Annotated in this window: 102 protein-coding genes, 1 tRNA gene and 1 pseudogene (2 of these 104 cut by a window edge); 42 read left to right on the top strand and 62 right to left on the bottom strand. The window is 60.2% G+C overall.

Features of this window, described 5'->3' with window-relative positions:
• On the top strand, nucleotides 1–1118 hold the 3' portion of the coding sequence (locus AC2A1F_RS04030) for a porin (protein WP_484207463.1). 370 nt of this gene lie to the left of the window's left edge; 1118 of the gene's 1488 nt are visible here — the last part of the coding sequence; its start codon lies off the left edge, out of view; it ends in the stop codon at nucleotides 1116–1118.
• A gap of 15 nt (nucleotides 1119–1133) precedes the next feature.
• Here the strand turns inward: AC2A1F_RS04030 and AC2A1F_RS04025 are convergent, their stop codons facing one another.
• Complete coding sequence (locus AC2A1F_RS04025; RefSeq protein ID WP_484207462.1) at nucleotides 1134–2111, bottom strand: hypothetical protein; 978 nt, start codon at nucleotides 2109–2111, stop codon at nucleotides 1134–1136.
• A 236-nt stretch (nucleotides 2112–2347) separates the two neighbouring features.
• Here AC2A1F_RS04025 and AC2A1F_RS04020 point away from each other — a divergent pair, with 236 nt between their 5' ends.
• The 3 genes from AC2A1F_RS04020 to AC2A1F_RS04010 all read left to right on the top strand — a co-directional run bounded on the left by AC2A1F_RS04020 (nucleotide 2348) and on the right by AC2A1F_RS04010 (nucleotide 5616).
• The gene (locus AC2A1F_RS04020; RefSeq protein ID WP_484207461.1) at nucleotides 2348–2725 is read left to right on the top strand and encodes a glycine zipper 2TM domain-containing protein; all 378 of its coding nucleotides are present in this window, start codon (nucleotides 2348–2350) and stop codon (nucleotides 2723–2725) included.
• Between the two features lie 143 nt (nucleotides 2726–2868).
• Nucleotides 2869–4143, top strand: coding sequence for a class I SAM-dependent methyltransferase (locus AC2A1F_RS04015; RefSeq protein WP_484207460.1), 1275 nt, complete (start codon nucleotides 2869–2871; stop codon nucleotides 4141–4143).
• A gap of 123 nt (nucleotides 4144–4266) precedes the next feature.
• Nucleotides 4267–5616, top strand: coding sequence for an aldehyde dehydrogenase family protein (locus tag AC2A1F_RS04010; protein ID WP_484207459.1), 1350 nt, complete (start codon nucleotides 4267–4269; stop codon nucleotides 5614–5616).
• 22 nt (nucleotides 5617–5638) lie between these two features.
• Here the strand turns inward: AC2A1F_RS04010 and AC2A1F_RS04005 are convergent, their stop codons facing one another.
• Nucleotides 5639–6739 (bottom strand): peptidoglycan-binding domain-containing protein, encoded by a 1101-nt coding sequence (locus AC2A1F_RS04005; protein WP_484207458.1) that lies wholly within the window; start codon nucleotides 6737–6739, stop codon nucleotides 5639–5641.
• A 191-nt stretch (nucleotides 6740–6930) separates the two neighbouring features.
• Here AC2A1F_RS04005 and AC2A1F_RS04000 point away from each other — a divergent pair, with 191 nt between their 5' ends.
• Entirely contained in the window at nucleotides 6931–8145 is a 1215-nt protein-coding gene (locus tag AC2A1F_RS04000; RefSeq protein WP_484207457.1) for an argininosuccinate synthase, read from the top strand.
• A gap of 123 nt (nucleotides 8146–8268) precedes the next feature.
• Here AC2A1F_RS04000 and AC2A1F_RS03995 read toward each other — a convergent pair whose 3' ends face one another.
• Complete coding sequence (locus AC2A1F_RS03995) at nucleotides 8269–8691, bottom strand: CHRD domain-containing protein (RefSeq protein WP_484207456.1); 423 nt, start codon at nucleotides 8689–8691, stop codon at nucleotides 8269–8271.
• Between the two features lie 295 nt (nucleotides 8692–8986).
• Here AC2A1F_RS03995 and AC2A1F_RS03990 point away from each other — a divergent pair, with 295 nt between their 5' ends.
• From AC2A1F_RS03990 to AC2A1F_RS03975, 4 genes are read left to right on the top strand one after another with little or no spacing between them, the layout of a single operon-like run.
• Nucleotides 8987–10924 (top strand): Tad domain-containing protein, encoded by a 1938-nt coding sequence (locus tag AC2A1F_RS03990; RefSeq protein WP_484207455.1) that lies wholly within the window; start codon nucleotides 8987–8989, stop codon nucleotides 10922–10924.
• Between the two features lie 11 nt (nucleotides 10925–10935).
• Nucleotides 10936–11574 carry a TadE/TadG family type IV pilus assembly protein gene (locus AC2A1F_RS03985; protein ID WP_484207454.1) on the top strand — a complete coding sequence of 213 codons (639 nt, stop codon included), beginning with the start codon at nucleotides 10936–10938 and terminating at the stop codon, nucleotides 11572–11574.
• A gap of 11 nt (nucleotides 11575–11585) precedes the next feature.
• Nucleotides 11586–12221, top strand: coding sequence for a TadE/TadG family type IV pilus assembly protein (locus AC2A1F_RS03980; protein ID WP_484207453.1), 636 nt, complete (start codon nucleotides 11586–11588; stop codon nucleotides 12219–12221).
• A 43-nt stretch (nucleotides 12222–12264) separates the two neighbouring features.
• On the top strand, nucleotides 12265–12540 hold the full coding sequence (locus AC2A1F_RS03975) for a hypothetical protein (protein WP_484207452.1): 276 nt from the start codon (nucleotides 12265–12267) through the stop codon (nucleotides 12538–12540).
• A gap of 161 nt (nucleotides 12541–12701) precedes the next feature.
• Here the strand turns inward: AC2A1F_RS03975 and AC2A1F_RS03970 are convergent, their stop codons facing one another.
• The 14 genes from AC2A1F_RS03970 to rpsM form a co-directional block, all read right to left on the bottom strand.
• Complete coding sequence (locus tag AC2A1F_RS03970) at nucleotides 12702–13856, bottom strand: aminotransferase class I/II-fold pyridoxal phosphate-dependent enzyme (RefSeq protein ID WP_484207451.1); 1155 nt, start codon at nucleotides 13854–13856, stop codon at nucleotides 12702–12704.
• A gap of 63 nt (nucleotides 13857–13919) precedes the next feature.
• Nucleotides 13920–14381 carry a hypothetical protein gene (locus tag AC2A1F_RS03965; protein WP_484207450.1) on the bottom strand — a complete coding sequence of 154 codons (462 nt, stop codon included), beginning with the start codon at nucleotides 14379–14381 and terminating at the stop codon, nucleotides 13920–13922.
• A gap of 443 nt (nucleotides 14382–14824) precedes the next feature.
• Nucleotides 14825–15625 (bottom strand): NUDIX hydrolase, encoded by an 801-nt coding sequence (locus AC2A1F_RS03960; protein WP_484207449.1) that lies wholly within the window; start codon nucleotides 15623–15625, stop codon nucleotides 14825–14827.
• A gap of 327 nt (nucleotides 15626–15952) precedes the next feature.
• Complete coding sequence (gene grxD, locus AC2A1F_RS03955; protein ID WP_484207448.1) at nucleotides 15953–16276, bottom strand: Grx4 family monothiol glutaredoxin; 324 nt, start codon at nucleotides 16274–16276, stop codon at nucleotides 15953–15955.
• A 23-nt stretch (nucleotides 16277–16299) separates the two neighbouring features.
• Nucleotides 16300–16533, bottom strand: a complete 234-nt coding sequence (locus tag AC2A1F_RS03950; RefSeq protein ID WP_292631627.1) for a BolA family protein — start codon at nucleotides 16531–16533, stop codon at nucleotides 16300–16302.
• A complete protein-coding gene (locus tag AC2A1F_RS03945; RefSeq protein WP_484207447.1) occupies nucleotides 16533–16856 on the bottom strand; it encodes a DUF1476 domain-containing protein in 324 nt (107 codons plus the stop codon). The genes AC2A1F_RS03950 and AC2A1F_RS03945 overlap by 1 nt, the downstream gene beginning before the upstream one ends.
• Nucleotides 16857–16977: 121 nt before the next feature.
• Nucleotides 16978–17541 carry a hypothetical protein gene (locus tag AC2A1F_RS03940; RefSeq protein ID WP_484207446.1) on the bottom strand — a complete coding sequence of 188 codons (564 nt, stop codon included), beginning with the start codon at nucleotides 17539–17541 and terminating at the stop codon, nucleotides 16978–16980.
• 137 nt (nucleotides 17542–17678) lie between these two features.
• The gene (locus AC2A1F_RS03935; protein ID WP_484207445.1) at nucleotides 17679–18293 is read right to left on the bottom strand and encodes a hypothetical protein; all 615 of its coding nucleotides are present in this window, start codon (nucleotides 18291–18293) and stop codon (nucleotides 17679–17681) included.
• A gap of 132 nt (nucleotides 18294–18425) precedes the next feature.
• On the bottom strand, nucleotides 18426–20513 hold the full coding sequence (locus AC2A1F_RS03930; protein WP_484208164.1) for a prolyl oligopeptidase family serine peptidase: 2088 nt from the start codon (nucleotides 20511–20513) through the stop codon (nucleotides 18426–18428).
• Between the two features lie 254 nt (nucleotides 20514–20767).
• Nucleotides 20768–22873, bottom strand: coding sequence for a prolyl oligopeptidase family serine peptidase (locus tag AC2A1F_RS03925; RefSeq protein ID WP_484207444.1), 2106 nt, complete (start codon nucleotides 22871–22873; stop codon nucleotides 20768–20770).
• 192 nt (nucleotides 22874–23065) lie between these two features.
• Entirely contained in the window at nucleotides 23066–23491 is a 426-nt protein-coding gene (gene rplQ / locus AC2A1F_RS03920) for a 50S ribosomal protein L17 (RefSeq protein ID WP_292631617.1), read from the bottom strand.
• A gap of 215 nt (nucleotides 23492–23706) precedes the next feature.
• A complete protein-coding gene (locus AC2A1F_RS03915) occupies nucleotides 23707–24771 on the bottom strand; it encodes a DNA-directed RNA polymerase subunit alpha (protein WP_484207443.1) in 1065 nt (354 codons plus the stop codon).
• 119 nt (nucleotides 24772–24890) lie between these two features.
• Entirely contained in the window at nucleotides 24891–25280 is a 390-nt protein-coding gene (gene rpsK / locus AC2A1F_RS03910; protein ID WP_008065643.1) for a 30S ribosomal protein S11, read from the bottom strand.
• Nucleotides 25281–25328: 48 nt separating this feature from the next.
• Nucleotides 25329–25697, bottom strand: a complete 369-nt coding sequence (gene rpsM / locus AC2A1F_RS03905; RefSeq protein ID WP_484207442.1) for a 30S ribosomal protein S13 — start codon at nucleotides 25695–25697, stop codon at nucleotides 25329–25331.
• A gap of 426 nt (nucleotides 25698–26123) precedes the next feature.
• Between rpsM and AC2A1F_RS03900 the strand changes: the two genes are divergently transcribed.
• From AC2A1F_RS03900 to AC2A1F_RS03875, 6 genes and pseudogenes are all read left to right on the top strand, one after another.
• Nucleotides 26124–26531 (top strand): hypothetical protein, encoded by a 408-nt coding sequence (locus AC2A1F_RS03900; RefSeq protein WP_484207441.1) that lies wholly within the window; start codon nucleotides 26124–26126, stop codon nucleotides 26529–26531.
• A 78-nt stretch (nucleotides 26532–26609) separates the two neighbouring features.
• Nucleotides 26610–27407, top strand: a complete 798-nt coding sequence (locus tag AC2A1F_RS03895; protein ID WP_484207440.1) for a transglutaminase-like domain-containing protein — start codon at nucleotides 26610–26612, stop codon at nucleotides 27405–27407.
• 50 nt (nucleotides 27408–27457) lie between these two features.
• Nucleotides 27458–27889: a GtrA family protein gene (locus tag AC2A1F_RS03890; RefSeq protein ID WP_484207439.1), complete on the top strand. Its 432-nt coding sequence runs from the start codon at nucleotides 27458–27460 to the stop codon at nucleotides 27887–27889.
• A gap of 347 nt (nucleotides 27890–28236) precedes the next feature.
• Nucleotides 28237–29661, top strand: coding sequence for a hypothetical protein (locus tag AC2A1F_RS03885; RefSeq protein WP_484207438.1), 1425 nt, complete (start codon nucleotides 28237–28239; stop codon nucleotides 29659–29661).
• A gap of 88 nt (nucleotides 29662–29749) precedes the next feature.
• Nucleotides 29750–30730, top strand: a complete 981-nt coding sequence (locus tag AC2A1F_RS03880) for a glycosyltransferase family 2 protein (protein ID WP_484207437.1) — start codon at nucleotides 29750–29752, stop codon at nucleotides 30728–30730.
• 14 nt (nucleotides 30731–30744) lie between these two features.
• Nucleotides 30745–31059, top strand: a pseudogene (locus AC2A1F_RS03875) (transglutaminase-like domain-containing protein); the annotation flags it as partial.
• A 57-nt stretch (nucleotides 31060–31116) separates the two neighbouring features.
• On the opposite strand, the gene AC2A1F_RS03870 reads toward AC2A1F_RS03875, so the two are convergent.
• The 4 genes from AC2A1F_RS03870 to hemF form a co-directional block, all read right to left on the bottom strand.
• A complete protein-coding gene (locus AC2A1F_RS03870) occupies nucleotides 31117–32016 on the bottom strand; it encodes an STM4504/CBY_0614 family protein (protein ID WP_484207436.1) in 900 nt (299 codons plus the stop codon).
• Nucleotides 32017–32255: 239 nt separating this feature from the next.
• Nucleotides 32256–34343: a RelA/SpoT family protein gene (locus AC2A1F_RS03865; protein ID WP_484207435.1), complete on the bottom strand. Its 2088-nt coding sequence runs from the start codon at nucleotides 34341–34343 to the stop codon at nucleotides 32256–32258.
• A 74-nt stretch (nucleotides 34344–34417) separates the two neighbouring features.
• The gene (locus tag AC2A1F_RS03860) at nucleotides 34418–35041 is read right to left on the bottom strand and encodes a GNAT family N-acetyltransferase (protein ID WP_484207434.1); all 624 of its coding nucleotides are present in this window, start codon (nucleotides 35039–35041) and stop codon (nucleotides 34418–34420) included.
• Between the two features lie 15 nt (nucleotides 35042–35056).
• On the bottom strand, nucleotides 35057–35920 hold the full coding sequence (hemF, locus tag AC2A1F_RS03855; RefSeq protein WP_484207433.1) for an oxygen-dependent coproporphyrinogen oxidase: 864 nt from the start codon (nucleotides 35918–35920) through the stop codon (nucleotides 35057–35059).
• A gap of 62 nt (nucleotides 35921–35982) precedes the next feature.
• Between hemF and pdeM the strand changes: the two genes are divergently transcribed.
• The 4 genes from pdeM to AC2A1F_RS03835 all read left to right on the top strand — a co-directional run bounded on the left by pdeM (nucleotide 35983) and on the right by AC2A1F_RS03835 (nucleotide 38889).
• Nucleotides 35983–36657 (top strand): ligase-associated DNA damage response endonuclease PdeM, encoded by a 675-nt coding sequence (gene pdeM / locus AC2A1F_RS03850; RefSeq protein WP_484207432.1) that lies wholly within the window; start codon nucleotides 35983–35985, stop codon nucleotides 36655–36657.
• Nucleotides 36658–36839: 182 nt separating this feature from the next.
• A complete protein-coding gene (gene infC, locus AC2A1F_RS03845) occupies nucleotides 36840–37358 on the top strand; it encodes a translation initiation factor IF-3 (RefSeq protein WP_484207431.1) in 519 nt (172 codons plus the stop codon).
• A gap of 430 nt (nucleotides 37359–37788) precedes the next feature.
• Nucleotides 37789–38097 carry a hypothetical protein gene (locus AC2A1F_RS03840; RefSeq protein ID WP_484207430.1) on the top strand — a complete coding sequence of 103 codons (309 nt, stop codon included), beginning with the start codon at nucleotides 37789–37791 and terminating at the stop codon, nucleotides 38095–38097.
• A gap of 102 nt (nucleotides 38098–38199) precedes the next feature.
• On the top strand, nucleotides 38200–38889 hold the full coding sequence (locus AC2A1F_RS03835; protein ID WP_484207429.1) for a hypothetical protein: 690 nt from the start codon (nucleotides 38200–38202) through the stop codon (nucleotides 38887–38889).
• Between the two features lie 301 nt (nucleotides 38890–39190).
• Here AC2A1F_RS03835 and AC2A1F_RS03830 read toward each other — a convergent pair whose 3' ends face one another.
• Nucleotides 39191–41890, bottom strand: coding sequence for a TonB-dependent receptor (locus AC2A1F_RS03830; RefSeq protein ID WP_484207428.1), 2700 nt, complete (start codon nucleotides 41888–41890; stop codon nucleotides 39191–39193).
• Nucleotides 41891–42292: 402 nt separating this feature from the next.
• Between AC2A1F_RS03830 and typA the strand changes: the two genes are divergently transcribed.
• The 3 genes from typA (at nucleotide 42293) to AC2A1F_RS03815 (ending at nucleotide 46556) form a co-directional block, all read left to right on the top strand.
• Entirely contained in the window at nucleotides 42293–44119 is a 1827-nt protein-coding gene (gene typA, locus AC2A1F_RS03825; protein WP_484207427.1) for a translational GTPase TypA, read from the top strand.
• 687 nt (nucleotides 44120–44806) lie between these two features.
• A complete protein-coding gene (locus tag AC2A1F_RS03820; RefSeq protein ID WP_484207426.1) occupies nucleotides 44807–45961 on the top strand; it encodes an ATP-dependent nuclease in 1155 nt (384 codons plus the stop codon).
• A 286-nt stretch (nucleotides 45962–46247) separates the two neighbouring features.
• A complete protein-coding gene (locus AC2A1F_RS03815; protein WP_484207425.1) occupies nucleotides 46248–46556 on the top strand; it encodes a type II toxin-antitoxin system TacA family antitoxin in 309 nt (102 codons plus the stop codon).
• A 706-nt stretch (nucleotides 46557–47262) separates the two neighbouring features.
• Here AC2A1F_RS03815 and AC2A1F_RS03810 read toward each other — a convergent pair.
• Nucleotides 47263–48162 (bottom strand): outer membrane protein, encoded by a 900-nt coding sequence (locus AC2A1F_RS03810; protein WP_484207424.1) that lies wholly within the window; start codon nucleotides 48160–48162, stop codon nucleotides 47263–47265.
• Nucleotides 48163–48372: 210 nt separating this feature from the next.
• Here AC2A1F_RS03810 and AC2A1F_RS03805 point away from each other — a divergent pair, with 210 nt between their 5' ends.
• Nucleotides 48373–49575 carry a glycosyltransferase family 4 protein gene (locus AC2A1F_RS03805; protein WP_484207423.1) on the top strand — a complete coding sequence of 401 codons (1203 nt, stop codon included), beginning with the start codon at nucleotides 48373–48375 and terminating at the stop codon, nucleotides 49573–49575.
• Nucleotides 49576–49585: 10 nt separating this feature from the next.
• Here the strand turns inward: AC2A1F_RS03805 and AC2A1F_RS03800 are convergent, their stop codons facing one another.
• Nucleotides 49586–50209, bottom strand: a complete 624-nt coding sequence (locus AC2A1F_RS03800) for a PadR family transcriptional regulator (protein WP_484207422.1) — start codon at nucleotides 50207–50209, stop codon at nucleotides 49586–49588.
• Between the two features lie 98 nt (nucleotides 50210–50307).
• Here AC2A1F_RS03800 and AC2A1F_RS03795 point away from each other — a divergent pair, with 98 nt between their 5' ends.
• From AC2A1F_RS03795 to AC2A1F_RS03785, 3 genes are all read left to right on the top strand, one after another.
• A complete protein-coding gene (locus tag AC2A1F_RS03795) occupies nucleotides 50308–51630 on the top strand; it encodes a replication-associated recombination protein A (protein ID WP_484207421.1) in 1323 nt (440 codons plus the stop codon).
• 7 nt (nucleotides 51631–51637) lie between these two features.
• Entirely contained in the window at nucleotides 51638–52510 is an 873-nt protein-coding gene (locus AC2A1F_RS03790; RefSeq protein WP_484207420.1) for a hypothetical protein, read from the top strand.
• Between the two features lie 74 nt (nucleotides 52511–52584).
• Nucleotides 52585–52660, top strand: a tRNA-Thr gene (locus tag AC2A1F_RS03785).
• A gap of 68 nt (nucleotides 52661–52728) precedes the next feature.
• Here the strand turns inward: AC2A1F_RS03785 and AC2A1F_RS03780 are convergent.
• From AC2A1F_RS03780 to AC2A1F_RS03770, 3 genes are all read right to left on the bottom strand, one after another.
• Nucleotides 52729–52962: a hypothetical protein gene (locus tag AC2A1F_RS03780; RefSeq protein ID WP_484207419.1), complete on the bottom strand. Its 234-nt coding sequence runs from the start codon at nucleotides 52960–52962 to the stop codon at nucleotides 52729–52731.
• A gap of 87 nt (nucleotides 52963–53049) precedes the next feature.
• Nucleotides 53050–54288 (bottom strand): sensor histidine kinase, encoded by a 1239-nt coding sequence (locus AC2A1F_RS03775; protein WP_484207418.1) that lies wholly within the window; start codon nucleotides 54286–54288, stop codon nucleotides 53050–53052.
• Nucleotides 54289–54378: 90 nt separating this feature from the next.
• Nucleotides 54379–55035, bottom strand: coding sequence for a winged helix-turn-helix domain-containing protein (locus AC2A1F_RS03770; RefSeq protein WP_484207417.1), 657 nt, complete (start codon nucleotides 55033–55035; stop codon nucleotides 54379–54381).
• A gap of 109 nt (nucleotides 55036–55144) precedes the next feature.
• On the opposite strand from AC2A1F_RS03770, the gene AC2A1F_RS03765 reads away from it, so the two are divergent.
• From AC2A1F_RS03765 to AC2A1F_RS03745, 5 genes are read left to right on the top strand one after another with little or no spacing between them, the layout of a single operon-like run.
• Nucleotides 55145–56248, top strand: a complete 1104-nt coding sequence (locus tag AC2A1F_RS03765; protein WP_484207416.1) for an efflux RND transporter periplasmic adaptor subunit — start codon at nucleotides 55145–55147, stop codon at nucleotides 56246–56248.
• 1 nt (nucleotide 56249) lies between these two features.
• A complete protein-coding gene (locus AC2A1F_RS03760; protein ID WP_484207415.1) occupies nucleotides 56250–59360 on the top strand; it encodes an efflux RND transporter permease subunit in 3111 nt (1036 codons plus the stop codon).
• Entirely contained in the window at nucleotides 59357–60583 is a 1227-nt protein-coding gene (locus AC2A1F_RS03755; protein ID WP_484207414.1) for a TolC family protein, read from the top strand. Before AC2A1F_RS03760 ends, AC2A1F_RS03755 begins: the two co-directional genes overlap by 4 nt.
• A 52-nt stretch (nucleotides 60584–60635) precedes the next feature.
• Nucleotides 60636–62756: a PA5441 family protein gene (locus AC2A1F_RS03750; RefSeq protein WP_484207413.1), complete on the top strand. Its 2121-nt coding sequence runs from the start codon at nucleotides 60636–60638 to the stop codon at nucleotides 62754–62756.
• On the top strand, nucleotides 62753–63466 hold the full coding sequence (locus AC2A1F_RS03745; RefSeq protein ID WP_484207412.1) for a DUF3142 domain-containing protein: 714 nt from the start codon (nucleotides 62753–62755) through the stop codon (nucleotides 63464–63466). The genes AC2A1F_RS03750 and AC2A1F_RS03745 overlap by 4 nt, the downstream gene beginning before the upstream one ends.
• Before the next feature lie 2 nt (nucleotides 63467–63468).
• Here AC2A1F_RS03745 and AC2A1F_RS03740 read toward each other — a convergent pair whose 3' ends face one another.
• The 12 genes from AC2A1F_RS03740 to AC2A1F_RS03685 form a co-directional block, all read right to left on the bottom strand.
• Nucleotides 63469–64476, bottom strand: coding sequence for a zinc-binding dehydrogenase (locus AC2A1F_RS03740; protein ID WP_484207411.1), 1008 nt, complete (start codon nucleotides 64474–64476; stop codon nucleotides 63469–63471).
• Between the two features lie 11 nt (nucleotides 64477–64487).
• Nucleotides 64488–65327 carry an SDR family NAD(P)-dependent oxidoreductase gene (locus AC2A1F_RS03735; RefSeq protein WP_484207410.1) on the bottom strand — a complete coding sequence of 280 codons (840 nt, stop codon included), beginning with the start codon at nucleotides 65325–65327 and terminating at the stop codon, nucleotides 64488–64490.
• Between the two features lie 26 nt (nucleotides 65328–65353).
• Complete coding sequence (locus tag AC2A1F_RS03730; protein ID WP_484207409.1) at nucleotides 65354–66427, bottom strand: Rieske 2Fe-2S domain-containing protein; 1074 nt, start codon at nucleotides 66425–66427, stop codon at nucleotides 65354–65356.
• A 10-nt stretch (nucleotides 66428–66437) separates the two neighbouring features.
• Nucleotides 66438–66971, bottom strand: coding sequence for a 2,4'-dihydroxyacetophenone dioxygenase family protein (locus AC2A1F_RS03725; protein ID WP_484207408.1), 534 nt, complete (start codon nucleotides 66969–66971; stop codon nucleotides 66438–66440).
• 7 nt (nucleotides 66972–66978) lie between these two features.
• Nucleotides 66979–67515 carry a 2,4'-dihydroxyacetophenone dioxygenase family protein gene (locus tag AC2A1F_RS03720; RefSeq protein ID WP_484207407.1) on the bottom strand — a complete coding sequence of 179 codons (537 nt, stop codon included), beginning with the start codon at nucleotides 67513–67515 and terminating at the stop codon, nucleotides 66979–66981.
• A 14-nt stretch (nucleotides 67516–67529) separates the two neighbouring features.
• On the bottom strand, nucleotides 67530–68063 hold the full coding sequence (locus tag AC2A1F_RS03715) for a 2,4'-dihydroxyacetophenone dioxygenase family protein (protein WP_484207406.1): 534 nt from the start codon (nucleotides 68061–68063) through the stop codon (nucleotides 67530–67532).
• Between the two features lie 86 nt (nucleotides 68064–68149).
• A complete protein-coding gene (locus AC2A1F_RS03710) occupies nucleotides 68150–70660 on the bottom strand; it encodes a TonB-dependent receptor (protein WP_484207405.1) in 2511 nt (836 codons plus the stop codon).
• Nucleotides 70661–70819: 159 nt separating this feature from the next.
• The gene (locus AC2A1F_RS03705; RefSeq protein WP_484207404.1) at nucleotides 70820–71776 is read right to left on the bottom strand and encodes an AraC family transcriptional regulator; all 957 of its coding nucleotides are present in this window, start codon (nucleotides 71774–71776) and stop codon (nucleotides 70820–70822) included.
• A 26-nt stretch (nucleotides 71777–71802) separates the two neighbouring features.
• The gene (locus AC2A1F_RS03700) at nucleotides 71803–72999 is read right to left on the bottom strand and encodes an MFS transporter (protein ID WP_484207403.1); all 1197 of its coding nucleotides are present in this window, start codon (nucleotides 72997–72999) and stop codon (nucleotides 71803–71805) included.
• A gap of 70 nt (nucleotides 73000–73069) precedes the next feature.
• Complete coding sequence (locus AC2A1F_RS03695) at nucleotides 73070–73615, bottom strand: VOC family protein (RefSeq protein WP_484207402.1); 546 nt, start codon at nucleotides 73613–73615, stop codon at nucleotides 73070–73072.
• Between the two features lie 54 nt (nucleotides 73616–73669).
• Nucleotides 73670–74683, bottom strand: a complete 1014-nt coding sequence (locus AC2A1F_RS03690) for a zinc-dependent alcohol dehydrogenase family protein (RefSeq protein ID WP_484207401.1) — start codon at nucleotides 74681–74683, stop codon at nucleotides 73670–73672.
• 85 nt (nucleotides 74684–74768) lie between these two features.
• Entirely contained in the window at nucleotides 74769–75569 is an 801-nt protein-coding gene (locus AC2A1F_RS03685; protein WP_484207400.1) for an IclR family transcriptional regulator domain-containing protein, read from the bottom strand.
• A gap of 117 nt (nucleotides 75570–75686) precedes the next feature.
• Here AC2A1F_RS03685 and AC2A1F_RS03680 point away from each other — a divergent pair, with 117 nt between their 5' ends.
• Genes AC2A1F_RS03680 through AC2A1F_RS03655 form a run of 6 tightly spaced genes read left to right on the top strand, consistent with a single transcriptional unit; the run spans nucleotide 75687 to nucleotide 82101 of the window.
• Complete coding sequence (locus AC2A1F_RS03680) at nucleotides 75687–76904, top strand: Tm-1-like ATP-binding domain-containing protein (protein ID WP_484207399.1); 1218 nt, start codon at nucleotides 75687–75689, stop codon at nucleotides 76902–76904.
• Nucleotides 76905–76911: 7 nt separating this feature from the next.
• Nucleotides 76912–77358 carry an acetyl-CoA carboxylase biotin carboxyl carrier protein gene (locus tag AC2A1F_RS03675; protein ID WP_484207398.1) on the top strand — a complete coding sequence of 149 codons (447 nt, stop codon included), beginning with the start codon at nucleotides 76912–76914 and terminating at the stop codon, nucleotides 77356–77358.
• Between the two features lies 1 nt (nucleotide 77359).
• Nucleotides 77360–78694: an acetyl-CoA carboxylase biotin carboxylase subunit gene (locus AC2A1F_RS03670; protein WP_484207397.1), complete on the top strand. Its 1335-nt coding sequence runs from the start codon at nucleotides 77360–77362 to the stop codon at nucleotides 78692–78694.
• Nucleotides 78691–80163: a biotin carboxyl carrier protein gene (locus AC2A1F_RS03665; protein ID WP_484207396.1), complete on the top strand. Its 1473-nt coding sequence runs from the start codon at nucleotides 78691–78693 to the stop codon at nucleotides 80161–80163. Before AC2A1F_RS03670 ends, AC2A1F_RS03665 begins: the two co-directional genes overlap by 4 nt.
• Nucleotides 80160–81005, top strand: a complete 846-nt coding sequence (locus AC2A1F_RS03660; protein ID WP_484207395.1) for an HAD-IIA family hydrolase — start codon at nucleotides 80160–80162, stop codon at nucleotides 81003–81005. The genes AC2A1F_RS03665 and AC2A1F_RS03660 overlap by 4 nt, the downstream gene beginning before the upstream one ends.
• A gap of 28 nt (nucleotides 81006–81033) precedes the next feature.
• Nucleotides 81034–82101 (top strand): alpha/beta hydrolase, encoded by a 1068-nt coding sequence (locus AC2A1F_RS03655; protein WP_484207394.1) that lies wholly within the window; start codon nucleotides 81034–81036, stop codon nucleotides 82099–82101.
• A gap of 11 nt (nucleotides 82102–82112) precedes the next feature.
• On the opposite strand, the gene AC2A1F_RS03650 is transcribed toward AC2A1F_RS03655, so the two are convergent.
• Nucleotides 82113–83222: an alpha/beta hydrolase fold domain-containing protein gene (locus AC2A1F_RS03650; protein ID WP_484207393.1), complete on the bottom strand. Its 1110-nt coding sequence runs from the start codon at nucleotides 83220–83222 to the stop codon at nucleotides 82113–82115.
• Nucleotides 83223–83392: 170 nt separating this feature from the next.
• Between AC2A1F_RS03650 and AC2A1F_RS03645 the strand changes: the two genes are divergently transcribed.
• The 4 genes from AC2A1F_RS03645 to AC2A1F_RS03630 all read left to right on the top strand — a co-directional run bounded on the left by AC2A1F_RS03645 (nucleotide 83393) and on the right by AC2A1F_RS03630 (nucleotide 89582).
• The gene (locus tag AC2A1F_RS03645) at nucleotides 83393–84484 is read left to right on the top strand and encodes an alpha/beta hydrolase (protein ID WP_484207392.1); all 1092 of its coding nucleotides are present in this window, start codon (nucleotides 83393–83395) and stop codon (nucleotides 84482–84484) included.
• Nucleotides 84485–84566: 82 nt separating this feature from the next.
• Complete coding sequence (locus AC2A1F_RS03640; protein ID WP_484207391.1) at nucleotides 84567–86705, top strand: TonB-dependent receptor; 2139 nt, start codon at nucleotides 84567–84569, stop codon at nucleotides 86703–86705.
• Between the two features lie 63 nt (nucleotides 86706–86768).
• On the top strand, nucleotides 86769–88478 hold the full coding sequence (locus AC2A1F_RS03635) for a carboxylesterase/lipase family protein (RefSeq protein WP_484207390.1): 1710 nt from the start codon (nucleotides 86769–86771) through the stop codon (nucleotides 88476–88478).
• Between the two features lie 102 nt (nucleotides 88479–88580).
• Nucleotides 88581–89582 carry a LacI family DNA-binding transcriptional regulator gene (locus tag AC2A1F_RS03630; RefSeq protein WP_484207389.1) on the top strand — a complete coding sequence of 334 codons (1002 nt, stop codon included), beginning with the start codon at nucleotides 88581–88583 and terminating at the stop codon, nucleotides 89580–89582.
• On the opposite strand, the gene AC2A1F_RS03625 is transcribed toward AC2A1F_RS03630, so the two are convergent.
• Nucleotides 89574–90773 (bottom strand): glycoside hydrolase family 68 protein, encoded by a 1200-nt coding sequence (locus tag AC2A1F_RS03625; protein WP_484207388.1) that lies wholly within the window; start codon nucleotides 90771–90773, stop codon nucleotides 89574–89576. The two genes, AC2A1F_RS03630 and AC2A1F_RS03625, sit on opposite strands and share 9 nt — an antisense overlap.
• 411 nt (nucleotides 90774–91184) lie before the next feature.
• Here AC2A1F_RS03625 and AC2A1F_RS03620 point away from each other — a divergent pair, with 411 nt between their 5' ends.
• Nucleotides 91185–92099 carry an alpha/beta hydrolase gene (locus AC2A1F_RS03620; protein ID WP_484207387.1) on the top strand — a complete coding sequence of 305 codons (915 nt, stop codon included), beginning with the start codon at nucleotides 91185–91187 and terminating at the stop codon, nucleotides 92097–92099.
• A gap of 6 nt (nucleotides 92100–92105) precedes the next feature.
• On the opposite strand, the gene AC2A1F_RS03615 is transcribed toward AC2A1F_RS03620, so the two are convergent.
• The 21 genes from AC2A1F_RS03615 to AC2A1F_RS03515 form a co-directional block, all read right to left on the bottom strand.
• Complete coding sequence (locus AC2A1F_RS03615) at nucleotides 92106–93254, bottom strand: M20 aminoacylase family protein (RefSeq protein ID WP_484208163.1); 1149 nt, start codon at nucleotides 93252–93254, stop codon at nucleotides 92106–92108.
• 14 nt (nucleotides 93255–93268) lie between these two features.
• Nucleotides 93269–93766, bottom strand: a complete 498-nt coding sequence (locus AC2A1F_RS03610) for an Lrp/AsnC family transcriptional regulator (protein ID WP_484207386.1) — start codon at nucleotides 93764–93766, stop codon at nucleotides 93269–93271.
• Between the two features lie 14 nt (nucleotides 93767–93780).
• Nucleotides 93781–95178 carry an aminotransferase class III-fold pyridoxal phosphate-dependent enzyme gene (locus AC2A1F_RS03605; RefSeq protein WP_484207385.1) on the bottom strand — a complete coding sequence of 466 codons (1398 nt, stop codon included), beginning with the start codon at nucleotides 95176–95178 and terminating at the stop codon, nucleotides 93781–93783.
• A gap of 137 nt (nucleotides 95179–95315) precedes the next feature.
• Nucleotides 95316–96521, bottom strand: coding sequence for an acetyltransferase domain-containing protein (locus tag AC2A1F_RS03600; RefSeq protein ID WP_484207384.1), 1206 nt, complete (start codon nucleotides 96519–96521; stop codon nucleotides 95316–95318).
• A 166-nt stretch (nucleotides 96522–96687) separates the two neighbouring features.
• A complete protein-coding gene (locus AC2A1F_RS03595; protein WP_484207383.1) occupies nucleotides 96688–97779 on the bottom strand; it encodes a tartrate dehydrogenase in 1092 nt (363 codons plus the stop codon).
• An 11-nt stretch (nucleotides 97780–97790) separates the two neighbouring features.
• Nucleotides 97791–99245, bottom strand: coding sequence for an NAD-dependent succinate-semialdehyde dehydrogenase (locus AC2A1F_RS03590; protein WP_484207382.1), 1455 nt, complete (start codon nucleotides 99243–99245; stop codon nucleotides 97791–97793).
• A gap of 3 nt (nucleotides 99246–99248) precedes the next feature.
• Entirely contained in the window at nucleotides 99249–100106 is an 858-nt protein-coding gene (locus AC2A1F_RS03585; RefSeq protein WP_484207381.1) for a GNAT family N-acetyltransferase, read from the bottom strand.
• A gap of 158 nt (nucleotides 100107–100264) precedes the next feature.
• On the bottom strand, nucleotides 100265–101590 hold the full coding sequence (locus AC2A1F_RS03580; RefSeq protein WP_484207380.1) for an NAD(P)/FAD-dependent oxidoreductase: 1326 nt from the start codon (nucleotides 101588–101590) through the stop codon (nucleotides 100265–100267).
• Between the two features lie 27 nt (nucleotides 101591–101617).
• Complete coding sequence (locus AC2A1F_RS03575) at nucleotides 101618–103066, bottom strand: aldehyde dehydrogenase family protein (RefSeq protein WP_484207379.1); 1449 nt, start codon at nucleotides 103064–103066, stop codon at nucleotides 101618–101620.
• Nucleotides 103063–104352, bottom strand: a complete 1290-nt coding sequence (locus AC2A1F_RS03570; RefSeq protein ID WP_484207378.1) for an NAD(P)/FAD-dependent oxidoreductase — start codon at nucleotides 104350–104352, stop codon at nucleotides 103063–103065. Before AC2A1F_RS03570 ends, AC2A1F_RS03575 begins: the two co-directional genes overlap by 4 nt.
• A 46-nt stretch (nucleotides 104353–104398) precedes the next feature.
• Nucleotides 104399–105568 (bottom strand): alanine racemase, encoded by a 1170-nt coding sequence (locus AC2A1F_RS03565; RefSeq protein WP_484208161.1) that lies wholly within the window; start codon nucleotides 105566–105568, stop codon nucleotides 104399–104401.
• Nucleotides 105569–105604: 36 nt separating this feature from the next.
• Nucleotides 105605–106462, bottom strand: coding sequence for a GNAT family N-acetyltransferase (locus AC2A1F_RS03560; protein WP_484207377.1), 858 nt, complete (start codon nucleotides 106460–106462; stop codon nucleotides 105605–105607).
• Nucleotides 106463–106630: 168 nt separating this feature from the next.
• Nucleotides 106631–107341, bottom strand: coding sequence for a cupin domain-containing protein (locus AC2A1F_RS03555; RefSeq protein ID WP_484207376.1), 711 nt, complete (start codon nucleotides 107339–107341; stop codon nucleotides 106631–106633).
• The gene (locus tag AC2A1F_RS03550) at nucleotides 107338–108267 is read right to left on the bottom strand and encodes an ornithine cyclodeaminase family protein (protein WP_484207375.1); all 930 of its coding nucleotides are present in this window, start codon (nucleotides 108265–108267) and stop codon (nucleotides 107338–107340) included. Before AC2A1F_RS03550 ends, AC2A1F_RS03555 begins: the two co-directional genes overlap by 4 nt.
• Nucleotides 108264–110069 (bottom strand): ABC transporter ATP-binding protein, encoded by a 1806-nt coding sequence (locus AC2A1F_RS03545; RefSeq protein ID WP_484207374.1) that lies wholly within the window; start codon nucleotides 110067–110069, stop codon nucleotides 108264–108266. Before AC2A1F_RS03545 ends, AC2A1F_RS03550 begins: the two co-directional genes overlap by 4 nt.
• Nucleotides 110066–110893, bottom strand: a complete 828-nt coding sequence (locus tag AC2A1F_RS03540; RefSeq protein ID WP_484207373.1) for an ABC transporter permease — start codon at nucleotides 110891–110893, stop codon at nucleotides 110066–110068. The genes AC2A1F_RS03545 and AC2A1F_RS03540 overlap by 4 nt, the downstream gene beginning before the upstream one ends.
• Entirely contained in the window at nucleotides 110890–111870 is a 981-nt protein-coding gene (locus tag AC2A1F_RS03535) for an ABC transporter permease (protein ID WP_484207372.1), read from the bottom strand. Before AC2A1F_RS03535 ends, AC2A1F_RS03540 begins: the two co-directional genes overlap by 4 nt.
• A complete protein-coding gene (locus AC2A1F_RS03530; protein ID WP_484207371.1) occupies nucleotides 111867–113384 on the bottom strand; it encodes an ABC transporter substrate-binding protein in 1518 nt (505 codons plus the stop codon). Before AC2A1F_RS03530 ends, AC2A1F_RS03535 begins: the two co-directional genes overlap by 4 nt.
• Complete coding sequence (locus AC2A1F_RS03525) at nucleotides 113384–114058, bottom strand: haloacid dehalogenase type II (protein ID WP_484207370.1); 675 nt, start codon at nucleotides 114056–114058, stop codon at nucleotides 113384–113386. The genes AC2A1F_RS03530 and AC2A1F_RS03525 overlap by 1 nt, the downstream gene beginning before the upstream one ends.
• A gap of 161 nt (nucleotides 114059–114219) precedes the next feature.
• Nucleotides 114220–115149, bottom strand: a complete 930-nt coding sequence (locus AC2A1F_RS03520; RefSeq protein WP_484207369.1) for a 2-hydroxyacid dehydrogenase — start codon at nucleotides 115147–115149, stop codon at nucleotides 114220–114222.
• A 96-nt stretch (nucleotides 115150–115245) separates the two neighbouring features.
• Nucleotides 115246–115343, bottom strand: the 3' end of a protein-coding gene (locus tag AC2A1F_RS03515) for a TonB-dependent siderophore receptor (RefSeq protein ID WP_484207368.1). The gene runs 2071 nt beyond the window's last position; 98 of the gene's 2169 nt are visible here — the last part of the coding sequence; its start codon lies beyond the right edge, outside the window; its stop codon occupies nucleotides 115246–115248.

The following is a 115343-nucleotide window of genomic DNA, read 5'->3' as shown; positions in this document are numbered from 1 at the left end:
GCGGCTACACGCAGATGCGCATGAACGAAATCGTCAGCGGGCCAAAGTCTGCGCCCGCAGGGATTTCGCGCCTCCGCTCAGTGCAGGACAGCGGCATCAACGAAAACGGCAACTTCTCGCTCCGCCGTGCCCGCTTGGTCGTGCAAGGCGACATTTCCGACCGCGTTTCCCTGTATATGCAGGGCGATATGGCTGCGGCAGTCAGCAACCAGTCAGGCACCGAACCGCGCCAGCACTTCTTCCAGATGCGCGATGCCTATGCCGACGTCTTCCTCGACAAGGCCAAGACACTCAAAGTGCGCTTTGGTCAGTCGAAGGTGCCCTATGGCTGGGAAAACCTTCAAAGCTCGTCGAACCGCGTGCCTTTGGATCGAACCGATGCGATCAATGCGCCAGTACCCGGTGAGCGCGATCTGGGCGTCGTGCTTTATTACACGCCCCCCAAGATTCAGAAGATCTGGGATGAACTTGCCAAGGACGGTCAGAAGCTGTTCGGCAATTACGGAGCTTTCGCCCTTGCTGCCTATAACGGCCAAGGCATCAATCGCATCGAACGCAACGGCGGCTTGATGACCGTAGCCATGGCCACGATGCCCTTCCAGCTCGATGGAATCGGCCTGGATGGACAAGTGGCCGAATTCGGGGTCACCGCCATGCGCAATCAGTTCCGCCCCGAACTGCGGTCAGGCGGCGTATCTGCCGTCTCGTTTGACGACAACCATGTGAACTTGCACGGCATGATCTACCCCGCGCCCTTCGGCATTCAGGCCGAATGGACGTTCGGCAAAGCTCCGCAATGGGATCCGGCGCTGGGCGCAGTCCGCTCTCAGCGTGCCACGGGTGGCTATGTCATGGCCATGTATCGCGTGCCCGAAACCCCTGTGGGACAGATCATCCCCTTCGCCCGTTGGCAGAAGTATCGCGGCGGGTGGAAATCGGCGACCAATGCGCCTCGGCTTGAAACTGATGAATATGAAGCCGGCGTCGAATGGCTCCCCATGAAGGAGCTGGAAATCTCGGTCAGCTATTCCAACGTGAAGCGCAACGAAGCTGACGAGCGGCGGACCGGCCGCGCTGAAGGCGACGTGGTCCGCGCGCAAGTGCAGTGGAACTATTGAACGGAACCGCTCCCCTTAGCGGGCCGAAAACGCCGAGGACAAACGAAACACGCCTTGTGCCGCCGCGCCGTTCACGTACCGGACGCGGTACAGCGTTGTGCCTGTGAAAGTGCCGGTGAGCCGGACCGTCATTTGCTGCGCCCCACCGGCCGCAACAACGCCTGTTGCGATGACCTGATATGTCGAACCATTGTCGAGCGATTGTTCGATTAGGAGCGTTCCTGCGACATCGGCAAAGGCGGTGGCCGCAAAAAAGCTGAACTGGGCACCAGAGTTTGCCCTGCCCGAACCGGTAAACGCTCCTGCCGCTGCAAGTGCCGTTGTACTATCGGTAAAGCCGTTGTTGGTGTTCACTGTTCCCGTCACATTGACGTTGCCGATTGAGGAACTGCCGCCCGCCAGCGAAGTGCCAACGACGTTCAACGGACGGCGCTTCAAAACCAGCACCATGGCCACCGTGCCGCTGCCATAGACAGAAACACGGGCGCGCACTTGGCCAGCGCTTGATGCGAAGGCGAATATGCCAACGTTAGTAGAGTTTGTGGTCGGCGTCGTGGTCGAACCGTTCACCGGAATGACCGGCAAGACCAGCCAGTTGACCCCATCATTCGACTGTTCATAAACGACCGTGCAGCCTGATCCTTGCGTGACAACCTGAAACGATCCTCCACCAAAACCTGCCAGCGAACTCGTCACGACAACAGCAGCCGAAGTGGTGGTCCCGTTCACGATCAGGCCATCGGCCACATCGTCGACAAACACGTTGCCGATGTGCGCTGACCCTTCAGGCAAAGCCGAAGGCGCCACCGGCAGTGGCGCAGTGCCAGAGACTGGCTGAGGCGAACCATCAGGCTGGGCAAAGGCAAGCGCGGAGCCTGAAACGGGCAGCGGCTTGTCCAGCGTTACGACTTCGGCCGACCCATCAGGCTTGGCGTATGCCAGCGCGCTGACCGACGCAAACCGGGCGGGAAAGGTGACTTCAGGATTGGGCATCGATGTCTCCATTTGGATTGTGGAACAATCGACCGAGACAGATAACCATAACGGTTAGTGTAGGAAAACGGATTCTTTCTGTCCGGGTCCATCAACCCAACGCGATATCCTACCGCTTGGCCGTGAAACCGGCATTCCAACGATGCGTTCATCCAGCGTTGTGGATCAGACCGCGACCTTTGCTGCTCTGACACCAAATTCATGATCAGACACAAAAATTCCACATGGAGCATCCAATGAAAAAAGCCATCATCGCAGCCGTGCTGACAGCCATGGCGATTCCTGCGGCGCCTGCCCTTGCTGATCCTCCGCATTGGTCAAACGCCAAGGGGAAGCACCATGCCAAACATGACCGCGCTTATGACAGCCGTGGACGCTACGTGCAGCCGCGGCGGATCAGCCAGAACGATCAGGTGTGGCGGGGCCGCGACGGGCGTTATTACTGCAAGCGCAACAACGGCACGACAGGTCTTGTCATCGGCGGCGTCGGTGGCGCACTGATTGGCCGCACGATCGATACTCGTGGCGACCGCACACTCGGCACGCTGCTGGGCGCCGCCGGTGGCGCACTGCTCGGTCGCGAAATCGAACGCAGTGGTGGCCGCTGCCGCTGAGCAGGAGAAAGCCAATTGCACGACCGGGGCCGCAAAGCCCCGGTCGTGATAAACGCCTCCGAAATGGCCCCCTTGCGCACGAAGGATCACGAAAGCCGACATTTATCTCTTGCGACATGCGGCTGTTGGCATAGTCTGAACACATGTGGTTGCTTGATAAAATGCTCGCCCGGCTGATCCGCAAAGGTCGGCTCGACATCATCGATTTTGATGGCAAGGAATACACTTATGGTGAACCTTCCGCCGCTCCGCTGACCATCCGCTTTACCGACAAGGGGGCCGCGATGCACATCGCCCGCGATCCGCGGGTCGGTGCCGGAGAGGTCTATATGGATGGCCGGATGGTGATCGAACCACCTCACGACGTCCGCGATTTCGTGTTGTTCGTCATGGGCAATGCCAACAGCGCTGGCGGGATTGACAGCAAGGGCCCCCTGCGCAAGGCGGCTGGCAAACTCCTGTCTCGCCTCGATCAAGTCAACCAGCGCGCGCAAGCGTCAAAAAACGTCGTTCACCATTACGATCTGTCTCGCCAGTTCTACGAACAGTTTCTGGATGAGGACCGCCAATATACAATGGCCTACTTCCGCGATCCGGCCAACACGCTGGAACGTGCTCAGATTGACAAAAAGGCTTTGATTGCCTCGAAACTGCGGCTCGATCCAGGTCAGGGCGCTGGCATGCGGGTGCTGGATATCGGCTGCGGCTGGGGCGGGCTCGGTCTCTATCTTAACCGCCATTTCGGTTGCGAAGTGCTGGGCGTTTCGCTCGCCCCCGATCAGGTGAAATTTGCGAACGAACGCGCTGAGGAGGCTGGAGTGGCCGACAAGGTGAAGTTCGAGTTGATCGACTACCGTGACGTGCAAGGACAGTTTGACCGGATCACCAGTGTAGGGATGATCGAACATGTCGGCGCACCCAATTTTGGCGAATACTTTGCCAAGACCAATGACCTTCTCGATCCTGATGGCATTATGCTGACCCACACCATCGGGCGCAAAGGCCCGCCGGGCGGCACGGACAAGTGGACGCGCAAATACATCTTCCCCGGCGGCTATATTCCGGCGATGAGCGAGCTTGTGGCGGCGCTGGAAAAGACCGGCTGGGAAATCGGCGATATCGAAGTGCTGCGCTATCATTACGCCTATACGCTGGCCGAATGGTATCGCCGCACCACGATGCACCGCGAAGAAATAGTGGCGCTCTATGACGAACGCCTCTTCCGCATGTGGCAGTTCTATCTGGCCGGTGCAGAACAGAGCTTCCGCCATGGTGGCATGGTCAATTTCCATATCCAGAGCGTGAAGAGGCGCAGCGCCTTGCCGATGACCCGCGATTACATGCAGCAAGAGTGGGCCAGACTTTCAGCTCTCGATGATGCGCCGGAATGGCATCTGGCGCGGCAAGCGGCGGAATAGGGCGAGGAAGACACATTCCACGCTGCGCAAAGGCACCGGGAAACCAATGGCAGAGCGTTGCCATCCTGCGGTATAGTTGTTAGTTGTGCTAACAAATATACCGTCAAGCAGGATGCCTCACCGATGACCGACACCGTCCCGACCGCTAAAGACCTCTCGGCTGAAATCGCCCGCGTCTTTGCCTTGCAACAGGCGCATATGTGGGAAGCCAAGGCATCGTCAGCAGCCGTCCGTAAGGCCAAGCTGGCCAAGCTGAAAGCCGCTGTAGAAGCACACGCCGACGATATCATCGCCGCCGTGCTCGAAGACACGCGCAAACCGGTGGGTGAAATCCGCGTGACCGAGGTGCTGAATGTTATAGGCAACGTGCAACGCAATATCGACAATCTGGATGATTGGATGAAGCCGGTCGAAGTCGCCACTTCGATGAACCCGGCAGACCGCGCGCAGATTCTCTATGAAGCCCGCGGCGTGTGCCTGATCCTCGGCCCTTGGAACTTCCCGCTGGGCCTGGCGCTCGGCCCGGTCGCTGCGGCTGTGGCTGCGGGCAATACCTGCATCGTGAAACTGACAGACCTTTGCCCCGCCACGGCCAAGGTCGCTGCCACGATCATCAAGGAGGCGTTCGATGAAAAGGACGTCGCCCTGTTCGAAGGCGATGTCTCTGTGGCAACGGCGCTGCTCGATCTGCCCTTCCACCACATCTTTTTCACCGGCAGCCCGCGCGTAGGCAAGATCGTGATGGCAGCGGCAGCAAAGCATCTGACCAGCGTTGCGCTCGAATTGGGCGGGAAATCTCCGGTGATCGTGGACGACAGCGCCGACATTGATCTGGTCGCCGCCCAACTGGCCAATGCCAAACAGTTCAACGGTGGCCAAGCCTGCATCAGCCCGGACTATGTGTTCGTGAAGGAAGACCAGAAGGCCGCACTGGTCGAAGGGTTCCGCGCCAACGTTCAGAAGAACCTCTATGACGATTCCGGTCAGTTGAAGAAGGACGGCATCGCCCAGATCGTCAATCAGGCCAATTTCAACCGCGTCAAGGCCATGTTCGATGATGCCGTGGCCAAAGGCGCAACCGTGGCTGCAGGCGGCACGTTCGAGGCGGATGACCTGACCGTCCACCCCACCATGCTCACCGATGTCACGCCGCAGATGACCATCATGCAGGACGAAATCTTCGCCCCCGTCATCCCGGTCATGACTTACGAAACGCTCGATCAGGCCATCGGCTACATTGAAGCGCGCGACAAGCCGCTGGCGCTCTATGTCTACAGCAAGGATGATGCGAACATCGAACAGGTGCTGGCGCGTACGTCCTCAGGCGGCGTGACGGTAAACGGCGTGTTCTCGCACTATCTCGAAAACAACCTGCCCTTCGGCGGCGTGAACACCAGCGGCATGGGCAGCTATCACGGCGTGTTCGGCTTCAAATGCTTCAGCCATGAACGCGCCGTCTATCGGCACATGTGACCGCACCAGAAGACGAGCCCTCTCAGAGTCTGTCCAGGATGTTGCGGCGATACCAATCACCGAACTTTTCCGCTTCCCACTCGGCCATGCTCTCACCAATATCGACCCAGAATTTCATCGGGCTGGCGCGCATACGGTCGATCAGCTTGGTGAAGTCGCTCGTGTTGATCTTGCCGGTGTAAAGTGCCGTGAGGTAGGCTTTAGTGAAAGTGACATAAGTGTCGACCGCCACGGTCCCTGCGCCGATTGGATCGATCGCCAACAGATATCGGAACGCTACGCCAAAATTCGGATTACTGGCGATGCTTGGATTGAGCGCGACGATCAAGCCTTGGATCGCATTCAGGAAGCCTGCAACAGGGACCGCAGCGGCCATTGCAGTCGAATAGATTTCACCAAATCCAGCGCCATAATTCCCGGCACGAAAATGCTTAAGGGCAACGATTGCAGTAACAATGACCTGGATGACCAGCGCAATCTCAGCGAGAGATTTCAGTGCATTCACAAGTCTTGTTGCATCCTTGAATGATGCCATGACTCGCAAAGCATCATCAATCGGAATTTTAGGATCGGTGAGTATCTTGAGTATCTCTGCTGGTGAGAATACTCTCAGGGCCGTATTAATCCCTAAAAACGCCTCAACCAGATATTGCAGGGCACCTTGCCCATTGAGCATTATCTTGATTGTGTCGATGCGATTATCTTTGGCAAAGACCAGAAACTGCTGCGCCCGCGTGGTATCAGGACGCCTTTTGAGTTCATCCATCAACTGTTGATAGCGCTGCTGCTGCATCGGGTTCAGGCCAGTGAGGCCACCCGCTCCCGCCGACGGCGCACCCTGCCCCGCCCAAAGGTTTTCAGACTGGGCGTTATTGAGTGCAGCCAGCGTCCGCCCATTGGGATCGACACGGGAGTCAGGCGTGCGCAGGCCAAGAACCTTGGTTTGGAAATCCGCGATAAGGGTCTTGGTCTTTGGACCGACCAAACCATCAACGATCAGTTTGGCAAGCGGCGGACGCGACAGGTCGTTGAGACGTTGTTGTACCAGCTTTACGTCAGCAGCAACATTGCGCCCATTGGCACCAACGCTGCCGGTGATTCGGATGGTCGAAGTGATCGGCATCTGCTCTGTCCCCTGTCGATATTCCGCCCGGGAACCGGCAACCGCCCTTCCCTCACCCACTACGTAGCGTAGGCTGGCGGGCCTGCGCTGTGACGGTCGCCACATTGTGCGCGGAAGCTGCACCAAAGGTTGCGGTGCGGCACCCCGCCTGTTAGGCGCGCGACGCGCATTTCACAGGAGTTGCTCCGCTCATGTCCGATATCAAGAAGGTCGTTCTGGCCTATTCCGGTGGCCTCGACACCTCCGTCATCCTCAAGTGGCTGCAGGTAACCTATGGCTGCGAAGTGGTGACCTTCACCGCTGACCTCGGCCAGGGTGAAGAACTGGAGCCTGCGCGCGCCAAGGCAAAGCTGATGGGCGTGCCGGACGAGCACATCTATATCGACGATCTGCGTGAGGAATTCGTGCGCGATTTCGTCTTCCCGATGATGCGCGCCAACGCCCGCTATGAAGGCGATTATCTGCTCGGCACATCCATCGCCCGCCCGCTCATTTCCAAGCGCCTGATCGAGATCGCCCGCGAAACCGGAGCCGACGCTGTGGCCCACGGAGCCACTGGCAAGGGCAACGATCAGGTGCGGTTCGAACTTTCATGCTATGCGCTGGAGCCGGGCATCAAGGTCATTGCCCCATGGCGCGAATGGGATCTGACCAGCCGCACCGCTCTGATCGCATGGGCCGAAAAGCACCAGATTCCGGTGCCGAAGGACAAGCGCGGCGAAAGCCCGTTCTCTACCGATGCCAACCTGCTGCACACCTCGTCCGAAGGCAAAGTGCTTGAAAATCCGTGGGATGAAACGCCGGATTACGTCTACTCACGCACCGTTAACCCTGAAGACGCGCCTGACCAGCCGGAATACATCACTGTTGATTTCGAAAAGGGCGATGGCGTTGCGCTCAATGGTCAGGCGATGTCGCCTGCTACACTCCTCGCTGCGCTGAACGATCTTGGCCGCAAGCACGGCATCGGGCGGCTGGATCTGGTCGAGAACCGCTTTGTCGGCATGAAAAGCCGCGGCATGTATGAAACGCCGGGCGGCGAAATCTATGCCCGCGCCCACCGCGGAATTGAAAGCATCACGCTCGATCGCGGCGCAGCGCACCTCAAGGATGAGCTGATGCCGAAGTATGCCGAACTGATCTACAACGGCTTCTGGTTCGCCCCTGAACGCGAAATGCTGCAAGCCGCCATCGATCATTCGCAAGCGCGGGTAAACGGCACCGTCCGGCTAAAGCTCTACAAGGGTAGCGCTTCAGTGGTGGGCCGCAAGTCGCCCGACAGTCTCTACTCGGAACGCCACGTCACGTTCGAAGACGATGCCGGTGCCTATGACCAGAAGGACGCGGCGGGCTTCATCAAGCTCAATGCCCTCCGGTTGCGCCTCTTGGCGCAGAGAGGCCGTTAAACGCTTGCGCCTTTTGGGACGGTTGCAACCAGCGACCGCGAAGGGGACATAGAATTGGGGGCTAGCAGCGATGCTGGCCCCCAATTCGCTTTCTGATCGCTTTTCGCTCGGTCTGGCTACCGCCTATCGTGCTTCAAGCTGCCCCCGCACCGCGCCTTTCGGAAAGTCGGCGGTGTGGACGTTGACGTAATAATCTTTCGGCGCGGCAAGGATCTTCTTCACCAGATCCGGCTCCATCGCGATGCAGCTATCGCTGTCCTTCCCAGTCACTTCCAGCGTGGCAACTGGCTTACCGTCCGAACCGGCTGCGCCTTCGTGGACATGCGCCATGGTCGGCGCTGCGGTCTGTTCAGCCCACAGCGTGAAGCAGAAATCGCCGCTTTCATCGTCGAGTTCAGCCTTGAAGCCGCCCGTACCATCAGGATCGCCGCCCGCGGTTTCCGCCGCACCGTTAAGCGTCGCGCCAAGCGCTGCAGACTTTGCGTTCACACCAGGAGCTGACAGCATCATCGATAGAGCTGCTACGACAATCATTGCCTTCTTCATGCGCACTGTCTCCTGTGGAGGCAGGAATCGACCTCTGTCCCCCTCACGCCTGCCCCATACACCTTCGACCAAGACAGATGAATTGGTCAGTCGAAAAGAATCCGCGCAATTCTCACCCGGCGGCTTCCGGCAAGCAGATACGCAGTCTACCGCCATCGGCGTTAAGAGTTGCTTCAGCGCCAATGCGCCTGACCCGCCCCGCGACTGACAATACAAAGTTAACGACTTCATGGGAAAAGTGCGATCGCGCCGGTCCGTCCGGCGTCTATGCGCTTTTGATCAGGGCCAGGGCTAAATGCTCAAATTACATAGGTTTTTCAAACATCTGCTACAGAACCAGTCAGGCAACGCACTGATGGTGATGGCTGGTGCGTTGATTCCCATGCTGGTGCTCATCGCTTGCGCGGTAGATATCACCCGCGCCTATTCCGCCAAAACGAGAATGCAGAGCGCCTGTGACGCAGGCTCGCTCGCCGCCCGGCGCGTGATGCGCAACGAAAATTTCAACACGGAAGTGACGGAAACCGGTACCCGGTTCTTCAATTTCAACTTCCCGCAAGGCAGTTACGGCACCAGCACGTTTGCGCCGGAAATCACCAGGCCCACGGCTGGCGTGATCCGCATGAAGGCGCGTACGCAGATGTCGACAACACTGATGAGCGTATTCGGCTACACCTCGCTGCCGTTATCGGTGGAATGCGATGCCTCGCTCAATTTCGTGAATACAGACGTGGTGCTCGTCCTCGACGTCACCGGTTCGATGGCAGACCCGATTGACGGAACGCCAAAGATCGACGCCCTCGAAGATGCTGTCCTTGCGCTCTACGACGAGCTGGCACCCATCCAGACCCAGCTGACCTCGCAAGGTCTGCGCCTGCGCTATGGCATCGTGCCTTATTCCAGCACGGTGAATGTTGGCCGTCTGCTCATGGCGCGTGATCCGTCCTATATCACCGACAGCACCACATACCCCTCACGCGTTGCCAATTTCAACACGGCAGGGGGCAGTTTTACGGCCAACACGCCAACATCTTCAAGCGGGTGGCAAAACAACAGCTCAAGCATCTCGTCGAGCGCGTGCCAGACGTGGGTACAGTCTGCAGCCGTCGACGGTGGCGGCCCTGCCCCCACGGCCACTACCCGCACCTCATACCGAGGCAGTTCGAGCAGCGCGACATTCGTAGCCTCAACCAACTGGGGTTGGAGTGGCGCATCCGACACCAGCGGCACTGATCGCAGCTGCCGGCGCTGGCGCACGATCGAAACTACCACTTATACCTTCACAGGCCGGGTCTTCACGAACTGGATCTATCGTCAGGAAACGTATGACACGTCGCAGTTCAAGAACGGTAACAGCATTACCCTTGCGACCAATGCGAACGGCCATGTCCCCGCCCCTGGCGGCACTTATAATGCCCAGCAGCTCGCCGCAGCCGCAACGGGTGTAGGAACCACGTCGGTTAGCTGGAATGGTTGCATTGAAGAACGCGACACGTCCACCGCAATCGATGGCGGCACGGGCCTTACAATTCCGGCCGCCGCTCACGATCTCAACATCAATCTCATTCCCAATAGCAATGCCACGCGCTGGCATCCGCAACTACCCGATGTCGTCTATACCCGCACGGCAGGCAGCACCTCGACCACCAGTACCAACATTTCAACCACGTCCGGCTGGATCAAGAACAACAATTACAGCACAGGCTTCTGGGCTTGCCCGGCAGAAGCGCGCCGGCTCGATGTGATGACCCGCGAACAGATGGAAGATTATCTCGAGGATCTGGAGCCGATCGGTGGCACCTATCACGATATCGGCATGATCTGGGGCGCCCGCTTCATTTCCACCAGCGGCGTGTTTGCCGATGCCTGCACGGAATACAACGGCATGCCGTGCAACCGCCACATCATCTTCCTGACCGATGGGCAGCAGACCACTTACTGCAACGTGCTGACAGCCTATGGGGTGGAGCAGAACGACATGCGCACCACCGGTGCAGGCAATTGCCCCAGCCAGCAGGCACGCCACGAACAACGCTTCCGCATGATCTGCAACGCAGCCAAGAACATGAACGTGTCGGTCTGGGTCATCGCCTTCGATACCGCGTTGAACAGCAACCTCACCGGCTGCGCCAGCAATGCCAATCAGGCATCCACTTCGACCGACCAGGAAGATCTGATCTCCAAGTTCCGTGAAATCGGCAATCAGATCGGCGCGCTGCGACTGGTCAAATAGGGATGCGTCCGATGGCTTTGACAGCAAGAAAAATGGCGCTGCGGGGTAAGCGGCTTTGGCAACGGCTCAAGGCCGACAGAGCCGGTGCCGCTGCAGCAGAATTTGCAATGCTCATCCTGCCCATGACCACAGTCATGCTGGGCACGTATGATATTGCCTACCAGTTCTACCTACGCTCCGTCATCCAGGGCGCTCTCAACGATGTGGCCAGAACTGCATCGCTTGAAGCACCCACGTTGAATTGTACCGGCACTACCCTGATTGATCAGGTGCAGTGCGCGGTGAAAAAGCGATCCAGCGTCATTGCCCGAGATGCGACCTACAATGTCGTCGTCAAAAACTACTTTGACTTTTCGACAGTCGGCCGTAGCGAAAAACTGGTTACCGATTACAACAACAATGGCGCCTACGATGTGGGCGATTGTTTTGTCGATCTCAATGAAAACGGCATTTTCGATGCATCCGCTGGTCGTTCAGGTGTCGGTGGAGCCGATGATGTGGCCTTTTACGAGGTGACCGTCACGATGCCACGGGTCTTCCCTGTGGCGGATTTCATGCCGATTTCAAAAAACTACTCGATCACTGCCCAGACAGCGCTGCGCAACCAGCCTTATACGCGGCAGAAAAACCCGCCGACTGTATGCGTATGAGGATTTTCCCGATGACCGGTGTTCGGAGAACCCTTTCCGAACTCACCCGCTCCACCCAGGGTGTGGGCATGGTGGAGTTCGCGTTCGCGCTGCCCATCGTGTTCACGGTGTTGCTGGCAGGGCTGGAGCTCGTGAACTTTGTTTTCGCCCACATGCGCGTAAACCAGATCGCTATCACCGTGGCCGATAACGCCGGACGCGTACGCTCCGGTATTGATGAATCCAACATCTATGAAGTCTTCGCCGGTGCGCAACTCGTCGGCGGCAATCTTGATTTCGTGAACAACGGGCGGATCATCCTTTCGTCGCTCGAACCCAATGGACAAACAGGAGGGAACGCTGGCCAGATGATCAACTGGCAACGGTGCTACGGAACCATGGTAGTCACGCCCAATTATGGCACGCAGGGTGCCGGTCGAACCAATGCGTCACTCAGCAATGGCATGGGCGTGAATGGCAACAGGATCACGTCTGCCGTCGGTACGGCTGTCATGTTTGTGGAAGTGACTTACAAATACAAACCGATCATGTTCGACAGCTTCATGAAGAACAACACCACCATGCGCTATGAAGCCGCCTTCAATGTGCGCGAGCGGACAAACCAGAATATCACGAATATCCAGAATCTGACGGTGCTGTCGTGCTGATGGACAGAAGTGGCTTTTCGATTAAAAGTGCAAGGGCGAGGCCGTGAACAAGGATATCTCCATCCTCTTTGCGTTCATGATCATTTTGCTGGTGGCCGTCCTGTTCGAAGGAGATGGCGCGCTGCCAGCCATGGCCGATGCTGCCAAGTTGGCCCGTGAACAAACACAATCACAAGATGGTGACGCGGTTGCCACGACCTCAAACGAAATTGAAAGTGCTTCTCTGACCGCCCCATCAGGTCTTGCAACCCTTAAGCCGCCCCCACCCCCCCGCTCCGAACCAGATCCGCCGTTCATCCAGCCTGAACCGCTCAAATAGCGTCGATAAGCTTGAAACCATAAAGCAAGTTCTCAAGCAAAGCCAAAGGTGTCGCCACCCGACAGGCAATGGCCAGGATGCAAGGCATAGCCACGAACCATCGTCGGCGCTCCGTGATCCGCTCCATCAAGATCAATTAATCAATCAAATGCCGATCATAATCAGCCGACAGCTAAAGTGATCCCGGCGCGACGTTGTGCAAACCACGGTCCGATCCGCCGCACGGCTTCTTCGATCAATGGCGTGGAGACCGCAAAGCTGAAGCGGATGAAATGCCTGCCGTCTACCGGATCAAAATCAACGCCCGGCGCTGTTGCTACACCCGTGTCGCGCAGCAACGCCTCACACAGGGCCAGGCTGTCATCGGTAAATTCGCTGGCATCGGCATAGATGTAGAACGCGCCATCAGGCGGTGCGATGCGGCCCAGCCCCATCTGCGGCAGCGCATCGAGCAGAATGGCGCGATTGCGGGCATAAGTCTTCACATGCCCGTCCAGTTCATCGCGGCACGCAAAGGCCATCAGCCCGGCCTTCTGTGCCAGTACGGGCGGTGTCAGGAACAGGCTGCCCATCCGGGCCCGCGCGGCATCGATCAACGCAGGCGGCACCACCAGCCAGCCGAGCCGCCAGCCCGCCATGCTGAAATACTTGGAAAACGAATTGACGATCACCGCATCGGGCAGGAACTCCAGCATAGAGGCCGCTTTCGCCCCGTAGCTCAGTCCGTGATATATCTCGTCCGACACCACGCGTATGCCCTTGCGCTGACAGACCTGCGCAATCGCCGCCATTTCGTCGGGCGCAATGATCGTACCGGTGGGGTTCGCAGGGCTTGCCACGATCAGCCCATCGGGCACCGGGTCGATTGCATCGACCGCCGCTGCCGTAACCTGAAACCGCTCGTCCGGCCCGCATTCCATTTCGACCGGTTCAAGATACATTGCCTTGAGCGTGTTGCGATAAGCAACATATCCAGGCCTTGCCAGCGCCACTCTCGCGCCGGGCCGGAACAGGCAGGACAGCGCCATGACGAATGCCGGTGATGCGCCACACGTCAGGATCACCTGCTCGCGCGTCACTCTTGCGCCGTAATTCTCAGAATAACTTTGCGCAATCCGATCCTTCAGCGGAACGCTTTCCCAATACCCCATCGCCTCGTTGTCGAGCACTTCGTGCGCCAGAGCGATGGCTTTGGCAGGCGCACCTGTTGATGGTTGCCCGAACTCCATGTGGATCACGCTCGCCCCTGCGGCCTCCATATCATGGGCTAGGCGGCTGATAGCAATGGCGTGAAAGGGTTCGACTTGAGCGATCATGCCATGGGACTAATTGGCACAAACCCAACTTGCAAGGTTGTGACTTGTCAGCACCTGAAAGGCTTAGACCGCGCGCTCCTTGCGCAGTTCGGCCAGTTGCGCATCGGTGCGTGGCAACACGCCAATTCCCCCCACAGTGCGCTGATCAAGATCGGCCAGCTTTGTCTGCGGCCTGGTGCGCATCAGATCGCGCAGATGTTGGACACGGATCATGGCCATGCCGATGCCAAGGGTGGCCACCGACACCGCGAGCCGCCACAGATGAAATTCCCCGCTTTGCATTGTGGACAGGAACTCCGCAAAGCACTGCCAGACGGCAACAGCGCCCAACAATTCAGTCGCACGCTGGCGTGGGGCGGCCAGCAGCAACGCACAACTCAATGCAAAAGTGCCTATACCTGCAGCCAGCGGCGTCAAGTAATTGGTCACATATCCAAGCCCCAATCCCACGGCTATGACCATAGCAAAAACTCGGGCCACTCGGTGGATCTGGTCGGGCGTCAGCTGATCAAGAGGGCTTTTCATATGCGCATTGGTAAAGGCCATCGCCTCAACAAATCGTTACGTAGCGTAACAATCACCATAGCCGCGACACAAATCTAATAATAACAAGCCAAAGAACGATGGACGAGCCTATCGGCAACGCCAGCCGCACCCAACCGGGAGCCTTGGGCTCAGGCGAATCAGCTGTCAAAGCTGCAACATCAAACCGCACCAGTTCCTGCTGTAACGCGTGAACCGGGGACTCTACCGGCAGTTCTTCGCCACTGGCCAATCGTGGTTCTGTGCGCAGGCGGGGCGTGCTGCCCCTGACCGGCTCTGGGTGCGGAGATAAAATAGCAGGTTTGCCAGACATGACGCCGTTCCGCAGAAGGATTGATGTCACCTACCTGCCTCAAAGATATAAAGGACTGATCACCAGCGGCTAGGCGATAGCCCTTATCACGAGCACTCGGAGCCAAGGCAGCTTATCCCCGCTGCGCCGTTTCCAGCGGTTCACCCACAATAGGGTAACCCAGCCCGTCGGGAATCATCAACCAACGCTCCCCATCCCGCTCTTCCATAAACGGGCTGATCGTGTCCGCCGGTGTTGCCAACGCATGATTGCGCGTGTCTTCGAACGAGGAAAACATCGCCAGTCGCTCAAGATTACGCCGTGTGGGGAAAATGATTTTGATCTTGCCTTGCTCAGCCAGATTGAGCGCATCCTGCGCGCTGGCCCAGAACATGTGCCGATTTTCGGTTGAGTCCACTTCGATATCCACAGCACCGGTGCCCAGATCGGCGAGGTAGAACCGGGTGTCGAAAATTCTTTCAGTCCGGTGTTTTGGCCACCATCTGGCAAACGGCACCAAGCGTTCGGGTGCCAGCTTCCAGCCGAATGCATCAAGCACTTTGGCAAAATCTTCCACTTCCAGCAACATGCGCCGCGCCTGCGCCGCAATCGCACCGTCAACGTCGCCCTCGATCCCTACGACAAGCCCGGTTTCTTCCAATGTTTCGCGCACTGCGGCCACTCGCGCGGCCAGATCCTCCTGATCCACACCATCAGCCATGGAAGTTTTCGCTGCCAATGCACGATCGGCCGCATCCACTTTGCCGCCCGGAAACACCGTTGCCCCGCCGGCAAAGCTCAGGCTGGCATTGCGCTCCACCAAAAGGATCTGTGCGGCACCCCCTGCAGGATCACGCCGAAAAATGACGATCGTGGCTGCCGGAGTGGTTTTTGCCAGCCAGTTTTCCGGCTCAATATCATGCGTTTCTATCACGGCAGCATCATGTCCAAGACAACCCCTTTTGCCAAGCCTGCTGCGCCTGTCGGTTAGGTTTACAACTGCAACGCCGTCTCCGGCACCGTGGTGAGTGAAAAGCCCGCAATCCCAAGCTTTTCAAAACTTGGCACGGTCCATGCATAGCTAACTTCGTCCCGAAGAGTGTCTTCTTCTCGAGGCGGAGCCAGTCCCCCCGGTCTCCCATGGCTCCGCCTCTCCCGGGACTTTCCCACAGCCAACAACAAAAAAAGACGCGACCGGCATTGCCGAGCGCGCCTTGGTCTTGCCCATGGCGGCAGAACTCTGCCGCCATCTGCCACCACGTCAGGCTGGCTTTACGGCTGCCTCTTCCATGGCTTGCTGCAGTTCACCGGCTTCGAACATTTCCATCATGATGTCCGATCCGCCCACGAACTCACCCTTGATGTAAAGCTGCGGGATCGTCGGCCAATCGGAAAAAGCCTTGATACCGCTGCGGATTTCCATGTCCTGCAACACGTCGACCGTGGAATACTCCACGCCCAGATGCTCAAGAATGGCAATAGCCTTGCTGGAAAAGCCGCACTGCGGAAACAGCGGCGTGCCCTTCATGAACAGGACGACATCGCTGCCGTTGACGATTTCGGAAATGCGCTGCTCAGTAGACATGGGATTAGGTGTCCTTTCCGCTCTCAATTGGGAACGGCAGTGGTGAGTTGCAAGGCGTGAAGCTGGCCCCCCATGCGCCCGCCCAGCGCATCATAGACCAGTTTGTGCTGCTTGACGCGTGGCATCCCGGCAAAGGACGCCGAAACCACGCGCGCGGCGTAGTGATCGCCGTCGCCGGCCAGATCGGTGATCACGATCTCGGCATCGGGCAAAGCTGCACGGATCATCGCCTCGATCTCGGCAGCGGGCATCGCCATCAGGCTTCGCCCATCAGCTGGCGGCGCGCGTCAACCGACTTGGCTTCCATTGCCAGCCGAATTTCGGCCTCGTCAGTTTCAATCCCGGCAGAAGTCAGATCGCCCAACAGCTTGCGGATCACGTCTTCGTCGCCCGCTTCCTCAAAATCGGCCTGAACAACCGACTTGGCATAGCCTTCAGTCTCTGCCGCATCCAACCCCATGCGTTCAGCCGCCCACACGCCCAGCAGGCGGTTGCGCCGGGCGTGAACGCGGAACATCATCTCCTCGTCGCGGGCGAACTTGGCTTCGAAAGCCTTCTCGCGGTCGTCGAAAGTGGTCATGGGCCGGGGTCCTTGTTGATAGTCTCACTCAGCCGATAATCAGCCAAGGCCCTAGCCGCAAGAGATAGCCGCATCAGATCACGAAAAGAAACGTGACCATGAATGTATAACGCGCAATGCGTCAGATCCGACCGCGCCGAACATCCAGCAACACGCCACCTTGTCCGTTCACGTCACACGTAAAACTGTCGCCATTCCGAAGGGCGCCCGAGACACGATAACCTTCACCGTTGCGCGCAGCGTTGAACACTTCTTCCACTTCACCCCTGCGCTCGGCTTCGGCCACGCAATTGTCGACAGCGCCGTCGATCCCGCGCGTTGCACCGCCGCGCGCATTCTGCCCGACGCCTTGCGCACTGCCCTGCCCGCCGCCCTGCCAATCCTGCACGCGGCCTTCGCTGCGCCAGTCATCCTGACGCGGCAGATCATCACTGCGGTAGCGATAGCCGTCATCCTGTGGCACATTATCACGCGGCACGGTGCGTTCGCGGTTCCGGTTGGCGTTGCTGGCTGCACTGGCAATTGCCGCAATGCCGCCAATGATCAGGATGCCCGCCAGCACATCGCCGCCATCAATGCCGCGGTCCCGGTGCCAGCCTCTGCCGCCCCAGCCGCCCCTATTCCAGCTGCCACCATTCCATCCGGGCCGAGCTTCGGCCGCCAGAGGCAGCAAAGCGCTCGCCATACCAGCGGCTGCTAACGCAAACTTTGAAAATCGACCCGCCATGATTGAAATCCCTTCCCGTCCGTCAACGCAGCTAGGCGGTTCAGGCTTTCCGATGCCTGAACCGCCCGCCCCCGACCTGCCGCATCATTTGCGCATCAAAGCCCGCGAATGCCGCTGTAATCCAGATCGACAATCCGGCCGCGCTCAAACCTGCACTTGAAAGATCCGCTGTCAAACCCGCGCAAACCATCGTTCCAGCCACGATAGTCGTTGTTCCAGCCACGGCCATAGCGGGGATCACCATTGCGCCAATCACGGCCATGCGTGTTTACGGCAATCCGTCCGCGCACTTCGTAGCCATTGCGGGTATTTCGCACGTTGCGGATATCGGTAACATCGGCGCGGCCCCAACTGACACGTCCAGCATTGCGCTCTGCAGCGCGCACGCACTGCTCCACCGCCACACGCGGGCTTACCTGGCCCCAATTGTTGCCCCAATTGTTGCCATTGCCCCAGCGGCGATCATCCCAGCCATCGCGGCCCCGCCAATCATCCCTGCCATAACCAAAGCGGTCAAAATCATCGCGTTCATTGTTGCTGCTGGCAGCGGCGGCGATTGCGGCAATGCCGCCAATCACAAGCGCCCCTGCAATAACATCACCGGCATCGATCCCGCCGCGATTGTCGCGGGCCGTGGCCGGAGCAGCCGAAGACACCGCCACCGCAGCGGCGGCAGCAGTTCCGACGAGGGCTTTGGAGAACGTCTTCATCAGTTCAATCCTTCATCTGCAGGTGCCGGGCCTGTCCCGCCACAAATGAAGGTTTGCCTGATTCGCGGTGAGATCGGGCTGAACCGGCTTGACAGCCATTGTTCAGAAAAATCACCTCCTACATGAACAAAATCAGTCCTGCGCTTCGGCCTGATCCAACCCTGTCCAATGGGCCAGAAACGCCAGTACATCGGCGCCAGTGCCGATGATCTTGTCCACCGGCTTGCCCGCACCATGGCCCGCGCGCGGCTCCACCCGCAGCAGATGGGGCTTCGGGCCAATCTCTGCGCCCTGCAATGCAGCCACATATTTAAAGCTGTGCCCGGGCACCACCCGATCATCATTTTCGCCGGTGGTCACAAGGATTGCCGGGTAATCCGTCCCGCTGACAATGTTGTGATAGGGTGAATAGCTGCGCAGTGTGCGCCAGTCTTCCTCGCGATCGGGCCGGCCATAATCGTCCACCCAGAACCGGCCAGATGTGAACCGATCAAACCGCAGCATGTCCATCACACCCACATCGGGATTGGCCGCGGCAAACAAGTCAGGCCGCTGATTTACCACCGCACCCACCAGCAATCCGCCATTGGACGACCCCTGAACCGCCAGTCCCCCTTTTGCCGCAATGCCTTGCGCAATCAGGTATTCACCCGCCGCAATGAAATCATCAAAGCTGTTCTGCTTTTTGTCACGCCGTCCGGCCTCATGCCAGCTTTTGCCGAACTCGCCACCGCCACGAATATTGGCCAGCGCAAAGGCCCCGCCCGCCTCCAGCCACGCCATCCGCACCGGCGAATAGCCGGGCGTCAGCGAAATATCGAACCCGCCGTAACCATAAAGCAGCGTCGGCAATGGCTTTCCCGCCTGCGCCAGAGCGCGCTTGCGCACCACATAGAGCGGCACTTTCGTCCCGTCTTTCGATGCAAACTCGCGCTGTTCCACGCTGTAGTCCGCCGGATCGAAACTGGTCTTTGGCACTGCAAATGGCGTCACCTCGCCGGTGCGCAAGTCCATGCGATAGACGGCTGGTGGCAGGTTAAAGCTGGTAAACTGATAGAATGTTTCAGCATCGCCGGGCCGGCCCCCAAAGCCGCTGGCTGTGCCGATACCGTTCAGCGTAATTGCCTTGCCCGGCTTGCCCTTGCGGTCGGTCATCACCGCCACGCTCTGACCGTCTTTCAGATAGGAAAGCAGGAATCGGTCCCCGATCATCCGCGCGCCTTCCAGCGTATTGCCGCGTTCGGGCACCACCACTTTCCAGCCATCCCGGGGGCGCGCCAGATCGATGCTTACCAGATGGAAATTGGCCGCGCCCCGGTCGGTCAGGAACCACAGCCTGTTGTCGATCCCTGCCACCAGACGCCAGTGATCGGCAATCTCGGGCACCAGTGGCTCGGCCTTCCATATCCCGGCGCGGCGGCCTGCCAACTGGATCAGATGGATGGCATTGCGCTTGTCCGTGCTCACTTCGCTGACAATCACGGCCCAGCGCCCGTCAGACGTCACTTGCGCCTTGTGGCTCCACTCCGGGTGATCCGGTGTGGCGTGAACCAGTTCATCCCTGTCCTGCACGGTGCCAACCCTGTGAAACCACACTGCCTTGTCAAATCGCGGCGCACGCGGATCCTGCCCTGCCTTTGGTTCAGGAAAGCGCGAATAGAGAAAGCCGTCATCGCCAATCCACGCGATCTCGGTATCGTTGGCCCAGCGCACCGGCTCGCCCAGCACTTTGCCGGTTGACACCTCAACCACGCGCAAGGTGCGCCAGTCGCTCCCCGCTTCCTGTTCGGCATAGGCGACGTACTTGCCGCTGGGCGATGGCTCCCACTGCGCCAGCGCCAGCGTGCTGTCCGCGCTCCACGTATTGGGATCAAGCAGCAGCCGCTGTTTTCCTGCCACCCCGCTGCGCACCCACAACGCTGACTGGTTCTGCAACCCGGTGTTGCGCGTGTAGAAGTACCGGCTCCCCGCTTTGCGCGGCAGGCCATAGCGTTCGAAATCGAACAAGCTGCGGATCCGCGCGGAAAATTTGTCGCGCTGCGGCAGCTTTGCCAGATAATCCGTCGACAGCGCATTCTGCTGTGCCATCCACCCCGCCACCTGCCGGTCACTGCGCGGATCAGCCTCAAGCCAGCGGTAAGGATCGGCCACGCGCTGGCCAAACACCTGTTCGACCAACCCATCGATGCGCGTTTCGGGATAAGCGCTGCGGGGCAACATGAACCGGTTTGGCAAGACCGGCAAAGTCGGCAGGACAGTCTTCTGGGCAGCGCCAGATGCTACCGCAGCCGCAACGCCCGCAGGCAGAGCCGAAGCATCGGCGTTGTCGTTTGCGCGCACCGATGCTGGCGCAAACAGCGCCGCCACCAACAGCGCGCCCACAAGACGCACAGTGTTCCTATCCTGCTCCCACATCATCGTTGTCAAAGAGTTAGCATACCCGATCCGCCATGGGGAGATGGCCTGAGTGCTTATCAATCCTGTGGTTTCAGGCCGGTCCAATGCGCCAGAAACGCAAAGACGTCCGCCGTCTCTTCAATCTGCTTCGAAACCGGCTTGCCCGATCCATGCCCAGCGCGCGTTTCGATGCGGATAAGCTGCGGCTTCGGCCCCAGCCCGGCGGCCTGCAGCGCAGCGGCATATTTGAAGCTGTGCCCCGGCACCACGCGGTCATCGGTATCCGCCGTAGTTACCAGCACCGCCGGATAAGGCGTGCCTACCCTGACGTTGTGATAGGGCGAATAGGCCCGCAACACGCGCCAGTCCGCCTCGACCGCGGGCGTACCGTAATCGTCGGTCCAATACCGGCCCGCAGTGAAGCGATCAAAGCGCAGCATGTCCATCACGCCCACTGCCGGATGCGCCGCCGCAAACAGATCAGGCCGCTGGTTGACAACCGCGCCCACAAGCAAACCACCGTTCGATCCGCCTTCCACGGCAAGGCCAGTCTTGGGCGTCACACCCTTGGCAATCAGCCATTCGCCCGCAGCGATGAAGTCATCAAACACGTTCTGCTTGCGCGCGCGCCGTCCGGCATCGTGCCAGGCATCGCCATATTCCCCACCCCCGCGAAGGTTCGCCACGGCATAGGCCCCGCCGCTTTCCAGCCACGCCATCCGCGCCGCCGAAAACGCGGGTGGGAGCGAGATGTTGAAGCCGCCATAGCCATAGAGGATCGTTGGCACCGGCCCCTTCGCATCCTTGCGCTTGACCACGAACATCGGGATCTTGGTCCCGTCCTTCGATGTATAGAACACCTGTTCGACCGTGTAGGCAGCGGGATCAAACTTCAGCGGCACCTTCTGCCACACCGCAGATTTGGCTGTGCTGGCATCGAAGCTATAGACCGTGCCCGGCGTGGTAAAGCTGGTAAAGCCAAAGTAGCCGGTATCGTGCCCCGGTTTGCCCGAAAGCCCCGCCAGCGAGCCGACACCCGGCAACGCCAGTTCGCCCAGCGGCTTGCCGTCAAGTGTGAACATCTGCACCTGCGATTTCACGTCGCGCAGATATTCCACGAACAGCTTGTCCCCAATGATCCGCGCGGCTTCAAGGTTGGCATCGCTCTGTTCCACGATGGTCGTGAACACCGGCGCAGCGCCGGACAGGTCCACTTTCACCACCTTCTTGAGCGGCGCATCCTTGCTGCTGACGAACCACAGCGTATCGCCGATGCCATCGATCAGATCCCACTGCGCGGTCATTTCGGCGATCAGCGCGCGGGTCTTCCAGTCACCTTTGCCGATGGGCGCGATGGCGACGGTGGCCAGCGGGTCTGTGCCTTCATGGCTGGTGACAACCATCCACCGCGCATCGCTGGTCACTTGCGCCACGTGGCCCCACTTGGGATGTTCGGGCGTCGCAAAGACCGGGACATCGGCTGATTGCGGCGTGCCCAGCTTGTGATACCACACGGTCTGGTTGTAATTCAGCGCCTGAAACGCCTCACCATCCTTAGGCGCCTCGAACCGCGAATAGAGCACGCCATCGGTGCCAACCCACGCAATCGCGCTGAACTTCACCCACCTCAGCTCATCGTCCAGCGCCTTGCCTTCGGTAGCGCTTACGAATTTCATCGTCCGCCAGTCAGACCCACCATCCTGCACGGTATAGGCCAAAGTCGCCCCATCGGGCGAAGGCTCCCACGCATCAAGCGCAGTCGCGCCGTCCATGGCCCAGCCACTGGGATCAAGCAACACGCGGCCATCGGGCGAGGCTTTGTCGCGCACGATCAACTGCGCCTGATTCATCAGGCCGGAGTTGTAGCTGTGAAACAGCCGCCCGCCCTCTTCGCGGGGAACGCCATAACGGGCGTAGTCAAACAGCCCTTTTAACTTCGCCTCAAAGCCCGCCCGCTCGGGCAGCGCCTTAAGGTAAGCGTCGGTGAACTTGCTCTGTCCGTCGACCCACGACGCAACCTTGGCGTCAACCCGCACGTCGGCTTCGAGCCAGCGGTAGGGGTCGGCCACCTGCTCGCCAAACGCGGTTTCCACCACGGTCCCGCTCTCGGTCTGCGGATAGGTCATCACAGGCTCAGCCGCCATGGCGGGCACGACAAAGGAAAGCGCCGAGGCAGCGCTCAACAGGTGACGATGAAAGGTCATGGGGGGCTTTCGGAGGGGTCATTGCAGTTGCCTGTGAAACTAGGGACGGTTCAGACATATGCAAGCCAAGCTGAACAGGTTTACGCAGTTTACCAGTCCTGAGGAACAACGAAAAACGGGCGGAAGCCGAAGCCCCGCCCGTTGATCTTGTCCGGCGAACCGAAGCGCGAGTTACGCGGCTTCGTATTCGTCTTCGTCAGCGTTCATCACCGGGCCCGAATCCTGCCCCTTGGCCGAGGTATCGCGGTCAACCAGCTCGATCACGGCGATCGGCGCGGCGTCAGAGGCGCGGAAACCGGCCTTGATGATGCGCGTATAGCCGCCATTACGGTCCGAATAACGCTCAGCCAGAACCGAGAACAGCTTCTGCAGTTGCGCATCGTCAAGCAGACGGGCGTGGGCGAGACGACGGTTCGAAAGGCCGCCCTTCTTGGCCAGCGTGATCAGCTTTTCAACGTAAGGACGCAGTTCGCGGGCCTTTGGCGTGGTGGTGGTGATCTGCTCGTGCTTGATCAACGCGGCTGCCATGTTGCGCAGCATCGCGATGCGGTGGGCAGAAGTACGACCCAGCTTACGCTGGCCGAGTTTATGACGCATGATATTGCCTTTCCGTTCGTAGGGGGGCCGTACGAGGTACCCCGATCCAGGCGGCTGTTACGGGTTGCCACCAAGTTACCCTTTGCTTCCCAACGGAAGCGAAACTTTCGCGCCAAGAGCACTGTGCCCCCGCGAAGCCGTAGGCCTCAGGCCATCTTGCGCTTTGCTGCCTGAGGCCCCCGCCTTCGCGGGGGCGCCAAGCATTACTCGAAGCCTTAACCCAGCAGCTCTTGTTCGAGCTTCTTGGCCATTTCTTCGATGTTTTCCGGCGGCCAGCCGGGGATGTCCATGCCGAGGCGCAGGCCCATCGACGAGAGGACTTCCTTGATCTCGTTGAGCGACTTGCGGCCGAAGTTCGGTGTGCGCAGCATCTCGGCTTCGGTCTTCTGAACCAGATCGCCGATGTAGATGATGTTGTCGTTCTTGAGGCAGTTGGCCGAACGGACCGACAGTTCCAACTCGTCCACCTTCTTGAGAAGGTAACGGTTGAGCTGGTTGGCATCGCTTTCTTCCGGCGTATGCGTGGCAACGCCGCCCGAAACCGAAGGCACATGGCCGACCGGCATCTGATCGTCGAAGTGCACGAAAAGCGCCAGCTGATCCTGAAGGATGCGCGCGGCATAGGCCACGGCATCTTCCGGCGTCACGGTGCCATCGGTTTCCACCATCAGGTTGAGCTTGTCGTAGTCAAGCTCCTGACCAATGCGGGCGTTATCGACCTTGTACGAAACCTGGCGGACCGGCGAATAGAGCGAGTCGACCGGAATCAGACCGATTGGCGCGTCTACCGGGCGGTTCGACACGGCGGGGACATAACCCTTGCCGGTATCGACCGTCAGTTCCATGTTGAAGGTCGCGCCTTCATCGAGATTGCAGATCACGAGATCCTTGTTGAGGACTTCGATATCGCCGGTGACAGCAATGTCGCCAGCCTTGACCTCGCCCGGGCCAGTGGCCGAAAGCTGCAAACGCTTGGGGCCTTCGCCCTGCATCTTGAGGGCAATCTGCTTTACGTTCAGCACGATGTCGGTCACGTCTTCACGCACACCGGCCAGCGACGAGAATTCGTGAAGCACGTTCTCGATCTTGATCGAGGTTACCGCTGCGCCCTGCAGCGATGACAGCAATACGCGGCGCAGCGCGTTGCCGAGGGTGAGACCAAAGCCACGCTCCAGCGGTTCGGCGACGAAAGTCGCACGGCGCTTGGCATCGTTGCCCGATTTGATCTCGAGAGTGTTGGGCTTCTTCAGTTCCTGCCAGTTCTTGATGTTGACAGTCATGGAATTCCCCTGGGGTTTGTGCGGACTTTTGCCGGTTGCCGGGCGAGATTGCCCGGCTCCGGTCGAAATATTGGGCAGCATGGGCGCCGGTACCTGCGCCAATGCTGCCTTGGCAGTGTTTAGACGCGACGGCGCTTCGAAGGACGAACGCCGTTGTGCGGGATCGGGGTCACATCACGGATGGCCGTGATGGTGAAGCCGACCGCCTGAAGCGCACGCAGGGCGCTTTCGCGGCCCGAACCGGGGCCCTTGACCTCGACTTCGAGGGTGCGGACGCCGTGTTCGGCGGCCTTCTTGCCGGCATCGTCTGCTGCAACCTGTGCGGCATACGGGGTCGACTTGCGGCTGCCCTTGAAGCCCATCATGCCGGCCGACGACCACGAAATGGCGTTGCCCTGAGCATCGGTGATGGTGATCATCGTATTGTTGAAGCTGGCGTTTACGTGCGCAACACCACTGGTGATGTTCTTGCGCTCGCGGCGCTTAATGCGCTGAGGTTCGCGTGCCATGGAATCTGTCCTCGAAAAACTGTAGACGGAAGAAGGCCCTTGCGGGTCTTACTTCTTCTTGCCGGCGATCGGCTTAGCCTTGCCCTTGCGGGTGCGGGCGTTGGTGTGTGTGCGCTGACCGCGGACCGGCAGGCCCTTGCGGTGACGCAGACCGCGATAGCAGGCAAGGTCCATCAAACGCTTGATGTTCATCGCCACTTCGCGGCGAAGATCGCCTTCCACAGTGTGATCGGCATCGATCGCTTCGCGGATTCCAAGGACTTCAGCGTCCGAGAGATCCTGAACGCGGCGGGCATGATCAATGCCAAGCTTGTCGGCAATCTGCTTTGCCTTGTGCGCGCCAATACCGTGAATATAAGTAAGCGCGATGATAACGCGCTTGTTGGTGGGGATATTTACCCCGGCAATACGAGCCACTTGTTTCTCCGTTTGCTCCACAGGGCGAACGAATCGCTTCGCCGCCCTATCTCATCGCTAAAACCACTCGGGAAACCGGGAAATCTGCGGTGTTTCAGAGGTTTAACTCTGATTACGCGAACCTTGCCCGGACATGAGTGAAAGGCGCGCTTAAGCGGTTTCGAAAGTAACGTCAACCGCTGGGCCAGCATAAACGACACGTGGCTCGCCTTGTGCTGGCGCGCCCCATGTCCATTATGGATGGATAATAACCCAAATTGCGGCCAAGGTCAAAAGCGAACACAAAGATGCATTGGCAACAGGCCATGCCCCTTGAGACCATGCCCCTTGTGCCGAAGCTGCACATGCTGTTCAAATTCATCCCAGCCTGTCACGAATCCGGCCTGTCACGAATATGACCTGTCACGAATGCCTCGGAGAGCACGCTTGTTTGCAATCAGAATTCCCGCACTCGTCCGGCTTGGGCTTATCCTGATCCTGACAGTGTCACTTGCGACGTACCACGGGTTCGGCGGCTGGCAAAAGGCCTTCTCCGCGCGAGCGGAGCTTGAGACGCTGGGCATATGGACGTCGCATCTTCCCGAAACGCTGGGCAAGGCTGCCGGATGGATCGAACTGGTGTTGGCAGCAGCCCTGATAGTTGCTCTGCTTCGCCCCAGCCTTGCCCATCTGGGCGCACTTATCTGCGGCGCCATCGCCCTGTTTGAGGCATTTGCTCTATTGACCTACCTTGGGCTGCAAAATGGCGTCGCAACCGTGCTGACCGCGTTTTCCATCCTTGTTACGATGGTGCTCGGCAGGCTCTATGCACAGCGGGCTACAGCCGCTAGTTGATTGGCATCCCGCCTGAAAAAGGCTGGATTTCCGCAGCTTTGACCGGAACCATTGTCATATTTGCGGATAGGGGCACCCATGGCTCACGATATCACCCTTTCCGTCCGGCTCGACTACACCATGCGCGAACGCGCGCCTGTGCTGATGCAGATCGGGGCAGCAAGCCTGCCGGGTCAGTCCGTCGGCAATCCAACGCTTGTCATCTCGCCCGATGTGCCGGTGCGGTCCATTGCCGCGCATGACAATGTGGGGGAACGTATCTGGCTTGAGCCGGAGGCCGGCTTTACCGTCGCCTATGACGCAACCGTTTCGGTCACGCGCTCACGCTCGATATTGGCGGCGCTTGTGGCCGATCCCCTGCCCTTGCTGCCAGCAGGTGTGGTCGAATATCTGCTGCCCTCGCGCTATTGCCCGGTCGATACACTGCACGTGACCGCCATGGACCAGTTCGGCGGGATGAGCGGCGGGATGATGGTGTCCTCGGTCACCGAATGGATCGCAGGGCACTTGTCCTACGTCCCGGGCGCGAGCCACGGCGCGACCACGGCGCTCGACACGTTCCTGTCACGCGAAGGCGTGTGCCGCGATTATGCCCACCTGCTGATCGCACTGGTGCGCGGCCTCGGCATCCCGGCCCGCATGGTCAGCGCCTATGCACCGGGCGTAACGCCGCCCGATTTCCACGCGCTTGCCGAAGTATGGCTACAGGGCGGCTGGCATCTGGTCGATGCTACCGGTATGGCCGACCCTGCACAAACCGTTGTGATCGGCGTAGGGCGCGATGCGGCAGACGTGGCGTTCCTGACGATCTTCGGCGGCGCTGAACTGAATGCGCAATCTGTAAATGTGCGGCTGGCTGGCGGGTCCAGCGCGTAAAGCAGACGAGCGCAAGCGAAGAAGCTCGTGCGTCCATCAATGGAGCATTCATGCAGCAGCCACCCCCAGGAAAAGAGTGTGATCCGCAGCATCGCACCCCTCACTTTCTTGATGGACTGCCAAAGTTCGGCCTTGTTGGCGCGATGGGCTTTTTGGTCGACACAAGCGTGTTGTACGCGGCAATCGGCCTCGGCCTCGATCACTATTCTTCGCGGTTTCTCTCGTTTTTGACGGCAGTCACAGCAACGTGGTTGGCAAACCGTTGTCTGACATTTGGTCGGACAAACAAGCCTACGGTCGCAGAATGGCTGCGCTACGTGCTGACAAACTTGTCAGGAGGCTTCGTAAATCTGGGCGTCTACGTAATTTTGACCCTGAACATTGATGCCATGTACGAGAAACCGGTTATTGCTATTGCCATTGGCTCTCTTGCAGGACTTTTTATCAATTATGTTTTGACAAGGTTTTTTGTCTTCAAATAGCCTTTGCGGCAAATAACAATTCGTAGCTTGCACGCGATCTTTTGAATTTTATGGTATGGTCTTACGTTCGTTTTTCGGACAGTTTGTAGTTCTAAAACTGCGTTATTGCTGTAATTATCTGAAAAAGTTTAGGAAATTTCCAAAGGCCATGTCAGTATAACCAGATCGGCGTAAATCTATGATCTTGGTTCTGGAGAGCCATTTGCCAAATTTTCCAAGCATCTCTAACGTCGTGAAATGTTCAATGTTAGGTCATGGTCGCAGCCTCTTTCTGCCGCAGACTGGGGATATTGATGCTCGGAAACGTCAGCTGGTTGAATAGCGCCAGAGCACCCTTGAATCGCCACATGCTGGTGGCAGCGGTCGCCTTGTTTGCTATCCAGATCAGTCTGTTCTGGCCCGGCATTGTCGAGCCAGATGCGCTCGAAGTTTACAGACAGGCCAAGGCCGATGCGTTCGATGACTGGCATCCACCAATACTTGGGCGCCTTTGGCAACTTTTCATTCTGATCGGCCTTGAAGGAACCGCGCCCTTCTTCGTCCTGCAGGCCAGCCTGTTCTGGCTGGGTCTGGGTTTGATTGCGGATGCAATGGATCGCGCCGGGACAAGAATATCTGCGCTTCTTGTTCTGGCCGTTGGCCTTATCCCGCACATTCTTGGGTGGAACAATCTGGTACTCAAAGATACGCAGGTCACCAGTTGCCTCATTGCAGTGGCCGGTATCTACGCAAGTTGCCATTTCAGTGGGCGTCGGCTCAGCCCGTTCCTGATCGTCTGTGTTGGCGTGCTGTTGTCCTATGCCGTCCTGGTTCGTCACAACGCCATATTTGCCGTGCTCCCGCTGGCCATGTTCATGGCTTACCGGGATAATGCAGGCTGGCGCCAACGGCCATTGGCACTCTCCTCGGCTTTCTTCCTTGGTCTTTTCGCATCATCGGGCTGGATCAATCAGGATCTGATGAAGGCGGAACACGCCTACGCAGAAAACTCGCTCAAGCTCTTTGATATTGCCGGAGTGGGCCATTATGCCAAGCTTGAGACCATCCCCGGAATTACGCCAGAGCAATGGGCACTTGCCGAAAGCCGAAATTGCTACTGGCCTGCGATGTGGGACTCCTACGGCACGCCCGAGGCTGATGGCGGGTGTCCCTGGATTTATGACGCATTGGCAACCAAAGAACTGACAAAGCCTTGGCTCACAACCGTGCTCACGCATTTCCCGGCATACCTGCACCACCGCCTTGCGCATTTCAACCAGGCCATGAGGATCTGGACATCCCGGTACAACTGGGATGGCGCAGCACCGCGAGAAACGGATAATCCCAATCCGCATGACATTGGGCGAGGCAACAAGGCCATTTATGCCAAACTCGCCAATACGCAGATGATCTTTGATTACACGCCCGCTGGCAGGCCATTTGCATGGTATGCTTTAGGTGTGTTTCTCGTCCTCTACGGCTGGAGACTGCCTAATTCTCCGCAGCGTCGCGTCGCTTTTGCCTTGCTCGCCTCAGCCGGGGTTCTTGGGGCCAGCTATTTCTTCGTCAGCGTTGCAAACGAGTTCCGTTACCACCACTGGGCCATCGTTGCGATTGCGTGCGCGGCATGCCTGCTGTTCTCCATCAACTGGCCCAACCGCCTCCGCAATGCGCTGATGATGGGCGCCCCGATCTGCGCGGTCTTCGCACTTGTATTTTTCGGTCACATGATCAGACACAATGAGTGGGAACCGATTGCCGCTTCATCATGGATCGATCCGCCTGCAAAATAGGGTCGGCTGAATTGTTCAAAATCTGCCTAAATCCCAAGCAAATTGCGAGGCATCTGTGACACGGTTATCTTTGCAGCAACCAACACGATTGCAAATCGCCGTGATCTTGCCCTGTCATAACGAAGAAGCAGCGATCACGCAGACCATACTGGGCTTTCGCACCGCACTGCCGGATGCCGATATCTATGTCTATGATAACAACAGCACGGACCGCACCGTCGAATTTGCCCGTAACGCACACGCCATAGTTCGAACGGAACGAAAGCAGGGCAAAGGCCACGTCGTCAGGCGGATGTTTGCAGATGTTGATGCCGATATCTACGTTCTGGCGGATGGTGACGCGACATATGATCCCAGCGCAGCCCCCGCGATGGTGGGCAGACTGATCGAGGATCAACTCGATATGGTCGTCGGTTCAAGGGAATCGCACGAAAAGGAAGCCTATCGCAGGGGTCATAAATTCGGCAATGCCATGCTCACCGGCATGCTGAAGATGTTCTTCGGCCAATCGTTCACAGACATTCTTTCGGGATACCGGGTTTTCTCCCGCCGATTTGTCAAAAGCTTTCCAGCCCTGTCGTCTGGCTTTGAAATCGAGACGGAAATCAGTGTGCATGCCCTCGAAATGCGCATGCCGGTGTGTGAAGTGCCGACACAGTACTCCGCCCGGCCAGAGGGTTCGGTATCCAAACTATCCACCTATCGCGATGGCTGGGCGATATTGGGGATGCTCTTCCAGCTGTTACGCTTTGAAAAACCTGCCGTATTTTTTGGCTCAATCGGTGCAGTCCTGTTTTCAACCGCACTGATCCTGTCAGTACCGATCATCCAGACCTACATGGAAATCGGCTTGGTGCCTCGGCTGCCGACAGCATTCATCATCATCGGCCTGCTGATCATAGCCGCCCTGTGCATCTGCTGCGGGCTGATTTTGGATACTGTGGTAAGGGGGCGCCAAGAGGTGAAGCGCCTATCCTACCTTGCCCATCCAGCCATTGCGGCGGAAAAATACCAGGCAGCAAACCTGCATCAGGATCGCTCACCATCGGCAGTTTCAGCCCGCACCTGAAAGAGCCAGATGCATATGCCCACCTGCTGATCGCACTGGTGCGCGGCCTCGGCATCCCCGCCCGCATGGTCAGCGCCTATGCCCCGGGCGTGACCCCGCCCGATTTCCACGCTTTGGCCGAAGTCTGGCTGCAAGGCGGCTGGCATCTGGTCGACGCCACGGGCATGGCCGATCCGGCCAAGACCGTGATCATCGGCGTGGGACGCGATGCGGCGGACGTGGCGTTTCTGACGATCTTTGGCGGGGCTGAGTTGAATGCGCAGTCGGTTGAGGTGGGGTTGAGCGGGGCGGTGGAGTATCGGGTTGGACTTGGACGGTTTGGGGATTGAGTAAAGGGTCAACGTAATTTCGTAATTTCGCCTTGAGAGAAACTCCCGCGCATTAAGTCAGAGAGTCGCTTTGTCGTGCTCTACAAGGAACACGATCGCCGCAGCGGTCTGGTGGAGTTGATATGCAGCTAGGTGTCGATCCACAGTCCTAGGCGTAGACCCAGCGCCGTGACCGCCCATCTTGTTCCGGACAGTGGGCACGCCGCTTTCCAGCGTTGAACGCAATGAGTTAAATTGTGCTTGCATATAAGTAGGAATGAAACCGGAATTGAAAGCCGCAGCAATGAGTTTGCTTGCCGGGTCATTGGGGCCTACATTCCACTTTCGCGCACCCCCTATGACTTTTAGCACACTTTCAAACGCCTTGCCGCATTCAACAAGCGACTGCTCAAACTTCGAATTTCTAAATAAAGAGTGCGCTTCAAGATATTCATCTTGGACAGCCTTAAATCGTTTTTCACCTATGAGCTGCAATGCTGGTTTGACAACTTGATTGTGTAAGACTTGCTGACTAATTTGCACCATCTGCCCTGAGTTAAACTCATAGCCGACACCTGCCTCTTGGAATCTTGCATTGAGTTCATCACAGATTTTTTCAAATTGATTCTTCCGATAATCGCCAATAAATTCAGCAATCTCTAAAAATACAACTTCGATTCCATCTATAACAATGTCCGTATCTTTCTCATTCAATATCCATCTTGAAAATTCAATATCGGCGTCTTCGTCATAGTCGACCGCCGCAAGCTTGAACACGCCCTTTTCCTTCCGGAGCGTTTTTACAACAAAATTCCAACGTACACCATTTGTATAACTATCATACTCTCCTAATGATTCAGATATTATCTGAATTACTTGAACCCTAAGCTTATTTGGAATCTCGTCATACGTGTAAACGTCGACATTTTCGCCATTGGCTCGGCGCTTACGTCGAGAGAAAATATCCGGGAGTGCCACAATGCTACCTTCCTATAGCCTACGGTCTTACATGTGAAAGCTGCAAAGGCACGCGGCAAGCAAGGGATGTCAGTTTTCGACTGATAAGTTAAGTAGTACCCTGGGTGTTTGCATGGTCCAGTCGAATTTACGGCTATGATGGGCTCGGCATAAATTACGGTAACAGCCTGCCAATTCCAATTCTTCGCACAAATAAGGGCCCTGCCAGGGCCACAAAGCCTAAATATGATACAACAATCCTAAATCCGCTCCGCCTGCGCCACTGCCTCGCTCGCGCGCAAAGCGCTGACAATCCGCGTCAGGTGCGCCAGATCGCGCACCTCCAAGTCCACCTCATAAGTATGGAACGGGTTCTCCCGCAGCGTCATCTCAAGGTTCACCACGTTCGCGTGGTTCTTGGCGAAAATCCCCGCCATTTCCGCCAAAGTGCCGGGGCGGTTATACAGCTCTGCGCGCAATCGGCCGATGGCGCCGTCGGTGCGGGCGTCCCATGACAGGTCGATCCAGTCGGCGTCGACGCCGTCGGCCAGCTTCATGCAGTCAATCGCGTGGACTTCCACGCCCTTGCCGGGGCGCCGCAGGCCGACGATGCGGTCGCCGGGCACCGGGTGGCAGCATGCGGCCAGCTTGAACGCCACGCCCGGCGTCAGCCCGCGCACCGCAATGGCGCGCTTCTGGCTGGGCCAGTTTTCTTCCGGGATGTTGGCCGCGCTGCCGGGGACGAGCGCTTCCATCACCTGCCGGTCATCCAGCTTGGCCGAACCCACCGCAAACATCAGGTCCTCTTCGGTTGCCAGCTTCAGCCGCTTGAGCGCATCGGCCATCGCCTTCTTGCCGATCTTGGTCGGCAGACGCTCGATGATTTCCTCATAGAGCTTGCGCCCGATGGCGGCCACTTCGGCGCGTTCCTTCTGGCGCACCGAGCGGCGGATCGCCGCGCGGGCCTTGCCGGTCACGACGAAGCCCAGCCACGAAAGCTGCGGTTCGGAACTGCGGCTCTTGATGATCTCCACCACATCGCCATTGCCCAGCGCGGTGCGCAGCGGAACGTGCCGCCCGTTGATCTTGGCCCCCACCGCCTGCGCGCCCAGATTGGTGTGCACGGCAAAGGCAAAGTCGATGGGCGTTGCGCCCTTGGGCAGCTGGAACAGCGATCCCTTGGGCGTAAAGGCGAAGATGCGATCCTGATAGATCGCCATCTTGGTGTTTTCGAGCAGCTCTTCGGCATCGTGGCTGGATTCGAGGATTTCGATCAGGTCGCGCAGCCAGCCCACCTGCCCGTCTGGCTTGTCGCCCTGCTTGTAGGCCCAGTGCGCAGCGAGGCCGAACTCGTTCAGCTCGTGCATCTCGCGCGTCTTGATCTGCACTTCCACGCGCATCGCGTTGGAATAGATCAGCGCGGTGTGGAGCGAACGGTAGCCGTTCATCTTCGGCGTGGAGATATAGTCCTTGAACCGCCCCGGAATCATCTGCCACTGCCGGTGCAGGATGCCCAGCGCCTTGTAGCAATCGTCCTCGTTCTCGGTCAGCACGCGGAAGGCCATGATGTCGGTGATCTGCTCGAACGACACGTGCCGCTCGGCCATCTTGCGCCAGATCGAATAGGGATGCTTTTCGCGGCCTGACACTTCGACGCGCAGGCCCACGCCTGCCAGCGCCTGCTTGATCTGCAGCGCGATGGAATCAACTTGCGCGCCCTCCTCGCTGCGAATGGCAGAAAGGCGGCCGGTAATCGTGGCATAGGCTTCAGGTTCAAGCTGTTCAAACGCGAGCAACTGCATCTCGCGCATGTATTCGTACATGCCCACGCGCTCTGCCAAGGGCGCATAGATATCCATCGTTTCGCGCGCGATGCGGCGGCGCTTGTCCTCACTCTTGATGTAATGCAGCGTGCGCATATTGTGCATGCGGTCGGCCAGCTTGACCAGCAGGACGCGCAAGTCCTCGCTCATCGCCAGCAGGAACTTGCGCAGGTTCTCCGCCGCGCGCTCGCTCTCGCTCATCGTTTCGATCTTGGAGAGCTTGGTCACGCCATCGACCAGCCGCGCCACATTGGGGCCAAACAGCCGCTCGATCTCCTCGACCGTGGCCAGCGTATCTTCCACCGTATCGTGGAGTAGCGCGGTGATGATCGTGTCCTGATCGAGCTTCAGCTCGGTCATCAAACCCGCCACTTCAACCGGGTGCGAGAAGTAGGGGTCCCCGCTGGCACGCTTCTGGCTGCCGTGTTTCTGCACGGTATAGACATAGGCACGGTTAAGCATCGCCTCGTCCGCATCGGGATCATAGGCAAGCACACGTTCGACAAGTTCGTATTGGCGGAGCATCTGGCCCCTAGATGGCGGCAAGCTGCACCAAACCGCAAGGGGGAATACTTCGTAAATGCAATCGTATTGCCTGATTACAGGATAATCGGCGCGCTGCCAGTGTCTTGCGGCAACAAACCCGTTACGCGCGGGTCTGGCAGGATCTCCACGAACCGCGCGAAGGGGGCAAAACCCTGCTTCTGGTAGAACGGCAGCGCGCGCGGATCATCGGTGGTGCAGGTGTGCAACCACACGCGGGTAACGCCGGGCGCCCAGGCCAGTTGCAATGCCTTGCGCATCAGCCACTGGCCCAGCCCCTTGCCCGTCGCGCCCTTGATCAGGCCAAAGAACACGATCTCGCATTCCCCTTCCACGCGAAAATCAAGTTCGACCATCCCGACTTCCACCCGCGTCCGGTCTACCACAGCATAAAGCTGCACGTGCGGATCGTGGGTGATCGCCGATATCTCAGCATCGCTCTTGCCCAGCCGCGTCCACCATAGCCACGGCCCGCCTACACGCTTGTAGAGCAGGCGATACTTTTCGGGGGCAGCGTCCTTCCACCGCACGATCTGCAGCGGCACCTCGGCTTCTGGCGTCAACCGACGCAAGGCCGCAGGCGGCTCGAGCATCTCAAGCGCTGTGACCACGCAGGCCAGATCGCCTGCGCGCACGTTGTGATAGCCGTGGCCCAGCGGCGGGCCGTGCGCCTCTATCATTTTTGGTCGATCACCTCAGGTCCACACGGCTTCAGGAGGCAGGCTCATCAGGATGGCATCGATATTGCCGCCGGTCTTCAGGCCAAACAGCGTGCCCCGGTCCCACACCAGATTGAATTCGGCATAGCGGCCCCGATACTCAAGCTGCTGCAGCTTTTCCGCAGCGTTGAACTCCATGCCCATCCGCTTGCGCACCAGACGCGGGAACACGTTGACGAAGGCATCGCCCACATCGCGCGTCAGCGCGAAGTTGGCTTCAAACGCAGCATCATTGGGGCATTCCATGTGATCGTAGAAGATGCCCCCCACGCCGCGATGGACCTTGCGGTGAGGAATCCAGAAGTAATCGTCGGCCCACTTCTTGAAGCGCGGGTAATAGTCTGGATCATGCTTGTCGCACGCCGCTTTGTATTCGGCGTGGAACTCCGCCGTGTCTTCCTCATAGGGGATCGGCGGGTTCAGGTCCCCTCCGCCGCCAAACCATGCCTTGCTGGTGGTCAGGAAGCGCGTGTTCATGTGGACGGCTGGCACGTGCGGGTTGGCCATGTGCGCCACCAGGCTGATGCCGGTGGCGGTGTAGCCCGGCGAATCCGCGCTCGCCCCGTTTATCGATCCGGCAAATTCCTTGGAAAATTCACCCTGCACGGTCGAGACGTTGACGCCGACCTTTTCGAAGATCTTGCCCTTCATCAGGCCCTGCACGCCGCCGCCGCCGTTTTCCACGGCCTCGCCATCATGCTCGCGGTTCCACGGGGTGTAGGCAAACGATGCTTCAGATCCCGCCTCACGTTCAATCGCTTCAAATTCGGCGCAGATCCGATCCCGCAAGGATTCAAACCAGGTGCGGGCGCGGGCGGTGTGTTGAGTCCAGTCAGTCATGCTCATCCTCAGGCTAATGGGTTGGACTTGCCAAGGGAATCGCGATCCGGCAAGGGGAAGCGATGGTTCCCTTTTCGTTCGCCTCTCAAGAATTCCGGCTCGGCGCATCGCGCGCGCTCTATTGGGCCGAGGAAAACGCCCTGTTGGTGGCCGATCTTCATCTTGAAAAGGCCAGCTTCTTTGCCCGCCACGGCCAGATGCTCCCCCCCTATGACAGCCGCGCCACGCTCGAACGGCTGGCCACTGCGCTGCGCGAGACCGGGGCAAGGCGCGTATTCTGTTTGGGCGACTCGTTCCACGATCGCGCCGCTGTGGCCCGCATGGAACCCCATGCTGCAGGCATGCTTGATGCGCTGACCCGCGCGACCGACTGGGTGTGGATCACCGGAAACCACGATGAAGATGCCGCCGCGCCGGGCGGAACGCTGGTGGATGAACTCGATATTCGCGGGCTGAAACTGCGCCATATCGCGCAGCGAGGCAGCAATGCACGCGAGGTTTCGGGCCACTTCCACCCCAAACTGCGCGTCAGCGTGCGCGGCCGATCTATCGCCCGCCCCTGCGCCGTTGCCAGCGAGAACCGGCTGATTCTCCCCGCTTTTGGCGCATTGACCGGCGGCATGGATGCGGGCGATCCGGCCATATTGGCAGCGCTCCAGCCGGCCCGCGCCATCGATGCGATCGTGCCGGCCGGGGCAAAGCTTGCCCGCTTTGCGTTATGGCGCGCGCCAGCCTGAAAGCCCGGCATAAAACGTCGTCTGCACAAATTTGTGCGCAATGCTGCACGTAATCGGAACTTCGCGCAAACCGGGCCTTTAAAACCTTGCGCATTGTGATATGAGCGCGGCAACCGTCGATGTGGCGTAATTTCGGATAAACTGCAGGAGAAAGCACTATAGCTCCCCCACCGCGGCGCAGTATGGCGCCCCCCGTCAAAAGCGGACCTCGCTTCAACCAGATGATCAACGTGCCCAAAGTGCGCGTGATTGACGGTGATGGTGAGAATCTGGGTGTCATGTACACCCGCGAAGCGATCGAGCAGGCGGCTGAAGTCGGCCTTGATCTCGTCGAAGTTTCCCCGAACGCCGACCCGCCGGTCTGCAAGTTCCTTGATGTGGGCAAGTTCCGTTACGAGGCGCAGAAGAAGGCCAACTTGGCGCGCAAGAGCCAGAAGACGCAGGAGATCAAAGAGATCAAGATGCGTCCCAACATCGATGACCACGATTACGATACGAAGATGCGTAACGTAAGCCGGTTCATCGAAGATGGCGACAAGGTCAAGATCACCCTGCGTTTCCGCGGCCGCGAACTTTCGCACCAGCAGCTGGGCATGAACTTGCTGCGCAAGGTGCAGGACGATGTGGCAGAAATCGCCAAGGTTGAAGCCTTCCCCCGTATGGAAGGCCGCCAGATGCTGATGGTTCTCGCGCCGAAATAGCCGCGCAGGACCAATCGCTGAAAACTGGAAGGGCGTGCCGCAAGGTGCGCCCTTTTCACATGGGCACGTAAACTTGGTTCGCGCAGAGGCGCAGAGACTTTATCGCGCGTAGGCGCGGAGATTAGAAGAAGATAAGCGGCAGCGCCGCAGGCCACGCGCGCTCCTTATCTTTTCTTCTCCGCGCCTCTGCGCCTCTGCGCCTCTGCGCGAACAACCTTTTAAAGGCTCCACGCCGGCCTTAGCCGCTCGCAACGATCAGCTTTCGGTCTACCGCTGCCATAAAACAAGCTGTCGCGCTGCGCGCACGGGTTCCGATATCACCCGCTCAACTCGCCCATATTTCAGCACTTTCCGGCGATTCCGTCATGCCCGTTTTTCGCAACCGCGCGTTGCCGCTCCGGTTCGCCAAAAAACCACAATGGAGCATTCAATGACGCCTTCTTTGAAAATCATCCCTGCCGTTGCCATTCTCGCCGGGTCGCTTGGCCTTGGTGGCTGCGCAACCAAGGGCTATGTCAACGAACAGATCGCAACGGTTAACCAGCGCATCGACGGGGTGGAAGGTCGCCTGCAAACCACCGATGGCATCGCTCAGGCCGCGCGCGGTGAAGCGCAGGCTGCCAATGCCCAGGCCCAGACCAACACCCAGCGCCTTGATCAGTTGACTGGCCGTGTGGATGGCATGGACCAGCGCATGATGCAGATGCAGCAGCAGCCCCAGAAGCGCGCACGCAACTAATCCAGAACTCTCCTCGCCCGGCGGGTCACATGTCGCCAATCCCCCGGCCATGCGTGGCCCTCCGGGCGTTCTTGCGTGCCCCACAATCGAGTGACAATTCACATGATCAAGGCCTTGTTAGCGCTTGCCGGACTGGCGCTGATCGCCGCGCCAGTTGCTGCCGAGCCGCAAAAAGCGAAGACAAAACCGTCCGCCAGCGCCAAATCGCGCCGGGCCAAGGCGAAGGCACCCGTGTTTCAGCTTCCACCGCTAAGCCAGGCCGCACAACGTGTTACTACTTGGGTCGCGCAAACGGAGGACAATGCTGGCTTGCCCTATGTCGTGATCGACAAACCCGCAGCAACAATCCTTGTCTTTGATGCCAAGGGCACAGCCGTGGCAAGCGGACCAGTGTTGCTGGGCATCGCCTTGGGTGATGATGCCTCTCCGGGAGTAGGCAACAAGAGCCTGTCCGAGATTGGCCCTGCCGAAAAAACCACGCCCGCAGGCCGCTATCTGGCGAAATTCGGACGCGCAGCGGGCAATGTGAAAATGCTGTGGGTAGACTATGCCAATTCGGTCGGCATCCATACCATTCCGCCAAGCAACAAGGAAAACCGCACAAAGCGGATGCTATCGCCCGAAATCGAAGACAATCGCATCACGTTCGGCTGCATCAACGTGCCCAAGACCATCTACAACGGCAAGATCACGCAGTTGTTCGGCAAAAAGGGCGGCTATGTCTATATCCTGCCCGATGCCAAGCCGCTGGAAGCCACCTTCCCACCGCTATATGCGCGGCCGGCCGCCTGATCAAAGTAAGAAGGGCTTCGCGCAAAGGCGGCAGAGAACGCAGAGAGGCAGGAGCAGCGTCAAAGCCGTCTCAAGAAACCGGACCGAAAGACCAAGGGCGGAGTTCTGGCTTGTCGGCCAGACACTTGATCTATGCTTCTTTGCGTTTTCAGCGTGCTCTGTGTGGAACCGCTTTTTCTACTTGGGAGCAAAAGCGAACCTCGCCGCTCCAACGCCGTTTCGATTCTGGTTGCCAAAACAAGGAAAGGAGCCCGCAGGCCCCCTTCCCGTCTCAATCTGTGCTGACTGACCGGCTCTGCAATCAGAACCGGTAGCGCGCTGCAATGCCGTATGTACGCGGCTGGCTGGTATAGCCCGAAATGGATTCTGGCTGTGCGGGCGTGTCGAAAATCGACAGCAGATAGCGCGCATCGGTCAGATTGCGGCCCCAGACTGTCAGTTCTAGCCCTGCCGGGAGAACCCAGCTCAGCGATGCGTTCAACTCGTTCACTTCACGACGATAGGGTTGCGCTGCGGAAATGGCCGCACGCGTGCCGCCATCAAGGAAGCCGGGCAGGCCTTCGATGATCTGAACAGGCGATTCATAATGGAAGTCGCCACGCAGGATGATGTGATGGCCACTCGTCAGTTCATGATCGTATGTGGCTGCAAATGTGGATGAGATCGCCGGAATACCTGCTGGGCGCGTCTTCGAAAGGTCACCCACGGCTGACAGGATGAAGCTGTCATATTTGGGATCAAGATATGTCATGCCGACATTGATCTGCAGCCCCTTGGCAGGCCGCACTGTGCCCTCAAACTCCAACCCGCGCACCGATTGCTTGCCTGCATTGGCAAGGACAAAGCCCGATCCGGTGAACGTATTGGACTGGAACCCATTGATGCGCTGATCGAATGCGGCAATGTTGGCCGTCACCAAACCCCAATCCGCCTTCAGGCCGATTTCATAAACCGTCGAGCTTTCAGGACCTGCAAAACGGCTGCCATAGGTCTGGTTGACCACGGCCAATCCGCCAGCCACCAGCGCAGCGCGATCGCTTACCGCCGGTCGGCTGTCACGCGAAAGGTTGATCGAACTGGCCTTGAACCCGGTCGCGTAGCTCGCATAAACGTTGATATCGTCGGTCAGATCGAACGCCACGCGCACCACATAAGTGAACTTGTCATCGCGCGTCTGGCCCGCTTCCACCGCGTTGGGCACGGCCAGGAATGGCGGCAGGTATTGCAGGTCTTGCAATGCCAGCAGCGGATTGCCGACCGTCAGAGGATTGGCATCTGCGGCTGCCGCATCTGTCGAAAGGTTCGCGTTCAGCGCAGCAAAGCCCGCCGCCTGTGTCTGCAATGCGGCAAACTGCGTGGGATTGGCAGCAGCAAAGTTGCCAATGGCAATCGGGTCAGTTGTGCCCAATGCGGTGGACACAAAGCCGCGGCTCAATGCGGTGCCGCCGATCTGCACCAAATCCAGATTGGCAAAAACATCGCTCGAGGTTGCCGATGCGGCAAAGTTCTTGGCATCCTTGGTATAGTTCAACCCGCCGGTCACGGTGATCCGGTCACCCACCTTGAAGTCGGCCTGGCCAAAGAAGGAATAGGCTTCGTTTTTCAGGCGATAACGCTCGTCCAGTTTCTGCCCCTGACCGAAGAAGCGACCGGTGTAGTTGGTACCGGTGAGCGCGCTGATCGTGGCCTCAACACCCGACAGCGATTGCGTGTTCTGCGTCAGGTTGCGGATGACGAAATCGGCATAGCCGCGCGCCTGCGTGCCCCAGCCGAGCTGACTTGCTTGGCGGATGTTTTCGTTGAAATAGAAACCACCCAGCAGGAAATTCACCGGCCCATCAAGATTGGTCGAAACCCGCATTTCCTGTGTGAACGTCTTTATGCTCTGGTCTTGCGAGTTAAACCCGATCAGGTCGGCGCTGGAAAAATCCGAATCCTGGTTGGTCAGCGCTTCAGTGCGGCGATAGGCGCTGATCGAGGTGAAGGTCAGCGGCCCCAGATCGTAATCGACCTGTCCCGAAAGCCCCCAATTCGTAATGTCATTGGTGGAATCAACGTTGGAATAGACCGTGTCGGCAAAGACCTCGTTCGGCGCATTCACACGCCCGCCCAGCGCCCGTATTGCCAGCGTGGCATCCGAAGGCCGCAGGTTCACAACGCCGCAGCACAGTTCATCGATCTTCGAATAGTCGCCGATCAATCGCACGCGCATCTGCGCACTCGGCTCCCACAAAGCCTGGCCGCGCACGAACCAGCGGTCGCGCTCGTTCGTTGCGTTGCCGGTGCCCAGATCTTCGGCATAGCCGTCACGCTTGTTGATGCCGCCTGCAACGCTCACCGCCAACTGGTCGCTCACCGGGCCGGTTACCACGCCCTTCACGATCAGCGCGTCATAGTTGCCATAACTCGCCTCGACATTGCCGCCGAATTCGAACTTCGGCAAATCCGTCACAATCGAGATCACGCCAACACTGGCGTTCTTGCCGAACAGCGTGGACTGTGGCCCGCGCAGCACTTCGATGCGCTGAACATCGGGGAAATCAGCGATCTGCGCGGCCGAGCGCGAGCGGTACACGCCGTCTATGAAAACGCCGACAGAAGGCTCAATCCCGGCATTGTTGGCGCCATTGCCAAAGCCGCGGATGATGAAGTTGGTGTTCGCGCTCGATTGCAGCTGAGTCACGCGCAGTGAAGGCACCACGCTCGCCAGATCCTTCAGATCGCGGATCTGCGCTTGTTCCAGCGTCCTTGCGCTGGTCACCGATACCGCCACCGGCACGTCCTGCAGCGTCTGTTCGCGCTTGGTCGCCGTAACGATGATTTCGTTGCCCGTGGCCGCCTGTTCGGGCGCATCGGCTGCAGGCTGCGCCATTTCGTCAGCTGCCGCCGCATCCTGCGCCTTCGCCGCGCTGGAGATGGCAAGGGCAAACCCGCAAGCACCAGCAAGCAATACCGCCTGACCAGCACGTCCGGCGATCTTGCCGGCAAACTCGAATGTCATTGCTGTTCTTTTCCTTAAATCACACGGCCAGCAAGGCCGCCAACTTGACCGCGTTCGGCGGTATCAGGTCATCCAATGTTCCCTGCTCATCCATTAGGCTCATGCCCTGCCCGCCACAATCGCCACGCGGCAATCTGAACCGGTTTGGCCCAGCAATTGCGCTTATTGTTGCAAACCAGTCACACTTCAAACCTATGACCACTTCACCCGCAACGCGCGCCTTTCTGATTCAGCGCGGCTGCCGCAACGCGCGCCTTTCTGATTCAGCGTGCTTGCCGCAACGCGCGCCTTTCTGATTCAGCGTGCTTGCCGCAACGCACAATAAAGAGTAAGCGCGCGCCGAAGTCGGAGCGGGCCACGCTTGTCCCGAACTCTGCACGAATCCAAATCGAAAGCCAGTTTATGTCCGCCCACCAGCGCAATATCGCGATCATCGCCCACGTTGACCACGGCAAGACCACCCTTGTCGACCAGCTCTTCCGCCAGTCCGGCACCTTCCGTGACAATCAGCGCGTTGAAGAGCGCGCGATGGATTCCAACGATCTCGAAAAGGAACGCGGGATCACCATTCTGGCCAAGTGCACCTCGGTCGAATGGGAAGGCACCCGCATCAATATCGTCGACACCCCTGGCCACGCCGACTTCGGTGGCGAGGTTGAGCGTATCCTGTCGATGGTCGATGGCGTGATCCTGCTGGTTGACAGTTCCGAAGGCGCGATGCCGCAGACCAAGTTCGTCACCGGCAAGGCGCTGGCGCTGGGCCTCAAGCCCATCGTCGTGGTGAACAAGATCGACCGTCAGGACGAACGCACGCAAGAAGTGCTCGATGAAGTGTTCGACCTCTTCGTCAGCCTCGAAGCCAATGACGAACAGCTTGAATTCCCCGTGCTCTACGCCTCGGGCCGCAATGGCTATGCCAGCGATGATCCGCTGGCCCGCGAAGGCACGCTGACCCCGCTGTTCCAGAAGATCGTCGATCACGTGCCCGCCCCTTCGGCTGACCCGGACGGCCCGTTCAAGTTCCTTGTCACCCTGCTTGATCGTGACAACTTCCTTGGCCGAATCCTGACAGGGCTCGTCTTCTCCGGTTCGGTCAAGACCAATCAGGCGATCCACGCGCTCGATAACGATGGCAACATCGTTGAAACCGGCCGCGCGTCCAAGATCATGACCTTCCGCGGGCTTGAGCGTGTGCCGACCGACGAAGCCGTCGCTGGCGACATCATCTCTATCGCCGGCCTGACCACCGCAACCGTGTCGAACACGATCTGCGATCCCGCCGTCACCGAGCCGCTTCACGCCCAGCCCATCGATCCGCCCACGCTGTCGATGCGCTTTGCGGTGAACGATTCCCCGATGGCCGGCCGCGAAGGCACCAAGGTGACCAGCCGCATGATCCGTGACCGGCTTGAGCGCGAAGCGGAATCCAACGTGGCGATCAAGGTCACCGAAAGCAGCGACAAGGACAGCTTCGAAGTGGCCGGGCGCGGCGAACTTCAGCTGGGCGTGCTGATCGAAACCATGCGCCGCGAAGGCTTCGAACTCGGCATCAGCCGTCCCCGCGTGCTCTATGCCACCGATGAAAATGGTCAGCGCACCGAGCCATACGAAACCGTCGTGATCGACGTGGACGATGAATACGCAGGGACCGTCGTTGAAAAGATGGCCACCCGCAAGGGCGAGATGACCGACATGCGCCCCTCGGGCGGCGGCAAGACCCGCATCACCTTCTCGGCCCCGTCGCGCGGCCTGATCGGCTACCACGGCGAATTCCTGTCCGACACGCGCGGCACCGGCATCATGAACCGCCTGTTTGAAAAGTACGGCCCCCACAAGGGCAAGATCGAAGGCCGCAAGAACGGCGTGCTGATCTCCAACGGCGCTGGTGAAGCCAACGCCTACGCCCTCGGCCCGCTCGAAGAACGCGGCATCCTGTTCGTCGGCGTGGGCACGCCTTTGTATGAAGGCATGCTCGTCGGCGAAAACGCCAAGCCCGAAGATCTCGAAGTCAACCCGATGAAGTCCAAGCAGCTGACGAACTTCCGTTCGACCGGCAAGGACGACGCCATCCGCCTCACCCCGCCCAAGGTCATGACGCTGGAACAGGCCATCGCGTACATTGACGACGATGAAATGGTGGAAGTGACGCCAAAGTCCATCCGCCTGCGCAAGGCGATCCTCGACCCGAACGAGCGCAAGAAAGCGTCGCGGAAGAAGGAAGCGGCATAAGGAAACACGGAAGGGCGGTCAGAAATGGCCGCCCTTTCTCTTTAACCTCCTCTCCCGCTTGCGGGAGGGGCCGGGAGTAGGCCTGCCACAAAATTCCTCCCCGCCCCGGGGAGGGTGACCATCCGCAGGATGGTGGAGGGGCACCCGCAACACCAAGCAAGGGCAGAAAGAAAGGCACGCGCAAGGGCCATCGGCCTCGCACTCCTGCAAATTACCGCAACCTCTTCTCCGCATGTCAGGCCAAATCACCCGGAAGTTCGGCAAACGATCAACTCACGCCGTTCCCATGCGCCACTGCCTACGTCCCCTTACGCCAAAACCGGACATTGTGGACTCGCTCAACCCCGTTCGTCGCTTCATGCAGCGACTTAAGGCCCTACTGGGCAGGTAGCTGCCAGTCGGCTTTTGTCCGCTCATCTGCGATGGCGACCAAATGGCTGTACAATTTCTCACGACATACGAGCCGCCCCACTTGTTTAAAGACCTTCGAGAAAGTAGCCAATATGCTCAATTTAAAGGGAACTGCCAGTGGAAAACATAAATCGGAAACTTACGTTCTCTCCGCCCATATCTGAATTTATCGCGGATCGAAAAGACGCTTATTATACGACCTTCTCTGGAGGTAATAACAGTGGCAAGTCGCTCGTGCTAAAGAACATGCGTACCAGTTTGGGGAGGCAAGCATACATGGCCGGCCCTCAACGATTCTACCACGTTACTGAAATAGCGACACAACGTTTTAAAAACTCAGATTACGATATTTGGAATAACGACTTTATCAATCAGTCACGCAATGAAGAGCATAATTATGAACATAACTTCATTGATCTGGGCCGAATAATTGGGGGTCTGAAGGATACAAAAAGAAACCAGCTCCTAGAACTGTGCGGGCGGATGATCGGGAACAAGTTCACCCTTCAACGACGCGATCCCGAAAATGAATTATCCCCTCGTTATGTGGATATGGACGGACAGAACTTAGCTGTCGCGAGCACTGGAACCCGCCTTTTAATGACGCTCCTTGGTTTATGCATGGATGAAGAGTTTGACACACTTCTTATTGACGAACCAGAGCTAGGACTATCCCCTCGCCTACAAGGGGTGCTCGCCCGTTTCTTCGCAGATAGGGCTCAAAGAACAGAATACTTTCCACATCTTAAGGGAATATTCGTCGCAACGCATTCTCATCTGATGCTTGACAAATCTAATTTTTCAAATAATTTTTTCGTTTCCAAAAATGGTCAGAATATCTACGTTGAACAGGTCAAAAATGTTTCGGACCTGCATCGTTTGCAATTCAACCTGCTCGGCAATAGTCTTGAGGACTTGTTTCTTCCATCTGCAGTCGTCATTTGTGAAGGAAAAACCGATAAGCCATTTATCGAAAGACTGCTTGAGCTACGCCACCCAGATAAGAGAATTCTCGTAATTGAAGGCCAGGGAGATGTGAAACGCATTTTCCGAAATCTGGCGCAATCTCTCGGAGATATGCGCAAGAGTCCCTTTAGAGATCGCACGTACGTTATTCTTGACTCGGTTCATCCAAAGGGGACCGTGTCGGACTTGGAGTTTCTCGGAGCTCAACCCGCAAACATCATAGTTTGGGAACGAAATGGGATCGAATATGTTTATCCACCCTCGCTATTGAGGGAGGCCTTTTCATGCGATGAAGCGGCACTTTCTACTTTGTCAACCAATGCAGACAACGTCGTAGTTAGAGGGGAGAGCATCCGAAAGGTGGCACTTGCAGCAGAAGTCATTGCGAAAATGCGCGAAGACACCTTGCAAGCTGACGAGTTGGAGCGAAAGTTTCTGCAGCCGATGGCGAATACTATAGGTTGAACACCTGACTCGCATAGATACCTACGATGTGGTGGTGGAGGAACGGCATTTCCTCATTTGGCGCCATTTCGCACACGAAGTTGATATCGCCTTTGGGCTGATCGAAAGGGGATTACGGTGACAGGATTACGGTGACAGACAGGATTAGGATTACGGTGACAGTTTGGATTACGGTGTGGATTACGGTGACAGTTTACTGAATCCCTAATCCAGACAGTAGCCGCGCAAGCCAAACCTCGAAATGTACGCAACAACGGCGTACATGGTTCCAAACAAGAAGCAACCAATGCTGCCCGACACCGACGCCACAAACGCCATCGATGACCGCAGCACCGAGCGCATGTCGTTTCGGACCAAGCCGCGCATCAAGGATGCGATCCAGAAGGCGGCGGCGCTTGCCGGGGTGGATGCTTCCGTTTTCACGATGAACGCGGCCTACAAGGCAGCGATGGAGACAATTGCGGCGCATGAGCATACGATGCTCGCCCCGGTCGATCATCAGGCCTTCTTTGCCGCGCTTGAACGTCCGCCTGCACCCAGCGCCAAACTGCGCGCCGCCTTTGTGCGCCATAATGAGGCGATTGTTGCCAAGTGACCGGTGCATGCTTGTGGCCAACGAGCCCTGGCGCAACGCCGCAAAGCCCACCCCGCTGCGACTAACACTTGCTTCGCAAGCGCAAGTCTCGCTCCCCTCTCGCAAGCGGGAGTGGCCAATATGCTTTACCCCCCTCCCGCAGGCGGGAGGGGTTGGGGGTGGGCATCTGACACCAGAGAACCACGCCAACCTAACCCCGTTCATGTCGAGCGAAGTCGAGACACCGCGCACCGTGTCTCGACTTCGACCTTTCAGGTCGAAGTTTATCCTGAGCTAGACGAAGGGCTCGACACGAACGGAGGATGGGATTGTTTTGATGGCCCCTAGAACTGGCCAACAAAAACCGCTGTCCTACAAACCCCCACCTGACATAGCCTCCGGGGCATGACGCACCACGCCCCCCGCTCCGCCACAGCAGACACCCGCGCCCTCACCCCGGCCCAAACCCCGGCAGACCGCCGCGCCGGACAATCGGAAACGTCGATCAATCACGTCCAATTGATCGATCCCAATTATTCTTCTGGACAGTGTAAACTGTGTAAACCCCCCTCCCCTTTTCAGGGTAAAAGAGGGTCATCCGGCGACGATTTCCGCGATCCGTTTGAAGGCCGCGCCGCGCACGAAAAAGCTGCGGCGCTTCCCGCACCGCAGCTTTTGCCGGTTCGTCGCCCCCGCGCCTTGCGGCGGGGGGCTGGGTCTCAATCTATCAGAAGCGCAGGCCAACCACGGCGCGGACCGAATGCGTGTCGAACACGTTGTCGCTCAGGCGCATGTTGGTGCCGCCGCCGTTCAGCAGGAACGGGTTGGTTGCAGGTGCGGTGCCCGCGCCCACTTCCACCGCATACTTGTCATCCTTGTAGCGGCTGTAGAGGTATTCCACCCCCAGCGACAGGTTGTTGGTCAGCATCACTTCGGTGCCGCCACCAGCCTGCCAGCCCCACAGCATCTTGCCGTCGTTGCGCTCGGTAAACGAGTTGGCGCGATTGGTGGTGGTGAAATCGTGGTCGATCTTGGCATAGCTTACGCCGCCCGTGGTATAAAACAGCGCGCCGCCGCCGGGCGTGAAGCCAAGGCGGGCACGGGCCGAGACGGCATAGTCAAGCGAACGGTCGATGCGGTAGTTGGCCGGCGTCGTGCTGAACGCGCTGGAACGGTATACGGATTCGCTGCGCGATCCTTCGACGAGGCCGCCGAACACCACGTTGCCCGAACGCGCGTCAAAGCCGATGCGTGCGCCGTACTCTGCGCCTTCCTTCTTTGATGCGCAGCCCGCGTCACGGGTCGCACCGAACGCGCCGCAGTTGGCAAAGCCGGGAGAGAAAGCATTGGCACCAAGCGAGGTGTTCACGTTTTCGGAATAGTTGCCGTCGCGGTTAGTATCGAATTCAAAGTTGCCGCGGTTGTTGCCGAGCAGGCCGATGCCGCCAAAACCCTGCAGGTACACGCCGTTGAAGTGGCGGTCGCGGTCAAAACCACCGGTGCTTTGCATCGCATCGCGGGCCTCAGTCTGGGTGGTGTCCTCCGGCATGTCTTGCGCTGCGGCCGAAGCCGAGACGAGCGCCACCGACGCGGCCAGTGGCCACGCGAAACGGTTTTGAATCTTCATGAATTTCCCTCTTGTTTCAATGCCGTCAGGCATGCACGGGTCCAAACTGGCAGGGCGCAAAAAGGTTTCCGGGAATGTGACCAGATCGGATGAAATCACGGCGAGCCGATCGGACGCGGCGGCCCTTCAACGGGCCGAAATGCCGAAAAACCGTGAGGGACGCGCCGCTGTCACTCGCCATTCATGTTCGGCAGGTCTATGGCGCTGGCAATGACCGAGCCTGATCCTTCCGCCTTCCCGACTGCCCTTTCGGGCCTGCGCGTTGCGCTGTTCAGCGGCAACTACAACTATGTGCGCGATGGTGCGAACCAGGCGTTGAATCGGCTGGTAGGCTATCTGCTGCGACAGGGCGCGGACGTGCGGGTCTATGCGCCCAAGGTGGAAAACCCGGCGTTCCTGGCCACCGGCACGCACATCGGCATCCCCTCGTTCGCCATTCCGGGCCGCGCGGAATACCGCTTTCCGCTGGCGCTCAGCCCCCGCGTGCGGCGTGATCTGGCGCAATTTGCGCCGCACGTGGTGCACGTGTCCTCGCCCGATGTGGTGGCGCACCGTGCAGTGTCGTGGGCGCGGCATCGCAAATTGCCGATCCTCGCCTCGGTCCACACGCGGTTCGAAACCTACTTCCGGTACTACAACATGGCCTGGGCCGAACCGGTGGTAGAAGCGCTGATGCGCCGCTTCTACCGGCGCTGCGATGCCTTGGTCGCGCCGTCGGAATCCATGGCCCAAGTGCTGCGCGATCAGCGCATGAACTACGATATCGACATCTGGTCACGCGGGGTAGACCGTGAAGTCTTCAACCCATCGGCCCGCAGCATGGAATGGCGGCGCGGTCTGGGCCTTGGCGATGACGAAGTGGTGGTGGGGTTCCTTGGCCGTCTGGTGATGGAAAAGGGGCTCGATGTGTTTTCGGATTCCATCGACCAACTGGTCCGCAAGGGTGTGAAGCACCGCGTGCTGGTGGTGGGCGAAGGTCCGGCGCACGATTGGTTCGCTGCGCGCTTGCCCGATGCGGTGTTCGCAGGATTTCAGGGCGGCGCCGATCTCGGCCGCGCGGTGGCAAGCATGGATGTGCTGTTCAACCCCTCGGTCACCGAGACGTTCGGCAACGTGACGCTGGAAGCGATGGCCTGTGCGGTGCCGGTGGTGGCAGCAGCAGCAACGGGCAGCCAGAGCCTGGTGGACGATGGTGTGTCCGGGCGGCTGATCACGCCCGGCGCAGTGCGCCAGTTTGCCGAGGCGCTGCGCCTCTATGCCGAAGACCCCGCTCTGCGCGCGCAGCACGGCGCGGCGGGCGAAGAGCGGAGTCTGGAGTTTTCGTGGGACCGGATCAATCAGGCGGTCGCTGATACCTATCTGCGGCTGGTGCGGCAGAAGGCCAAGGCGCAGGCCCGCCCCGGCTTGCGCTGACCCTGCCGCTTTACAGCCGTTCGATCCGGCGCGCGGCATCATCAAGGATGTCGGCGATGGCGTGCGCAGTTTCCGCATCGAAGCCTTGTGCCATGGCGCGGTTGCGGAGCACGGCGTGAAGATTGCCCATCGCGCGGCGGACAGGCGGGCTTTCGGCGCGATCACGCTGATCGCCCAGTGCCTTGAGCCGGGTGAGGATTACCTCAAGTTCGGCGTCCTTCCCGGCAAGTTCGGCGCGGCCTGCATCGGTGACGGCGAAGGCCTTGCGCGGGCTGGGGTCGGCCTCTTCGGCGATCAATCCTTCATCGACCAGCAGGTTGAGCGTGGGGTAGACCACGCCGGGGCTTGGCGCATATTCGCCGCCAGCCAGATCTCCGACCGCGCGGATCAGATCGTATCCATGGCGGGGCTGTTCGGCGACGAGGTGCAGCAGCAGCAGGCGCAATTCGCCCCCAGCAAACATGCGCCCACCGCGCCGACCTCCGCCGCCGCCTCGTCCACCCCTGCCGCCAAAGGGGCCATCCTCACCAAACGGGCCGCCCTTGCCCATCGGACCGCCAAAGCGGCCACCCATCATGGCCATCATCTTGATGGCGTGCCGACCACGTCCGTGGCCTTTATGTTCGAAGTTCATGTGTCTATATCCTTTCATGATGCGTCTAAGATATATCTTTAAACGAACTTCGCAAGGGGCTGATGCAATTTTTTGCTGAGCGCCCTATCTCCACGTCAATGGCTGACCTGTTTGCCCCTCCTCCACAGGACCGACCGCCGCCCGAAGCGAGCGCTGATGCACCGCTGGCCGACCGGTTGCGCCCGCGCGATCTGGGGGAGGTGATCGGACAGGACCATCTGACCGGCCCGGATGGCGCAATTGGGCGCATGGTGGCCGCGGGCAAGCTGACTTCGATGATCCTGTGGGGTCCGCCTGGCACCGGCAAGACCAGTATTGCCCGGCTGCTCGCCGAAGCGGTGGGCATGCGCTATGTGGCGTTGAGCGCCGTTTTTTCGGGCGTGGCTGATTTGAAGAAGGCATTTGCCGAGGCCGATGCGATGGCGCTAACCGGGCGGCGCACGCTGCTGTTCGTGGACGAAATCCACCGCTTCAATCGCGCGCAACAGGATGGCTTTCTGCCGTTTGTCGAGAACGGCACGGTAACGCTGGTCGGCGCGACGACCGAAAACCCCTCATTCGCCTTGAACGCCGCGCTGCTCAGCCGCGCGCAAGTGCTTATCCTGCACCGGCTGGATGCCGCCGCGCTGGGCACGTTGCTGGGCCGCGCCGAAGACATTACCGGCCTGCGGCTTCCCCTAACCCCAACCGCGCGCGAGGCTCTGGTGGCATCGGCCGATGGCGACGGGCGGTTCCTGCTCAATCAGGCGGAAATGCTGTTCGATGTAACGCTGCCCGCGCCGCTTGATCCCGAAGCACTGGGCAAGTTCCTGATGCGGCGCGTGGCGGTTTACGACAAGGACCGTGAAGGACACTACAACCTGATTTCCGCACTGCACAAGGCCGTGCGCGGGTCCGATCCGCAAGCGGCGCTTTATTATATGGCGCGGATGCTAGTGGCAGGCGAGGAGCCGCTTTACGTGCTGCGGCGGCTGGTGCGCATGGCGGTGGAGGACATCGGCATGGCTGATCCGCAGGCGCTTGTGCAATGCCTTGCCGCCAAGGATGCCTATGAGTTCCTGGGTAGCCCCGAAGGCGAACTGGCGATCGTGCAGGCGCTGCTTTACATCGCCACCGCACCCAAATCGAACGCGGCCTATGTGGCGCACAAAGCCGCGTGGAAATCAGCGCGCGAGACGGGTTCGCTTATGCCGCCTGCCAATATCCTGAATGCCCCGACCAAGCTGATGAAGGACATCGGTTATGGCAAAGGCTATGAATATGATCATGATGCCGATGGCGGGTTTTCAGGCGCAAATTATTGGCCCGAAGGGATGCAGCCGCAAACCTACTATGCACCAGTGGAGCGCGGGTTCGAGCGTGAGGTGATGAAGCGGCTGGAATGGTGGGACCGCAAGCGGCGCGAGCGTGGTGGGGAATGACCCGCGTATGACCCCCAACCGTTTTGGCCATTTCGTGGCCATCGACTGGTCTGGCGCTGCTGGTGAGCGACACAAGGGCATTGCGCTGGCTATCGCCACGCGAGGCACCTGTGCGCCGCAAATCGTACGGCCCGGCCATCGCTGGTCGCGCGAGGATGTGCAGGCGTGGTTGCGCGATGACTTGCCCGACGATGCGCTGGTTGGCATGGATCTTGGCATTTCGCTGCCCTTTGCCGACCGCGACGGATTCTTTCCCGGCTGGCCGCACAGCCCGGCTACCGCGCGCGAACTGTGGGCATTGATCGACGCCATCTGCGCCGACGATCCGCATCTGGGCGTAGCGTCGCTGGTCGATCATCCTGAGCTTTCGGCCTGGTTCCGGCGGCATGGCGGGCGCGAGGGTCATCAATTTGGCGGAGGCATGGGCCGCTTTCGCGTAACCGAAGCGGCGCAGCGGCGCATGGGGTGCAAGCCATATTCCAACTTCAATCTGGTCGGCGCTGCGCAAGTGGGCAAATCAAGCCTTACGGGTATGCGGTTGCTGCACCGGTTGGGCGATGCCGTTTCTGTGTGGCCGGTGGACGGTCGGACCGCGAAAGGGCCGGTAGTCTGCGAGATTTACACGACCATTGCGGCCATGGCAGCCGGACGCACGGCGAACCGATCCAAGATGCGATCGGCATCGGAACTCGACGCAGCGCTGTTCGCGCTCGGCTGCGCGCCTTCGGGTCTGGCAGGACCGTTGGATGACCATACCTGCGATGCCGTGCTGACTGCGGCATGGCTGCGCACCGCGGCACATGATCCACAACTTTGGCAACCGCGCGAACTGACCAGCCCAATTGCGCAGACTGAGGGCTGGACGTTTGGCGCGCAGTAATGATTGCACCGTGTGCAGGCTGGGCCTTGTGAACCACGATTCCTGCGGCTAAAGGCGCATAACGCAACGCGCGGGCCGGCTTAGCTCAGTTGGTAGAGCACCTGATTTGTAATCAGGGGGCCAGGGGTTCGAATCCTCTAGCCGGCACCATTTCCACGTTTTGTGTCAGGCGACACGGGCTTGCTTCTTCGGCAAGTTTGCGCGTTATCTTGCTGAATTCAAGGATCGTTCGCGACGATCTTTGCAAGCAGGCGTTCAAGGCGGTTCAGTTCCTGTTCCCGCAGCGCGCGGATTTCCAGCAGCACGGATGAAAGTTCGGGCGAATCCAGCGCGAGGGTTAGATCGGACAGGGTTAAATCCAGCTCAGGCGGCACAACGAAAGCCTGACGCAGTTTTGCTGCGATTTCTCGCAGGCGCTGTTCATCGATCACGGGTTGTGAACGGTCCGACATGGATTGAATTTAGCATAAGTTGCTGAAGATTCGTAGAGAAACGTGGTGCGAATGTTTGCGTATCGAACAATGCGGGAAAGCGGGCAGCTATGGCAGAGAGATGATCGCCCGCAAGCCGCCCCGCTCTGCTTCGGCCAAGGTCAGATCGCCGCCGTAATCGCGCGCGATGGCACGCGAGATGGACAGGCCCAGGCCTGAACCGGTATGGGCGCTATCGTTGCTATGACCGATTTCGAACACCACTTGCCGTTGATCGAAATCGATCCCCGGGCCATCGTCATGCACTTCGATGTAATACTTGCTGCCCGCTTCGCGGGCTTCAATGCGCACGCGGCTTTTCGCCCATTTGCCCGCGTTATCGAGCAGGTTGGAGAGCGTCTCGCTCAAATCATCGGCATCCATCGGTATGGCAAGGCCGGCAGGATATTGGGCGTCGAAGGTCTTGGCAGGGTGACACCGGCGCATCGCATCCAGCAGCGGGGGAATAACATCTTCCAGACGCGCGCGCGGGGCAACGCCAGCTTTCGAACCGCCCGAGCGGACCCGGGCGAGATGATAATCGATCTGGCGCTGCATCCGGCTCGATTGATCGAGGAACACGCGGGCGGCATCGCCCTGCCCTGCTTCGAGCAGCAATTCGGCCTCGTCCGTCACCACGGCCAGAGGCGTGCGCAGCGAATGGGCGAGCGAGCTGGCTTCTACGCGGCCACGCTCAACGATTTCGGCATTGCGATCAACGTAGGCGTTGAGATCGGTGACGATGGCCTGAATTTCATCGGGATAGTAGCCAGCGATGCGGCGTTCATCGCCCTTACGCAAGGCGTCGATGGCGGCGGTCAGGCGGTTGAACGGGCGGAAGCCGAGCGTGATGATGGCAACGCCACTGGCCAACAAGGCCAGCGCCAGCAGGGCGAGCCAGACGGTGAGTTCGCGGGTGAACGCGCTGATGATGCGCTGGAGGTGGCGTTCATCGGTGGCGATCACGAAGTGGACAGGCGCACCTCCGGGGGCATCGCGCAGGAAGCCGTAGACGATGGTGGCACCGGTGGGGCCGTTCTCAACGCGGTGCAGGATCTTGGGCGAATGGGCGATGTCGTAATCAAGTTCGCCCTGCGTCATCGACGGGGATTTCAACTCGCCAAAGCCGGGACGCGTGATCTGCCAGTAGAAGCCTGACAGAGGCTCTGCATAGCGTGGATCGGACAGGGGGCGGGTGAGATGCGGGCGTCCCTGCGCGTCGAGTTCGGTCAGCCCCCCGAGTTCGCGCACGTGGACTTCGAGTTCCTCGTGATACTGGTCTTCCACGTGGGTAGTGAAAAGGCGCACTGAAGAATACCAAATCGCGCCGATGCCAAGGGCAACCCACAGCAGAATCGACAGCACGAAGCGGCCCCTGAGTGAGGTAATCCGCACGGCCTATACCTCCAGCCTGTAGCCAAGGCCGCGCACAGTGCGGATGGCATCGCGCCCGATCTTGCGGCGCAGGCGGCTGACGTGGGCTTCCACCGCGTTGCGATCCCGCTCTGCCTCAAGCGCATAGAGCTGTTCGAGGATGGCATCTTGCGAGATGACATGGCCGGGGCGGCGCAGGAACAGGTGGAGCAGCGCGAATTCCTTGCGGCTGAGATCGAGCGATTGACCGGCCAGTGTGGCGGTGCGGGCCTGCGGATCAAGCGCGAGACTTCCGGCGGTGATCATTGCAGGAGCCTGCCCCCTGCCCCGCCGCCATAGCGCATGCAGGCGGGCGAGCAATTCTTCGAAACGAACGGGTTTGACGAGGAAATCGTCGGCCCCGCTGTTCAGCCCCTCCACCTTGTCGCGCCAGTTGCCGCGGGCAGTGAGGATGAGGATCGGGACAACCTCGCCGCTTGCGCGCCAGTGGCGCAGCAGATCGAGGCCATCGCCATCGGGAAGGCCGAGATCGAGGATGACGGCGGCGGTTTCGGCCAGATCGGGCCAATCGCGCCCGGATTCTGCCGTTTGCACCCAATCGACGGCCATGCCGACTGCGCCGAGCCGGTCTGACAGGCGGCGGCCCAGTTCCGCATCGTCTTCAACCAGCAGCAGGCGCATGGGGGTGGCAAGTTCCTTAAAGTTGATAGCCGGATCATGGCGAACAAAGCTGACGCGACCCTGACAGATTGTCAGGCTTATGTCAGCTTCGCTTGCGATGCATCGGGCCATGGAACGTAACACAATCATCGGTGGCGCGGCTTTTGCGGCGGTTTTACTGGGCGGGCTGGGCTGGTGGGCTGCGCAGGACGAAGTTGCCACAGAAGAGGCGGCGGCTGAGGCTGCGGGCGGGGAGCTGTCGCCCGAACAGATCAAGCGCATGGGGGTCACCACTGCGGTGGCCAGCGCGGCCAGTTCTGCAGAGTTGGGCGTGGTGCCGGGCGTGGTGACGCTCCCACCCGAAGCGCGCGTGGCGGTGACCGCGCCGTTTGGCGGCACGGTGCTGCGGCTGTTCGTGGTCAACGGGCAGGCGGTGACCAAGGGCCAAGCGCTGGCCGTGGTGCGATCAATCGAGCCGGTGCAATATGGCGCATCGTTGGCGCGCGGCGAGGCGCAGCTGGCGGTGGCACGGGCCAATGCGGCACGCACCGGTCAGTTGGCCAAGGAAGGCATTATTGCCGGCGCGCGGGCTGATGAGGCGCGCGCGGCGCTGCGCGAGGCCGAAGTGGCGGTGAGCGAGAACCGCCGCATACTTACACAAAGCGGCGCGAGTGCGGGCGGCGAGGTGACCTTGCGCGCGCCGATCAGCGGCAAGGTTTCTGCCGTGGCGGTGCAGACCGGCGGGCCAGTGGATGGCCTGACTGCGCCGTTCGTGATCGAGAATACCGCAAGCTTCATGATCGACCTGCAGGTGCCTGAGCGGCTGGCAGGGCAACTGCGGCCGGGTATGGCCATCGCCTTGGCAGACAGGGGTGAAGCGCCGGTTGAGGGCGAGATCGTGTCAGTCGGCGGCTCGATCGATCAGGAGACGCGGGCGCTGGTGGCCAAGGCGCGGATCAAGGGATCGCCCGCGCTGGTGAGCGGCAGGGGTGTTTCGGTGGTGCTGAAAGGCGCACAGTCGGTTGCGGGCGTCGGAGTTCCGGCCTCTGCGCTAATCCAGATCGGCGGCAAGGACGTGGTGTTTGTGGCCACGGCCAAGGGCTTTGCCAAGCGCGAGGTGACCGTCGCCGGGCGCGGGAGCGAGCAGGTGACGCTGTCGACCGGGATCAAGCCGGGTGAGCGCGTGGCGACGAGTGGGCTGGCCGAGCTCAAAGTGCTGCTGGGCGGCGAATAAGATGCTGTCGAAACTGATCGAAAAGGCGCTGGCCGCCCGTATCGCCGTGCTGGGGCTGGCGCTGGTGCTGGCGGCCTGGGGGGCATGGTCGTTCATCAACCTGCCGATCGATGCCTTTCCCGATATCAGCTCGACACAGGTCAAGATCATCCTGAAGGCTCCTGGCATGACGCCGGAAGAGGTCGAGAGCCGGGTGATCACGCCGATTGAAATGGAAATGCTGGGCATTCCCGATCAGGCGAACCTGCGCTCTGTGGCAAAATACGCGATTGCCGATATCACCATCGATTTCAAGGATGGCACCGATATTTACTGGGCGCGCAGCCAGGTGGCGGAGCGTTTGGCCAACGTTTCGGGGGATCTGCCTGCCACCGTCGATGGTGGGATGGCACCGATTTCCACGCCGCTTTCGGACATGGTGATGTTCACGCTGGAGGGGCCGCAAAGCCTTGCCGAAAAGCGCCGCGTGCTGGACTGGATCGTGCGCCCTGCGCTGCGCACTGTGCCGGGGGTGGCCGATGTCAACGCGCTGGGCGGCTTTGTCGAAACGTTCGAAGTGCGGCCCGACAATGGCGCATTGGCTTCGGCAGGGCTGAGCGTTGAGGACCTGCGAACCGCGATTGAAGGCAGTAACCGCAACGACGGCGCTGGGCGCCTCCAGGCAGGCGAAGAGGCGCTGATCGTGCGCGCGGTGGGGGCGATTACCTCGCTGGAAGACCTGTCCTCTGTCGTGGTGCGCACGCAAGAGGGCACCGTGCTGCGCGTAGGCGATGTGGCCAGCGTGGGCATGGGCAGCCTTACCCGCTACGGCGCGGTGACCAAGAATGGTACTGGTGAAGCGGTGCAAGGTCTCGTCATCGCCTTGCGTGGGGCCGATGCCTCCAAGGTGGTGGATGGGGTGAAGGCGCGGCTGGAAGAGATCAAGCCGAGCCTGCCCAACGGTATGGCGGTGGATATCTTCTACGATCGTTCCGACCTGATCGGCAGCGCGGTGGGCACCGTGGAAAAGGCGCTGATCGAGGCGACCATTTTGGTGGTAGTGCTGCTGCTGTTGTTTCTGGGCGATGTGCGCGCATCAGTGATTGTGGCGGTGGCATTGCCGATGGCAGCACTGCTGACCTTCATCTTCATGCGCTCCATCGGCCTTACCGCCAATCTGATGAGCCTTGGCGGCCTTGCCATTGCCGTGGGCATTCTGGTGGATGGCGCGGTGGTGGTGGTCGAAAACGTGGTTGAGCGGCTGTCAGATCCAAAGCATCGCGCGGCGGGTAAGCTGCACGCGGTGTTCATTGCCACTGCAGAAGTGGCCATCCCGGTCACGTCGGGGCTATTGATCATCGCGCTGGTGTTCATGCCGCTGCTGACGCTTGAAGGGCTGGAGGGCAAGCTGTTCTCACCGGTGGCGCTGACCATTGTGCTGGCATTGCTGTCTGCGCTGGTACTCTCGCTCACGTTCGTGCCCGCGCTGGCCTATTTCGTGCTGCGCCAGCAGGAAGCGCATGGCGAGCCGTGGCTGATGCGCAAGGTGGCTCCCGTTCATGCCAGAGCATTGAACTGGGCTTTCGGCAACAGGCGTACCGTGGGCTTCATCGCGGGCGGATCGCTGCTGGTGGCGGGGCTGGCCTATAGCGTAACTGGCAAGACGTTTCTGCCGACCATGGATGAAGGCGCCACGCTGGTGCAGTTGGCCAAGCTGCCGAGTATCAATCTGGAAGCAAGCTTAGCAGGTGACCTGCGCGTGCAACGATTGCTGATGGAGAAAGTGCCTGAAGTGACAGGCATCATCGCCCGCGTCGGCAGCGACGAGTTGGGCCTTGATCCAATGAGCCTCAATGAAACCGACAGCTTCGTGCAATTGAAGCCCCGCAGCGAATGGCGCGTGCAGGACAAGGACTGGCTGGTCGAACAGATTCGCATTGCGCTGCATGACATGCCCGGCATCGAGCCGAGCTTTACCCAGCCGATCGAAATGCGCGTGTCTGAAATGTTGACCGGCGCGCGCGGGGATCTGGCGATCAAGCTGTTTGGCCCGGACCTGAAGGAATTGTCGCGGCTTTCAGGCGAAATCCAGAAGCGTCTGGAAACCATCGAAGGTACCAGCGAGGCCATCACTGTCGCCAACGACAGCGTGGACTATTTGCAGATCAACATCGACCGTGTGGCAGCGGGCCGCGTCGGGATGCCGGTGGACATGCTGCAGGACATGATGCGCGCCAATGTGGAAGGCGTGCGCGCCGGTGTAGTGGCAGAGGGCGTACGCCGGGTACCCATAGTGATCCGCGGCAATGGTGGCGAAGGCATGAACTCTCAGGCGTTTGCCGATCAGGTCTATCGCAGCCCTTCGGGACAACTCGTACGGGCTAGCGACGTGTCCCACGTCAGCCGCGTAGAAGGCCCCGTCAAGCTGGAGCATGAGAACGGATCGCGCTTTGCCTTAGTTCAAGCCTTTGTTTCGGGCCGCGATATCGTGGGATATGTGGAAGAGGCAAAGGCCGACATTATCGCCAACGTGCCGCTGCCATCAGGCTATCGCCTTGTGTGGGGCGGGCAGTTCGAGAACCAGCAGCGCGCCTCGACACGGCTAATGATCGTGCTGCCGATTGCGGTGCTGCTGATCTTTGTGGTGCTGTTTTTGACGCTGCGGTCGGTTCGGGCTTCGCTGCTGATCCTAGTCAACATTCCATTTGCCGCAGTGGGCGGAATGGTGGCGCTGGCGGTTTCAGGCGAATACCTTTCAGTCCCGGCCTCGGTCGGATTCATTGCACTGCTGGGCATAGCCGTACTCAATGGCCTCGTCATGGTCAGCTATTTCCGCCAATTGCGCGAAGGCGGTATGCCGCTGCACGAAGCCGTGCGCGTTGGCGCAGCGAGGCGTCTGCGTCCTGTGCTTATGACCGGAAGCATCGCGGCGTTCGGCCTGGTGCCGCTGCTGTTTGCCAGCGGGCCAGGGTCTGAAATCCAGAAGCCACTGGCCATCGTGGTGATCGGCGGACTGGTGACGGCAACGCTGCTTACGCTAATCCTGCTGCCGATCCTGTACGAACGCTTCGGCGAAAGTGCGCAGGAGCGCGCTGCGGGCGACCGGCTCCATGCTGCAGGAGAAGGCGCATGAAGGCCCGTTTCATGTTGTTGGCCCTGTTGCTGGGCGTGGCTACCCCGGCGATGGCGCAAAGCGCGTTGCCGCCAGAAACTGCTGTGCGTGAAGCGATAGATGCACACCCGCTGGTGCAGGCTGCCGAAGCGCGGGTAGAGGCAGCCAAGGCCGAGGCGCGCAGTCTGCGCACCGGTGGCAACGAGTTCAATTTTCAGGCCAGCCACATGCGCCGGGATGTACAGGGACTTGGTACTGTACCCGAATATGATGCCCAGCTTTCCCACCCAATCCGCCTGCCCGGCAAGGCCAAACTGGACCGTGAAGCCGGCGAATTCGGCATTGTAGCAGCGGAAAACGATGCAGAAGATGCCCGCCATCAGGCCGCAACCCTGCTGAACGATCTGTGGTGGGACTGGCTGGGGGCCAGCGCCGAGGCGCGCGTCGATATGCAAAGCGTGGCCAATTACGAAGCGACAGTTGCAGCCATCGGACGGCGGGTGGAACTGCGCGACCTGGCCCCGCTGGACGCGGATCAGACGCATGCGGCACTGGGCGAAGCGCGCACCGTGGCAGCGCAATCGCGCGGGCGGGCCGAACTGGCGCTGGCAAGGCTGAAGGCGCGCTTCCCCGCATTGCCGCTGCCATTGGAAGCGCCTGAGCCGCCACAACCCCAAGCGCCAACGGCCAGCTTTGAAGCCATGGCCGCCCAAGTGATCGAACGTAGCCATGAAATTGGCGCAGCGAGCGCGCAGAGCAGCCGCTTTGCGGCACTTGCCGATCGCGCGCGAAAAGACCGCATCGCCGATCCCAGCTTTGGCGTTCGTCTGTTCAGCGAACAGGGTGGAAGAGAGCGCGGCGGAGGCCTCGTGATCTCAATGCCGATTGGCGGGGCAAACAGGCGTGCTCAGGCCGATATGGCGGCTTCTGCCGGACAGGCGGCTGCGGCAGAACTGGCAGCGGTGCGGCTTGATGTGCAGGAAATGGCATCGCGCGATGTTACGCGCGCGTATTCGGCGATGCAGACCTGGCAACAGGCGCGCGATGCCCTGAATGCGCAGATGGCCGCGCTTTCCAAAACGCGGCGCGGGCATCAGTTGGGGGCGATAGACCTTTCCGACGTGCTGCAGGCCGAGCGGTTGGCGCATGCCGCCTTCCGCACTGAGGCGCTGGCGCGGGCCGAAGCAAACCGAGCGATCAACTGCCTGATGATCGACAGCCACAACTTGTGGATTGCCGATTGATCCGGTGACATTTGTCATTGCCTCGACGCGGTAACGTGCGCAGGCTTTGGCCATGAAAACGGCAAGATACGGGATTCGCACAGTCGGCATTTTGGCGCTGGCGACGGCAGGGGTTGGCACTGCGGTGTGGGCCTGTGCGGATTCATCATGCGCGCCGGGCTGGCAGGTTGCTTCGGGCGATTATGACTGTGCCGGGCGGGCGATGATCAGCCCGGGCAACGACACGCGGATCAACCTGCTGATGCTGATGCGCAGCTTGCATGTGGCAGAAGACCCCGCGCCATCGCCACCGTTCGATAGCAACGATCCGCAGTTTGGCCGGGCTTTCATGTCCTGGCGGGGGTTGCGATCTGCGTTGTGGCCGGACGTTGCCGTGGCGGAACTGGCCGAAGATCCAGCGCAAGTTTGCGAACCTGCAGTGAATGGCAGCCCTGCGTTTCTTGATGCCATTGCCGCTGAATCGGGGCTTTCGGCAGAGGAACGCACAGCACTTTCAGCGCTGCGCGCGACGACAGGTTGCAACGATAGGCAGTGGAACGATGCTGCCTTTTCCAGCAAGCCGGGGCGGGAATATCTGGCTTATCTGAAAGCTGCCGATGCCTTTCACAAGGGCGATTATGCTGCAGCCAATCAGGGATTTGCTGCACTGAACAAGGCGAGTGCGAAGTGGGTGGCAGAGACAGCCAGCTACATGCCGATCCGCATTGGCCTTCGCGCGGCAATTGTTCCGGCGGTGGACGAATGGGGCGATTTTGCCGGGCCGGAAAAGATCGATGCCGCGGCGCTTGCGCAGGCGCGTGACGGCATTGCGGCTTATCTCAAGGCCTATCCTTCGGGGCGCTATGCAGCGTCGGCATTCGGGCTCAAGCGGCGCGTGGCTTGGCTGGGCGGCGATACCGATGCGCTGGTTGGCACATACGAGGCCATGCTGGCGAGCACGCCGGGATCGCAGGAAGCGGCGGCTGATCTGGCTGAGGAAATCGACATCAAGCTGCTGGAACGGGGAGATGCGGCCAAGGTGATTGCCGCACAAGGCAAGGCTCCCCTGCTACTGGCTGCGGCCAATCTGAAGCAGATGCGGCCTTCAGGCGATGATACCATCGGTCTATCAGCGGCGGATCTGGCGGCGCAGAAGGCGCAGTTTGCAAGGCATCCTGAGCTGTTCGGCCTGCTGGATGCGAGCCGGATTGCTTATGCGGGAGAGGACCCGAAACCGATCCTTGGCATTCTGCCCGATGCCGCCCGCCAGACCAGCTATACGCCGTTGGCGTTTAGCCGCCAGATGGTGCGCGGCATGGCACTGAGCCGGTTGCGCGATCCCAACGAGGCGGGTTTCTGGCGCGACCTGATCGGCGGGGCGAGCCCGCTTTATCAGCGGCCCTTGGCGGAACTGGGGCTAGCCGTGCGCTGGCAGCGCGATGGCCGCGTGGCGCAGGTGTTCGCCCCGGGATCGCCAATAACTGATCCTTCGATCCGCGAGATCATGCTCCAGACTGTGGCGAGCCCGACCATTCTGCGCGCCAATGCTGCAGACGCCGGGCGCCCGCTGCATGAGCGGGATGTTGCGCGCTTTACGCTGCTTTACAAGGACCTGACGCGTGGGGCCTATGCCGACTTTACCCGCGATCTGGCGCTGGTTCCGACGGATGCGAACACTGATGGCGGGCTGTGGGACTTTGCGCGGCAGGATGCGGTCCCTGCGGGGTTGTTCCGCAAGGGCCGCTGGTCGGACGGGTTCCCCTGCCCTGCCCTTGCCGAAACCGCGGCAACGCTGGCGCGCGCGCCCGGTGATGCGCGGGCGCGGTTGTGCCTTGGCGATTTCTACCGGATCAATGGGTTTGATGATTTTACCCTGTACCGAGCAGATGGTGGAGACATGGTGCTGGGGGCAGGACCGGATGGGTTCGCTGGCCGCACACTGTCGCGCGATGCGATCTATGCCGCGATCATTGCCGACAAAGGGGTTGCGGCAGAACTGCGGTCCTATGCGCTTTATCGGGCAATCCGCTGCTATGCGCCTTCTGGTTACAACGGATGCAGGGGGCCATCGCGGACGATGGAGGAACTGGACGCTGCGCAAGTGCCACTGGCCACGCGCAAAGCGTGGTTTACCGAGCTGAAACAGCGCTATCCGTCCAGCCAATGGGCCAAGAGCCTGCGCTTCTACTGGTGAGGCGATTTGTTGCGCTGGTACTGGCCGCAGCGCTGGTTGGCGGGTGCGAGCAGACGCCCCCTGCCCCGAAAGTACGAGCTACGGCGTTTGACGCGATCTATGTTTGGCCCGGAGTGAAGCCCGCGCCAGATATTGCGGCAAAGACCGTTTATCTGCTGGATGGCGAGGTCCGCCGCGAAGGCGCTGTGCGGCTGGAACGGCTGCGGCTGGGTGTGCCGCGCCTTCCGGGCCGCACACTGTGGCTGGTGGTGCGGGCTGAACGGCTTGACTGGAGCGATGCGACTTATGCCACCATCCTTGCCGACCTTGAGCGCTGGCGGAAGGCCGGGAATGACGTGACCGGGTTGCAGATCGATTTCGACGCGGCCACGCGCGGGATCGAAGGCTATGCGGGGTTTCTGAAGGACCTGCGTGCGCGGTTGCCGGAGGGCACGCAGCTTTCAATCACTGGCTTGATGGACTGGAGCGCCAATGGCGATCCCCGCGCCTTGGCGGAGTTGGCACAGGTAGTTGATGAAGTGGTGGTGCAGACTTATCAGGGCCGGACGACCATACCGGGCTATGGCGCATACTTCGAACAGATGGCGGATTTCCCCATTCCGTTCCGCGTGGCGCTGGTCGAAGGGGGCGATTGGCAGGCCCCGGCCACGCTGAAAGCGCAGCCGCAGTTTCGGGGTTATGTGGTGTTTTTGCTTGCGCCCAAACGCTGACGTCAGCTGAACGGATCGATCAGCACTTTGCACTGGTGGGTGCGCTGGCGCAGGCTTTCGAACACGTCCGGCGTTGCGGCCAGCGCGATGGTATCGGTCACCAGCAGGCGCGGCTCCACCGCCCCGCGATCCAGCGCATCGAGCGCGGCTTCGTATTCCTGCCGGGTGAAGAAGGCGGACGTGATCAGCCGCACCTGCTTTGACAGCATGGCAAAGCTGTTGAACGTATCGGGCCGGGTGCACAGGCCGAGCAGCACAATCGTCCCATTGTTGCGGGCTTGATCAACGGCTTGCGCGATCAGGCCGGGCACGCCAACGCATTCGAACACGACATCGGCTTTCCCGCCAAGCGCGCGTTCGGCACTGCCGACAGGATCGGCGGGATCGACGACGAAATCGTGCGCGCCCATTTGCAGGGCACGGTCGCGCTGCCATTCGGACAAGTCCTGTACCACCACGCGCCCTGCACCAAAACGCCGCGCCCAGAAGGCGATGGCAAGGCCGATGGGGCCAGCGCCAAGCACCAGCACCTTGTCGCCGATGGTCATGCCGCTGAGCGCAAGGCCATGCAGCGCCACGGCCAGTGGCTCCACTATAGCTCCATCGGCAAGGCTGGCGCTGGCGGGCAGGCGCACGCACTGGTTGGGCCGGGTCAGCGCATATTCGGCATAGCCGCCGCCTTGCAGGCCGAAGGTCTCGCACCACTGCACCGCGCCGGTGCGGCACGAATGGCACTGGCCGCAGCTTTTGAGCGGGATGACGGAGACCAGATCGCCGGTGCGCAGGCCTTCCACGCCCTTGCCCAGTGCGACGACTTCGCCTGCGAACTCGTGGCCGAGGATCGAGCCAGCGCCTTGTCCATAGGCCGGGTCTTCGGTCATGTGCAGGTCCGACCCGCAAATGCCACAGCGGCCAACCTTGACCACGACATCGCCTTCGCCGGGCGTGGGGTCGTCTACTGTTTCGACAGCAAGCGGCTTGTGCAGGCCCTGCATCACGGCGGCGCGCATGACGGTAGCTCCTACTTGTACTTGCCCAGCATCATGCCGCCATCGATTACCACGTGGCTACCAGTCATGTAATCAGAGGCATCCGAGGCCAGCAGCAGCGCCAGCGGCTTCAACTGTTCGGTTTCAGCTACGGAGCCAAGCGGCACGATGGCATCCCATGCGGCGCGGGCGACCGGGTCCTTTTTCAGCCAGCCCCCGCCGATGTTGGTGACGAACGGCCCGGGCGCGATGGCGTTGATGCGGATCTTGAACTCCGCCAGTTCCAATCCCAGCGCGCGGACCATGTGCAGCACGCCGGCCTTGGCGGGCATGTAGGGCAGGCCGACGATGGGTTCGGTCACAAGGCCTGCGTTGGATGCGGTGGTGACGATCGACCCACCGGTGCGGCCATTGGTGCGGCCTTCCTGCTTCATGATGCGCACCGCATTGCTGACAGTGTAGAATACGCCGTTGAGGTTGACCTGGATCGAGCGGTCCCAGCGCTTGTGATCATACGTGTCCACCTGCCCATCGGCATTGCGGTGCCCCGCCGGGTTCCAGAAGCCTGCGCCGGTATCGATCCCGGCATTGGCAAAGCAGATGTCCAGCCCGCCATAGGCCGCCGCATGGGCATCGAAGGCGCCGGCGACGCTGTCCCAGTCGGAAACGTCGAGCCGGTCGGCCCGGACGGAATAGCCCTCACCCTGCAGGCGTGCGGCTTCGCGTGTCGCTCCTTCGCCGTCAAGGTCGGTCAGCGTGACGAGCGCGCCTGCTTCGGCCATGGCTTCGGCATAAGCGAGGCCGATGCCCGATGCTGCGCCGGTGATCAGCGCTGAGCGTCCCTTGATATCGAACCTGTCGAGCGTTCCCATTGGCATCCTCTTGTTTTTTGTGTTTTTCAGGCGACGGCTTGCTGTTTTTCTCGCTCGATCAGGCGCTGCAACATGCGCCGCGCGCGCACCCCGCCACCGTCTCCGCCAAGGATCAGCGGGCGCAAATCCCAGAAGTCGGCCCCGCGCATCAGGCGGTGGCTGTCGCGGATAAGCGGCATGTCTTCCTGTTCGAACGCGAATTCCAGCGCACCACGCATGGCGGCGGTGAATTCCCCATCGCCCAACTTGTAATCACGCGCGGTGGCCCAGAAATAATGCGTGGTATCAGGTGTTTCGGGGGTGAATGCGTGAAGCGATGGCAGGAGTGTGCAGTCCTCACGCGGCGTGCCCGGATCGCCTGCGCGGAAATCGAAATAGAGCACAGCGGGTGCGTGCCATTGCACCATGCCGTAGAAGTCCTGTGGGCGGCCTTCGGTGCCCATCACGGCGGAAATGCCCACTGACAGCAGATCGTTCAGCCGCACATATTCGGCAAAGACATGCTCGCCATCCTGCCAGAACTTGCGCTCGCCTTCGGTAAAGGCGCTGGCGACCAGTGCGGGGTGAACGAAATTGGCGTGGCTGAGATCAAGGATGTTGTCGCTGTAGAGTTCGTAATGCCCCTCGGCCACAGTCGCGCCGCGCACCGCTTCCCATTTGGGGTCGGACAGCCACGCGAAATCAGGGATTGTTGACGGATCAGCTTTGCCTGCATTGCCCATCCAGATCCAAAGCAGCGCGTGGCGTTCGACCAACGGATAGACCTGCAATTGCGCATCGGGCAACTGCCCGCCGGGGTGCGGATTGTGGACGCAGCGCCCTGCCCCATCAAAGCGCAACCCGTGGTAGGGGCACATCAGCGCGCCTTCGACCACCTGCCCATGCCCCAGCGGCGCAAACCGGTGCGGACAGCGCCCGCTGACCGCCTGCGCCACGCCTTGCCCATCGCGGAACAGTGCGACCGGTTCTTCAAGGAACGTGCGCTGCTGCGGCTTCTCACCCAGTTCATCGGCCCAACCCGCAACATACCATGCGTTGCGCAGATACGTGCCGCGTGGCTCACTTCCTAGCTTTGGAACCGGCGCATGCTCCCCGCTCATTCCGCAATCCTCAGCGGTAGAGCGCGGGGTTGATCGCGATGCCGTGTTCCTTGCAGTAGCTTTCATAGTGATTCATGAACCACCACACGTCGAGTGTTTCGACGTGGTTGCCGTTGTCGTCAAAGAACTCGTTGGCGCCCTGCATGTGGAACAGAGCCTTCATGCCGCTAGGGTTGTCGGTGACAAGCGTGTGCGCCGTGCCCGGCGTTTCGGTGATGAAATCACCCGGACCGCAGACCCAATCATATTCCAGATAGCGGAAGGTGCCTTCCAAGCCGACGGCCCACACCTTGCCACGGTGTTTGTGCGTGCCGATCACGCCCGGTCCCTTGATCCACAGGATGTTGACGTAGACGTTCTCGCGCACGTCAAAGGCCAGATGCCGGATTGCGGCATTTTCGCCAAACGGCACCCACGGGCTTTCCGCCTCGGACGAGCCGACATAGCTGCCTTCAACGCCCTTGGTGCGAATGAGATCACCATAGAGTTCGGGAACATCGACAATCTTGTAAGCGCCGGATGGCGGTGCAGTCATCGTAGCCATGGGAGCCTCAGAGATAGAGCTTGGGGTTGATGGCGATGCCGTTTTCGCGGCAGTAGGTCTCGTAGTGGTGGATGAACCACCACACGTCTGCGGTATCGACCAGTACGGCGTTTTCGTCGTAAAATTCGATGGGACCCTGCATCCAGCCGAACAGCTTGCAGCCCTGCGGATGGTCAGTGACGAGGGTGTGGCTTTCGCCCGGTGTTTCAAGGATCAACCCGCCCGGCGTTGCCACCCAATCATATTCCAGATAGCGAACGCTGCCTTCGAGGCAGACCATCGTTATCGTGCCACGATGGAAGTGCGTGCCGATCACACCGGGGCTTTTGACCCACAGGATGTTCGAATAGAGGTTCTGCCGCACATCGAACGCCAGATGCTTGATCGCAGCATTTTCGCCGAATGGCACCCACGGGCTGTCCGCATCGGTCTGTGCATCGATATAGCGCCCGCCGGGGCTGAGCCGCGCCACCAGATCCTTGTGCGCAAAGGGCACATCAACAATTTCGGCCTTGTTCGATGGCGGCGCGGTCATCACGTTCATGGCAGGTGTCCTTTTTAGCGGATCAGCGTGTCGACATAGTCTGCGCCAATGCCGACCTTGTCGTAATGTTCGCGCGCGGCCTTCATGTAATCGAACACGTCGTAATGACCGACAGTGTTGCCTTCCTCGTCCAGCCACATCAGCGGGCCGGAGACGACGAAGAACACTTTCATCGGGTCTTCGTGTTCGTAGCAGACCAGCGTATGGCTCTCGCCCGGCGTTTCGTAGACGAAATCGCCTGCCGTGGCGGTCCACTCGTGCTCAAGATAGGCCCACTTGCCGCTGATGGTGTAGGCCCAGATCGGGTGCGGGTGGTAGTGGCGGTTTACCAGACCTGCGGTCTTGCTCATCAGAACGTCGGCCCACATGTTCTTTGATGGGCTGATCCATACGGGTTTGGAAAACACCGTCTCCGAAATTGGCACCCAGTAGCGTTCGTCGCCCTCGGCGATTTTCGGCAGATAGACTTCGGGCAGCCCGCCTTCACGGAACACCTTGTCTACCGGCTTGATGTCCTTCCAGAATTCGGCGTGGGCGGCTTCAGCCATTGTTTCTCTCCAGAATTTGGAGAACGTGAGCGAGACTTCGGGGAAGCAGCCTCGCCCACGTTCAGATCAATCGGAATTCCCAGTCCTCAAAACTCAACGCCAAGCCGTGCGAACCATTCGCGCGGACGGCTGTAGGTGCCGTAGAACTGGCCGCCGGCAATCTGCGCCTGACCGGTCACCAGATAACGCTCGTCGGTGATGTTGGTGACGCCCACGGTCAGGTCCCAGTGGTTGCCGGACTTGTAGGTGATGTTGCCGTTGACGATGTCGGTCGAGCCGCGCTGCAGCAGGAAGGCTCGCTCGGTATCGTTCCAAAGCGACGTGGTGTGCGTCCAGTCACCCAGGATCACGATCTTGGCATCGGCACCCACCGCCAGTTCATAGCGCGGGCTGACGTTGAACTTCCACTTTGGCGTCTTGGGCAGATCGGCGCCCGGGAACACGCCGGCCTGGAACGGGTTGGCGGCAACTTGCGCGCCTGCCAGAACAGCGGTGTACTTGGCGTCGGTGTAACCCACCGAAGCGTTGATCAGGAAGCCATCGGTGGGCGCGGCAACGACTTCAACTTCGAAGCCCTTGATCCGCGCATCGCCTGCGTTCTGAATGGTTGGCGATACGCCCTGCTGGAAGTTCAGCTGGATGCCCTTGTAGTCCGTCTGGAACGCTGCTGCATTTACCTGCAGGCGATTGTCGAGGAAGACCGACTTTACGCCGATTTCCCAAGTCGTTGCCTTTTCTTCGTTGAAGTCAGGCGCAGTAGGCAGCGGGTTGGACAGGCGGGTGGTCCAGCCACCGGTCTTGTAACCCTTTGACCAGCTGGCATAAAGCATCGCGTCATCGGTCGGGTGATATTGCAGGCCGATCTTGGGCGAAAAGTCGCTGAACGATTTGCGCTGCGTTCCGGCAATGTAATAGCGCAGCGGTTGCCCCTGATTGGGGAAGCCCGCAGCCACTCGGCAGGCATCCGAGATCGGGTTGATCGATGCGCACTCGGGAACACCGATCTGATTGAGGATTTTGTAGGTCAGGCCGTTGGCGTCGGACTGGAAGCCTTCGAATTCCTTGTCTTCCTTGGTGTAACGACCGCCGATGGTGATGCCGAACTGTTCAGTTGGGCGATAATCGATCTGCCCGAAGAACGCGTAGTTCTTGGTCGACAAATCGTTCGGCCCGTCAACCTGCAGCAGGCCTTCGGCAAAGGTCACATAGTCATGCAGATCGCCTGCTTCCTTGAAGAAGTATGCGCCCAACACATAGTTCAGCTTCTTGTCCATGGCCGAACCGTTCAGCTGCAGTTCCTGGCTGAACTGGTACTGGTTCATTGTGAAGCTGGTGTGCAGGAAATTCAGCGGTGAACCATCAAGGTCCATCCCGGCATTCCAGTGCAGTTCGCGATAGGCGGTGATGGACTTGAGCATGATCGTTTCGGACAGATCGAACTCGATCGTGCCCGAACCGCCATAGGACTGCAGCTTTGAATAGTTGTTGCCATTGGCATAAGACACATCGACATCGCTCGACACGAAGCGATTGTCATAAGGCAGACGGTTGTTGCGCGTATCGCCATCGACGTTCACGCCAAACACGGTGGGGTTGTCAAAGATGCTGTTCAGGCCGCCGATGCCGCCGAGGTAGGCAAAAGCAGGGGGACCGCCCCCGCAGCTGTCAGCCACCGTACCTTGAATGGCGCAGTTGTAGGTGCCAGCAAACACCGCAGGCGTCGTCTGGATCAGCGTGTTCGCCAGCTGGGACTGGTCGATGTTGCTGTAATCGCCTGACACGATGATGCGCAGGTTGGTCTTGTTGTCATAGCGCAGCTTGCCGCGCAGGTTCCAGCTGTTGTCACCGCCTTCAGTGCCCAAGCCGATATTGCGATAGCCCGCTGCTTTGTAATTGGTGATCGGGGTGGAGGCAAAGTTGGAAGCGCCGGGAAATGCAATGCGCTTGACATAGCCATCGCGGTTCTTGGTCGAAAAGCTTACTGATGCAGCAAGGCCTTCGGTCAATGGCACATCGACGGTGCCGCGCGTTTGCAACAAGCCGAACCGGCCGGTGGTGACATCGCCCTTGAAGCGGAATTCATCGCCCGGATCATGCGTGACGATCGAAATCGCGCCGCCGATGGTATTGCGGCCAAACAGCGTGCCCTGCGGACCTTTAAGCACTTCGATGCGCTCAACGTCGGGCAGATCCTGGTTCGCGCCGACCGAGCGGGCGAGATAGACGCCATCGAGGTACACGCCCACGCCTGGATCGATGTTGAACGCAAAGTCGTTTGCGCCGATGCCACGAATGAAGGCCGAAAGCACGGCGGACGAGCCCGAAAACGGTGTCCCGGCATCAAGCGTCACGTTGGGCGAGATATTGGATAGCGAGGCCACGCTGCCAACGGCGCGTTCCTGCAGCGCTTCGGCGCTGAACGCCGAAATTGCGATAGGCACGTCCTGCACGTTTTGCGCACGCTTCTGTGCCGTCACCACGATCTGGGCAATGCCGCCGGCGCTGTCTTCGGCCTGGGCCTGCGCCGCATCTTGGGCAAGTGCCGGTGTTGCGATGGCTGCTGCCATTGCAGCAATGGATACCGATGCCATTTTCATGCTTTTTCTCTCCCTGTTTGGCCTTGTTGGTGGAGCAACCCTTGCGGGTCACTCTCAAGATCTCGCCAGCGTGATACGGCCTGGCGGAAACATTTGCTTGCACTGGGGCGCAAGCCGATCAGGACTGATGCGCAATTGCTGCGCAGCAGGTTGCTGATTTTATGACACTGTTCCGCGCTCGATTGTCGGGCGGCCCAGCCTCCAATCGCGTGGGGCTGCGCCAAACTGCTGGCGGAAGCAGCGCGTAAAATAGGCGCTGTCGTTGAAGCCCAGTTCAAACGCGATTTCTGTAATGCTGGCATCGGGCCGCGCAACCAGACGGTCTGCTGCGCGGCGCAACCGCTGCTCAAGGATATAGGCGGTGGGCGTGGTGCCCATGGCGGCGAACACGTTCTGCACCGTGCGCACCGAAATGCGGCAAGCCTGCGCAATCGAGGCAGTGCGCAGCGACGAATCCTCGATGTGTGCCGCCACCATGGCCTTTACCCGGGCCTGAAGATCATCTTCAACGATGGCCGTATGCGGTCGTTGCGCCCCGCGCATTGCCATGGCTGCAAGGTCGAAGAAGACGGCATTGACCCCCTGCTCCCACTCCGGGTCCTCACCCGCGCGTTCACCATGCTGCCAGAGCGAAAGAAGAAAATCGTGGAACACCCTTCCGCCCGGCGTTGATCCGCACATCCGCTGCATCAATGCATCGTCAACGCCGGCAAAACGATCCACCAAGGGCGCACGGGGGAATTCCACCACGAGCATTTCATGCCCGCTCAGCTTGATCGAATAGGGCTCGTGCGGGCTGGCCAGAACGAAATCGCCCGGCTGTAGCGCGCATTCCGCCTGCTTTTGCTTATGTTCGCTCACCCCACGGCATTGCAGATGCAGGATCAGCCGCTCTTCGTTTTGCGGCAATGGCGTGCGACCCACCGCCGAATGGGTTGAATCGGTGCGGATCATGTCGAGCTGGCCGACGCGCCACGCCAGCATGCGCCCGGCAAAATCCTCGCCAGGAACATTCACATATGTTCCGGTAAAGGCGCGATCGGCGATCTCGTTCCAGTAACGCGCGCGTTCGGACGGAGCGACATCGCCGGTATTGAACTTGAGAAGCGCAGTCATCGTTCTTCTCCCGTTAGCGTGAGGGCTCAGGCAAAAGCCGGAGCGGTGCGCCGCGCGACCACGCGCGGTGCGGATTCGATCAGGCCCAGCGTGCAAATCCCTGCCAGCACGGCGCAGACAAGCATCAGCCACAACGGCGCGGCCAGCCCGTAAACATCGGCTAACGCTCCTGCGAAAAGGGGCGCGAGCACGCCGCCCAGCACTTCGCCTGCCCCCATCACCACGCCGGTCAGCGTCGCGGTAAGACGGGGATCAACTGACTCGGCCGGGATTGTCGCCATGAACATCGGGAACAAGCCATTGAGACCCCACCCGAAGAAGAAGATCGCCGCGAGCACCCATGTTGATCCTTGGTAATACAGCCCGCCGAGCGGCAGGGTTACGCCAAGGAACGCAAAAGCAATCATCACCGGACGCCGCCCGATGGCGTCAGAGATGGCGGGAACCACAAAGCTGCCGAGCCCGGCGGAAATCCCGAGCGTTGCCATCAGCCAACCCATCGTTGCAGGATCGAAGCCGCGATATTTGGTCAGGAACAGCGGCATGAAAGCCCAGCACACGACCAGATAGGACACGAGCAGGATTGAGATTAGGGCGCACAAGACCACGTTGCGATGGCGGAAAGCCTCCCGCAGCGTGACCGTGGGGGCGCCTGCATCGTGCACCTCTGCAGGCGGCTCACGCAGGGTGAACCAGATCAGCGCAGCGGTGAACAGACCGGGCAATGCGGCAAGATAGAACCCCGTCCGCCAGCCTACCGCCACGGCTACTGGCACCAACAGCAAGGGCGCGAGGCCTGATCCCAGCAAGTTTGACCCGAGGTTTTGTGCAACGCCCATGGCGAGGCCACGCCGTTCTGGCGACACTTCAGCCACGATCATCGAGTGGCTTACCGGCATCACACCGCCTTCAGCCGCTCCCATCAGCAGCCGCGCGCCCAGCAGCATCAAAAAAGATGATGCAAGGCCGGAGATGAGCGAGCAGAGGCAGAACGCCACCGTAGCCACCACGATCACCGGCTTGCGCGACCCCAGCTTATCCGAAATGCGGCCCACAGCCAGCCCGGACAGCGCCCAGGTGAGCGACAGTGCCGAGCTGAACATGCCGACTTGCGTGTTCGAAAGCTGCAAGTCCGGCTGCACGAATGGCATCAGGAAGTTGAGCGCGTTGCGATCAAAAAACAGTATGCCGAAATTGAGGCTGAGCAGTGCGGTGACCCACACCTGGTAGCCTCCGCTTCTTGGTCCAGCCTGCGCCATCTTTCTTATCCCCTCCACGCGTTTCATTGTTTTTTCAGATGAAAGGCCGGACCGGGTCCGCCCCATCCCAATCGAGCGAGGCTTGCCACATTGCGGTGAAGTGTCCGTCCATGCCCGGCGTGGCTGGGATCAGTTCCAGAAAGCCCGGTGCTGCAGCATCCCCGCCCTCAAGGTAGGCCACGCTGCTACCGGTCGGCACGGCTGCCTTGAATGCAAGCTGGTATCCGCGCGCCAGATAGTCCGTCAGCGATGCTTCCACATCAGCGCAGGCGATGCCGAAATGATGGAAGCCATAACCGCGCTGTTCGATGGTTTCGCGGTAGACTGACGGGTTGCCATCCAGCGGCTGGATCAGCTCGATCTGCATGTGCCCGGCAAAGCCCATGGCGATAGTGACATCAGCGGTGGACGGCGCACCGCGATAAAACTGGTCAGGGGCCAGAAAGTGATCGAGCAGAAAGAACGGCCCAGCCCCGCAATCACGCTGAAAGTGTGCGATGGATGCCTGCACATCTTCCACCACGAAAGCGGTTTGCATCACACCCCCAAAGGGCTGGCCGAAGCCCAGCATTTGCGCCATTCCTATCCTCTCCCGCGCCCCGCATCTGTCGTGCGTCAGCGTCAAAAATCCTGGCTAAAGGGTAATCGCAACCTTGCCGAACAACCCGGCGGATGACTGGTAGGCAAAGGCATCCTTCAGCGCGTCCATCGCAAAGCTGCGATCGACCACCGGCTTGATCCCGTGCGCATCGACAAAGGCGTTGAGCCGCTGGGCCATGCCCTTTGACCCGACGAAGAGCCCCCGGATCGACGCGCCCTTGAACATCAGCCCGTGCGGGTTGGTGTCACCCTCGCGAGTCAGCACGCCGATTAGGGCGATTTCACCAGCAAAGCCGACAGCGGCGATGGACTGCTTGATCGTGCCAGCCCCGCCAACTTCGACGACCTTGTCTACCCCGCCACCGGCAAGCCGCGCAGCTTCTGCGCCCCATTCGGGCGTGGTGCGATAATTGATCACGTGATCGGCACCCATGGCCTTCACGCGCTCAAGCTTTTCATCGGATGACGATGTGGCAATCACGGTTGCGCCTGCGGCCTTGGCAATCTGCAAGGCCAGCAGCGACACGCCGCCAGTGCCCAGCACAAGCACAGTGTCACCGGCCTTTACCGGACGCGGCCCTTCCATCAGTGCGTTCCATGCTGTCACCCCAGCGCAGGGCAGGCAGGCGGCCTCGGTGTAGTCCAGCGTCTCAGCCAGCTTCACCACGCCATGTTCGGGCAGCACGACCACATCCTGCAGCATGCCCGGCGCTGGCGGCGCACCCAGCGCCACACCCATGTTGGGGTTGGGCGGGCCGTCCATCCAGTCCTGAAAGAAGATGCCTGCTACACGGTCTCCAACAGCGACAGAGGAAACGCCCTCCCCCACCGCGATCACTTCACCCGCGCCATCGGACAGGGGCACCGTGTCCTGCTGCACCACGCCGCCCATGTAGAAGCCAAGCGGGATGATCTGGTCGCGGAAATTGAGCGAACAGGCGCGGACTTGCACTGCCACTTGGCCCGGACCGGGCGTGGGCAGTGCTGTGTCGACAAGCCTGAGATCGTCGAGCGACGTTGATCCTGCGGAAATCAGCCATTGGCGCATCAGTGTTCTCTCCCCTTGCTGGGAGCATCACCGATTCAGCGCTCAGAAATAATTAGCTGAGCAAACCAATTTCACAGGGTGAAACTTAATTTGGCTTCTCTTCCAAGGCTGCACCGATTGCGCGGGCAGTAGCCTTCAAAGCTTCGAGATGGCGCTGCACCACTGCTTCGTCTGCACCGCGTCTGCCGGGCCACGTAACGTTGATCGTTGCAATGGGTGTCCCGTTCACCATGATCGGCACTGCCATTGATCGGCGTCCATCGCGCAAGATCATCTGCTTGGACCGGTCCGGCCATGGCAACAGCGGATCACGGGTGGCATAGCCACGCTGGCGAACCTGCTGCAGCATCTGCCGCAGTTCGGCCTCACTGCCCTCAGGCGGGTTTGCCGGGCGTAAACGGTCGATAATGGAATCGCGTTCGGCATCGCCACAAGCCGCCAGGTAGGCGCGTCCGGTGGCCGTATGTATATAAGACAGCTTGACACCAACTGGACCGAGAATCGCCGAATCGAGCCTGAACAGAGGGCTGTTCGTCTCAAGAATCTCCATGTGATCAAGGCGCGGTGCGGCCAGCACAGATGGCCACGCTACTCGAGTCGACAGCGCTTTCATGTGCGGCGAGGCGATCTCGGCTATGTGCGCAGGCGAGGTAACCGAGGCCCGTTCGATCCGGTCGACATGGGGCAGATAGGCTCCGTCGGCCAGCCTCTGCCACACCAGCCCTTTCTGCCCCAAAGTGACCAGCATCCGCAGCAAAGTGGCCTTGGGCAGGCCTGTTGCCTGATGCAGTTCGTGCAGGCTTGCCGCCTTGCGCGTCTGCACCTCTATGAGCACGTCCAGCCCACGCTCAAGCGCGCGGACGGTCTTGACCCGTCGTTCCAGCATCCAATTATCCCCCGGGCAAAATCTGTGTTTCACCTTGTGCAACGCAAATTCCCGAAACCCCCGTGCAAAGTCAACCACTCTGTCGCACCACAAGGCGTACGGAGAGGATCAAAAAATATGACCAGACCAAGCGTCCTGTTCATTTGCACGCAGGATACCAAGGAGGAGGAAGCCCACTTCACCCGCGCCGCGCTCGAAGCGGCAGGGGTAGATGTGGTGCATCTTGATCCCAGTGTCCGCCGCACCGTGGGCGGAGCCGAGATTTCTCCCGAAACAGTCGCGGAAGCGGCGGGTATGGCCATCGAAGAAGTCCGCGCGCTGGGCCACGAAGGCAAATGCCAAGATGCGATGATACGGGGGGCAATCGCTGCTGCCCATACGTGGGACGCAAAATCGCCCGTTTCCGGCATTCTTGCCGTGGGTGGTTCCATGGGCTCGGCGCTTGCAGGGGCCCTGATGCAGAGCTTTCCCTATGGCCTGCCCAAGCTGATCGTGTCGACCATGGCCTCCGGCTTCACCAAGCCATATATGGGCGTGAAGGACATCGCGATGATGAATGCGGTGACCGACATTTCGGGCATCAACACGATCAGCCGCGATGTTTTCCGTAATGCTGCCAATGCCGTGGCAGGCATGGCCAAAGGCTATGACCGCGACAAGGGGCCAGACAGGCCACTAGTTCTGATCACAACGCTTGGCACGACCGAGGCGAGCGTCAAGCGCATCCGCCAGGCGCTCGAAGCCGATGGCTGCGAGGTCATGGTGTTCCACTCCTCAGGCGCTGGTGGGCCAACGCTCGATGCGCTGGCGCGGGACAAGGACGTGGCGCTGGTGCTTGACCTGTCACAGACCGAAATCCTCGATCACCTGTTTGGCGGATTGGCGGATTCTGGCCCGGATCGCGGCCGCGCGGGGCTGGCCAAGGGCATCCCCACAATCATCGCACCGGGCAATGCCGATTTCATCATCGGTGGTCCGCTGGACGTGTCCGAAGTCCAGTTCCCGGGCCGTCGCTATCACATGCACAATCCGCAGCTCACCGCCGTGCGCACCGGGGTGGACGACCTCAAGCGGCTGGCCGATCACCTTGCTGCGAACGTGCGCGAGGCCAAAGGCCCGGTGCGCGTGTTCACCCCGCTGGGCGGCTTTTCCAGCCACGACAGCGCGCAAGGGCACCTGCAGGACCTGTCCGTCCCCGGCCCCTTTGCCGAATATCTGGCATCGGTCATGCCCGCAAACGTGCCCGTCACCGCCATCGACTCTCATTTCAACGACGAGGCCTTTTCCGACGCGGTGACCGCCGCCGCGCGTGAAATGCTGGCCGCAAAGAACTGACCCCCAAATGACCGATGACCTACCCCTGACTCACGAAGATATTGCCGAGATTGCCGCGATCCTTGATAGCTCCGGCTATCGCGAACTCGATCTGTCCACCCGCCGCTTTCGCCTGCGTCTGGCCAAAGGCGATGGCGCAGATGGCGGTCTGACGCAGGAGTGGCAGTGGGCAGGTGCCGGGGGTGAAGTTGCCGCCGAAGTGGCTGCTGCGGCTGCCGATCCGCAGGCGATCTGTTCACCCCTGCCCGGCACTTTCTACCACGCCCCGCAACCCGGCGCGCCGCCGTTCGTGCAAGTGGGGGACGAAGTCGGCCCAGAAACCGTGATCGGCATTGTCGAGACGATGAAGCTGATGAACCCGGTCCATGCCGGGCGCAGCGGCACAATTGCGCAAGTGCTTGTCCCCGATGGGACGCTGGTCGCCAAGGGCGAAGCCCTGTTTCGGCTGAGCTGACATGATCCGCAAACTGTTCATCGCCAATCGCGGAGAAATAGCCCTCCGCGTGATCCGCTCTGCGCGCACCATGGGGATCGAAACCGTGCTGGGCGCGTCTGCCGCAGACGCGACATCCCTGCCCGCGCAGCTTGCCGATCAGGTCGAGATCGTTGGCCCCGGCCCATCTTCGCAAAGCTATCTTTCGGTCGAAAACGTGGTCGCCGCCGCCGTCCGTTCAGGCTGCGATGCCGTCCATCCCGGCTATGGTTTCCTGTCCGAAAACGCTGCATTTGCCCGCGCGGTTGAAGCTGCTGGTATCCGCTTCGTCGGCCCAGACATCGCCACGCTCGAAGGGATGGGCGACAAGCTCGCCGCCCGCGCATTGGCGGTTGAAGCGGGCTTGCCCGTCCTCCCCGGCGGAGAGGCTGCCACCCGCGCCGATGTCCACACCCGCGCTGCACAAACCGGCTATCCGCTGCTGCTCAAGGCCGTATCGGGCGGCGGCGGCAAAGGCATGCGCCGGGTGGACCGCGCCGAAGACCTCGATACCGCGCTCGACATGGCGCAGGCCGAAGCGCAGGCCGCTTTCGGCAATGCCGCGGTTTATGTCGAACGCTTCGTGGCGATGGGCCGCCATGTCGAAGTTCAGTTGCTCGGCGATGGCACCAACGCGATCCACCTTGGCACGCGCGATTGTTCGATCCAGCGCCGGTTTCAGAAGCTGGTTGAGGAGGCCCCTGCCCCTGCGATGCCCATCGAAGCGCGCGAGGGCATCGAACAGGCCGCTGTCCGGCTTGCCCAGCACCTCGGCTATCGCGGTGCGGGCACGGCGGAATTCCTCGTCGATGCCACCGATTTCTCGTTCTATTTCCTTGAACTGAACGCGCGCATTCAGGTGGAGCATCCGGTGACCGAGGCAATCACTGGGGTCGATCTGGTTGAACAGCAATTGCTTGTCGCGATGGGCAAGCCGCTGAGCCTGACGCAGGCGATGATCCGCCCCACTGGCCACGCCATCGAAGTGCGCATCAATGCCGAAGACACCAACGCCGATTTCCGCCCCACACCGGGCCGGGCCACGCGAGCGGCTTGGCCTGCTGGCGAAGGGGTGCGCGTAGACACCCACATCAGCCAGAACGGCGAGGTTCCGCCTTTCTACGATTCATTGATGGGCAAGCTGATCGTCCACGCCCCCACGCGCGAGGCGGCGGTTGAACGGCTCGGCAAGGCGCTGGAATCGCTGCACATCGAAGGCCTGCCCACCACTGCCCCGCTTCATCGCCGCATCGTGGCCGACCCGCGCTTCATTGCGGGCGGTGTTGACACCGGCTTCCTTGCAGGACTTGCCCAATGACGCAGATCCGCCTCGTCGATGTTACCATGCGCGATGGGAATCAGAGCCTGTGGGGCGCCACCGGCCTCAATACCGCGCATATGCTGCAGGCCGCTGCGCTGACCGAAGCCTGCGGGTTTCGTGCGATAGACTTCACCTCGTCCAGCCACATGGCCGTGGCCGTCCGCTATTTCCGCAACAATCCGTGGGAGCGGCTGCGCAGGATGGCATCGGCGATGCCCACCACACCGCTGCAATTCATCACCACCGGCCTGCGCTTCATCGCATGGCAACAGGCCGATCCTGAATTCATGCGGCTTGTCTATCGCGCTTTGCAGGTGAACGGCGTGGGCCGTTTCGTCCTGCTAGACCCGATGCACGAAGTGCCCGCCGTGATCGAAGCGGCCAAGCTGGTAAAGGAAGAAGGCCCCGCCGAAGTCATGGCTGCGCTGACCTTCACTTTGTCTGAAATCCACACCGACCAGTTCTATGCCGATTTCGCCCGCGCGGTCGGGCAAAGCCCGCACATCGATCTGTTCTATATCAAGGACCCGGCTGGCCTGCTGTCGGTAGACCGTGCACGCACTTTGGTCCCGGCAGTAAAAGCCGTGATCGGCAACCGTCCGCTCGAAATCCACGCCCACACCACGGTCGGCCTTGGTATGATGGCCAGTCTGGAAGCCGCCAAGCTTGGCATTTCGGCGATCCACGTCGGCGTTGGCCCCGGTGGCGATGGATCGTCGCTGCCCGAGGCCAACCGTATGGTCGCCAACCTTGAGGAAGCGGGCTTTGAGGTCGGCGTGGACAAGGCCGCGCTGAAACGGCTCACGACTTATTGGCAGCAGGTCGCGCTGGCAGAGGGGCTACCTCCGGGTATGCCACAAAACTTCGACGCGAGCTTCCTGCGCCACCAGATTGCAGGCGGCGTGATGACCACCATTGCGCGCCAGTTGGAAGAGCTGGGGCTGGCCGACCGGATGGACGCGGTGATCGCCGAAACCGGGCAGGTCCGCGCCGATTTGGGCTTCCCGATCATGGTCACGCCGTTCCCGCAAATGGTCATGACGCAGGCTCTGTTCAACGTGATCGGGGACCGTCGCTATGCGCAAGTTTCGGATCAGGTGATCCGCTATTGCATGGGCAAATTCGGCAAGCCGACCTCGCCGGTCGATCCGCAGGTGCTCGCCACGATCATGGACCGGCCCCGTTCACGTGAGCTGGAAAGCGAGCCGATGTTTCCTGCGCTTGCTGATCTGCGCCGCCAGTTCAGCACGAATCTGCCCGACGAGGAATTCCTGCTGCGCGCTGTCATGCCGGGCGAACAGGTTGATGCGATGCTGGCCGCTGGGCGTTCGCGCGCGACATATTCGCCGCAGGCCGCGCCGATCCTTTCGTTGCTGCGCAAACTCGCGGCCAAGCCAAATGCGCGTGATCTGGTGATCGAGCGAAATGGCTTTCGTCTTGCCCTCCATGCAGGAGCATCACTTTGACCTTTACGCCAGAATTCGCTGCAAGGGTGAAAGACGCCGCCGGTTTCATTTTCGACATGGACGGCACCATCGCGTTGGGCGATTCCAAGAGTGGTGGCCACCGCGCACTGCCCCACGCCGTCGCCACGCTTGAGGCATTAAAGGCCGCAGGGACACCGTTTGTCGTCTTCACCAACGGCACGGCCAAACCGCCTGCAGCCTATGCGGCTTCGCTGCGCAATGCCGGCTTCCCGGTGGAAGATCAGCAAATGCTTACCCCCTCATCCTCTGCTGCGGTCTGGCTGTCAAAACAGGGGATCGGCAAAGTGCGCGTGCTGGGCAATGCAGGTTGCGCGGCACCATTGATCGATGCCGGACTGGACGTCATCGGTCCGTCCGAACCTGCAGAAGGCGTAGAAGCGGTCTACACCGGATGGTTCCGCGAGTTTGATTTCGACGCGCTGGAAGCTGGGTGCGATTCGCTATGGAAGGGCGCTCGTCTGGTCACGGCCAGCAACGTGCCATTCTTCGCCACGGAAAACGGCCGGGCCATCGGTGCCAGTTTTCCGATCAACGCCATGCTTACGGCGATGACCCGAAAGCGCCCGCGCATTCTCGGCAAACCATCAAAAGAAGCATTTGAAACCGCTTTGACCATCATGGGCCTGCCCAAATCGGCGTCGTCGCAGGTTGTCGTGGTCGGTGATGATCCAGCACTGGAAATGCGGATGGCACATGATGCAGGGGCCATGTCGATAGGCCTGGCTACAGGCGTGATGGGAACCAGCACGTCTTTGCCGCTGCGCGATACACCGACACTGGTGCTTGACGATCTGCAAAAGCTGCTTGAAGTGGTAGGCTGAAAAGGGTCATTCCCTGACGGAGAATACCGTGCAGATCAGTCGCAGAGCCTTGAACTTTGGCATCCTTGGCATGGGCGCGCTAGCCGTTACCACAGCGGTTGGGAGCACACTCAGCGCTTCAGGCGCGATGGAAAGCACGGATAAACTCAAGCTGGTTGATCCCGAATTGCGCGCTGCGGCACAGGAAATGCTCAATCAAAGCATGCCTACGCCCAGCGTTACGTCCTTGCCCGCAATGCGCGCGGGGTGGGTGCCGCCGCCAGTGCTAATGGCTCCAGCGCCGGGTGTGCTGATGCAAATCGTTCCTGCATCGTCAGGCGTTCCGCCGGTGCCGGTGGAAGTGATCGGGGCCAAGCCTTCCAGCAAAGCCCGGCCAGCCATACTGCACATCCACGGCGGCGGCATGATCTCCGGCCGCGCGCGCAATATGACCGCGTTCAGCCAGACGCTTGCAGCAGAATTCGATGCAGTGGTGGTCAATGTCGATTACCGGCTATCACCGGAAACACCCTGTCCCGGCCCTATGCTCGATAACTACGCCGCGCTGGAATGGATGGTGATGAATGCAGCGCAGCTTGGGATAGATCCGGCGCGCATTGCGATCATGGGCGAAAGCGCAGGCGGCGGGCTTGCGGCCATGGTCGCGCTGATGGCGCGGGATAAGGGCCGGATCAAGCCGTGCCACCTCGTCATGCTCTACCCGATGCTTGATGACCGCACCGGATCAACCCGCGCCGCACCAGCGCATATCGGCACGATTGGTTGGTCTGCCGAAGCGAACCGGTTCGGTTGGACGTCGTTTCTCGGCAAGCCCGCTGGTTCTGCCGCCGTGCCCGATGGCAGCGTACCTGCGCGGGTCGGGAACCTTGCAGGCCTGCCATCCAGTTTCATCGGGGTTGGTGCACTCGACCTGTTCGTGGACGAAGATATAGAATTTGCACGCCGCCTGATCGCCGCTGGCGTGCAGACGCACCTGCATGTCACCCCGGGGGCCTATCACGCTTTCGATTTCGTGGTGCCAGAAGCGCGGGTATCGCGCGAATTCACGCGGGCGTGGAAATCCAGCCTGCATGCCGCATTTGGCACGCCGGCCTGATTGAAGCGGGCCTATTGCACCAGATTCTTGTCAAAGAACTTGACGATCACATTCAGGGCCTGCTGCGATTCTGGCAGGTTAGGCTTGTAGAAAAAGCCATGAAACAGGCCCTCCCACACGTGCAGATCAGCATCTACGCCCAGTGCCACCATCCGGCTGTGCGTGTTGACTGCAGATGACAGTTCAAAACCGCGCGTGCCAGTGATGATTAGCGTGGGCGGGAACTGACGCAGTACGTCGTCCGATGATCCGGGCGAAACCAGTGGGTCCTTGGGATCAGCGCCTGCGAAGTAGGGCAACGCAGTCCATGGCGCATCGGCGCTGGCTGGCCATTTCGGCGCTGGTCGGCCTTCTCCGATGGCAGCTGTCATATAATCTGCGTCTCCGCCAAAGCCGTTGGCCGAAGTGGTGAGGCCAGCGCAAAGAATGCCGACAGCGCCCGGCCGGGGCAGCGCATGCTTCTGAAACCAGGCGGTGGCCATGCCGGTCAGCATCCCGCCTGCAGAACATCCGTAAATGCCGATGTTGGCCGCAGGATAGGTTTTGAGCAATTCGCGGTAAACGAGCGCCACATCCTCGCTTGCCGCCGGAAACTTATGCGCAGGCCCTTGCCGGTAGTCGACCGAAACGACACGGATTTGCCCAAGCGCGGCAACCGGAATCGATTCAAGCTCTGCACAAGCCGGGAAGCAGCCCATAAAGCCGCCACCATGCAGATTTATCAGCACCCGCTGGGCGTTCTTTTTGGCGATACCGGCCTTGGGCAGATAATCGAAGACTTTCACACCGCCCAGTCTGCGTTCAGTCATCGCATAGGCATAAGTCGCTTTGGCCTCGGCGAGGTAAGGCTCCATGAACACCGGGATGCCGTTGTTCTGCTGAACCTGCACCGGGTCCTGCATCGCCTTCAGATGGTCGGTCATGTATTGCTTTGCCTCGGGGCTCAGCATCGATGACACCGGAACGGCCATAGCCGGGACATGGACCGTGCCATCGTCTTCAATACGCACGGCTTGCGCATCGGAATGCTGCGCAAATGCTGACGTGCTGATCAGCAGCAAGGCTGCCAGGGCAGACCCGGCGCTGGCAATAACCTTTGCCCATCCGTGTGATCTGATCATGGTGTTCATTCCTTCCCAAGCGGTAGCGGATCTGGCCCGCCTTCTTTGCAGTTGGCTCTTGTGTCTGACTATTGCGTAATCGATTGCATTCCTTGCTGCAAGGTGTATGGAATCGATTACGCAAGATGTGGCTCCCGCGAAGGAGAGCTGCTCGGCAAAGGGGATGGCAGGTGGGTCTCACACGTCGCAATTTTGGAATGGCCGCGCTTGGTGCTGCGGCCCTGCCCGCCATGCTGACGCGCAACGCGGCGATGGCAGCAACTGAATCCCGTGCTGTGCCGACTACTGCTGATCCACTGGCGGTGGTAGATCCAGAACTGCGCGATGGGGCTAGAATGATCCTGTCGCGACCGCTGCCCGATCCGTTGGATCATGCCGCCATACTTGATATGCGAGACAAGGCTCCACCGCCCCCTGCTCCGCTTCCGGCACCCGCCGCGCCGATTGAACTCATGCGTGTGGCCGGAGCGCCGAGCCATCCAGACGTTGGCGTAGCAGTAATCGGCGCGCGGCGAAACGGCACTTTGCGCCCAGCGGTTCTCCACATTCACGGCGGCGGCTTCATCGTTGGCAGGATGCAGGACAATTTCCCAGCGTCACAACGCCTTGCCGAAGAACTGGACTGCGTCGTGGTCGAAGTGGATTATCGGCTCTGTCCCGAAACGCCGTTCCCCGGCCCGCTGGAAGATTGCCACGCCGCGCTGGTCTGGCTCCATCGCAATGCTGCCAGCCTTGGCGTGGACCGCAGCCGCATTGCCGTAATGGGCGAAAGCGCAGGCGGCGGGCTGGCTGCGATGCTCGCCATCGCGGCGCGCGACAGAGGAAGCGTGCCGCTATGCTATCAGGTCCTGATTTACCCGATGCTTGATGATCGCACCGGCAGCACCCAGCGCGTGCCCCCCTTCATCGGCACGATCGGCTGGAACGAGGCAGGCAACGTGGTAGGCTGGACCAGTATGCTTGGCCAGCCAGCGGGGTTGCCAACGGTGCCTGCAGGGTCCGTTCCAGCACGTGAGGCAAACCTGGCGGGCCTTCCACCCACCTTTATCGGCGTGGGCGCGATCGATCTGTTTGTCGATGAGGACATAGCCTATTCTCAGGCACTGATCCGACAAGGTGTGCCAACCCAGTTGGTGGTTATCCCGGGTGCCTATCACGGCTTCGATTTCATCGCCCCCGCATCGCGCGCTTCGCGGACATTCGTCACAGCTTGGAAGCTCGCACTCGGCACCGCATTTCTGGCCACCAAACCCGCCCACTAGGCCCTGAAGGGCATGACATCAGACACAAATTGACACGTTTTGCGTAATCGTTTACTCAATATCCAAAATGAGGGAGGATGACATGACAGTCCATCACAAGATCAAATCATTTCGCACTAGCTTGATCAGCGCAGCGGCAGTGGCTTTATCGCTCGCCGCGCCTGCTTATGCGCAGGACGCTGCTGATGAGAGCAAGGCGGAAGAAATCGTGGTCACCGCGATGAAGTCCGGTTCAGTCCGGCTCGACAAGGTGCCGCTGGCCATTCAGGCTTTCACGGGCACAACGCTGAAGCAGCGCAATATACGCGATGGTGCGGATCTGATCCAACTGATCCCGGGCGCATCGCAGGCGCAGGAGATTGGGGCCGGCTATCGCATTTTCTCGTTCCGCGGCTCGGGCGCGGGTGGCCCCATCGGTGATGGCCTGATCGGGTATTACCTTGATGAAACCCCATTTGGCGTGCCCAACAATCAGGCTGCGCCGCCGGTGCAGTATTTTGACATCGACCGGGTTGAAGTGCTGCGCGGGCCGCAGGGCACATTGTATGGGCTTGGGTCTTCGGCAGGAACGATCATCTACCACACTAAGAACCCGGATTTGGAGCAGATCACCTATGCGGGCGAACTGGAACTTTCGGGCACGCGCGAGGCGGGGGACCCGAACTATCGCGCCGCAGCGGCGTTTTCGGTGCCGCTGGTGGAAGGCAAGCTGGGCCTGCGCGTGAGCGGCGGGTATGACCGTCGGGCGGGCACGGCCGACATCTTTTCCGGTGCGCCCACTGGCACCCCGCGCGAGAAGGACGCGAACGACGCAACGGCAAAGGACCTTCAGGTCGTGCTGCTGTGGAAGCCCGATGATCTGACGACTGTGCGCGTACGCGGCTGGTACTTCAGCACCGACCAGAACTATCTGAACGTCATCAACTCGCTCGACCCGCCGTTCGCATCATTCCAGGGCGATGTGGTGGGCTATGACCGCCGCCGTGCCTGGTATGCTTCAAACACGATCACGCGCGAGATCGGCGATTTCACTCTGACCAACGCGACATCGTATCAAAAGTCCCTGCCCGGCGGTTTTCAGGTTGGCCTGAACCTTGGCGCGCCACTGGGGATCGGCACGCTGATCAACGGCGGCGATGCGCGCAACTTCGTGAACGAACTGCGCCTTTCGACCAATGGTGCCGGACCGTTCAAAGGGGTTGCAGGTGTGTTCTATCAGAACGCGGACAGCCTCTATACTTTTAACCTGAACTTCCCGGCCTTTGCCCTGAGCGGGCGGACCATCACCGAAACCGAGAACGCGGCGGTTTTCTCTGAAGCGAGCTATGAACTGTTCGACGGCAAAGTCGTGCCGCTGTTCGGCTTGCGCTACTTCAAGGACAAGCGCGCTTCGGATTCGATCTCCAACGGCGTTTCCGTGGCCAGCAAGGCCACACCTGATGCGCTGACGTGGCGCGCCAACCTTGCCATCAATCCCAGCCCGGACTGGATGCTGTTCTTCAACGCGGGCACAGGCTTCCGCAGCGGCATCCTGCAATCGCAGGCACAGGCCGATGCAGTGATCGCTGATGGCGTGCCTAGCGACATTTCACTTACGCCAGACAAGCTGCGCAATCTGGAAGTGGGGATGAAAGGTTCACTGTTCGACGGGGCACTGCGCCTTGCTGTCAGCGCCTATGACATCAAGTACACGAACATCCAGAGCGCCTTCAACACATCGATCGGCCTGTCCGCCTTTGCCAACCTTGGCGATGGCAAGGCGCAAGGGATCGACCTTGAAGCGACCTGGCGCACGCCCCTGCCCGGCTTCACGCTGAACGCCATTGGCAACATCAACGATTCCAAGTTCACCAGGGTGCGCACCGCCTTTGCCGGGGCCGACCCGCGCATCGCCAATGGCAAGCGCCTGCTCAACACCCCGACGCACAACTTCCGGGTGGATGCGAGCTATGAAAAGGACATCGGCAACGCGCAGCTCTTTGCCACCAGCTCGGCCACGTTCGTGGGCCGTTCGCGGCTTGGCGATGCGACGGTGGACGAGATCAACCCGTACGAACTGTTCCAAGCCAGCATCGGTGTGCGGTTTGATCGGTATGAAGTGCGCCTGTTTGGCGACAACCTTTCAGACTTGCGCGGGCCGACATCGGCCAATGGCCCCACCTTGCTGGCCGGACCACGCCCGCGCACCATTGGTGTGACCTTCCGCGTCAACACAAACTGATCGACTGCGGGCGGCATCTCTTTGGAAAAAGGGTGCCGCCAGGCACTTGCGGGAACCAGCACCATGAGTATGACTGATGGCCCCGGCATCATTGCGGCCAGCGGTATCAACCGCCGAAGCTGGATCAAGGGCGCGGCGCTGGCCACCGGCTTCACCATCAGCCCGCAAGCTGCCTCTGCAACCGGGGGCGTTAGCAAGGACGCCATGTTCGCAGGCCAACCGATAGCCACCGATCCTTCGCTTGTGACAGCAACCACTGTCGCAGGTAAAATCCGTGGCTATCGGCATGGACACACCTTCATGTTCAAGGGCGTGCCCTATGCAGCAGACACGGGTGGCGCGAACCGGTTCATGCCGCCGCGGCCAGTGGCCCCTTGGAAAGGCACACGATCGACACTGCACTACGGCCCGATTGCGCCGCAGGACAAGGGAACCGGGCGCTTCAACGACGAAGAAGCCTTCATCTTCCGTTGGAATGATGCGGTGGAAGACGAAGACTGCTTGCGGCTCAATGTCTGGACGCCGGGATTGGACGACCAGCGCCGCCCGGTGCTTGTCTGGCTGCATGGCGGCGGTTTTGCCGCCGGGTCCGGGCATGACATTCCGGCCTTTGACGGTGAAAATCTGGCCAGCACGGGTGAGGCGGTGGTCGTGTCGCTAAACCATCGGCTGAACATGCTGGGTTTCCTCGATCTGTCTTCATGGGGTGGTGAGCATGCCGACTCCGGGAATGTCGGCATGCTTGATATCGTGGCCGCATTGCGCTGGATTCAGGAAAACATCGCAAACTTCGGCGGTGATCCGGCACGGGTTACCGTGTTCGGACAATCGGGTGGTGGGGCAAAGGTTACAGCGCTGATGGGCATGCCGTCTGCACGCGGGCTGTTTCATCGGGCCGCGATTTTCAGCGGTTCCTTTGCGATGTTCAACACGCCTGAGCGCAGCGCACATTTATCGGCGCTCTTGCTGCACGAACTGGGCATTGCCAAAGGCGACCTGGCCGCGTTGCAGGCTCTGCCCTATGCAGAACTGAGAACTGCTGCCGAGCGCGTGATGGCGCAGATCAATCCGCCCTTTGATGGCTTTGTAGACGTGCGCCGGATTCCGCAAATGTTGAATTTCGGGCCGGTCGTGGATGGTCGGACCATTCTGGCAGAGCCCGGATTCAAAGCTGTACCGAGAAACGCGCCCGAAGTGCCGCTGATTATCGGATCGACGCTCAATGAATTTGTAACGGGCATCAATATTCCTGATGTGGATGCGATGGACGAGGCGGGCTTGCGCCGCAAGGTTGAGGCATTTGCGCCGAAAAAAGCCGATGCCGTGATCAGTGTCTTTCGCGCGGCAACACCTGATGCTGCGCCGTTCGATCTGTGGTCCCGCATCGCCACGGCACCAATCCGGCAATCCGTGATCGATCAGGCAAAGCGGCGTTTGCGCACTACACAAGCGCCGACGTGGCTGTTCTGGTTCACCTGGCAAACACCTGTGCTGGAGGGTCGGCCCAAGGCGTTCCATTGCCTCGATATCCCTTTCTGGTTCGACAATGCAGGCAAGTGTGCATCGATGACCGGCGGAGGCCGGGATGCCATCGGACTTGCATCCGGTATGGCAAATGCACTGCTGGCTTTTGCCGCTGATGGCGTTCCCTCAGCACCAAATCTGCCGCAGTGGCAGGCCATCGCTGAGGGCAACCTGAATGCGCTGAAATTGGACCAGCAACCGCGCATGATCGGCGAAATTGATGCGAACGAGAGGGCTTCGCTGCTGTAGTCATGCGCAAGCCATTGGCCATGTTCGTTGGCCGTTGTAAGTGATGCGACGGACTGCGGTTGAACACTGCCATAAAAGCTGTGACCTGAAACGAAGGATCAAATGGTCAGCGTCAAGAATCTTAAGGAATTTGCCGAGCTGGCCGGTGTTTCGACAGCAACAGCCTCGCGTGCCCTGACCGGATCAGGCCGGGTCAGCGAGGATACGCGCAAACGCATTGCCGCGCTGGCCGAGAAACTGGGCTATCAACCAAACTTCGCCGCACGCAATTTGCGCACGCAGCGGACCATGACGATTGGCGTGCTGGTGCCGCTGGGGCACGAGGCTTTACAGCACCTGTCCGACCCGTTTTTCAATACGATGACCGGCTTTCTGGCCGACGCCTTTGCCGAAAACGGCTATGACATGCTGCTATCGCGTGTGCTGCCGCGCAATGACCGATGGATGGATCGGTTCATCGGCAGCGGGCGCGTGGACGGGATCGTTGTTGTCGGTCAATCTGACCAGTTCCATGTGATTGAGACGATTTCGCGCCGATACGCTCCGATGGTGGTCTGGGGCGGCTATTCTCCGGGCCAGCATCATTGCTCTATTGGTTCTGACAACCGGCTTGGCGGCGGGCTGGCGGCAAAGCACCTGATAGACAAAGGCTGCACCCGCATCGCCTATGCTGGCCCGGTCGAGGGTTCGGAATTTGGTGAGCGCACCGATGGCGCGCGCATGGCGGTATTAGGCGCGGGGTTGCCGCCGCTACTGGAATTGCCGACCCACTTTGAACCCGACGCTGCCTATGCCGACGTGCGGGAGAAATTGTCCGCGCTCGAACTATTGCCTGACGGCATCGTGGCCGGGTCCGACGTAACCGCGATCAGCGTGATCCGCGCGCTGCGCGATCTGGGCAAGCGTGTGCCCGAGGACGTGCGCGTAATCGGGTATGACGGGTTGCCGATTGGCGAGCATATGGCTCCGCCGCTGAGCACCATCGATCAGCAGTTGCGGCATGGCGCGCATTTGCTGACGCAGACGCTGCTGCACCGTATCGCCGGCGAGGAAACGCAATCGCAGCAGATCAGGCCGGAACTGATCGTGCGTGGATCAACCTGACCGAGGCAGGCCACGCACTACCCGCGATGTTGCCCCTTCCAGCGCAATGCGGAAGAACGGCGCGGGATGACCGGCAAAAGCGGCGCGCCGCGCAGCGGCATCGCCGATCACGGCCATATCGGTTACGCCGGGATAGTCGGCAAAGCCGATGACTTGCAGATCATCAAGAACCCACCAGCTATATTCCTGCGCCGGACTTTGAGACGGATTGCCTGCGATCAGGCCAGTTCCATTGATGGGTGTGAACGGCCCGAGGGGGGTGGGGCCAACGGCACCGTAAAGACCCGTCGGCCCCGACGGTCCATGGGCTGCAAAGACTTTCTGCTGGGTGGACCAGAACAGGTAATATTGCCCGTTGGCAAAGCGCATGTGCGGACGTTCAAGTTCGTTGTTCAGTCCGGCGGCGCTCAGCACCGGCGGCTGCAAGTTCCATTGTGTGACTTCGGCGTCTGAACGTGCGGCCACCCCGATTACCCCGGTCCACCGTGAGGATGACTGCGCGCATGATCCTGTGAAAAACAGGAATGTTCTGCCGCTTTGCGGATCGCGGAAGAACCCTGGATCCCGAAAGCCGAGGATCTCGCCACCCCTTCCCTCGCGCTGGTTGGCAATCATGTAGTGGCGCGCATCGGCAACGATGGATTCACTGGGTTCAGACCAATCGGAAAGGACATAGGTCCCGCCATTTGCCGCAAATCGGCAGGTGGCTTCGAACAAGCGCTGTTCGAGTGACGGACCATCCACTTCGCGCCGCCCGGCGGCCGTGAAATAGACCGTGAGGTTACGATTGGCATCGTCAAGCACGGCAGAGCCGGACCATTCGCGGTTGCCCGGGGTGAAGCCATCAGGAAAAACCGGTTGATGCAGGGCCCAGCGTCCGTCTTTTTCAGTGGCAAGGTGGATGCGCGCAATGGCGTGGCGCGCATCCGGATCTGGCCCTGCTGGCGCTGTCAGCACCATCCACAATGCTGCGCCATCGAAGCGTGGCAGCGTGCCATCTGCATGTTCAACCGGCCACATGTCCCACAAATCAAATCCGGCGTTGCGTGCATTGGCCTGCAGCGTGAAGACGGGGATCGTATTGTCGGCATCAAGCGTAACGCCCTGAAGGTCCGCTGCAGTCCAATGAGCGGGCGACATGTCCTGCACGCCGGTTATCGCAGCCCCCGCGCCAGTGACTCCGATGACCATTTTCACCCCCCTCAATTTGCCGTAGCGCGAAACAATTTCCATCGCGCAATCGTTACACAATAATTCATGTCCGAAGACCGCCAGAGCGGGCGATCTGCCATTCCATCGCTACGTCAGTCCATCAAAATAACCCTAAATCATTGGTTTTTGAGAGCCAGCGATTAGCGCTGGCCAATCCATGCAACAGTTTCTAAGAAAGAGCAATCGATTGCGCAAACTTGACCTTTTCGGATGATGAAGGGCAGTGCATTGTGCCCGCGACCGCCCTGCGGATAAGCGCGGAAACATTGGGGATTCGAGCAGTGTGACGGATCGGCCGTCTGGCTCATCATGCGGGAGAGAGCGATGTCCTGGCCGGTCAACCGCAGGCAAATGCTGCTGGGAAGTGGATTGATGTTGATGAGTGTTCCGGTGAGCGCAGCCAAAGATGCGTTGATGATTCCGCAAGGTGGCGGGCCTCTTCCCGACACCTGGGTGCAGGCACAACGCCTTGCCTTGTGGGATGGGCCTGCTCCGGGTGCGCCAAAGCTTCCGCCGGTAAAGTCTGAAACCCTCGATCCAGCCTTTATCAGCGGCGTGGCGCAACCTGAAATGCGCATCTTCCACCCCGAGCGGCCAAACGGACGAGCGTTGCTGGTCATTCCGGGCGGCGCCTACAGCTTTGTTTCGATCCGCAACGAGGGCACCGATGTGGCGCGGGTGTTTACGGCCATGGGCTATACGGTTTTCTTGCTCGTCTATCGTCTGCCGGGCGAAGGCTGGGCCAACCGGTGGGATGTGCCGCTGCAAGATGCCCAACGCGCTATGCGGCTGATCCGGGGGCATGCCGGGCGTTATGAAATTGATCCTGCAACAGTTGCGGTGCTGGGCTTTTCGGCAGGAGGGCATCTGGCAGCGTCACTGATTACCAGTGACAGCACGCCGACCTATGATGCACGCGATGCGATGGACCGGATTGATCCTGTGCCGTTTTGCGCAGGGCTGATCTATCCGGTGATTGCCGCAACAAAGCCATACACGCACCCCCTTTCGGCACAGATGCTGCTGGGGCCTGATCCTGATGCCGCGCTGGTGGCACGACGTTCACCTGCCCAGCATGTTGATGGCAGCACGCCACCTGTGTTTCTGACCCATGCAATTGATGACGAGCCAGTGCCCTATCAGAACACTGTGCAGTTCACAGACGCCATGCGGGCAGCACAGCGCCCGGTTGAAGCGCATCTGTTTGAAGAGGGAGGCCATGGCTTTGGCATTGGACCGTCCAATGCACCGGCCGGGCTGTGGCCCGCGCTGTTCGATGCGTTCCTGCGGCGGCATGCGCAGTAAAGTAAGCTATGCCAGCCAGTGCTTTGCCAAAGCGACGTGAAGGCGCACGCCTGTTTCCAGCACGGCATCGTTGAAATCATAACGCGGGTTGTGCAGCGGTGCGGCGTGGTCCTCCGTGCCTTGTCCCAGCCAGATATAGGCACCGGGGCGCTGTTGCAGCATGAAGGAAAAATCTTCTGACGTGGCCGCAGGTTCCGGCGCAAGTTCGGCTTGGGCGACCGTTGCGGCAACCTGCAACGCATCGGCAGCGGCCTGCGGATCGTTGATCGTTGCGGGATAATAGCGGTCATAATCGAGCATCGATGACACTTCGAACCCGGTTTCGATGCCATGGAGCATCGCGCGCATCCGGGCCTCGATACGATCTTGCACAGCAGGATCGAAGGTGCGGACCGTGCCTGCCACCATAACTTCGGCCGGGATCACGTTGTGGGACTGGCCGCCATGGATTTGTGTGATGGAAAGGACCGCAGCGGCGTGCGGAGGGACGGCGCGGGATACGATGGTGTTGAGCTGCTGCACAAGGCTGGCAGCCGCTAGGATCGCGTCGGGGCTGTCTTGCGGGATGGCGGCGTGGCCGCCTTTGCCGGTCAGCGTGATGCGGAACTTGTCTGCCGCGCCCATGATCGCGCCGGGGCGGGTGCTGATGGTGCCTGCGGGAAGGCCGGGCCAGTTGTGCAAGGCATAGACGCGGTCACAGGGGAAGCGGTCGAACAGGCCTTCCTCGATCATCACGCGCGCGCCGCCCTGCCCCTCTTCGGCGGGCTGGAAAATGAAGTTCAACGTACCGGCAAAATCGGGATCAGCCGACAGCACGCGCGCCGCGCCCAGCAGCATGGCAACGTGGCCATCGTGGCCGCAGCCATGGAAGGTGCCCGGGGTCTGGCTGGCCCAGGGAAGATTGGTAGCCTCATCGATAGGCAGCGCATCCATATCGGCCCGCAGGCCCAAGGTGCGGGTGCCTTCACGCCTGCCCCTGAGCACGCCGACGAGGCCGGTTTTGCCGATGCCCTCGTGCACTTCGATGCCCAGTGCGCGCAGTTCAGCGGCAATCCGCGCAGCAGTGCGGTGCTCGCAAAAGCCCAGTTCGGGGTGCTGGTGAATGTCCCGGCGCAGCGCGACAAGATCGGGGACGAGATCGGCAAGGTTGGTCATGTCAGCCGTCAGCCTCAATCGTGCGCTTGTCCGAACAGGTTCTGGATCGGCAAGTGATGCTTGATGAACGGGGATTTGATCACGATGTAGCTGAAGTACTTTTCAATGCCGTAATCGCTTTCCAGCATGCCTTCGATGATCGATTGATAGTGCGACACCCCTCGCGCCACGAATTTGAGCAGGTAGTCATATCCGCCCGACACCAGATGGCATTCGACGATTTCATCAATCCGCACGATCCGGCTTTCAAACCGGCTGAAATCGCCCCGCCGGTGTTCGCTCAGCGTTACTTCGGTGAAAACCGTCAGGAATTCGCCAAGCTTGCCCAGATTAACGTGTGCGCCATAGCCGGTGATGTAGCCCGCCTTCTCCAGCCGTTTGACCCGCGTCAGGCACGGGCTGGGCGAAAGGCCAACGGCATCAGCCAGTTCGACGTTGGTGATGCGCCCTTCCTGCTGGAGCCTCGCAAGAATCCGCAGATCGATCCGGTCAAGCTTGGGTCCAGGCAGCATGGTCAGGCCTCCCCTCAGGCAATGGCGGCGCGAATGTCGGGTTGTTCGAGCAACTGGTCAAGCGCGCGTTCTACACGGTCGAAGATCATGTCCATCTCGTCCAGCGTGCAGCACAGCGCTGGAGCAAAGCCAAGCACGGCATTGGCAAAGCAGCGCACGATCACGCCGTTGCCATAGGTGAGCTTTGACAGCCGACCGCCGAGATCGAGCGCGGGATCGAAAATCGCCTTGGTCGCTTTGTTGGGCGTAAGTTCGATGGCGCCCAGCATGCCGCGATAGCGGACGTCCCCCACCAGCGGATGCGCACGCAGCGCTTCCATGCGTTCGGCCAGCCGTTCACCCGACTTGCGGCCGTTTTCGATCAGGCCACCTTCGCGATAGAGCCGCAGGACTTCGAGCGCCACAGCTGCGGCTACGGGATGGCCGGAATAGGTCTGGCCGTGGCCGATGGGTAGTGCAGGCGATGCCGCGTCGGCGATGGTCTGATAGACATGATCGGCCATGAACATCGCGCCCATCGGCACGTAACCGGCGGTTAGCCCCTTGGCGGTGGTCATGAAATCTGGCGATACGCCTTCATCAAGGCAGGCAAACAGAGGGCCGGTGCGGCCGAAACCGGTGATCACTTCATCGACCAGCATCAGGATGCCCAGCCGCGTGCAGGTTTCGCGCAGCGCCTTGAGCCAGCCACGCGGCGGGACGATCACTCCGCCTGAACCTTGAATCGGTTCGCAACAGAAGGCCGCGACGTTTTCAGCGCCTACCTCCGCCACTTTGGCTTCAAGCGCGGCCACGGTCGATACGATCACCGCGGCATCATCGTGTCCCTGCGGGTGGCGATAGGGATAGGGCGAGGCGATGTGGTGCTGCCACGGGCGCGGAAGATCGAAGTTGCGGTGGAAATTGCCCAGCGCCGTAAGGCCAGCGCCAAGGCTGCTGGATCCGTGATAGCCCCATTCCAACGCGATAAAGTGCTTCTTTTCGGGCTTTCCGGCGGCGTTCCAGTAATGCGTGATATATCGGATCGCGCTGTCCACGGCGTCCGAACCGCCTTGAGTAAAGAACACGTGGTCAAGGCCATCAGGGGCAGCGGCGGTAAGCTCTCCGGCCAGACGGATCACCGGTTCGCTGGCGAAGTGGAAATAGCCGGTGGCATAAGGCAGCTTGCGCATCTGGGCCGCCGCGGCTTCGACAATAGATTCCTGGCCATAGCCGACATTGACGCACCACAGGCCTGCAAAGGCATCGAGCAGACGGTTGCCATCGGCATCGGTCAGCCACATGCCCTGCCCCGATTCCAGTACGACCGCACCGTGCTGTTCATGGCCCCGGAACGAGGTGACCGAATGGATCAGGTGATCCCGGTCAACATCCACCAGCGAACGGTTGGTCATAGCAGCAGATGCGTTCATTTCGTTTCGTCCATTCGGGAACAATGCCGCCAGCCTAAGCCCGCCACAAGAGCGGGTTTGGCCGAATTTGCGATTGAATGGCCCAGCCAGGATCTTTCAGGCAGGCAGGCGCAGCATTTTATGCCGCGCCCTAAGCCTTAGAAGTACTTGAGCCAGGCGATGTCTCTGCGGCGGCGCTTCAGGCGCGCGTACCAAACCGTCGGGAGATAAAGCGGCACGATCAGGGCTACGAACCAGACGAATACCCAGTTGTAGTTATCGAACATATAGGCGCCGCCATTGTTCGGCCCCCATATGGCCAACGCGCTGTGATAGAGGATGCGCAGCACGGTCAGATGCAGCAGATAGAAGAACATCGGTGCGCCACCAAAGATGGCCAGAGCAGCAACAAGGCGCGAGGAATCGATGCGTTCGAACAGGACCAGCAACAGTGCGCCTCCGCCCAGGGTTGGCAGCAGAAACAGAAGCGACGGCGGGTATTTGGTCATCGAGATGAAACTGATCACGGTGCGAACAGGATCACCATCGACCACAAACCATGGCTTGTCGCCATAGACATTGAGCAGCCGCAACAGAATGAAGGCCCCAATCATCCCGAAGCCAAGCACAAGCAACCGCTTTTGGCGCAACTGCGGCGATACATCGCCCTTGAACCATGCACCCAGCGCAAACCCCAGAGAAATGACGCCAATCCACGGAAGCAGAGGATAGGTCGTCTTGGCCAGAAAGCCGAATGGCAGAGCAATGGCATCGCGCTGGTGCAGCAAGGCCCAGACCGGAAAGAGAGCATCGTCGGGCGTCAGCCGGATCGGATCAAGCAGGTTGTGGAAACAGACCAGTCCTGCGCCCAAGGCAATCAGCGCGGCCATTGGCAAACGCATCAGAAAGACGAGCGCGATCATGCAGATGCCGATGCACCAGATAACCTGTAGCCAGAATGTCGGCTGCGGCACGATCCCCCAATAAAGCGGCGAGAGATAGACCAGCTCAATCGCGATCAGCAGAAAGCCGCGCTTCAGAAGGAAATCCTGCGTTTCTTTGGCCGTGTGGTTGATGCTGAAAAGATAGACGCCAAGCCCTGTAAGCGCGACGAAAATGGGCGCGCAGAAGCTAACCGCAAATCGTGCAAAGCCCATCGCTGGGATGATCGTGGCTGCATTGACCGGATCGGTCACTGGATAGTTGACGAACCACGTTTCACGCAAGTGATCGAGCAGCATCAGCACCATCACGAAGCCGCGCAGGGCATCGATATTGGCAAGACGGGCGTGGACCGCCGTGATAGGGGTGGTTGCCGCAGGAACCCCCACCGCCCCAAGATGCGTAGTTACGCTGCTTGCCATATTGCCATATGCTCCCGCTTTTGGTCGAACTGCATGATCCTGCCTGACAATGATGATTGTCGAATATCTAGATCATCATGGCGATGACACATTCCACCAAATTTTGCCGGTATGCCGAACGAATGTGCCGCGCAAGAAACCATGCTGAACGGCCCGCTAAACTAGTTCAGCCCAATGCTTCGGCAATTGCCTTGCCACAATCGACGGTGCTGGCAGCCCCTTTGAGATCGCGCGTGCGTGCCGACGGCGTGGCAAGCACGGCTTCGACGGCACGCATGATCGCTGCGGCGGCTTCTGCTTCGCCCAGATGTTCCAGCATCATCGCGGCAGACCAGATCTGGCCAACCGGGTTGGCGATGTTCTGCCCGGCTATGTCGGGGGCCGATCCGTGCACCGGTTCGAACAATGAGGGATGCGTGCCTTCGGGGTTGATATTGCCTGATGGCGCAACACCGATGGTGCCGGTGCACGCAGGGCCAAGGTCTGAAAGGATATCGCCGAACAGATTGGAGCCCACGACCACATCAAACCGATCCGGGTTCAGCACAAACTGCGCGGTCAGGATATCGATATGGTATTTGTCATGCCGCACATCGGGATATTCGGCACCGATGGCTTCAACACGCTGGTCCCAATAGGGCATGGTGATGGCAATGCCGTTAGACTTTGTAGCGCTGGTCAGGTGCTTGCGCGGGCGGGTTTGCGCCAGATCGAAGGCATAGCGCAGCACGCGATCAACCCCGATGCGCGTCATCACCGTTTCCTGAATGACAATCTCGCGCTCTGTGCCGGGAAACATGATGCCGCCGACGGAGGAATATTCGCCTTCGGTATTTTCGCGCACAACCCAAAAATCGATATCGCCCGGTTCCCGGCCTGCCAGCGGACATGGCACACCCGGCATCAGCCGCACCGGACGCAAGTTGACATACTGATCATATTCGCGGCGGAATTGCAGCAGCGATCCCCACAGCGAGACATGATCGGGCACCACATCGGGCCAGCCCACTGCTCCAAAGAAGATCGCATCGGGGCGGCTGATCTCCTCCTTCCAGTTGTCGGGCATCATCTTGCCGTGGCGCGCGTAATAATCGCAGCAAGCGAAATCGTGCCACTTCTGCTCTATCTCGAAGCCAAAAAGCGCCGCCGCCTTTTCCAGCACGCGCATGCCTTCGGGCATGACTTCTTTGCCAATGCCATCACCGGGGATGACCGCGATGGTGTGCTTTCTTGCATTGGCTCGGGTGTTGCTGGTCATGCTGGCCGCTTTCATATCTTCAGGCCACCGATGTGAAAGGCCTTGGTTTCCAGATATTCCTCGATGCCGAGCGATCCGCCCTCGCGCCCAAGGCCCGATTGCTTGATCCCGCCGAACGGGGCCATTTCCATGGCAATGGACCCAGTGTTGAGCGCAACCATGCCTGCTTCCAGAGCTTCGGCCACGCGGAACGCGCGGTCCAGCCCGGAGGTGTAGAAATAGCTGGCAAGGCCATAGGGTGTGTCGTTGGCCAGCGTTATCGCCTCTTCTTCGGTTTCGAAGCGGAACAGCGGGGCGAGCGGGCCGAAGGTTTCTTCAGAGGCCAGCCGCATTTCGGGGTTGGCATCGCCAATGATCAGCGGGCGCAGGAAGTTTTCGCCTTCGCGGCCCTGCCCGCGCGACAGAACCTTGCCGCCCTTGCTCAGCGCATCTTCGACATGGGCCGAAACCTTGTCCACCGCTGCGCGGTTGATCAGCGGGCCGGTGGTTGCCGCAGGGTCCATGCCATTGCCGACATTCAGTGACTCAACCGCTGCACCCAGCCGCGACGCAAATTCATCATAGATCGGCGCGTGTACAAGAATGCGGTTGGCGCAGACGCAGGTTTGGCCGGCATTGCGGAACTTGCTGGCCATCGTGGCCTTTACCGCCAGATCCAGATCGGCATCGTCAAACACGATCAACGGCGCATTGCCGCCCAGTTCCAGCGACAGGCGTTTGATCGTGTCTGCGCTTTGCCGCATCAGCAGCGCGCCGATACGGGTGGAGCCGGTGAACGACAGTTTTCGAACAATGGGGCTGGCGGTAATCGCCGCGCCGATATCTTGCGGCATCCCGGTCAACACGTTGATCGTGCCTTTGGGAAAGCCCGCGCGCACAGCCAGCTCGATCAGCGCCAGCGCGGTGAATGGCGTAAGGTCGGATGGCTTGATCACCACTGGGCATCCGGCAGCCAGCGCGGGCGCGCATTTGCGCGTGATCATCGCCGCCGGAAAATTCCACGGCGTGATCGCCGCCGAAACGCCGACCGGCTCGGTCATCACGATGATGCGCCGGTCGCGCTCAGGCGATGGCACGTTGCGCCCGCCCACGCGACGACCTTCTTCGGCAAACCATTTGATGAACGTGGCGGCATAGCGGATTTCGCCCTGCGCCTCGGCCAGCGGCTTGCCCTGTTCGGCAGTCATGATCCGGGCAAGATCATCCAGATTGGCAAGGACCAGCGCGTGCCATGCTTCCAGAAGTGTGGCCCGTTCACCCGCAGTGCGGCGGCGCCAATCAGGCCATGAAGCCTGCGCTGCGGCAATCGCAGCTTCGGTTTCCCCAGTGCTGCATTCGGGCACAGTGCCAACAACTTCGCCCGTGGCAGGGTTGGTCACCGCAAGGCTAGGGAGCCCCAAGGCGATCCATTCGCCATCGATCAGTGCGGCCTGCCGCAAAAGGGTGGGGTCATTGAGAGTGAGCATGGTTCAACCTAACGCTTGGGCGGCAAGAGCGAAAACTTTGGCGGCATCGCTGGGAACAGGCGTTGCCCCGCGCGCCATGCGGGTTACACGATCAACTTGTGGCATACCAATATCCTCAAGCCACGTTCCCAGCCCGCTCGCCTCTGGCACATCAATGCGGCAAAAACTGCCGGACTGCATGCCGAGCCAATGTGCAACAAGGGCCTTGGCACCGGTGACATCGGGCGCAACCACCGGGCCTATGACCCAGCCACGCCCGAACCGGCGCAAAACGGCAAAGCCCTTTTGCTCATGCTCATGACACAGAACAACGGTGCTGCCTTCGGCCAACACGGTTTCCAGCAGGATACGGCGATCCATGCCCGTGGCTGAATTGTAAAGCGCTCCAAGCGCTTCGGCATCTGCTGCACCCATTGGTCGGACCCGCTCTCCGGTGCGCAATTGCACCAGCGGCTGCCCTGGTGCCAGAGCCTGATGCTGGCAGATCGTGTCAAGTTCGACAAACCCCAGCTTGCCGTAAAGCGGGCGGCCTTCCTCAGTCGCATTAAGCAGCACGGTCCGGTCGCCCAGACGCTCGATCATCGCAATGGCCAGTTGGCGGCCAAGGCCTCGTCCTTGATGCGCCACCGCCACGATGACAACACCGAGCGTCGCAAAAGTCTCTCCGAAACGCCATGCCATGATCGTACCGACGATTTTGCCGTCAATTTCTGCCACAAGCCCGTTCCCGATCGACAAGAGCGTCTGCAGGTCTTCCTCGCGGTGAGGCCATTGCTGTTCGAAACACAGATCGGCAACCGCGGCAATATCGGCACCGGTCATGTCCCGCATCACGATTTGCGCCACGTCCTGAACTGTCATCCGATGCTCCCGCCGTTGGGACGTTACCAGACCAACTTCTCGGGTCTGCCCTATCTTGTGCTATGCGGCTGCTTTCAAAAGAAGGTGCCGGTTATCTGTGATATTTGGAACAATATCGCGAATCCTTGACGCGCAAGGCTGCCTTCCAAGATGCTGCTCTAAAACTCCGACACATCGATTTCTGCACCCCGATCGAAGCGGGACAGGCGGTAGGGACGGGGATCGACAATCGGATCCTGACCGGTGGCAATATCGGCCACCAGATGACCCGCCCCCGGCCCGATGCCAAAGCCATGACCGCTGAACCCTGCTGCAAGGATGAAACCCGGCAAAGCAGGGATTTCGCCAATTACAGGAACGCCATCGGGCGTGCTATCCACAAATCCGGCCCACTTGCCCACGATCGGTGCCGTTGCCACCGCCGGGATCAGTTTCGACACGCGCTCAACCGTAAGCCGGAGGGTCTTGGCGTCGGGCACCGGGTCCAAGATGCGCTGCGCCTCCATCGGGGTGGGCTGATCCAGCCGCCAGCGCGAGAGCGTTTCGTGGCCCGAGCGCAAGCCTTGCAAGCCGCCCGGCGAAACCTTGCTCCAGCGCTGCTTGAACATTGGACGGAACTGCTTCTGAAACCGCAGGAACTGCATCGTGGGATCAACTTTTGCCCGCCCACTGTAGGCCAGCGCATGCGAGCCATCGCCGCGACGGGTGATCGACATGGAATCGCCGTAAAACGCATCAGGCAGGCTCATATGCCCGGTGCCCACGGCAAGTATCGACTGGCGCACGGTAGCCTGCGGAAAGCGCACGCCGAGCTGGTTCATGAACGAGGACGCCCAGGCGCCGCCTGCGTGGATGACCAGCTTGGTGCGGATTGTGCCGCGTTCGGTCACCACACCGCTGACCGCGCCGCCAGTGGTTTCGATCCCGCGCGCAGCGCAGGCCTGATGGACGGTTCCACCCAGAGCCATTAACGCGCGCGCTACGGCAGGAACAGCGATGCCGGGATCGGCGATCCCGTCCATTTGCGAATGCACCCCGCCCTTCCACACCTGCCGGGTGAAACCGCCCTGCTCGGTGGCCTGCTTGCTATCGAGCATCCGCGTCTTCACGCCAACAGAGCGGGCATATTCGCCCCACTTGGCCCAGGTTTCCAGCTCGGATTCGGTATTGCTGACGTAAAACAGGCCGCAGCGGCGGAAGCCGGTTTCCTGCCCGCTTTCAATGCCGAATTGTTCCCACAAATCGAGCGCCTTGGTAGCAAGTGGAAGCTCTCGCTCATCGCGGTTTTGCTGGCGGCACCAGCCCCAGTTGCGGCTCGATTGTTCACCACCAACCACACCCTTTTCCACCAGCGCGACCTTTAGGCCACGCTGGGCCAGATAATAGGCGGTGAAACTGCCAATCACGCCGCCGCCGATCACCACGACATCGGCTTGCTCTGGCAAAACTGGTGTTGAATTCACATAAGCAAGGGGCGCGGGCATTGGAAATTTCTCCAGTGAATTCGATGCTTAAGCAAAACCAAGGATCGCCTTGACTTCAAGGTATTCCTCAAAGCCGAAAGCGCCGTATTCGCGGCCATTGCCCGACCGTTTGTAGCCGCCAAAAGGGGCATGGGCATCCCAAGCGGGGTGGTTGATGTGCACTTGCCCGGTGCGAATACGCAGTGCCGCTTCGCGGGCCTGAGCAAGATCGCTGCCCTGCACATGTCCGCCAAGGCCGAACACGGTGTCATTGGCAATAACCACCGCTTCATCGACATCGTCATAGGGAATGATCGCCAGCACCGGCCCGAAGATTTCCTCTTGCGCGATGCGCATGGCGCTCGACACATCGGAGAACACGGTCGGGTGCACGTAGAAACCGTCTGAGAGGCCTTGAGGGCTTCCCAGCCCGCCGCAAACCAGCCTTGCGCCTTCTTCAATGCCCACCGCAATCATGCTCTGCACGCGCTGGAACTGCGCGCGGTTGGCAATGGGGCCAAGCATCGTCGCCTCATCAGCCGGGTTACCCACGATGATGGACTCCACCGTTTGGCGGGCCAGCGCCTCCACTTGCGCAAGCCGTTCACGCGGCACGATCATTCGGGTGGGCGCGCTGCACGATTGACCGACATTGCGGAACGCCGCCATCACGCCCAGCGGGACAACCTGTTCAAAATCCGCATCGGGAAGGAGTACGTTCGGCGATTTCCCGCCCAGTTCCTGCGTCACTCGCTTGACCGTAGGGGCTGCCCCCTGCGCCACCAGCACACCCGCCCGGTTGGACCCAGTGATGGAGATCATGTCGATATCGGGATGCGCCGCCATGCCTGCACCCACTTCGCTTCCGGTGCCGTTGACCAGATTGAACACGCCCGCAGGTGCGCCCGCATCATGCACGATCTGCGCAAACATCAGCGCGCTAAGCGGCGAAAGCTCGCTGGGCTTCAGCACCACGGTGCAGCCTGCGGCCAATGCGGGGGCGACTTTGGCGGTGATCTGGTAAAGCGGCCAGTTCCACGGGGTGATCAGGCCAGCAACGCCAATCGGTTCGCGCACGATGGCAGTTGTGCCGCGCATGGTCAGGAAATCATAATCGCGCAGCACATCAATTGCCGCCTTCACATGCGCGGCGGCAAAGGGCACATGCGCCGCGCGGGCATGGGTGATTGCCGCGCCCATTTCCAGCGTCAGGACCTGCGCCAGCGGTTCGGCCCGTTCAAGGATCAGCGCATGAATACGCTCAAGCAGTGCGAGCCTGTCTGCCACGGGAGAGGCCGCAAAAGCCGGAAACGCGGCCCGCGCTGCTGCCACCGCGCCATCAAGGTCAGAACTTGTGCCCGCCACGATCTCTGCCACCAGCGCGCCGTTTGCGGGATTGATGACCGGCAGCCGTTCCGTGCCGGATACGGGCACCCACGCGCCACCGATATAGGCATCGCCCGCCCGCGAAACGGCCTGCGCAATCAGGCCTGTCATCCGACCATGTCCTTGTACTTGTAGTAGGCCCCGACGAACGGCAGGAACCACGGCTTGCCGAAATAGCCCGGAATCGCAGGCCATTCAAAATCGCGCCACGGGTTCAACTCGGCCTTGCCATCCAGCACATCGGCCATGGTCGCGCCCATATAGGTCGCCATGTGGGTGCCGTGTCCGCTATAGCCCATCGAATAGAACACGCCGCTGTCATCACCGCTACGCTCCCCGGCGCGGGGCAGGCGGTCGCTGGTCATGTCAACCATGCCGCCCCAACAATAGTCGATGCGGGCATCGGCCAGTTCGGGGAAGAAGTTCAGCATCGAAGCGCGCAAGATCGCACCGCTTTTTGCATCTGACGCCGGATCGCTCCGGCTTGAAAAGCGCGCACGACCGCCAAACACGATGCGGTTGTCCGGCGTGGTGCGGAAATAGCTGACGAAATTGCGCGTATCCACGGTGTTGCGGCGGTTTGGCGTCAACCGGTCCAGAAGATCGACCGGCAACGGTTCTGTGGCAATCAGATAGGCCCCCACCGGCACAATCCGGCGGCGGAACCACCCGAGCGGACCATAGGCAGACGTGCCGGTGGCGAGCAGCACCTGCTTGGCCTTCACCATGCCGTGCGGCGTGGTCAATTCATGGCCGCCTGCCACCCGGCGCATGCGGATCAGCGGGTTGCGCTCGTATATCGTGCCGCCGCGCCGCACCACGGCTTCGGCAAGGCCCTGCCCATACATGCCCATGTGCATGTTCGCGCTTTTGCCATAGATCATGCCACCAAAGAACTTGTCCGAGCCGATCTCAGCCGGAAGATCGGCGGGCATAACCAGCCGTGTTTCAGGATCAACATTGCGCGCAAGCAGATCTTGCGACCGGATGATCTTGTCAAAATGTTCGGGCTTAGCCGCCAGTTTCAGTTTGCCGACGCGGCCGAAATGGCAATCGATACCTTCTTGGGCAACGATTGATTCCACAAGGTCCACGCCTGCATCGAATGCTTTGTAGAACATGTTCGCGCGGTCCATGCCGAACCGTTCGACCATACCGCCGTAGTCTTGCGCAAAGCCATTGTTGCACATGCCGCCATTGCGCCCGGATGCAGCACCGGCAACGCGATCCGCCTCAAGGACGACAACCTTTGCGCCCTTCTTGGCCAGCGCAAGAGCGGCGGACAAGCCGGTGAAGCCTGCGCCGACAACAACAACATCTGCCGTTCCCTCTGGTCCGCCAGCCGCGCCAGAGGCGAAGGGATTTGCTGAATCCAACCAGTAGGACATCATTTTCATGTCAAAATCTCCGCCTGCAACTGCGGCATTGGAAGGCTGCGCCTGTTCACCATCCCCGCATCCGCTGCCATTGCGTTATGATGGCGCGGCCCGGCCCTTCGACCACATTGTAGATTTCGTGTTGTGCGCAAGTGGCGCAGGCGTGGTTAGGCAAGATGCGCACCCGCGTGCCAATGGGCAGGTCTGGCAACACTCCCACGCTGCCGGGGCGGACTTTGATGATGCCGTGCTCCTGGCTGGCATCTTCGATGATCACATCTCCAAAGGGCTTGCCATCGATGTTGCAAACAAGGCCATATCCCTGATCGACCGGGTGGCGCTGCGTGCCGCGATCACGAGACATGGCCATCCATCCGCCATCGGTCAGGATCCAGCCCTTGTCCGGGCGGTGGCCAATCACTGTGGCCAGCACCGAAACTGCAATATCGTCCACATCGCACACGCCGATGCCGTGCATGACCAGATCGAAGAACGTGAAAACGCCCGCGCGCACTTCGGTAACGCCGGTCAGATCACGGGCGAAATGGGCCGTTGGCGTAGAGCCAACGCTGACAACAGGCGCGGCGTGCCCTGCTGCGCGGAGCATATGCGCAGCAGCAACGGCAGCGGCACGTTCACCCTCTGCCGCTTCGGGCAGACCTTCGCCGCCGCGCGCGCCATAGGATTCCCCGGCGTGGGTGAGCACGCCAGCAAGGTTTACGCCGCCCTGCCTCAAGACATCGGCGATCACCAGCAAAGCCGGATCATCTGGCAAGACACCGCCACGATGCCCATCGCAATCGATCTCAATCAGCACTGCTGGCATCGCCGCACCATCTTGTGCCGCATCGGCAAGCGCGCTGGCCTGCTCAACCGTATCGATCAGCACCGACAGGTGCACGCCTTTGCCCAACAGTTGGCGCGCGCGGCCAATCTTGTCGAGCCCAAGCCCTACCGCATAGGTGATGTCGGAAAACCCGCCGCCTGCAAAGTATTCAGCCTCGGCAAGGGTTGATACGGTGATCGGGCCTGTACCTTGCGGGAACAGTCGCTGTGCAACATCAAGCGACTTGGAGGTCTTCACATGCGGACGAAAAGCCACGCCAAGATCGGCAAGGCGGCTGCGCAGGCGCGCGATGTTTCTGTCCACTTTTGCCAGATCAAGCACTAGCGCAGGCGTTTCCACAGTGTCCAACGTACCTGTGGGTTTGGTTTCGGCATCGAGCGTGGCGGACATCACCATGGTATTCCTACTGCAAAAAGCTTTTTGAATTCAGCCGAGTGACTGGTTTGAAAGGGCAAACAGGGTAGCCCCCGGCTTGGCCTGAGGAGGCTCACCCAGCGCCATGGAGACAACCCGGTCAACCTGAGGCAAGCCGATTTCCACGAGCCAGGGGGCAAGGCCGCAGGCCTCGGTCACGTCGATCCGCACGAAGCCGCCTTCGTGTGCCGATGTAAGCGTGGCGATGATGGCGCGCGCGTCGGCCTGATCGCGCGCAATAACCGGCCCGATGACAACGCCGCGGCCCCAGCGGCGCACGCAGCCATAGCCGACGATTTCGCCTTCACGTTCAACCACAACCACGTCAGCAATGGCGAACAGTGCATCAAGCAACTGGTTGCGGTTCATGCCGCTGGCGCGTTCGTCAATTGCGCCAATGGCACCACGATCCTCAGGCCGGGCTGCCCGAACCGGCACAGCAAGATCAATCGGCGGCACTTTGGCCAGAATGGCCTGATGCTGGGTGACAATTCCAAAAGGTTTGAAGCCAAGACGGGTGTAGAGCGGCTCGCCTTCTTTTGTGGAAATCAGCGTTATCCGCCGTCCGGCAGCGTCGGCCAGCAGGGCGGCCATCAGCCGGCTGCCGATCCCCTGACGCTGCGCATCGGGCGAGACGATAATCATTCCGATAGTGGCAAAGGTATCGCCATAGGGCCACCACAAGGCTGTGCCCGCCAGCTTCCCTTCGGCCTCAACCGCAAAGCCGCGCCCCAGTTTGAGCGCAAAGGCCCAGTCTTCAAGGCGATAGGGCCACACTAATGCCTGCGACAGCCCATGCGCCTGCACGAGGTGGTCTTGCGTGAGCGCAATCGCATTGCCGCTGGCACCTTCTACCATTGACCCGGACATTGCGCAGATACTCCTCAAACCAGATTTGGCATGTTAAGATTAAGCGGGTTTCAGGTGGCAATTTGTTCTGAAAGCCAATCAGGCGCATCGCCCTCATGCGGGACTCGTATTGTGCGGCGGTATTTTCTGCCGCGCCTTCAGCCCGATCGCTTTCAACTAAGATCGCTTTCAACCAAGTGGGCGCTGGGTGGCGAACACCTTCTTCACGTATTCCTCGCTGAGCAAAGCGCAGCCATCGCCCCGGACAAACATGCACACATCCCCCGCCGCAAAGGTTACGCTGGCGTGGGCGTCAGCGAAAGTGACCTTGCCTGCCAGCAGTAGCATCAGTTCGACCTGCCGGTAGGGAATCTGTCGCCGGTGATAGGGCGTGGAATCCCACGTTCCGGCACAGAATTCCGCATTGGCAGACACGTAATCGGAAAAGCTGCGGCAGGTGGGCACTTCGCCCAGCAGATTTTCCAGCGCCGGAGGATTGGAAGGATTGAGCGGCGCGTTGGTGTTAATCTTGATCGGGGCTGCCGTGTTGCCCGGCTTATCGGTGGGCGCAGCATAGACCACGGCCAGCATGTCATCCGACGCGCGCCAGACGAAATCCGCGCCGTAAGGAATGGCCGCCGATTCATCCGGGCCAAGCACGATGGTGGCGCCAGCGCTTTCGATCTGAAGTTTTCCTGCAAGGACCAACACGAACTCATCGGTCGGCAAGGCAGCAACCTGCCCTTCCCCGCGCAGCGCGAAGGCGGAAATCACCGCCTTGTCATCCGCGAATGCCGGTGCCGCGCGGCCCTTAAACCAGTCTTTGGCGGATGCAGTCCCCGCCGCATAGGCCCGAATATCAACCACTGCGGCAACCGTCTGTTCGCGTAGTGTGGTCATGGCTTCATCGTCCCTTCAAAGGCTGAAATCAGTTTTCGCGCAATCGTCAGGTCCTGCAGCGCAATCCCGGAGCTGTCGAACACGGTAATCTGGTCAGGAGCCGTGCGCCCTTCGGCCCGGCCAAGCAGCACATCGCCAAGCGCCACGATCCGCGCGCGGTCCCCGCTGAAATGCTGCAGGTCACCCATCACAACGGCTTGCGCCGGGTGATCGCAGAACAGGGCGGCACGAACGAACAGTTCGGGCGGCAGTTCCTGCTTTCCGGCCGCATCAGAGCCCATGCTGGCCACGTGTGTGCCGGGGCGTATCCAGTCGGCGGAAAACAAAGGTGTGCGCGCCGGTGTGGCGGTCACCACGATGTCGGCCTGTTCGCATGCTTCTTGCGCGGCGCACTGCTTTGCGTTCAGGCCTTCGTTGCGCAGCAATGTGACAAAGGCATCGCCCTTCGCTTGGTCGCGCGCAACGACGAGCACCTGTGTGATCGGCCGCTTACGAGCGATGGCGATGCATTCAAACAGCGCCTGATTGCCCGCGCCGAAAATGGCCAGGGTGGAGGCATCCTTGCGCGCCAGAACGTCCACGGCCACGGCATCGGCGGCAGCAGTGCGATAGGCATTGACTTTGCCCGCCTCAATCACCCACTCCACCCGGCCTACGCGCTGATCGAACAGCAGGATCACCGAATTGTGTCGCGGCAGGCCGATCTCAGGATTGCCCGGCCAGAATGAGCCGACCTTCAGCCCCGCAAAGGCACCGGTGGAAGCAGACTTGATCGAAAACCGGTTCGTTGGCGAAGAGCCGTGGGCCAGCACAGCGGGAAACAGCACGGCATCCTGCACCACGGCAACAAGCGCTTCATGAGCCGCATCGAACGCCATTTCATGCGAAATAAGCGCTGCGGATTCTTCTTCAGAGATAAACTTCACGCGTGATCCCTTGTAAGTTGTTCTTCTGTCCGGTGGCAAAGCACCGCATTGCCAGCTGTCATCACGCGCAACGGCGGCAGCGCAACATCGCATTGTCCAGCCACTGCGACCGGACAACGCGGCAGGAAGCGGCACAGATCCGCACTTTCGGGGCGAAGCGCAAACGGCGCAGCATGCTTTGCAGCAACTTCGGAAAGCCAATCGGTCCGCAGTTCTGGCACCGACGAAATCAGCAGATCGGTGTAGGGATGAAACGGCGGTGCAGCATAAGCATCGCATACGCCGCTTTCCACACAGGTTCCCTTGTATAGGACGACGATCTCATCGCAGAGCGCCTGAACGGTGGCGATATCATGGCTGATGAACAGATAGGCCACGCCAAGGTCCCGTCGCAGTTCGGCCAGCAGCTCCAGAATAGCCTCACGCACCACGGTATCTAGCGCCGAGGTGACCTCATCGCACAAGATCAGATCGGGCTCAGCCGCAAGAGCGCGCGCAAGGTTCACACGCTGTTTTTGGCCACCAGACAATTCGCCGCAGCGGCGATCCGCAATGCCGGCAGGCAGACGGATAAGATCGAGCAGTTCAGCCACACGCGCCTGAGCCTGATGGCCTTGCAGGCCGTGGTAGAAACGCAAAACCCGCCCAAGAATATCTCCCACACTGTGGGAAGGATTGAGTGCGATGTCGGCATTCTGGAACACGATCTGGATCCGCCGCAATTGCTCACGCGTCCGATCTTTCACAGACGCGCCAAGGTGCTGACCATCCAGCGACACCGACCCCGCAGTGGGAGCCAGCAGGCCAGCAACAACCCGCGCCACGGTGGATTTGCCCGAACCGGACTCCCCGATCACACCGACCGCAGCCCCGCGTCCGATCTGTAAGGTAACATCTGTCAGCACAGGATGCGCGGTGCGGCCCTGCCGATCCACCGGCCCATAGCCTGCACAGATGCCATCGATGGACAGCAGTGGCTTGCTTACTGACGCAACCGGCAGGGCTGCTTTGACCAAAGGTCGCGCCGCTGCGAGCAAGGTTTTGGTGTAATCGTCTTCCGGCGTTTCGAGCACCGCCCGCACAGCATTCTGTTCGCGCACTTTGCCGCGGTTGAGCACAAGGATCTGGTCCGCCATCTGCGCGACCACGGCAAGATCGTGCGAAACGTAGACCCCGGTTGCGCCTTGTTCGCGCACCACCTTGCGAAAGGCCTGAAGCACTTCGACTTGCGTTGTAACGTCGAGCGCCGTGGTCGGCTCGTCAAAGATCACAAGTTCGGGCCGGGTGATCAGCGCCATCGCCGCCATCAAGCGCTGCAATTGGCCGCCGGAAAGCTCGTGCGGGTAGCGATTGCCGATGGTTTCCGGATTGGGCAGGGCAAGCGCTGCGAACAGTTCCACAGCATGGGCGCGGGCTTGTGCGCTGGTGGCTGTGCCGTGGATCAGGGCCGGTTCAATCACCTGTTCAATCAACCGGCGCGATGGGTTGAATGCTGCAGCGGCGCTTTGCGCAACATAGGTAATGCGATGCCCGCGTTGCGCCGCAAGATCTGCATCCGCTTTGCCATCAAACGCAGCTTCGCCGACCTGAATCTCCCCGCTGATCTGCGCGCCGCTGCGGGCATAGCCCATCAGCGCCAGGGCAATCGTCGTTTTTCCCGAACCGGATTCTCCGATCAGCGCAAGCACATCGCCGCGCTGGATATTGAACGATACATCATCGACAATGCGCAAGGGCGCGCCATCGGGAGTGCGGACCGTGACAGCCAGATTGCGGACGACAACGTGCGGCGGCGGCATCATTGCACTTTGCCTTGCGTGGCAGCATCGATCAGCAAGTTGACGCCGACCGTCAGGCTGGCAATCGCCGCGGCCGGAGCCATGATCGCCAGCGCGCCTTCGGCAAGGCCCGAGGTGTTTTCCCGAACCAATGAACCAAGATCTGCATCAGGTGGCTGCAGGCCCAGCCCCAGAAAGCTGAGGCCCGACAGCAGCAGCACGATGAACACGAAGCGCAGGCCAATATCGGCAAAGAGCGGGCGGATCATGTTAGGCAGGACTTCGCTCACCGCCAGATAGAGCCGCCCCTCGCCCCGGGCACGCGCCACTTCGACATAATCGAGCCGGGCCAGCCCGACCGCCAGCGAACGCGCGATGCGGAAATTGCCGGGCACATAGGTGATGGCGATAATCAGCGTCAGCAGCACCAGCGAAGAGCCGAACGCTGCGACCAGCACCAGCGCGAAGATCTTGCTGGGAATGGAAATCAACGTGTCCATCGAACGCGAGAGCAGTTCGTCCACCCACCGCGCGCCTACCGCTGCGGTCAGCGCAAGGCCCGTCCCGATGCTGGCTGCAATCGCCACGGCAAGCGCAGACAGGCCCACGGTAAAGCGTGCGCCCGAAAGCAGTCGGCTAAGCACATCGCGCCCCAGAAAATCGCTGCCCAGCCAGAATTCGCTGCTCGCCCCGGCAAAGACTTCCTCGTTGGCGAAAGAGCCAGGCGGATAGGGCGCGATGAACGGCCCAACAATCGCAATCACGATCCAGAACAGCACCAGCGCAAGGCCGATCTTTCCAGACAACGGCAAAGCCTTTGTCGCACGAATGATGCCAGAAGCCGTCATCCCTGACGCAGCCTTGGATTGGCGAGGATCGCCACGGTATCGGCAATCAGCACCAGCAGCAGATAGGTTGCGCAAAAGATCATCGCGCAGGCCTGCAACAACGGCATATCGCGCGAGGTGACAGCATTCACCATCAGGCTGGCAAGGCCGGGATAGCTGAAGATAGTCTCCACGATAATTGCGCCTCCAAACAGGTAGGATAGGCTGAGCGCCATGGCATTGACGATGGGGCCGACCGCATTTGGCAATACGTGGCGGAAGATCAGGCGGCGTTGCGACACGCCCTTAAGCCGAGCCATTTCGACATAAGGCCGGTCAAGCTCGGCGATGATTGCGGCGCGGATCATCCGGCCCAGTTGCGCGATCACGCCAACGCCCAGCACCATCACCGGCATGGCATAGGCGCGCAGGAATTCCCACAGAGTCGGGTCTTGCGGCACAATCGTAATCGATGGCAGCCACAGCAGCTTTACCGAAAACACCAGCACGGCAATCGTCGCCACCAGAAATTCGGGCAAGGCAACCATGGCCAGCGTCGCGATATTGAGCGCCCGGTCTGTGCCACGCCCTCTGGATACCGCCGATGCAATGCCGATGAGAAAAGCTATGGGCACCGAAAACAGCGTGGTCAGCCCGGCCAGTGTCAGCGTGTTGGGCAACCGTTCCGATATTATCTCGGCCACTGGCTTATTTGCCACTAGTGACTGTCCCGGATCGCCTAGGGCGATGCCGCGAAGCCATTCGAAATAGCGGACGATTGCTGGCCGATCTAGGCCCATCTCTTGCCGCAGGGCTGCAATCTGCTCAGGCGTTGCCCCCTGTCCCAGCAATTCCTGCGCAGCATCGCCGGGTAGCAGACCACTGATCGTAAAGATGACAGCCGAAACGAGCACAAGCGTGATGAGCGCCAACCCGGTGCGCTTGAGCACAAGCTTTGCCGGTCCGCGCCAAGCCGAGGCGGAAGACGCGCCGCTCATGCGTCTAACCACACGTGTTCGCCAAAGGTATAGCCCATCAACCCACCCAGCGGGACCGGCTGAAGCCCGCGAATGCGGCGATCATAGCCATCAAGAAGGCTGATGAAGACCGGGATACCGATGCCGCCGGTCCGGTGGATCATCCACTGCATCTCGCCGTAAATAGCCTTGCGCAACGCCTCATCACGCGTCTGGCGCGCTTCGATCAGCATCTGGTCAAACTTGCTGTTCTTCCAAGCGGCTTCGTTTTCGGTCGCTTTCGACTGGAAAAACAGGCTGAACATCAGGTCGGTTGTCGGCCGCTGGTTGATGTTCCCGAAGGTCAGCGGATGGCGCATCCAGTGCGTGGACCAATACCCATCGCTGGGCACACGGTTCACTGCCAGCTTCAGCCCGATCTGCGCAGCGTGTTCCTGCAAGATGGAGCCCATGTCCACCGACTGGGTCGCCGCGGGCGACACATAAACAGGCAGCCGCGTACTCAACAATCCCGAGCGCTTGAGATAGAATTTGGCCTTTTCAGGATCAAAGGCGCGCTGCGGGATCGACGGATTGTAATAGGGGTCCAGCGGTGAAATCGGCTGATCGTTGGCAATCGTCGCATAACCGCGAAACAAGGCGCGCTTGATCAAATCACGATCAAGCAGATGCTTCATCCCCAGCACGAAGTCGGGATTTCCGGCAACCGGATGGTCCTGCCGCATGACAAGATCCGTATACACACCCGATTTGGTTTCCATGATCAGGTGCGATGACGAAGCCTTCACCCGCTTGACCGACCCCGGACTGACCGCGATCACCATCTGCACATCGCCCGAAAGCAGCGCATTTACGCGGGACAACTCATCAGGGATGGCGATCAGTTCGATCTCATCCAGATAGGGTTTGCCCGGCTTCCAGTAGTTCGGATTGCGCTGCACGATTGTGCGGATGCCCGGCGCAAAGGATTTCATCATGAATGGACCGGTACCATTGGCCACGCTGAAATCGCGCCTGCCATTTTCCACCATGGCAAATTGCGGCTGCGCCAGAATGATTGGTATGTCGGGATTGGGGCCCGTCAGCCGCAGTTCCACCGTAAGCGGGCCAATGCGGCGCGCGCTTGCGAACTGTTCGGCCACCGCTTTGACCTTTGACCCTGTTTTTGCATCTTTGTGCCGAAGAAGCGAGTAAACAACATCGTCTGCCGTGAACGGCTTTCCATTATGGAAATGCACGCCGCGACGCAGGCGAATGGTCCAGACGAGATTGTCGTCCGTTTCAATTGCCTCAGCAAGTCCCGGCCGCGCCTGCAATCTGTCGCCATATTGCGTCAGCCCGCTGTACAGCAGGAACATGCGCATAAAGTCGCTGGAATTTCCGCTTTTGGCAGGATCAAGCGTATCTGCGGTCGATGCAGAAATCCCCGCAACACGAATGCGTCCGCCAACCCGCGGCCTGCCAATCAATTGCTCAGCCGGAGCCAGCGCGGCTCCTGCTGCCAATCCGCCAAGCAGGCCACGGCGTGACAGCATCAGAGGCCGACCACTGCTGGCAGTGCGCCGATGTGGGGGATTTCGACATCGCGATAGTTCGCGTTCGAGGGCTCATGCCCGCGCCCAATGAACACCCGGCAGCCAAAGCCCAGATCGGTGGCGGTGTTCTGATCATAACGGAAGCTGGACGAGACATGCATGCCGACTTCTGGCCCCATGCCCAGCTGATCGAACATGTATTCAAAGGCCTGCATGCGCGGTTTGTAGGCCTGTGCACTTTGCGCGGTGTAGACCTTGTAGAAGGTGGCGCCGAGCAGCCCGACATTGTCCATGATCTGGCTGTTCATCGCATTGGACAGGATCACCAGCGGGATTTTGTCACAGATTTTGGAGAGGCCGCCAGGCACATCCTCATGCGGACCCCAGGTAGGCACGGCTTCATAAACCGCATCAGCCTCTGCCTCGCGAAATTCCACGCCCCACTTCTTCGAGCAACGCTCAAGCGAATTGGCAATGACATCGCGATAGGGCTTCCATGCGCCGAGCACTTCATCAAAGCGGTAGGCGCTCCAGTCCTTGCAGAATGCCGGCAGCGCTTCGGCAGGAAGACGATCAGCATAGAAGGCAGTTGCCATTTCGGTCATGCGAAAACGGGTCAGCGTGCCGTAGCAATCAAAGCTGATGAACTTGGGGGTGAAAACGGCTGTGCTCATGACGTTCAATCAATCCCTGTCTGAAGCTTCCGGTCAGGCCGGACGGCAATTGGTGACATGTGAAGATCACCACTTGCGAGGCAGAACTTGCATCCGTTAATGTTCTCACGGAGCCTCCATCCACTTCTTTTTGTGCATGCCACAGCACAAAGTGCCGCAGCTTAATAGCCGCGCGTCCGGTCCACCTCGCCCAGCAGCGGATCACCTGCGAGCAGGCGCAAGACATTGTCTGCCAAGACTGCGCCCGCTGTGGCATGCCGGGTTTCGGCGGCTACGTGCGGGGTCAGGAAAATGGCGGGATGACTATAAAAAGGGTGCCCATCCGGCAGCGGCTCTGGTTCTGTCACATCAAGCATCGCTACGCGCAGGTGGCCGGAATCGAGCACCGCAATCAGATCGTCAGCCACCAGATGCCCGCCGCGCCCGGCATTGATCACGGCGCTGCCCGATGGCATTTTGGCGAATGTTTCACGGCATAGAATGCCGCGCGTCTCCGGCGTCAACGGCAGCAGGCACACGAAGATGTCGGCTTGCGCCAGAAAGACATCAAAGCCATCTGCTCCGGCAAAGCACTGCACGCCTTCGATCGCATGGGCGCTGCGGCTCCAACCCGAAAGCGTAAAGCCAAGCGGCTTGAGCATTTCGAGCGCGGCCTTGCCCAATTCGCCAAGCCCCATGACGCCAACCCTGGTTTCTGCCGCCAGCCGCGTGTGGCGGTAGGACCAGCGGCCAGCGCGCTGTTCGCCAATGAAAAACGGCAGATCGCGGTGCAGTGCAAGGCAGGCCATGGCCACATATTCCGCCATGCCTGTGATGATCCCCTGCTCCACCATGCGCACCACCCGCACCTGCGGCGGAAGCGCGGACAGCGGCAACTGATCGATCCCCGCGCCCACACTGAACAGCACTTCCAGATTGGGAAACTGCGCGATGAAATCGGCAGGGGCATTCCACGCAGCAAGATATCTTACCGAAGCTGGATCGACCAAATCGTGGCCATAGCGGCAAAAAGGCAATTGCGGCACACGCGCCGCAAAGATTTCGGCCCAAACGGCCCCGCGCGCTTCAAGGCCATGATAGAGGAAAGTCATCCGCCGAACGTCCCTTCACAGCGTAATTTAGTCAACTGCCCCAACAAATAGGGGGCAGGCAGCCATGACTGCCCGCCCCGATTTGCTTGCATTCAATCAGAAAGAGAACGTGGCCCGAACATTGAAGGCGCGTGGAGCGCCCGGCGCCACCCACAGTCGTGCATAGGATGCGGTGTAGAACTGTTTATCGAATA

The sequence above is a fragment of the Novosphingobium sp. HNCC26BN242 genome (assembly GCF_057180525.1).
Note: the sequence above shows the minus strand (reverse complement) of the source record. Positions and strands in the feature narration are given on the sequence as shown.

Coding starts and splice junctions, on each gene's coding strand:
- AC2A1F_RS03770 (WP_484207417.1), bottom strand. CDS start 55,035: ATGCGCCTGCTGCTGGTTGAAGACGATGCGGAACTGGGCCGCCGCCTG.
- AC2A1F_RS03965 (WP_484207450.1), bottom strand. CDS start 14,381: ATGAAAAGCCCTCTTGATCAGCTGACGCCCGACCAGATCCACCGAGTG.
- AC2A1F_RS03715 (WP_484207406.1), bottom strand. CDS start 68,063: ATGGCTGAAGCCGCCCACGCCGAATTCTGGAAGGACATCAAGCCGGTA.
- AC2A1F_RS03815 (WP_484207425.1), top strand. CDS start 46,248: ATGCTGCCCGACACCGACGCCACAAACGCCATCGATGACCGCAGCACC.
- typA (WP_484207427.1), top strand. CDS start 42,293: ATGTCCGCCCACCAGCGCAATATCGCGATCATCGCCCACGTTGACCAC.
- AC2A1F_RS03940 (WP_484207446.1), bottom strand. CDS start 17,541: ATGGCGAGCGCTTTGCTGCCTCTGGCGGCCGAAGCTCGGCCCGGATGG.
- AC2A1F_RS03555 (WP_484207376.1), bottom strand. CDS start 107,341: ATGACCACACTACGCGAACAGACGGTTGCCGCAGTGGTTGATATTCGG.
- AC2A1F_RS03730 (WP_484207409.1), bottom strand. CDS start 66,427: ATGAGCGGGGAGCATGCGCCGGTTCCAAAGCTAGGAAGTGAGCCACGC.
- AC2A1F_RS03560 (WP_484207377.1), bottom strand. CDS start 106,462: ATGTCCGGGTCAATGGTAGAAGGTGCCAGCGGCAATGCGATTGCGCTC.
- AC2A1F_RS03695 (WP_484207402.1), bottom strand. CDS start 73,615: ATGGCGCAAATGCTGGGCTTCGGCCAGCCCTTTGGGGGTGTGATGCAA.
- AC2A1F_RS03640 (WP_484207391.1), top strand. CDS start 84,567: ATGACAGTCCATCACAAGATCAAATCATTTCGCACTAGCTTGATCAGC.
- AC2A1F_RS03530 (WP_484207371.1), bottom strand. CDS start 113,384: ATGCTGTCACGCCGTGGCCTGCTTGGCGGATTGGCAGCAGGAGCCGCG.
- AC2A1F_RS03670 (WP_484207397.1), top strand. CDS start 77,360: ATGATCCGCAAACTGTTCATCGCCAATCGCGGAGAAATAGCCCTCCGC.
- AC2A1F_RS03820 (WP_484207426.1), top strand. CDS start 44,807: ATGGCCGGCCCTCAACGATTCTACCACGTTACTGAAATAGCGACACAA.
- AC2A1F_RS03585 (WP_484207381.1), bottom strand. CDS start 100,106: ATGACAGTTCAGGACGTGGCGCAAATCGTGATGCGGGACATGACCGGT.
- AC2A1F_RS03675 (WP_484207398.1), top strand. CDS start 76,912: ATGACCGATGACCTACCCCTGACTCACGAAGATATTGCCGAGATTGCC.
- AC2A1F_RS04010 (WP_484207459.1), top strand. CDS start 4,267: ATGACCGACACCGTCCCGACCGCTAAAGACCTCTCGGCTGAAATCGCC.
- AC2A1F_RS03750 (WP_484207413.1), top strand. CDS start 60,636: ATGAAAACGGCAAGATACGGGATTCGCACAGTCGGCATTTTGGCGCTG.
- AC2A1F_RS03565 (WP_484208161.1), bottom strand. CDS start 105,568: ATGTCCGCCACGCTCGATGCCGAAACCAAACCCACAGGTACGTTGGAC.
- pdeM (WP_484207432.1), top strand. CDS start 35,983: ATGGTTCCCTTTTCGTTCGCCTCTCAAGAATTCCGGCTCGGCGCATCG.
- AC2A1F_RS03980 (WP_484207453.1), top strand. CDS start 11,586: ATGACCGGTGTTCGGAGAACCCTTTCCGAACTCACCCGCTCCACCCAG.
- AC2A1F_RS03860 (WP_484207434.1), bottom strand. CDS start 35,041: ATGATAGAGGCGCACGGCCCGCCGCTGGGCCACGGCTATCACAACGTG.
- AC2A1F_RS03755 (WP_484207414.1), top strand. CDS start 59,357: ATGAAGGCCCGTTTCATGTTGTTGGCCCTGTTGCTGGGCGTGGCTACC.
- AC2A1F_RS03915 (WP_484207443.1), bottom strand. CDS start 24,771: ATGACTGTCAACATCAAGAACTGGCAGGAACTGAAGAAGCCCAACACT.
- AC2A1F_RS03710 (WP_484207405.1), bottom strand. CDS start 70,660: ATGAAAATGGCATCGGTATCCATTGCTGCAATGGCAGCAGCCATCGCA.
- AC2A1F_RS03885 (WP_484207438.1), top strand. CDS start 28,237: ATGCTGGTGGCAGCGGTCGCCTTGTTTGCTATCCAGATCAGTCTGTTC.
- AC2A1F_RS03580 (WP_484207380.1), bottom strand. CDS start 101,590: ATGCCCGCGCCCCTTGCTTATGTGAATTCAACACCAGTTTTGCCAGAG.
- AC2A1F_RS03650 (WP_484207393.1), bottom strand. CDS start 83,222: ATGATCAGATCACACGGATGGGCAAAGGTTATTGCCAGCGCCGGGTCT.
- AC2A1F_RS03760 (WP_484207415.1), top strand. CDS start 56,250: ATGCTGTCGAAACTGATCGAAAAGGCGCTGGCCGCCCGTATCGCCGTG.
- AC2A1F_RS03945 (WP_484207447.1), bottom strand. CDS start 16,856: ATGACCACTTTCGACGACCGCGAGAAGGCTTTCGAAGCCAAGTTCGCC.
- AC2A1F_RS03630 (WP_484207389.1), top strand. CDS start 88,581: ATGGTCAGCGTCAAGAATCTTAAGGAATTTGCCGAGCTGGCCGGTGTT.
- infC (WP_484207431.1), top strand. CDS start 36,840: ATGGCGCCCCCCGTCAAAAGCGGACCTCGCTTCAACCAGATGATCAAC.
- AC2A1F_RS03865 (WP_484207435.1), bottom strand. CDS start 34,343: ATGCTCCGCCAATACGAACTTGTCGAACGTGTGCTTGCCTATGATCCC.
- AC2A1F_RS03570 (WP_484207378.1), bottom strand. CDS start 104,352: ATGAAAATGATGTCCTACTGGTTGGATTCAGCAAATCCCTTCGCCTCT.
- AC2A1F_RS03950 (WP_292631627.1), bottom strand. CDS start 16,533: ATGGCGATGCCCGCTGCCGAGATCGAGGCGATGATCCGTGCAGCTTTG.
- AC2A1F_RS03545 (WP_484207374.1), bottom strand. CDS start 110,069: ATGATGCCGCCGCCGCACGTTGTCGTCCGCAATCTGGCTGTCACGGTC.
- AC2A1F_RS03840 (WP_484207430.1), top strand. CDS start 37,789: ATGACGCCTTCTTTGAAAATCATCCCTGCCGTTGCCATTCTCGCCGGG.
- rpsK (WP_008065643.1), bottom strand. CDS start 25,280: ATGGCACGCGAACCTCAGCGCATTAAGCGCCGCGAGCGCAAGAACATC.
- AC2A1F_RS03780 (WP_484207419.1), bottom strand. CDS start 52,962: ATGTCGGACCGTTCACAACCCGTGATCGATGAACAGCGCCTGCGAGAA.
- AC2A1F_RS03525 (WP_484207370.1), bottom strand. CDS start 114,058: ATGAGCACAGCCGTTTTCACCCCCAAGTTCATCAGCTTTGATTGCTAC.
- AC2A1F_RS03935 (WP_484207445.1), bottom strand. CDS start 18,293: ATGAAGACGTTCTCCAAAGCCCTCGTCGGAACTGCTGCCGCCGCTGCG.
- AC2A1F_RS04000 (WP_484207457.1), top strand. CDS start 6,931: ATGTCCGATATCAAGAAGGTCGTTCTGGCCTATTCCGGTGGCCTCGAC.
- AC2A1F_RS03680 (WP_484207399.1), top strand. CDS start 75,687: ATGACCAGACCAAGCGTCCTGTTCATTTGCACGCAGGATACCAAGGAG.
- AC2A1F_RS03740 (WP_484207411.1), bottom strand. CDS start 64,476: ATGCGCGCCGCCGTGATGCAGGGCCTGCACAAGCCGCTTGCTGTCGAA.
- rplQ (WP_292631617.1), bottom strand. CDS start 23,491: ATGCGTCATAAACTCGGCCAGCGTAAGCTGGGTCGTACTTCTGCCCAC.
- AC2A1F_RS03810 (WP_484207424.1), bottom strand. CDS start 48,162: ATGAAGATTCAAAACCGTTTCGCGTGGCCACTGGCCGCGTCGGTGGCG.
- AC2A1F_RS03590 (WP_484207382.1), bottom strand. CDS start 99,245: ATGCTCACTCTCAATGACCCCACCCTTTTGCGGCAGGCCGCACTGATC.
- AC2A1F_RS03720 (WP_484207407.1), bottom strand. CDS start 67,515: ATGAACGTGATGACCGCGCCGCCATCGAACAAGGCCGAAATTGTTGAT.
- AC2A1F_RS03535 (WP_484207372.1), bottom strand. CDS start 111,870: ATGAGCGGCGCGTCTTCCGCCTCGGCTTGGCGCGGACCGGCAAAGCTT.
- AC2A1F_RS03765 (WP_484207416.1), top strand. CDS start 55,145: ATGGAACGTAACACAATCATCGGTGGCGCGGCTTTTGCGGCGGTTTTA.
- AC2A1F_RS03970 (WP_484207451.1), bottom strand. CDS start 13,856: ATGATCGCTCAAGTCGAACCCTTTCACGCCATTGCTATCAGCCGCCTA.
- AC2A1F_RS03665 (WP_484207396.1), top strand. CDS start 78,691: ATGACGCAGATCCGCCTCGTCGATGTTACCATGCGCGATGGGAATCAG.
- AC2A1F_RS03735 (WP_484207410.1), bottom strand. CDS start 65,327: ATGGGAACGCTCGACAGGTTCGATATCAAGGGACGCTCAGCGCTGATC.
- AC2A1F_RS03595 (WP_484207383.1), bottom strand. CDS start 97,779: ATGACCAGCAACACCCGAGCCAATGCAAGAAAGCACACCATCGCGGTC.
- AC2A1F_RS03600 (WP_484207384.1), bottom strand. CDS start 96,521: ATGGCAAGCAGCGTAACTACGCATCTTGGGGCGGTGGGGGTTCCTGCG.
- AC2A1F_RS03805 (WP_484207423.1), top strand. CDS start 48,373: ATGACCGAGCCTGATCCTTCCGCCTTCCCGACTGCCCTTTCGGGCCTG.
- AC2A1F_RS03540 (WP_484207373.1), bottom strand. CDS start 110,893: ATGACGGCTTCTGGCATCATTCGTGCGACAAAGGCTTTGCCGTTGTCT.
- AC2A1F_RS03985 (WP_484207454.1), top strand. CDS start 10,936: ATGGCTTTGACAGCAAGAAAAATGGCGCTGCGGGGTAAGCGGCTTTGG.
- AC2A1F_RS03930 (WP_484208164.1), bottom strand. CDS start 20,513: ATGTTGCCCCGCAGCGCTTATCCCGAAACGCGCATCGATGGGTTGGTC.
- AC2A1F_RS04020 (WP_484207461.1), top strand. CDS start 2,348: ATGAAAAAAGCCATCATCGCAGCCGTGCTGACAGCCATGGCGATTCCT.
- AC2A1F_RS03685 (WP_484207400.1), bottom strand. CDS start 75,569: ATGCTGGAACGACGGGTCAAGACCGTCCGCGCGCTTGAGCGTGGGCTG.
- AC2A1F_RS03690 (WP_484207401.1), bottom strand. CDS start 74,683: ATGCGCCAATGGCTGATTTCCGCAGGATCAACGTCGCTCGACGATCTC.
- AC2A1F_RS03800 (WP_484207422.1), bottom strand. CDS start 50,209: ATGAACTTCGAACATAAAGGCCACGGACGTGGTCGGCACGCCATCAAG.
- grxD (WP_484207448.1), bottom strand. CDS start 16,276: ATGTCTACTGAGCAGCGCATTTCCGAAATCGTCAACGGCAGCGATGTC.
- AC2A1F_RS03520 (WP_484207369.1), bottom strand. CDS start 115,149: ATGACTTTCCTCTATCATGGCCTTGAAGCGCGCGGGGCCGTTTGGGCC.
- AC2A1F_RS03795 (WP_484207421.1), top strand. CDS start 50,308: ATGGCTGACCTGTTTGCCCCTCCTCCACAGGACCGACCGCCGCCCGAA.
- AC2A1F_RS03625 (WP_484207388.1), bottom strand. CDS start 90,773: ATGGTCATCGGAGTCACTGGCGCGGGGGCTGCGATAACCGGCGTGCAG.
- AC2A1F_RS03575 (WP_484207379.1), bottom strand. CDS start 103,066: ATGACAGGCCTGATTGCGCAGGCCGTTTCGCGGGCGGGCGATGCCTAT.
- AC2A1F_RS03990 (WP_484207455.1), top strand. CDS start 8,987: ATGCTCAAATTACATAGGTTTTTCAAACATCTGCTACAGAACCAGTCA.
- AC2A1F_RS03995 (WP_484207456.1), bottom strand. CDS start 8,691: ATGAAGAAGGCAATGATTGTCGTAGCAGCTCTATCGATGATGCTGTCA.
- AC2A1F_RS03830 (WP_484207428.1), bottom strand. CDS start 41,890: ATGACATTCGAGTTTGCCGGCAAGATCGCCGGACGTGCTGGTCAGGCG.
- AC2A1F_RS03635 (WP_484207390.1), top strand. CDS start 86,769: ATGAGTATGACTGATGGCCCCGGCATCATTGCGGCCAGCGGTATCAAC.
- AC2A1F_RS03790 (WP_484207420.1), top strand. CDS start 51,638: ATGACCCCCAACCGTTTTGGCCATTTCGTGGCCATCGACTGGTCTGGC.
- AC2A1F_RS03895 (WP_484207440.1), top strand. CDS start 26,610: ATGGCTCACGATATCACCCTTTCCGTCCGGCTCGACTACACCATGCGC.
- AC2A1F_RS03705 (WP_484207404.1), bottom strand. CDS start 71,776: ATGACTGCGCTTCTCAAGTTCAATACCGGCGATGTCGCTCCGTCCGAA.
- AC2A1F_RS03605 (WP_484207385.1), bottom strand. CDS start 95,178: ATGAACGCATCTGCTGCTATGACCAACCGTTCGCTGGTGGATGTTGAC.
- AC2A1F_RS03890 (WP_484207439.1), top strand. CDS start 27,458: ATGCAGCAGCCACCCCCAGGAAAAGAGTGTGATCCGCAGCATCGCACC.
- AC2A1F_RS04005 (WP_484207458.1), bottom strand. CDS start 6,739: ATGCCGATCACTTCGACCATCCGAATCACCGGCAGCGTTGGTGCCAAT.
- AC2A1F_RS03725 (WP_484207408.1), bottom strand. CDS start 66,971: ATGGCTACGATGACTGCACCGCCATCCGGCGCTTACAAGATTGTCGAT.
- AC2A1F_RS03610 (WP_484207386.1), bottom strand. CDS start 93,766: ATGCTGCCTGGACCCAAGCTTGACCGGATCGATCTGCGGATTCTTGCG.
- AC2A1F_RS04015 (WP_484207460.1), top strand. CDS start 2,869: ATGTGGTTGCTTGATAAAATGCTCGCCCGGCTGATCCGCAAAGGTCGG.
- hemF (WP_484207433.1), bottom strand. CDS start 35,920: ATGACTGACTGGACTCAACACACCGCCCGCGCCCGCACCTGGTTTGAA.
- AC2A1F_RS03615 (WP_484208163.1), bottom strand. CDS start 93,254: ATGACCAACCTTGCCGATCTCGTCCCCGATCTTGTCGCGCTGCGCCGG.
- AC2A1F_RS03835 (WP_484207429.1), top strand. CDS start 38,200: ATGATCAAGGCCTTGTTAGCGCTTGCCGGACTGGCGCTGATCGCCGCG.
- AC2A1F_RS04025 (WP_484207462.1), bottom strand. CDS start 2,111: ATGCCCAATCCTGAAGTCACCTTTCCCGCCCGGTTTGCGTCGGTCAGC.